We start from the raw sequence: 112811 nt of genomic DNA on the forward strand, positions 1-112811 counted from the left end.
CGCTCTTGCGGCACAATAGGTTGCAAGGGAGAGACTCATGATCATCAAACTGTCGATTGCCGCCGCGCTTCTCGCATCCGCTGCCCCTGCCTTCGCCGCCACGCATAATGTCGCGCCGGGCGAGAACGCGCAGCAGGAATTGCAGGAGGCCTTGATCCTGGCCGAGCCGGGCGATGAAATCGTGCTGGCCGCAGGGCGCTATGTCCTGACCGACGGGATCAGCCTGGATGTCGATGGCGTGACCGTGCGCGGGGCGGGCATGGATGGAACCGTGCTCGACTTCACCACGCAGGCCGATGCGGGCGAGGGCTTCCTCATCACCAGCGACAATGTGACCGTGCGCGATTTCGCGCTGGAAAACCCCAAGGGCGATGGCATCAAGTCCAAGGGCGCGGACAATATCGTCTATCACCGCATCCGCGTGACCTGGACGCGCGGGCCGCATCCCGAAAACGGTGCCTATGGCATCTATCCGGTAGAAAGCACCGGCGTACTGGTCGACGGGGTGAAGGTCACCGGCGCGAGCGATGCGGGCATCTATGTCGGCCAGTCGAACGGGATTACCGTGCGTAACTCGATCGCCGAGGCCAATGTAGCCGGGATCGAGATCGAAAACAGCCGCAACGCGCTGGTCGAACACAATATCGCCACGCGCAATACCGGGGGGATCTTGGTGTTCGACCTGCCCGATCTGCCGGTTATGGGGGGCGGCAATGTGATCGTTGCCAACAACCTCGTGGTGGCCAACGACACACCCAATTTCGCACCTCCGGGAAATATCGTGGCGGGCGTTCGGCGCGGTACTGGCATCATGGTGATGGCCAATGACAAGGTGTTGATCGAGGACAACATCCTTTCGGGCAATCCGACCGCGCCGGTGATGGTCATCGCCTATACGCAGAGCTTCGAGGATGAGCGCTACAACCCGCTGCCGCGCGAAGTGGTCGTGGGCGAGAATATCTACAATGGCGGCGGCTACGATCCGCAGCTCGAGGGCGCGGAGATGCTGCTCGAGGCTTTTGGCGGCGAACTGCCGCCGGTGCTGTGGGACGGGCTGGGCTCGCTCGCCGCAGTCGAGGGTACGGCAGGCTGGAGCCTCAACCTGACCGAGGCGGGCGCCGGCCTCGACAGCGCGCAACCCGGGCCGTTGGCAGCGGCCACGCCCAGCGGCGAGTTCGATCGCAGCGGCATCGGTGCGCCTGCCGAACTCGTCGCACGGTTGGGGGGATGAAGTACGCAGCCGCCTTGCTGGGTGCCGCAAGCCTTGCGCTTGCCGGGTCGTTCGTCGCGCGGGCGGAAGTCTTCTCGCCGTCTCCTGTAATCGAGCCGGTCAACGACGAGGCGATCGCCCAGGGCATGCCGCGCCTGTTGTCGCAATTCCGCTTTTTCCGCGATGCAAGTGCGCAAGTCCCGGTCGATCGTGTCACGCCCTACCGCCTGAACACGCCGCTCTATTCGGACGGGGCCGAGAAACTGCGGTTCATCTACCTGCCCGAAGGCACGGCAATGGCGGCGCAGGGTGAAGGACTGCCCGACTTTCCCGTCGGCACGGCGCTGATCAAGACCTTCGCCTTCGAACAGGATGGCAAGCGGCGCCTTATCGAAACCCGGGTCCTGCTGCACCGGGCCGACGGATGGCTGGCGCTGCCCTATATGTGGAACGAGGAGCAGACCGACGCGCGGCTGGCGATTGCCGGGGCGCGGCTCGATCTCACCACGCCGAAGGGCGAGGCGATCAGCTACCGCATACCCAATAAGAACCAGTGCAAGGAATGCCACGGCCTCGACGGCGAGGTCGTCCCGATCGGTCCCAAGGCGCGCAATCTCTCGCACGATTGGTTGGGCGAGATGGTATCGGCAGGGCATCTCGACACGCTACCGCAGGATGCGGATCAGTTCCCAGTGTGGGAGCAGCGCGAAAGCGCCAATCTGACTGCTGCCGCGCGGGCCTATCTCGACGTCAATTGCGCGCATTGCCACCGGCCCGGCGCGACCGCGTCCAACAGCGGGCTCGACCTGCGCTGGGAGCAGCAGTCGCCCGAAGCGCTCGGCATCGGCAAACGGCCGGTTGCGGCCGGTCGCGGGGCGGGGGGGCACCTGTTCGATATCGTCCCCGGATCGCCCGACAGCTCGATCCTGACCTATCGCATGGCCAGCCCCGAACCCGGCGTCGCCATGCCCGAACTCGGCAAATCCACCGTGGACGAGGAAGGGCTCGACATCGTGCGCCGCTGGATCGAGGAAATGGCACCATGAAGTGGTTCTGGCGCATCCTTGGCGGGCTGGCGCTCGCGCTGGTGGTCGCCTTCTTGATCTTCCGCGTCCCCGATACCGATCCGGCGGAGATGCAGGCGAAATACGGCACGCCGCCCTCGCGGATGCTGGCAATCGGCGGCGACAGGCGCGTTCATGTGCGCGACGAGGGACCGCGCGATGCGCCGGTCATCATATTGCTGCACGGGTCGAATGCCGATTTGCACACCTGGCAGCAATGGGCCGATGCGCTGAAGGGCGATTATCGCGTGGTCCGCTTCGACCAGCGCGGACACGGGCTGACAGGGCCTGCCGCGGATGGCGAATACGCACTCGGGGCCTTTGTCGAGGATATCGACGAAATTGCCGACGCTCTCGATATCGACAGGTTCACTCTGGCGGGCAATTCGATGGGCGGGGCGATCGCCATGGGTTACGCGATTGCCAAGCCCGAGCGCCTGGACGCGCTCGTGCTCGTCGATGCCGGAGGTGCCCCGATTGAGAGCGAAGGCAGCGGGAACCTGGCCTTTACTCTTGCCGGAATGCCGGTCGTTGGCGATGCGATGAGCCAGATGCTCCCCCGCTCGCTGGTCGCGCGCAGCCTGTCGCAAAGCGTCAGCAATCAGGATGTCGTGACGCCCGAAGCGGTCGATCGCTATTGGGAACTGGCCCGCTATCCCGGCAACCGAGCCGCGACCCGGAAGCGCTTTTCGGTCGGGCGCGAGAATTTCGATGCCGAAACGGTGAGCCGGGTCGCCGTCCCCACGCTGGTCATGTGGGGTGAGGAAGATGCGTTGATCCCCTATGAGGCGGCGGCCTGGTATATGGAGCATCTGCCCAATGCGACGCTGGCCAGCTATCCCGGAATCGGCCACATTCCGATGGAAGAGGCTGCCGAAAAGAGCGTTGCCGACCTGCAGGCATGGCTGGCGAAGGTGCTTGCGTCGACTAACGAGCAAAGCGGAGGAACCGCCTCGTAAGCTGTCCGTTCTAAGCCCCTGATACGCGGGCTAACCCGCGATCATGCGAACAACAGGGCGGATAAGAGGATCAACGCTTGCGAAAGCTCGGCATTATTGGGGGTATGAGCTGGATCTCGACCCGCGCCTATTATGAACGGATCAACAAATTCGTGCAGAAGCGCGCCGCCCCGATGGCGAGCCCGCCTTTGCTCATCGAAAGCCTCGACTACGGCCCCATCGCGGCAGCCAAGAATGCCGACGACTGGGACAGCATCGCCTCCATGCTGGTGGAATCGGCGCGGCGGCTCGAAAGTGCGGGCGCGGAAGGTCTCGTGGTCGCGGCCAACGCCATGCACAAGGTTTACGACCGACTGACCGAGGCGGTTTCGATCCCGGTGCTGCATATCGCCGACAGCGTGGGCAAGGCGATGAAGGAGGCCGAATGCGAGAGCGCGGCTCTGCTGGGCACCCGCTTCGTGATGACGGAGAGCTTCTATCGTCAGCGGCTGGTATCGCATGGCGTCAATCTGCTGCCGCCCGATCCGGGCGATGTCGAACTGGTCGATGGAATCATCTACAAGGAACTGATGCTGGGGCGCGTCACACGCGATGCCGAACGCGCCCTGAAGACGGTTATCACGATGAAGGAGAAGGAAGGGGCGCAGGCCATCGTGCTTGCCTGTACCGAGCTCGAACTGGTCGTCGATACCGATGCGAATGTCCTCCCCGTGTTCGATTCGACCGACATCCATTGCCGGGCGGCTGCAGACTGGATTCTCGGCTGAGATTGCCGGGCCGGGCTTCGGGCCGCAATCGGGCACAATCTGCCGAAAACCGCATGGGTTCGCATTTCGTTCACGTTGTCGCCCCGGACGGGCTGACCTAAGCCTCGCCGCTGCATGCCCAGAGCCCCCTTCGCCTCCGATCCCGCCGCAAGTCGCGGCCGAGAATTCACCGAGGAACGCGAAGGCGCCCGCGGGCCGCGGAGTGAATTCCAGCGCGACCGGGACCGGATTGTCCATTCGATTGCCTTTCGCCGATTGCGCTCCAAGACCCAGGTTTTCGTGGCCCCCGATGGCGATCACTATCGCACCCGGCTGACCCACAGCCTCGAAGTGGCCCAGATCGGCCGCGTATTGGCGCGCGAGCTGGGGCTGGACGAAGACCTGACCGAGGCGCTGTGCCTGGGTCACGATATCGGTCATCCACCGTTCGGCCATGCGGGCGAAGAGGCACTCGAACAGGCCATGGCCGATGCCGGCGGCTACGATCACAACGCGCATGGCCTGCGCACGCTGACGCGGCTGGAAAGCCCCTATTGCGACCATGACGGGCTCAATCTGACCTGGGAAACGCTGGAGGGATTGGCCAAGCACAATGGCCCGGTGGTCGCACCCAACTGGGCGCTGACCGAGATCGACCGCGCTTTCCCGCTCGACCTGTCGAGCTGGCCTTCGCTCGAGGCACAGGTGGCCGCAATTTCCGACGATATCGCCTATGACAATCACGATATCGACGATGGTCTGCGCGCGGGCTTTCTCGATCTCGACGACCTGTTGGCGCTGGACTGGCTCGCCGACCAATGGCGGGCGGTCGAAAGGCGGTTTCCCCACGCCTCGCGTGATCGCCAATTGCGCGAACTGGTCCGCTCGCAGATCGGTCTGATGGTCAACGATGTGCTGACCCATACGCGCGAACAGGTGAAAGACATCGCAAGCGTGGCCGAAGTGCGCGGAGCCGATCGGCAACTGGCTGGCTTTTCTCCGACGATGCAGACGCAGGAGCGCGAACTGAAACGCTTCATGTATGACCGGCTCTATTACCATGACGAGCAGATCGCCACGGCCGAACGGGCGCGCGATGTCATAGCCCGGCTGTTCGTGGCCTATCGCCAGGATCCGACAAAACTGCCCGACGAATGGCTCTCAACGCAGCCCGAAGACGAGCCCCGGCGCAGCCGTCATATCGCCGACTTCATCGCCGGCATGACCGATCGCTATGCCATCGACCAGTGTCGAAGGATCTACGGACGCGCGCCCGAGGGATTGAGCAATGTCTGATGCAACCCGCATCGGCCTGATCGGCTCGACGGGGCTGATCGGTTCCACCGTGATCGAGCAGTGCATCGGGCGCGAGGATGTACGGCTGACCGGCATCGCCCGGCGTGAGGGCAGGCTGCCGCGCGGTATCCGCATGGAGATGTTCGTGGCCGAACCCGCCAAATGGGGTGAAGTGATCGAGGCCGTGCGTCCACGGGCGATCATCTGCGCATTGGGTACGACCTGGAAGAAGGCGGGCGGGGACGAAACCGCGTTTCGGGCTGTCGATCAGGATCTGGTGCTCGATACGGCGCGCGCCGCGAAACACTTCGGCGTCGAGCGTTTCGTCCATGTCAGCTCGGTCGGCGCGGACGCGCTTTCGAAAAACTTCTATCTGCGAGTGAAGGGCGAGGTGGAGCGCGAGCTGACGAAGCTCCGCTTCGACCGGCTCGATATTCTGCGCCCCGGCCTGCTGCGCGGCCAGCGGGAGGACGATCGCCGTCCGGCGGAGCGGTTGGGTATCGCGGCGGCGCCGATCGTCAACCTGCTGCTTCATGGCAAGTATCGGCAATATCGGGCGATCAGGGCGGAGATCGTTGCACAGGCCGCGCTGGCCCTGGCCAAGCGGGCAGCGCGCGGACGTTTCCTGCATGATAATGACGCCATTCTGCGGGCGGCGAAATCGCTGCCGCAGATCGAGCGGGGAGAAGCCTGATGTGGGACACCGCTTTCGGATTGGCGAATCTGCTGGCCCTGATCATGTGGTCGGCGCTGATTCTGCTTCCGCGCTGGCCTGCCTTGCTGGCGGCGGTGCTTTATGCGGGTATCGGCCTGCTATGTCTGGCCTATTCGGTCGGAGTGATCGGCCTACTGTCCGGCGCTTTCGATGCGGCAGGCCCGGCCGGCTCCGCGAACTTCACTACGATCGAGGGGGTTCGCGCGATCTTCGCTAGCGATGGCGGGGTGACGATCGGTTGGATCCACTATCTCGCCTTCGATCTGTTCGTCGGCCTGTGGATCGCGCGCGATGCCGATGCGAAGGGCTTTTCTCGGGTGATCCAGGCGCCGATCTTGCTGGCAACCTTCCTTGCCGGACCGCTGGGCCTTTTCCTGTGGCTCGCCATCCGCGAAAAGCGCGCGCGCGAGCAGGGACGCTGGCAATAATCCTGCGCGGGAACCGGGTTGCGCGCAGCAACCGACGTGCCATGATGTTTCGAATAGCTGAATGCAGCGGAGAGGTTGAATGGCAGATGGCGAAATGCTCGCTTTCGATGGGCTGATCCGGCACTGGGCGCGGGAGAAGCCCGAGCAGGTGGCGCTCGAACAGGATGGCAAGGCGCTGACTTTCGCCGAGCTTGACGAACGCTCGCGCCGGATCGTGGCCATGCTGAAGGCGCAGGGGCTCGCGAAGGGCGACCGGGTGGCCTGGCTCGGCAAGAATGCGCGGCTCTATTTCGAGCTGTTCTATTCCGCCGCGCGGATGGGCGTGGTCATGGTCCCGATTGGCTGGCGGCTGGCCGCGCCGGAAATCGCCTACATTCTCGGCGATACCGGGGCGAAGCTGCTCTTTATCGATGAAGGATTCGCCGGGCTTGCGGCAAAGGCCTGCGGCGACATGGAAAACCCGCCGAAAGTAATCGACACGCCAACGGTGAATTCGGACATCGCCGCGGCCCCGGTGGACGATTTCGATGGGGCGGGGCCGGACGATGCCGTGCTCCAGCTCTACACTTCGGGCACGACTGGAAATCCGAAGGGCGCGGTGCTGACCAATGCTAATCTGTTTTCATTGCGCCAGCCTGCCGAAGAAGCCGCGCAGCCATGGTCGAGCTGGGACGAGGGCGAGGCGATCCTAGTCTGCATGCCCTGCGCGCATATCGGCGGGACGGGGCTGGGCATCATGGCCATGGCTGCGGGCATCCGCGCGATCGTGCAGGCGGAATTCACGCCTGAGGGCGTACTCGACGGGTTCGAGCAGGGGATCACCCGCCTGTTCATCGTACCCGCCGCATTGCAGATGGTGGTTCAGCATCCGCGCGCGAAGGATACCGACATGTCGGCGGTCAAATACGTGATGTATGGCGCTGCGCCGATCCCGCTCGATCTGCTGCGCGAGGCGGTTCAGACCATCCCCGAAGCCGGTTTCCTACAATGCTACGGCATGACCGAAACCACCGGCACCATCGCCATGCTGCCGCCCGAAGATCACACGCTCGAAGGCAACCAGCGAATGAAGTCGGCGGGCAAGGCGGTGCCGGGCGCGGAGCTGAAAGTCGTGGGCGAGGATGGTGAGGAGCTGCCGCGCGGCGAAGTGGGCGAGCTGCTCTGCAAGAGCCCGTCCAACATGCAAGGCTATTGGAACTTGCCCGACGCAACGCGAGGTGCGCTCAAGGATGGCTGGATGCATACCGGCGATGCCGCCTATATGGACGAGGATGGCTATGTCTTTATCCAAGACCGGATCAAGGACATGATCATATCCGGGGGCGAGAACGTCTATCCGGCACAGGTCGAAAGCGCGATTTACGGCCATCCCGCGGTGGGCGAGGTGGCGGTGATCGGCGTACCCGACCAGACCTGGGGCGAGGCGGTGAAGGCCTGCGTCGTGCCCAAGCCGGGCAGCGAGGTCGACCCCGATGACATCATCGCCTTCACGCGCGAGCGGCTGGCGGCCTTCAAAGTGCCCAAAACGGTCGATGTGATCGAGGCGATGCCGCGTAACGCCAGCGGCAAGATCCTGCGCCGCGAATTGCGCGCGCCCTATTGGAAAGACCATGACAGGCAGGTCAATTGAAACGCCATGCCCCCGCCACCGCGCGCAATTCGGAACCCCTGGCCGAAGTTTTGGTCGGGGAATTGCCCAATGAGGGCCTGGTTCTGGAGATCGCCAGCGGGACCGGCGAACATGCCGTGTTCATGGCAAAGCGGTTTCCGGCGCTCGATTGGCAACCCAGCGATTGCGCAACCGATGCGCTGCACTCGGTCGATGCCTGGGCGCAGGAGGCGGGTCTTGCCAATTTGCGCCCCGCAATCGCGCTCGATGCGGCAGCGCTCGATTGGCCGATCGAGACGGCCGATGCCGTGCTCTGCGTCAATATGATCCACATCAGCCCGTGGGAGGCGACCGTGGGCTTGTTCGAAGGCGCGGGCAGGCTCCTGCCCCCCGGCGCACCGCTGATCCTCTACGGGCCGTTTGTTGAGGATGATGTGGAAACGGCTCCGTCGAATCTGGCGTTCGATGAAAGCCTGAAGGCGCGCGACCCGGCATGGGGGCTGCGCCAGGTCGGTGACCTCGATGCGCTTGCGGAGGCTCGAAACCTTCACCGCACCGCCCGCCACGAAATGCCGGCAAACAATCTCGTACTAGTATATCGCAAGGATTGAGAAGGAAGACTGCTTGCCACCCGATTGCGAACAGTTGCAGTTTGCGGCTTTTTCAGCGATATTGGCGACGTTGATGGGGAACTTGGTCAGTGCACGGATCTGAACTCACAAGTTTCATTGTTCAGGCCGTTGCGGTGATTGTCGTATTCAGTCTTCTTGCGCTGCCCTATCTTGCGTTTCGGCGTGCAAAGTCGAGTTTCGTCTTTTGCATCAAACTCGCATGTGCCGAAGCTGTTCTGCTGGCAGCGTGGTTGGTGTTTGGGACTGCAATTGTAGCGCCAGTTTCGATCAGCATCGCGATGCAAGCTCTAGCATTCGGTGTGATCGCCGCTGCGCTGGTATTGGCGCTGTGGTGGCTGTTCTGTCGACGAATGCGATCAAAGCAAAGCGGCGAGTAGTTACCACTCAAAACAAGCCATACCGTCCGCGATTGCCGCGCAATCTCGAATACCGCAAAAGAAAACGCCCGCCGGGCGAGGGCGGGCGTCTTGTTGTTGAATTTGCGGTCGGTTCAGGTTTCTTCGTCGACGGCGTTGGCGGCCGATTGCAAATCTTCGCCGGCGCCGCGGACGGTGTTGCAGGCTGCTGCGGTGAGGGTCATCGACGTGATGCCGAAAGCGAGCAGGATCTTCTTGACCATAACATCTTCCTTCCCAAAGGGCCCGTGACCGGGGTTCCGGAAAATGTAACGTAAGGCGTGACAAGTGGTTCCCAGGCCGGTTGCGACGGTTCGGCGATGCACCCATATGCCCGGACTGTGCCCGAACCCGATTTTCTTCTTTTCGCAAGCGATGCGGAACTGGCAGCCTATTGGGGCGCGACCTGTTTCGCGGTCGCGATGGTCTGCATGCTGATGGAACGGCGCCGGATGAAGCGGAGCGAAATCAACCGCGTCGGATGGATGCCCTGGACAGGCCTTTTCCTGACCTTTGCCGTGATCGGTGGCGGATTGCTGGCGGCCGCGATTCCCGCGATCCTCACATCCTAGGTCCGGCCGCGAGGCGCGGCCCGCTTTGCGGCGAAGCGCCGGATTTGGAGTGCGTTTTTAGAGGCAGGCCTCGAGATAGGCCTGGTCGAAACCGAACTGGCGCGCCTTTTCAAGCGTGTAGGGGCGCAGGCCCGACGAGCGGAATTCGCCCATGATCTTGCCGTCTTCGCCTTCCTCGAGATATTCGAACTTGAACAGTTCCTGCGTCACGATCACGTCGCCTTCCATCCCGATCACCTCGGTGATGTTGGTGGTACGGCGCGAACCGTCGCGCAGGCGCTTCACCTGCACAATCAGGTCGACAGACTCTGCGATCTGGCGCGAAATCGCTTCCTTCGGAATCTTGATGTCGCCCATCAGGATCATGTTTTCCATACGGCCGAGGCATTCGCGCGGGCTGTTGGCGTGAAGCGTACACATCGACCCGTCGTGGCCGGTGTTCATCGCGGCGAGAAGGTCGAAACATTCCGCGCCGCGAATCTCGCCCAGGATAATCCGGTCGGGGCGCATACGCAGGGCGTTCTTCACGAGGTCGCCGATGGTGATCGCCCCCTGGCCTTCGAGGTTGGGCGGACGGGTTTCCAGCGGCAGCCAGTGCGGCTGCTGCAGGCGAAGTTCGGCCGCGTCCTCGATGGTGAGAACGCGCTCGCCCGGGTCGATCATTTTCGAAAGGGCGTTGAGCATGGTTGTCTTACCCGAGCCCGTACCGCCCGAGATCACGATGTTCATCCGGCACGCGCCCGCGATTTTCAGCGCGGTACACATCTTGTCGCTCATCGAACCGAAATCCTTGAGCATGTCGAGCGTGATCGGCTTTTCAGAGAACTTACGAATCGAGATCGCGGTACCGCGCAAGCTCAGTGGCGGCACAATCACGTTCACACGGCTGCCGTCCTTCAGACGGGCGTCGGCCAGCGGCGTGGTCTGGTCGACGCGGCGGCCGACCTGGTTCACGATACGCTGGGCGATCTGGAAGAGGTGGCTTTCATCGCGGAACTTGATCGGCGCGATGACCAGCTTGCCCTTCTTTTCGATGTAGGTCTGATCGGGGCCGTTCACCATGATGTCCGACACGTCGGGATCGTTGAGCAGTTCTTCGAGCGGTCCGAAGCCGAGCAGTTCGTCGACCAGGACCTTTTCGAGCGCGAACTGTTCGCGGCGGTTCAGCGTCACCTTCAGCTCGGCCAGAACTTCCATGATGATCGGGCGGAATTCTTCCGACAGTTCATCCTTGGTCAGCGTGGCGGCCGCTTCCGGGTCGACGCGTTCGAGCAGGCGCGGGAGCACCTGTTCCTTGATCTTGTGGACGCTGGCTTCGAAGCCGCCGACCTCGCTCTGGCCCGAATGGGTCGAGTTCATGCGCTCTTCGAGGCGGGACATGGCGTCCCCGCCCGGGCCGCCACCGGCGCCGGGAGGCGGGGTGTCGGTGTCAGGTAGCGGCGGGAACTGTTCGCCGCCATGCTTACGGTCTGTCCTCGTCTGAGCAGGGGGCGGCGTGCCGCCACGCATGGGCTTGGCCATACCGAATTGCGGACGGGCACCGGCCCCCATTCCTGCCGGTCCGTTCTTCCGTCCGAATGCGCTCATTCCGGTTACCCCCGAAGATACTCTTGTTCTGTCGAGCCGAACCCTGTGCCAATACGGCAAACCCGATCTCTCGAAATGTGGTGAATAAGAAAGAAACCTTGATTTTTCCCTAATGGGCGGGGGCTCGGACAGGGCGGATCAGGCCCTCCGTCGCAGGGTTGGATGGCAGTCCGGCCACGGCTTTACAGCAGCACGATTGATTGCTGGTCAGGAACCGCTAAGGCTCCGCCTCTGATATCTGTTGGAGATTGCGGTTCATGTGTGGAATTATCGGTATTGTGGGCGGTCAGCCGGTCGCGGATCGTCTCGTCGATGGCCTGCGCCGGATGGAATACCGGGGTTATGACAGTTCCGGAATCTGCACATTGCACGATGGCCAGCTCATCCGTCGCCGGGCCGAAGGCAAGCTGAACAATCTGGTTGCCAATCTTGCCGAAGACCCCGCACCAGGCAATGTCGGGATTGCGCATACGCGATGGGCTACGCATGGCGCACCCACGGCCAAGAATGCGCACCCCCATGCCACCGATCAGCTGGCGCTGGTGCACAACGGCATTATCGAAAACTACAAGGAATTGCGTGCGGACCTGCACGAAGACGGCCGCGCTCTTGAAAGCGACACCGATAGCGAAGTGGTTGCCCATCTGGTCTCGCGGCGAGTGGAGAATGGCGAGAGCCCGCAGGACGCGGTGGCCAATGTGTTGCCGAGCCTTCGCGGAGCTTTCGCGCTCGCAATCGCGTTTCGCGACCATCCCGATATGCTGATAGGCGCTCGGCGCGGCTCCCCGCTGGTGGTCGGCTATGGCGAGGGCGAGACCTATATCGGATCCGACGCTCTGGCACTGGCGCCGCTGACCCAGCAGATCAGCTATCTCGAGGAAGGCGACTGGGTCGTCGTCACGCGCGAGGGGGCGACGATCTACGATTCCGAAAATGCCGAGGTGGAGCGCGAAATCCGCACCTCCGGCGCTTCTGCCGCAGCGGTGGAGAAAGGCAATTACCGCCACTTCATGCAGAAGGAAATTTTCGAACAGCCCACCGTGGTCGCGCAGACGCTGGGCTCCTATCTGCGTCGCTCGGACAATTCGGTCGCGCTGCCTCAGTTCGATTTCGACCTGTCGAGCGTTAAGCGCATCACCATCGTCGCGTGCGGCACGTCCTTCTATGCCGGGATGGTGGCGAAATACTGGTTCGAGCAGTTCGCGCGCGTCCCGGTGGATATCGATGTCGCGTCCGAGTTCCGCTATCGCGAGCCGGTTCTGGAGGAGGGCGGGCTGGCCCTGTTCATCTCGCAGAGCGGCGAGACCGCCGACACACTGGCGGCGCTGCGGCATTGCAAGGAAAATGGCCAGACCATCGGTGTGATCGTCAATGTGCCGACGAGTTCGATGGCGCGCGAAGCGGACCTGCTGCTTCCCACCCATGCCGGACCTGAGATCGGCGTGGCGTCGACCAAGGCTTTCACCTGTCAGCTCGCGGTCATGGCCGCTCTGGCCGCGCATATGGCGGTGAAGAAAGGCCTGATGAGCCGGGCCGAGGAACAGGAAGTCGTCACCCATCTGCTCGAAGCACCGGCTTGCCTCAATGCCGCGCTCGATCATGACGACGATATCGCAAGCATGGCCCATCTCATCGCCCCGGCACGCGATGTTCTCTATCTCGGCCGGGGTCCCGATTTCCCGCTGGCTCTGGAAGGGGCGTTAAAGCTGAAGGAAATCAGCTATATCCACGCCGAAGGCTATGCCAGCGGAGAGATGAAGCACGGCCCCATCGCGCTGATCGACGATGAGGTTCCGGTGATCGTACTGGCGCCTTCTGGCCCGCTGTTCGAGAAGACAGTGTCGAATATGGAGGAAGTACGGGCGCGTGGCGGGCAGATCGTCCTGATATCCGACGCGGAGGGGCTGGAGCATGCCGGGGAAGGGTGCCTCGCAACCATCGAGATGCCGCGTGTGCACCCGCTGATCGCGCCCCTGGTCTATGCGATCCCGGTCCAGTTGCTCGCCTACCACGTTGCCTGCGTCAAAGGCACCGATGTCGATCAGCCGCGAAACCTTGCGAAATCGGTAACTGTGGAGTGATTCGAGCGCTGTGAGCCCCGCGACCCCAGCGCTCCGTGAACGGCGGCGTCGCGAATGGTGTGTATGTCCTTTACCCGGAGATAACTCTTTGCGGTTAACCGTGAGTATGTGAGCGAGCAGACTTCCTCTCCAGACACACGAAGTGACGCGCTGTCCATCCGGCAGGTCATCGGGCTTGATACGCCGGACGGCACCGACTGGAAGCTCGTGCATGGACAGCAATATGCTCTGCTGAAAGATCGTGTGATCACGCGGGCCGTGCTCCATCTGGTCGGCTTTCTGATGGTCGCGGCGACGCTTTATGGGGCGATACCAGTCGCGCTTCTGGCGGCGTGGGGGATCGGCCTGCTGGTGGCGGTGGGATATTCGGCCCGCGCGGATATCGGGCTCGCGGATGCCGGAAACCGCATGATATCCTATGCGGAAATGAAATCGCACGCCCTGATGACGGCGGGCAAGGGCGCGCTGTGGTCGGTCGGCATGATCCTCGCCGCGCTCTTCGCCGATATCGGGGCGATGGGTATCGTCTGGGCAGCGGCGGCGATGCTCGTGGTCGGAAGCTGCGCGAGCCGGTTCAGTGCTCCGCTCAGCTCGATGGCCTTCGCCGGCGCGGTCGGCATTGGCGGCCTTGTAGCGAGCCTGATGGCAATGCAGTGGACTCTCGCGGCGGTTGTGGTGGGCACGACCTTGCTCGCGACGTTTGGGGTAATCGAGAGCGCGCGTGTCGCGGTTGCGGCGCGCCTTTCCGATTATGCCATGCAGGAAAAAAGCGAAGTGGTGTCCATGCTGCTGCGCGAATTCGAGGAAGGCCAGGCCGATTGGCTGTGGCAGATCGATACTCAGCGCCGGTTGAAGGCGATATCGCCCCGCTTCGCATATGCGCTGGGCAAGGAACCGAAAGAGATCGAAGGCAAGTCCTTTCTCCAGATGATCTCAGGCGATGGCTGGGAGACGGGTCAGTTCCCGCCAAGCCTGCACGATCTCACGGACAAGCTGACGCGGAGGGAGAATTTCTCCAATCTCGGCGTGAGGGTGTCCATCGGCGGCGAAGATCGATGGTGGGAGCTTTCGGGCACGCCGATCATCGACGAGTTGGGCAATTATCAGGGCTTTCGCGGCGTGGGGTCCGATGTGACCGAACAGCGCGAATCGTCCGAGAAGATCGAATTCCTGGCGCGCTACGACACGCTGACCCAACTGCCCAACCGGCGGATGCTGAACGAGGCACTTGGCGAAGCGCTGGCCCATGCCAATCAATGGCGGTCGCGCTGCGCTTTTCTGATGATTGATCTCGACCGCTTCAAGGCGATCAACGATTCGCTGGGTCATCTGGTCGGCGACCGGATGCTTGGCGAAGTTGCCGCGCGGCTCGAGAGCCTTGTGGGAGAACAGGAGATTTGCGGGCGTCTGGGCGGAGACGAATTCGCAGTCGTCATCCCCGACACCTCGAACAATGGGCGCGTGGAATTTCTGGCGCGGGCTATTATCGAGCGTCTGTCCGAACCCTATGAGATCGAAAACCACGTTCTCTATGTCGGCGCCAGCGTCGGCTCCGCCATCGGCCCCCGCGATGGGAAGTCGGTGGAAGAAATGCTGCGCAATGCCGATCTGGCGCTCTATCGTGCCAAGGATCGGGGCGGCGGCATGCACCGGGAATATGAGCCGGCCCTGCATGCCAATGCGGAAGAAAGGCGCCAGCTCGAGCATGCGCTACGGCATGCGCTCGAGAATGACGAGTTCACGCTGCACTACCAGCCCGTGGTCGATACCCGGTCGGAAGATGTTGTCAGTTTCGAAGCGCTGCTCCGCTGGAACAGCGCCCAACATGGCTTCGTCAGCCCCGGCAAGTTCATCCCGCTGGCGGAGGATACGCGCCTGATCGTGCCGATCGGCACCTGGGTCATGCAGGAGGCGTGCCGGGAGGCGGCCCAGAGCTGGCCCGAGCATGTGAAGGTGAACGTCAATGTCTCACCCGAACAATTGCTCGAGCCCGACTTTGCCGCCACTGTCGTCCGCGCGCTATCCCATAGCGCCCTCGATCCGAAGAGGCTCGAGATCGAAGTGACCGAGAGCATTTTCATGCGCGACGCAAGTATCGCCCGGCAGGCGCTGGAACAGTGCATGGCGCTGGGCTGTTCGATCGCGCTCGACGATTTCGGCACGGGCTATTCCTCGCTCGGCTATCTCCGCAAGCTCAAATTCTCGACGATCAAGGTCGATCGAACCTTCGTGCAGGGCGCCGCGCAACACAGCCCCGAATCGATCGCCATCATCCGGGCGGTCGTCGCCATGGCCGAGAGCCTGGACATGACCACAACCGCCGAAGGGGTCGAAAACGAGGAAGAGGCAGCCATGATCCGCGGGATGGGATGCACCAAAATCCAGGGCTTCCACTTCGGACGCCCGATGCCTGCAGAGGATGCCAGTGCCCTGTTTTCCCGGCGGTTGGCGAACCAGCGGCGCGAACGCGCCTGATCAGGCCTCGACCAGCGATTTCACCGCGTTTTCGAACAGGGCAAGACCATCGGTCCCGCCATGCGCCGGATCGACCGCGCGTTCCGGATGCGGCATCATGCCGAGCACATTGCCAGCGCTATTGAGAACCCCGGCGATGCCGCGACGCGAGCCGTTGCAATTCTCGACATAGCGAAATGCCACGCGGCCTTCGCCTTCGATGCGGTCGAGCGTGTCGTCGTCGGCGAAGTAATTGCCGTCGTGATGCGCCACGGGAATGCGGATCGTCTGCCCGCTGTCATAGCCACCGGTAAACAGCGACTGGCTGTTCTCGACCGTCAGATCGACCGTGCGGCAGATGAAGTTCTGGCTGGCATTGCGCATCAGGGCGCCGGGCAGCAGGCCGGCTTCGGTCAGCACCTGGAAGCCGTTGCACACGCCCAGAACGGGCACGCCGCGTTCGGCGCGGCGCGCGACGCTGCGCATGATCGGGCTGTTGGCCGCCATCGCGCCCGAGCGCAGATAGTCGCCATAGGAAAAACCGCCGGGCAGGGCGATGAAGTCGAGATCCTCCGGCAGATGCGCATCGCCATGCCAGACGCGCATCGGTGCGATGCCCGAAACGCGTTCGATCGCAACCGCCATATCGCGGTCGCAGTTGGAACCGGGGAAGGTGATGACGGCGGCGCGGAAAGCCATCAGGCGACCTTCTCGATACGGTAGTTTTCGATCACCGTATTGGCGAGCAGCTTGTCGCACATCTCGGTCAGCGCATCATCGCTGGTGCTATCGGCGACCTCGAGTTCGATCAGGCGGCCGACGCGGACGTCTTCGACACCTTCGAAGCCAAGGCCCTCGAGAGCATGGTGGACAGCGCGGCCCTGCGGATCGAGAACGCCGGGCTTGAGCGAGACATGGACGCGGATCTTCATGCGTTGAGGCCTTTCGTGTTGGCGCGCCTATGGCGCAGCGTCCCCGCGCATTCAAGCACCCAGCGCCCTCGGCGGGCCGAAGATGGCCCTCGTGGCATATCGGTTACGGCTGTAGCGCGAATGCAACAATCGTCATGAATCTGTTACATAGGCCGCTGCGGTTCGCCGATTCGGCGCCTGTTCTGCTATGGTCGGTCCACGGCGCAACCCGCCGCTCACCTCCAAATGCCCGACCGATTTCGTGCGCGCTCAAGCAGGAACCCTTCCCCCATGACTATTCGATCTACCGCTGCCCGCTTCCTCGGGGCCAGCACACTCGCATTCGCGGCCTTCGCGGCGAATCCCGTTCTGGCGCAGGACGTCGAGGCCACCGGCACCGACGCGGCCGAAGGCCAGCTCAATACCATCATCGTGACCGCCAACCGGCGCGAGGAAAATCTCCAGGACGTCGCCGTCTCGGCCGCGACCCTCGATGCCGACACGGTGAAGACGATCTTCGATGCCGGTGCCGAAGTCACGGCGCTCGCCGCACGCGTGCCCGGCCTGTTCGTCGAAAGCTCCAACGGTCGTGCAGCCCCGCGGTTCTATATCCGCGGCCTCGGCAACACCGATTTCGATCTTGCCGCTTCGCAGCCGGTTTCGGTGGTGATGGACGAAATCGTCCTCGAAAACGTGACGCTCAAGGCCTTCCCGATCTTCGATGTCGAGCGCATCGAAGTGCTGCGCGGCCCGCAGGGCACGCTGTTCGGCCGCAACACGCCCGCCGGGATCGTCAAGATCGACACCGCCCGTCCGGGCGATGAATTCACCGCCCAGTTTTCGGCCAGCTACGGCAGCTTCAATTCGCTCTCGCTCGACGGCGGCGTGACCGTGCCGATCGCTCCCGGGGTCGCTTCGCTGCGCGTCTCGGGTCTTTACCAGCACCGCGACGACTGGATCGATAACGGCTTCACCGGCCAGGACGACGTGCTTGGCGGCTATGACGAGCTGGCCGGTCGCGCGCAGTTGCTGATCACGCCTGACAGCCGCCTGTCGATGCTCGGCACCGTGGCGTTCCGCGATCTCGACGGCACCTCGACGCCGTTTCGCGCCAATATCCTTGGCCCGGGCAATAACGACCTTAACGACAATTACGACCGCGACACGGTGTTCTACGACGCCGGCGGCGGCAATGTGGCCGAATACAATGCGCTGATCGCCAGCTTCCGCCTCGATTACGAAGCCGATTTCGCCACGCTGACCAGCATCACGGCCTATGCCGAAAGCGACGGTTCGAGCCGCGGCGATATCGATGGCGGCAATATGGTCACCGGTCCGGGATTCATTCCCTTCCCATCGGACACGCAGGATTCGATCGACCTCGACCAGTTCACCCATGAAGTCCGTCTCGCCTCGAACCCCGGCGGCATGATCGACTGGCAGGTCGGCATGTATGTCTTTCAGAGCGATTTCGACGTCACCACCGTGGGCTTCGGCTTTCCGCCGTGGGTGACCGTTCGCCATACCAATGATGCCTGGGCGACCTTCGGCCAGCTCTCGGTTCAGGCCACCGACACGGTCAAGCTGACCGGCGGCCTGCGCTGGACCGATGACAAGAAGCAGTTCCTGGTCGTGTCGCCCTCCTTCATCTCGGGTCCGGGCGCGCAGTATCGCATCGTCACGGACGATCGCCTGAGCTGGGATTTGTCGGCTTTCGTCGATGTCAGCGACGATGCCAGCGTCTATGCGCGGCTCGCCAATGGCTTCCGCGCCCCGACCATTCAGGGCCGCGACGTGGCCTTCGGTTCGCCCCCGTCGGTCGCGACCTCGGAAAAGATTATGAGCTACGAGGCCGGGTTCAAATCGGAATTCGCCGGTCGCAGCATCCGTCTCAACGGCGCGGTTTACTACTACACGATCGAGGATCCGCAGTTCTCGGCAGTGGGCGGCGCGGGCAACCTGGTGCAGCTGGTCAATGCCGAGAAGGGTCGCGGTTTCGGCTTCGAACTCGACAGCGCGTTCCAGGTCACGCCGGACTTCCTGATCACTGCGGGCCTGTCGTATAACGACACCAAGATCCAGGACAGCAATCTGGCGGTGGGCATCTGTGCGCAGTGCACCGTGACCGATCCGACTGTCGTGCTGTCTGGCAATACCCGTGCGCTGGTGGACGGCAATCCGTTCCCCAACGCTCCGGAATGGATCGCCGACGTGACCGCGCGCTACGCCTTCCCGGTGGGCAATGCAGGTGAAGTCTTCTTCTTCACCGACTGGGCCTATCAGGGGAAGACCAACTTCTTCCTTTATGAAAGCGAAGAGTTCAACGCGAACGGCCAGATCGAAGGCGGCCTGCGGATCGGCTATGCCCGAACCGACGGCCTGTTCGAAGTGGCGGCCTTCGTGCGCAACATCACCGATGCCGACAATGTGAAGGGCGGCATCGACTTCAACAACAACACCGCATTCGTGAACGATCCGCGCGTGTTCGGCATTTCGGCACGCGTCAATTACTGAGCGCACGCCGTGGCTTGAAAGAGGGGGCCGGGGAGAGCGATCTTCCCGGCCCTCTTCGTGTGTTCAGGGCACGAGGCTTTCGTGCAGGATGCGGATGCGCAGCGCTTCGTCCGGGTCGAGATAGCGGCGCGCGGCTTCCTGCAGCATTGCGGGCGTGACCGCGCGGATGCGATCCTCGTAACTGCGCACCCGGTCGAGCCGCTCGGCGCGCAATTGCGCTTCGTCGATCGCCCGTAGCCACCAGCCGTTTTCGCGGCGGCTGAGCGCGATCCGTTCGAGCAGGGGCGCGCGGGCGCGGTCGAGCAGGTCGGCGTCGACCGGGGCATCCCGAAAGGCTCTTGCGATCGTATCGATGACCGCAAACACCTCGTCCGCCTGTTCCGGTGCAACCACGATCGATGTCGAGAAGGTCCCGAAATCGCGATAGATGTGCGACATACTCGAACTGGCGCCGGGCGAATAGGAAGCGCCCAGTTCCTCGCGGATACGTTCGAGCATTTCGAGCCGCATCACGCCGGCGAGCAGTTGCATCGCCGCCTCTTCCTGCGCGTCGTCGTCATCGGTGGTCGGCCAGATGGTCATCGCCAGCGCCTGATCGGGCGCACCGGCATGCGTCAGCACGCGCTCGCTGCGGTCGGCGGTGAAGCGGGCAACACGTTCGCTTTCCCACTCATCGAACGTCGCCGCGCGTGGCGGCAAGGCGCCGAAGGTTTCGGCTACCGCGGCAATCACCGCGTCGGCGTCGAAATCTCCGACGATTGAGATTTCGATCGGGGCGGTAGCGAACTGCGGGACAATCAGGCGGCGTGCGGCGTCCAGCGTCGCGCCAGCCAGGTCCGCTTCGGACGGGATGCCGAAGCGGGGGTTTCCGTCGGCCACCAACCGCGCGACCTGCGCGCGCGCGACCGCTTGCGGGGTCGCGTCGAGCTGGGCGAGGTAAGGCGGCAGGATCGTCTGCCAGCGGCTGAGCATTTCCGATCGCAGGCCGGGGTCGCTGATATAGGCAGCGCTAAGGCGCATTTGCAGCGGCAGATCGGCCATGGTTCCGCTGCCCCGCACGGAGAACTGGTCCTCGCCCGCGTGGAAACCGTAAGTCAGGCGGTGTCCGGCGAGGATCTGGCGCAGCTCGTCGTAACTATGCTCGCCCAGACCGCCAAGCGCGCCGACCGATGACAGGAAGCTGGCTTGCCCCATTTCGGTGGCGGGCAGGGCCAGTTTACCCGACCCGATCCGGAGCGCAAACCGCAGGCGATCCCTTTCGAAGTCGGTAAACTTCAAGTTCAATCGAACATTATTTTCGAACCGTATCGTCCTGACACCGAGATCCGCGATCGTGGTATCTTCGGCGATAGCGGATGGTTTGCCGAAATCGTCATAGGCAAAGGCCAGCCCGTCACGGCCCTGCGCTGCGGCCACAGGTTGCGCTGCGGAATTCCGCCAGGTTTCGAGTATGGTCTGCTCGGCATCGGGAATGGCCTGCTTGGTCGACACATGGATTAGCGGATCGGACAGCGCGAAATGCTGCGCGAAAGCTTGCGAAACGGCTTTTGCGGTGATCTCCGGCTTGTGCGCCAGAAACATATCGTAGCTCGTTTGCGGCGTAATGAAGATGCGGTCGCGCCGGGCGGTCGACAAAATGCTCTCGGCAAGCTGGCGGTTGCGCCGCGTGTCCTGCTGGCTGGCCGCATCGCGATAGCGCTGTTCGAAATTGGCGAGCTGTTCGGCCAGTTCCGCGTCGGAAAAGCCATGTTGCACAGCGCGGCGCCATTCCTGCTCGCCCACTTCGAGCGCGCGCTGCCATTCGCCCTCGCGCGCCTGCACCCGCACCTGCGCCTGCCGCTGAATATCGAAAAAGTCGGAGGCCGAGGCCCGCCCGCTGATGATCGGTGCATCGGCTGCATTGGCGATACGCTGCAACCGGCGATTGACGATCGCCGTGCCGAGGGCGACAAGCCGTGAGCGATCTGTTTCGGCGATGATCGGCCGGTGTTCGACATAGGGTGCGAACCGATCGATCACGACCACATGCGGCACGTCGGGGTCGACGAAATTGGCAGCCGCCGGGCCGCGCGCCAGATCGACCTTGCCTTTCTCGACATCGACGCGCGGCGTAGGCGTGGGCGGGGGCGTGGGCGTCCAGTCGTCGAAGCGCGCGCGAATCTTCGCTTCGATCATGTCCGGATCGATATCGCCGACCACCACCAGCGCGGCGTTGTCGGGGCGGTAGAAGCGGCGGTAGAGATCGCGCAGCACCCGGCCCGGTGCACTGTCGATGATACTCCCGGTCCCCTCGGCCCGAAAACGCATTGCATACCGCGTGTCGGGAGCGACGAAGCCGAGATAGTGCTTGAGGCGGCGGATGGCGAAAGTGTTACGGGTGCGGGTTTCGGACTGGATGATCCCGCGCTCGCGGTCGACCGCATCGTCGGCGATGGTCAGTTCGCTGGCGGTTTCGCGCATCAGCATCAATGCCGTGTCGACAAGCTCGGTATCGGTGCGCGGCAGGTCGAGCTTGTAAATCGTGTCTTCGAACCCGGTCGAGGCATTGGTGTCCGCCCCGAACGCAAGGCCCAGCCGCTCGAGCAGCTTAATCATCTCGCCTTCGGGCACATTGCGCGACCCGTTGAAGGCCATGTGTTCTATCATGTGGGCGAGGCCGAGTTCGTGTTCGTCCTCGTCGATCCATCCGATATCGAAGCCCAGGCGCACCACCGCCGTATCCTTCGGTGTGCCGTTTTTCAGGATCGCATAGCGCATTCCGTTATCGAGCACGCCGAAGCGCACAGCCGGGTCGGGCGCGATATCGTAGATCGGGTGGCCCCAGCCGGTACTGGCCCGCGCTGGTTCGGCCGCAGCGGGCGCAGGCGTCTCCCCGGCAGCGAGGGCGGCGGGCAGCGCGAGCGCAAGAAGCGGAAGCGCTGCGAGCATGTGGCGGAGCGGGGATGCGGTCATGGCGTGATACGCTATGGTTCGCAGGCTCCGAATCCAAGCCCGACATGCGGGTGAATCCGCTGAATGCACGGCTGCGTCTGCCAATTGCATGGTTGCACCAGCCCGGTACCGCGATAGGACCGGTGCATGCCGGTTCTCGACCTCGTCTATAATCCCTTTTCGGGCAGTTTTCGCCAGCAACGCCTGGCCGCGCTGGTCGTCGCACTTGAACGAGAGGGTTTCGCGGTGAACCCGCTGCCGTCGCGTATCGACGGGATCGATCTGAGCGGGAAGGCCGAACTGGTCTGCGTCCATGGCGGCGACGGCACGTTGCGCGATACGGTGCAAGCCCTCGGGGACAGGGCGGGGCAGATCCCGCTTTGCATCGCCCCATCTGGCACGATCAACCTCGTGGCGCGCGAACTGGGCTATGCCAAGCAGCCGACCGCCTTCGCGCGGCGCTTGCGCGCGGCATGGGAACGTGGTCCCGAAAGCTGGGTGAAATCACCGCTCTACCGCCTGGGGGACATGCCGATCGTCGCCTGTCTCAGCATCGGGCCGGACAGCCAGGCGGTGGCGCGCGTGTCCTCCTCGCTCAAAAAGCGGATCGGGCGCTATGCCTATGTGGTGGCGATGATGCGCCAGGTACGGGCCTGGCCGCGCGACCCCATGACCATCCACGGCGAGCTGGCCGATGGCAGGCCTTTCGAATGCGAGGCGGAGGCCGCCATCGTCAGCCACGGTGCGCTCTATGGCGGGCCGTTCCGGCTCAGCCATCACGCCGCGCTCGAAGCGGATTCGGTGGAACTCATCACGCTCGGGCGCTCGACGCGGCTCGATACGCTGCGCTTTGTGATCGCCGCGCTGTTGGGGCAGTCGCTCGTCGATCGCGGTATCGCCGATATCCGCACCTGCCGCCGGATCACCTTCGACCGCTGTGTCACGCCGGTCCAGGTCGATGGCGACCACATGCCCGACTGTGCCTATGCCATCGCGCCTGGCGGGCTGGCGCTCACCTATGTCGTGTAATTATTTCTTCGGCTTGGACGGGGTTCTGAGCCGCCCGCGATGGGCGTTCATGTCGAGCACTTCGCCCGGACCGCTATCGTCGTTCTGAAGCAGGCCGAGCCGGCGCGCGACTTCCTGATAGGCTTCGCTCTCGCCGCCCATGTCGCGGCGGAAGCGGTCCTTGTCGAGCTTTTCGCCGGTGTTGATGTCCCACAGGCGGCAGCCATCGGGGCTGATTTCGTCGGCCAGGATCACACGGCTGTAATCGCCGTCCCAGATGCGGCCGAATTCCAGCTTGAAATCGATCAGGCGGATATCGATCGCGCTGAACAGGCCGCACAGGAAGTCGTTGATGCGGATCGCCATGGACGACATATCCTGCATCTCTTCATGGCTGCACCAGTTGAAGCAGGCGATTTCCTCTTCGGAGACCTTGGGATCGCCCAGCGCGTCGTCCTTGAGGCAATATTCGATCAGCGTGTGCGGCAGCAGTTCGCCTTCCTCGATACCCAGGCGTTTGCTGAGCGAACCGGCGGCGACATTGCGCACGACGACTTCGAGCGGAATGATCTCGACCTGGCGGACCAGCTGCTCGCGCATGTTGAGGCGGCGGATGAAATGCGTCGGGATGCCGATATGCGACAGACGCGTGAAGACATATTCGCTGATGCGATTGTTGATCACACCCTTGCCGTTGATGGTGCCCTTTTTCTCGGCGTTGAAGGCGGTCGCGTCATCCTTGAAATACTGGATGATCGTGCCCGGTTCGGGGCCTTCGTAGAGGATCTTGGCCTTGCCTTCGTAGATCTGGCGGCGACGTGCCATGGGCGTGCATTCCTTAGCGCTGCAAAGATTTGCGCCCCGGCGACGGAATCGACTGGCGATTGCGGCTGCCGGGGCGAATGGTTCTGCGCATACAGAAGCGGCGGGACGAAAGCAATTGCAGCCGCGCGGCGCGATGGTTAGCGCATCCGCGATGCCGTTTTCCCCCAGCACGTTTCGCCCGTTCGCCGCGCAGCAGGAAGATCTCGCCGAAATCGCGCGCCAGGACCGCCGGAGAGTCCTCACCCTGCCGCAGGGCGCGGACTTTTCGTCGAACGATTATCTCGCGGTGGCGGGCGATGAACAGCTCAAACGGGCGGTCCGGGCGGCAATGGATCGCGGCGTTCCGCTGGGGGCGGGCGGATCGCGCCTGCTGCGCGGCAATCACGCAGAGCACGAGCTGCTCGAAGAGGAGGCGGCGCGTTTCTTCGGCAGCGAAAGCGCGCTGTTCTTTGCCAATGGCTACACGGCCAACAGCGCGCTGCTGGCAACCCTGCCCCAGCGCGGTGATGCGATCTTTCACGACGAGCTGGTCCATGCCAGTGCGCATGAGGGCATGCGGCTGTCGCGGGCGGAAAGGTTCGGCGTGGCGCATAACGATGCCGATGCCTTTGCTGATGCGCTGGCCCGCTGGCGGAAGAGCAATGCGACGGGCACTGCCTGGATCGCGGTGGAAACGCTTTACAGCATGGATGGCGATCGTGCGCCGCTGGGCGCGCTGGCCGAACTGGCGGACCGTCATGGCGCTATCCTGCTTGCCGACGATGCCCATGCCACCGGTGTGTTCGGCGAAGGCGGCAGGGGGCTGGCGGACAGCCTCGCCGGGCGGGACAATGCCATCATATTGCGCACCTGCGGCAAGGCGCTGGGCAGCGAGGGCGCTTTGCTATGCGGGCCGCAGGTCATGCGCGACCATCTCGTCAATCGTGCGCGCGGCTTCATCTTCTCGACCGCGCCATCGCCGCTCATCGCGTCCTGTGTGCGCGAAGCGCTGAGGATCGTCGAAGATGAACCCGAACGCCGTACCGCGCTGGCCGAATTGGTGGCCTATGCGGGCGAACGGCTCGGCCCGCTCGGTGTCACGCGCAGCGGTTCGCAGATCATGCCGCTGGTGGTGGGCGATGATGCGCGCACGATGCAGCTTGCGCAAAGCCTGCGCGAGGCAGGCTTCGACATTCGCGGGATCCGCCCGCCGACCGTGCCTGCGGGCACCAGCCGCCTGCGCATCTCGCTCACGCTCAATGTCGGCAGGCCGCAGATCGATGCGCTGGCCGATACGCTTTCGGAGATTCTTTGATGAGTGCTTTCATCGTAACCGGCACCGATACCGATGTCGGCAAAACCGTCTTCGCCGCAGCGCTCGCAGGAGCGCTCGATGCCTATTACTGGAAGCCCGTGCAGGCGGGACTCGAGGAAGGCGGCGATCGGACGCAGGTCGCGCGGCTGGCGGGATTGGCCGAAGACCGGGTGCTGCCCGAAGCCTATCGGCTGGCCACGCCGTGCTCGCCCCACCGCGCCGCGGAAATCGATGGTGTCACCATCGATCCCGACCGGCTGGCGCTCCCACCACAGCGGCCACTGGTGGTGGAAGGGGCGGGCGGCGCGCTCGTCCCGCTCGGAGATGATTTGCTCTATGCCGACCTCTTCGCGCGCTGGGGCCTGCCCACGATCGTGGTCGCGCGCACGGCGCTCGGCACGATAAACCATTCGTTGCTGACGATCGAGGCGCTGCGCGCGCGCGGCGTGGCCGTGCATGGGATCGCCTTCGTCGGCGAAGCGATCGAGGATAGCGAGGCGACCATCTGCCGGATGGGCGTGGTCGAACGGCTCGGCCGCCTGCCCATGCTCGATCCGCTTGAGCCCAATGCACTGGCCGACGCCTTTGCGCGCAATTTCGATCTGGCGGATTTCCAATGACCCAATCACCCGTCTGGCATCCCTTCACGCAGCACGGGCTGGGCGATTCCGTCCCGCTGGTCACCCGTGCACAAGGCGCGGTGCTCCACACCGCCGATGGCCGCCGTGTGATCGATGCGATTTCGAGCTGGTGGGTGACCACCCATGGCCACTGCAATCCACGCATCATGGCGGCGATCGCCGAACAGGCCCGGCAGCTCGACCAGATGATCTTCGCCGGCTGGACGCACCAGCCCGCCGAAGACCTGGCACGCGAATTGTGCCGGATCCTGCCCGATGCCCTTACCCGCGTGTTCTTTTCCGACAGCGGTTCGACCGCAGTGGAGGTCGCGCTCAAGATGGCGCTCGGGTACTGGACTCATCGCGGAGAGAAGCGCGCCCGTATCGTGGTGATGGACCATTCCTATCATGGCGACACGATCGGCGCGATGTCGGTCGGCGCGCGGGGTGTGTTCAACGCCGCTTATGCGCCGATGCTGTTCGATGTGGGGCGCGTGCCCTTTCCCGGCACCGATCCGCAGGCAACCCTCAATGTGCTGGAGGCGGAATGCGCGGCCGGTGCCGCAGCGTTCATCGTCGAGCCGCTGGTGCTGGGGGCGGGCGGCATGTTGATGTATTCGCCCGATATATTGGCTGAGATGCGCAGTGTCTGCGCGCGCCACGGCACGCTGTTCATTGCCGACGAGGTGATGACCGGCTGGGGGCGTACCGGCACGCTGACCGCCTGCGAACAGGCCGGGGTGGTGCCCGACATCATGTGCCTGTCGAAAGGGCTGACCGGCGGCGCCGTACCGCTGGCCGTGACCATGGCGAGCGAGCCGATCTGGGAAGCGCATTATTCGACCGACCGGACGCGGACCTTCTACCATTCGTCGAGCTACACGGCGAACCCCCTGGCCTGCGCGGCGGCGAATGCGAATCTCGCCATCTGGCGCGAGGAACCGGTGCTGGAACGCGTCGCCGCACTGGGGGCACGACAGCAACAGCATCTCGATAGGCTTTCCGGTCATGCGATGCTGCGCAATGCGCGGCGCTGCGGAACGATCGCGGCGCTGGAACTGGGCGATCCGGACGGTAGCTACCTGTCCGATCTGGGGCCGCGCCTGCTGCGCCGTTTCCGCGAGGCCGACCTGCTGCTGCGCCCGCTGGGCAATACGGTCTATGTCATGCCGCCCTATTGCATTGATGAAGCCGATCTTGCGCGGGTATGGGCCGAGATCGCTTCGGCGGCAGAGGATCTCGCGACGGAATAACGTTGCGGTGGTGCGCGCCGAATTGGGGGGGCCGGATGTTGGTGAGGCCAAGGTAGCGAAGTGGTGCCCAGGGGCGGAGTCGAACCACCGACACGACGATTTTCAGTCGTCTGCTCTACCACTGAGCTACCCGGGCACACTGCTTCGGCAAAGGGGCTTGAACAGCCCCGCGAGCAATGAGAGCGCGCCTATGGCGAAGCTGGCGCGCCTTGGCAAGGGGCAAATTCAGTCTTCTTTGCCGCCAGTGATCTCGGCCGCGATTTCGTCAGGCAGGGCGGGGCGCCCCGGCACTGCATAGCCATCGCAGAACCATTGCGAGAGGTCGCGATCGCGGCAACGGCTCGAACAGAAAGGCGCGTGCTCTTCGCTGCGCGGTTTTTTGCAGATCGGGCAGGGCTTAATCGTCATGGACCACGATCTGGGCGGTGGCGGCCTCTATCGCAAGGCCCGGATCGGTCTCTATCCGCACCGGGCGCGCGGTGCGGCGTTCAAGCTCGGTGAGCCATTCTGTTTTGAGCTTGGCCTTCAACGCAGGGTGCAGGGTGAGCAATGTCACGCCCGGCCCCTCGACCGTTTCCGCGCGGCGTAGCGCCATGCGGGCGGCCATCCCTATGCGCGAGGTGGCGAATCGATGCAGCAGCGAAGGTCCTTCGAGCCGCGCGACGATCTGGACGAAGCCGAAGCCGTTCATCGCGGTGCGTTCATGCGGGAAATCGCTCAGCGCTTCCTCGAGCGCCGCGTCCACCGCCTTGCGGTCGGCCCTGGTCTGGAGAGTGGGAAAATCTATCCCGATCATACCTCCGAGATCCAACAGCGGGAGCCAGTGCGCGATGGCAGGCACTGCGGCCAGCCCCAGTTCGCGCGGGGGGAGACTGCCATCGATATCGATCAGTGTCATGGCGGGCGTGACGGCGAACAACAACGAGCCGCCGGAGAATTCGACTTCGCCGGAGGATGCGGCATGCCACACATCCTCCCACGCGCCCGCCGGGAATGTGCGGACCGGCGTGCCCTCTTCGAAGCGGTCGGGGACGGGAGCCCCCGCATCGGCGGCCGGTCGGGCGGCTGCAAGCTTGAAGCGCCCCCGTTCGGTCATGGCGGCGCGGGTAATGACGAAACGGTAGCTGGCGCCCTCGGCGGCATCGCGCGGCAATTTGTCGATCAGGACCTCGCGGCGCGGCGGGTGCTGTGCCATGCCGCGCGCGCCGGATTTGCGAACCAGCTTGCCGTCGAACTCCGCGCCTGCATGAAGCTCGCCCGGCCAGCGCACTTTCGCGGCGATCGGTGTGTCGCCGCTCATCAGCAGGGCACGGCGCTCGCCGATACCCTCTTCGACCAGCCACTCAGGCAAGTGTGAACCCCGCCGCTTTCAGCAAGGCGCGCGTTTCGTAAAGCGGCAGACCGACGACGCCCGAATGACTGCCTTGGATGCGGCTGATGAGCCCTTCGGCGATGCCCTGGATGGCATAGCCGCCCGCCTTGCCTTCCCATTCGCCACTGGCGAGATAGGCGCCGATCTCCTGCGCCGAGAGCCGCTTGAACATCACCACCGTCTCGCTCAGCCGTTCGCGGATCGTACCGTCGGGCGCGCGCAGGGCGATCGCCGACAGAACGCGGTGACGGCGGCCCGAGAGCAGTTCGAGGCACTGGCGCGCGGTTGCCTCGTCCTCGGCCTTGGGCAGGATGCGGCGGCCGGCGGCCACCACCGTATCACCCGCCAGGACGTGGCCTTCGTTCGAGGCAGCGGCTTCGGCTTTCTCGCGCGCCATGCGCTTTGCATAATCGCGCGGCAGTTCGCCCTTGTGCGGCGTTTCGTCGATATCGGCAGGATTGATGGCGGCAGGCGTCACACCCAAGCGCGCAATAAGCTCGCGCCTGCGGGGACTTGCCGATGCCAGGATGAGTGTGGGCTGGCCCACGGATGCTTACTGCGGGCCGGGGCCCTGACCGGGGCCGCCGCGACCGGGCATGAAGCGGTAGGTGATGCGCGCCTTGGTGAGATCGTAGGGCGTCAGTTCGCACAGGACCTCGTCGCCCACCAGCACGCGGATGCGGTTCTTGCGCATCTTGCCGGCGGTGTGGCCGAGCACTTCATGGCCGTTCTCGAGCTCGACGCGGAACATCGCATTGGGCAGCAGTTCGACTACCTTGCCGCGCATTTCGAGAAGTTCTTCTTTCGCCATGTAGTCCGTCGTATCCGTTCGCTTGTGCTGTCAGAGCGGCGGCCTTTAGCGGTGAAGGGCGGAAAAGGGAAGCCTTGGCGCGTTTTACCTCTTTCGACGAGCTACCGTTCCGGTTCGATCTGCGACAAAGCGATACGGGAATGGGCCTTGCGCGCAGGCCTGGCGATCTGCATCGGTTTTGCTGGAAGGGGATGGATCGATTTTGCCGTAGGGAAGGCTTGTTTCTTGAAATTGCTTTCACTTTTTGCATCATCCCTGCTTGCAGTCGGTTGGGCGAATGCGCTCCATGCGCAGGACAGTGCCCAGGCAGCCGAACCTGTGTCGGGAGAGGATGAGGAAATTCCCATGCCGCCGGGCACGATCGTCGTCACCGGCGAACGCATTCGCGGACAGCTTATTGTCGATCAGCCGCCCATCGCGGAGTATGACAGCGAGGACATCGCCGCATTCGGCGCGAGCAGCATCGCCGATATCATCGCCGCAATCGAACCGGCGACAGGCGGCGCGCGGGGTGGCCGTGGCGGCGGAAGACCGGTCTTCCTCATCAACGGCATTCGCGTGTCGAGCTGGCGCGAGTTCCATTCCTATCCCCCCGAAAGCGTTGCCAAGGTCGAGGTGTTTTCCGAAGAGATCGCCCAGCGCTTCGGTTACGATCCCGACCAGCGCGTGGTCAATATCGTGCTCAAGAACGATTTCGCCGCGCTGACCGTCGAGGGCGAGCTGGAGGCGCCCGCGCGTGGCGGTTACTGGCGCAACGAGCAGGAGGCGACCTATCTCAAGATTGCCGACGGGGCGCGGCTCAACTTCAATCTCGATATCGAGGATTCCAGCCTGCTGACCGAGGCGGAGCGCGGGTTCACGGTCCCTTCCGCAATTCCCGGCATCGTCGATGAAGCACCGTTCCGCAGCCTCCTTGCCGACACATGGCAGGCGGAGGGAACGGCGAATTATGTCAAAGCCTTCGTCGACAGCGGATCCTCGATCAGCCTGAACGCAACATTGTCGCGCGAGGAGAGCATGAGCCTGTCGGGCCTGCGCGATACAGGCGCGGGAGTGGACCCGATCGAGCGGCGGAACCGGACCGACACGCTCTCGCTGGGAGGGGCCTACAATCGCAATATCGGATCATGGAAGGCGACTTTCACGTCGGATGCGGTGCTGTCCAACAGCGATACCGAGATCGATGCGCGGACGGGCAGCGGCTTCGACACGGCGGAGACGCGGCTCCGCACGGTGACCAACAAAGCGACTTTCACGGGCTATCCGGTCGAACTGCCTGCCGGCGAGATATCGACCACCATCGATCTGGGCCTGGACTGGAAGCGGCTGGAAAGCGCGGATACGCGATCGGCCGTCGACGCATCGATCACCCGGCGCAGGCTCGATGGCGGAGTGAACGTCAACATACCCATTGCCCGGCGGGGCGGGGCCTGGGGCGCGATCGGCACGGCCAGCATCAATCTGGCGGCGGGCGCGGAGGATCTGTCCGATTTCGGCAGGCTGGCGAACTGGACGGCGGGGCTCAACTGGTCGCCCTTCGACAAGCTGAACCTCCAGCTCACCCGCATCTGGCGCGAGGTGGCGCCCGACATATCCGCGCTGGGTAATCCGCGGATCGACGAATTCAACGTGCCGGTGTTCGACTTCGCCACCGGACAGGATGTGCTCGCCACCGTCACTACGGGCGGCAACCCGAACCTTGCGCAGGAAACCCAGTCGGACTGGAAATTCGGTGCCAACTGGCAACTGCCGTTCTGGGATAACACCCGGCTCCAGGCCGATTACGGCATCAACCGCTCGCGCGATGTCACCTTGTCCTCTCCGGCCTATACCGCAGCCTTTGAAGAGGCCTTTCCCGGCCGGATCGAACGAGACCCAGCGGGTGAGCTTCTCGCTATTGACCGCAGGCCGGTGACATTGTTCGAAACCCGGAGCAGGACATTGAGCTTCGGCCTGTCGACGCGCGGGCGTATCGGCGGGTCGCAGGGCGAAGGGCATGGCCGCGGCGCGCGGGCATCGGGTGGGCGCGGCCATGGCGGACCCGCGACCCGCGAAGGCTCGCGGGTCGACGCCGAGCGCTCGGCCCGGATGCGCGAAGCGTTATGCGGCGAATCGCCTCAGCTCGACCGATTGCCGCCGCCCATGCTGAAACGGCTGCGCGGCGAAGATGGCCAGATCGATCAGGAAAGGCTCAAGCGGGTCCGCGAACGGATGTGCGCGGCCCGGCCCAATGCGCCGCGTGGCGAAAAGGCGGGGCAGCACGGCGGTGGCCTGGCTCCGGCAGCGAACCCTTTCGCCCGCCGCCCCAGCGGTGGAGGGCGCTATTTCGCCAGTATCAACCACACGATCACGCTCGAAAACGACGTCACGCTCGCGCGGGGCGGCCCAGTGTTCGACCAGCTCGACGGGTTCGTGCTGGGCAGTGGGGCGATCCCGAAACACAGCTCGCGGCTGGAAACGGGCCTGTTTCTCGATGGTTACGGCATACGCCTGTCGGGCCGCTATCTCGGCGAAGCGGTGCTGCGCGGCAGCGGCGTACCGGGGGCGAGCGATCTTTTCTTCGGCGATCTGGCGACCTTCGATATCCGCCTGTTCGCGAATCTCGGGCAGGTTTTCGAACGCGAAGACGGCGTGCTCAAGAACCTGCGCGTCGCGTTCCGGATCGACAACATATTCGATGGCCAGCGCCGGGTGGTCGATGCCAGCGGCACGGTGCCCGATACCTACGACCCGCGCCGGATCGATCCGGTGGGGCGCTATCTCGGCATCGACGTGAGGAAGGTATTCTGACCCGTCAATGCAGCGCGCGGCGCGGGAAGAACAGGCTTGCCAGGCCCGAGGCGCGGAACGGCTTCCATGCGCCTTCGGCCTGCGCTAGCCGGTCGGCAATGGCGTAGACGGCTGCCGGGTTCACGCCGAGCCCGCAATGGCTGGCGAGCACTTCGATGTTCTCGCAATCCTCGCGGTCGCCGCATTGGACTGAACCGCGCCAGTGGACCACGCCGTCGGTCCTTGTGAGGATCGAGGTGGTGGGTACGGGCGGGGCTTCGGCCAGCTTGCGGAAATTGCCGCCCTGCATCGGCTCGGGTTCCTTGCCGTTAAGATATTCGAACAGGCGCGCAGCATTGGTGTGCCCGCGATCGTCGCTGATCGGCGATCCGAGGCTAATCACGCCGCGCACTTTCTCGGGCGCCATCTTGGCCAGTTCGCGCGCGAAGACGCCGCCGAGGCTCCAGCCGACGATCGAGATCTTGCCTTGCGTGCGCTCGTGCAATTCCTCGACGCAGTCCATCATCGCCTCGATCCGGGTGTTGTCGACGCGCACGTTGCGGCCAAGGTTCCAGCCCGCCGCATCGTAGCCGAGGTCGGACAGCAGCGAACGCAGGGGTGCGGTGGAATAGTCCGAGGCCATGAAGCCGGGCAGGACCAGTACCCCATGCCCGTCGCCGCGCGGCAGGCTGGAGAGCAGCGGGCGCAGGGCGTAGAAGCTGGCCAACTCGCCAAAGGCCCGTCCCGGTTCGGCCAGCGTCAACAACCGGCTGGGCGGACGGGCTTCGATCGTGGTTGTCGTCATTCTGTGGTCGGACCTTTCAGGGGTTGGGCAGCCTTGGGTTTCGAACGCTTGGAGGGAGCCTTGGTGCCTCCCTTGACTGGTTCGGACGGCTTTTTCTTGGGTGCGGCCCGCTTCTTGGCGGCGGGCTTTGCGGCGTGTTTCTTGGTGGTTTTCTTAGGCTTGGCGGGTTTGGCTTCACCGCTCGCCGCATCGCGCAATTCGTCAAAGCTTCTGCGAATGCAGTCTGCGTAGAATTCGGGATCGTCCATCATCTCGCGGTCGGCGGTGAAGGCGATGGTCGCCTCATCGGTATAGCTCTGCACGACATGGCCGAGGCCGAGGCCGTCGGTGAGGCACAAAAGGCCCATCATGCTCTCCATGCGCGCACCGGCCGAATAGATCGGCACGGGCGGGCCGGGCACATTGGTCACCACCGTCGAGAAAATCGGGCCGACGCCGCGATTGGCGAGGCTGAGGCGGGTGTAGAGCTGTGCGCCGAGGCTCATCCACAGCGCCGGGCTGACCTTGCTCATCTCGGTCATGTTGCGCGCGCCCATGGCGTCGGTCATCGCCTTGGAATTGGTGGTGCGGTTGTTGACCCAGGCCAGCCGTTCGAGCGGATCGGCGATATGCGTGCCGAGCGGCGCGATCATCGCGGCGACCTGATTGCCCATCGCATTCTTTTCGCCCTTGGAGCGGACAGAGATCGGCGCCATCGCGGTGAGCGTTTTCTTGGGCAGCTCGCCATAGTGGTCGAGATAGCGGCGCATCGCCCCGCCGATGATCGTCAGGAAGATATCGTTGACCTTGGCACCGTCATGCGCCGTGCGGATCGCCTTGATATCGGCGAGCGGGACGCTGACCCCTTCGACCACGCGATGAGGCGAGATCTTGCGGTTGAAGCGGGTCTTGGGCGCGATCATCTCGGTCGAGACGTCGAATTCCTTCGCCGCGAGCCCCTTGAGCGCCTTGGCGAGGCCGGGCGCGGCCTTGGCGGCGACCTCGAGCTGTTTGAGCGGATTGGCGATCGCGTTGAAATAGCTCTTGCCGAGCAGTTCGACGGGGTTGGGCACCTTCTCCGGTTTCCACTCGTCGGGACCGGGCGGGGGCGGTTCGTCGGGGCGCAGCGTGTGCGTCGCCTCCATCAGGTCGATCCCGCTCATCCCGTCGATCGCCGCATGGTGAACCTTGGTGATGTAGGCATAGCAGCCCTTGGGCACGCCTTCGACATTGTCGAGGCCTTCGACCACGGTGAATTCCCACGGCGGCCGATCGAGGTCGAGCGGGCGCGCGAAGATGCGCGCCGCCTGGATGCACAATTGCCGCCAGTCGCCCGGCGCGGGCAGGGCGACGTGGCGGACATGGTATTCGAGGTCGAAATCGGGGTCTTCGATCCAATAGGGATAATCGAGGTCGAAAGGCACGCGCACCATCCGCTGGCGCATCGTCTTCGACAGCTGCAACCGGCTTTCGAAGAAAGAGAGGATGTCCTTGAACCGGACGAAACCGCCGGGTGCGGTCGCCGGGTTGTAGATCAGGATCGACCCGATGTGCATCGGCGAGTTACGCGTTTCCAGCGCAACGAAACTCGCATCCATCCCCTGGAGTTGCTGCATCGGTTCCTTTCCGCGCTACCGCCAATGTGTCGGGCAATGCGGTCGCACATCCTGCTCTGGCCCGCATATTTTCGCAGGTCCGTGGCAGGCGAGGCTAGCATGTGACGGTTCCGCGTCAACTTGCCGCCCCGGTCAAGGCCTGCCGTAGCGCAAACAAGGACTTAGAGCGCGTCTCCGGCGGCGACGCCGCTCGCCCAGGCCCACTGGAAATTGTAGCCGCCCAGCCAGCCGGTCACGTCGACCGCTTCGCCGATGGCGTAAAGGCCGGGAATACGCTTTGCTTCCATGGTCTTGGAGGAGAGTTCGGAGGTCGCAATGCCGCCCATCGTTACCTCCGCCTTGGCGAAGCCTTCGGTGCCGTTGGGATGGAATTGCCATCGCTTCAGCCGCTCGCCCGCGCTGCGAAGCGCCTTGTCGGTAAGGTTGCCGAGATCGCCGTCGATGCCGAGCTTGTCCACGAGAATGTCGGCGAGGCGCGCGGGCAGGGCCTCGCGCACGAGCGTGCGGAGGCCAGTGCGCGGGTTTGCGCGCTTGGCATCGAGCAGCCATTCGGCGCTGCGCTCGGGCAGGAAATCGACGAAGAGCGGCTCGCCGGGGCGCCAGTAGGAACTCGCCTGCAGGATCGCCGGACCGGACAGCCCGCGATGGGTAAACAGCGCGGCTTCGGCGAAGCTGGTCTTGCCCGCAGTCGTGACCACAGGGGCCGACACGCCAGATATGTCGCGGAACAGCACTTCCTCGCCGCCGAGCGTCAGCGGGACGAGGGCAGGGCGCGGTTCGACCACCTTGAGGCCGAACTGGCGGGCGAGGTCATAGGCGAAGCCGGTCGCGCCCATCTTCGGGATCGACGGACCTCCGGTTGCGATGACAAGTGCGGGCGCGGTGTAGGTGCCTGCCTGCGTCGTGACGGCGAAGCCATCGTCACGTTCGACCGAGGCCACGTCTTCGCCGCAGCGCACGGCCACATCGCCTTTCGCGCATTCCTCGAGCAGCATGGCGACGATCTGTTTGGCCGAGCCATCGCAGAACAGTTGCCCGAGCGTTTTTTCGTGCCAGGCGATGCCGTAGCTTTCGACCAGTTCGAGAAAGTCGCGCGCAGTGTAGCGGGCCAGCGCGCTCTTGGCGAAATGCGGATTGCTCGACAGGTAATTCGCGGGGCCCGCGCCGATATTGGTGAAATTGCACCGCCCGCCGCCCGAAATCAGAATTTTCTTGCCCGGTTTTTCCGCCCTTTCGAGCACCAGCACGCGCTTGCCGCGCTGGGCGGCACGAGCGGCGCACATCAGCCCGGCGGCACCCGCGCCCAGGATTATCGCATCGTAGCTGGCTGGCACTTATGCCTCGTCGATCGGATATTCGGGCTGTTGCCGTGCGGCGATGAAATAGAGCAGTGTCCCCGCAGCAATGAAGCCGCCCAGCACCATCCATGCCTGCGCCTGCGCCTGTGCGGAGATGAACAGCGAACTGCCCACCGCGAAGATCACGCAGAACAGGTGGAAGGGCACGATCCGCCCTTCGCGATGTTCGAGCACGGGCAAGGCGCTGCTGGTGATGATGTAGGTCACCAACCGCACCAGCGTGCCTGCGACGGCAAGCACTTCGAAGCCCTCCCACAGGCCGAACAGCACCGCGACCACGCCGTAGAACAGGATCGCGTTGAAGGGCGTCAGGAACTTGGGGTGGACATATTCGAACCATCGCGGGAGCATGCCACGTTCGGCCATGCCGTACATCAGGCGCGGCTGGGCGACGCCGCTGGCGAAATTGTTTGCGCCGATGGAAAAGCTCGCCGCGATCACGATGGCGAGCGAGCCCAATTGGCCCATCGATGCGCCCGCGACGCCAGCCAGCGCATTGTTCTCGCCCGCGAATTCGGGGCCGATCGCGATGAAGGCCCAGATGATCGCCATGTAGAGAAGCGTCACCCCGCTCACCATGGTGACGATGGATAGCGGCACGTCGCGCTTGGGGTTCTTGAACTCGCCCGCCGCCTCGACCACGCCCTCGAAACCGATGAAGGCGTAGAAGGTGAGGAGGATGACCGTTTCGACCGCGCTGAATTCGGGCAGGGTCACCGCGCCCATTCCGCTGCCCGCGAAGAGAGCGGAGACGACCAGCAGACCGAGCGGAATGAGCTTGATCGCGGTCATGAAGCCGAGCGTGCCGACCGAGGCGCGCATGCCGTAGAGATTGACGAGCGTGATCAGCGCCAGCCCGATACCTGCCGCGACCGGCGTCACCCCCGGCTCGCCCAGCCAGGGGAAAATCGCTGCGAGATAGGCGATCATCACATGCATGTTCGCCGCCGCGGTCACGATGGCGCTGGCATAGCGCGCCCAGCCGGCCTGGAAGCCAACGAAGCGGCCAAAGGCGGCCTCGCCATAGAGCACCGATCCGCCGCTATGCTCGAACCGGCTGGCCATCCAAGCGTAGCACAGCGCCAGCGGCAGGAAGAGAATCCCGCCCACCAGCATCATCCACGGTGCGAAATTGCCTACGGCCGCGACCAGCACTGCGGGCAGGGCGAATATGCCCGCCCCGATCATCCCGTTCAGCGGAAACAGCGATGTCCCCCAGAAGCCGACTGTGCGCGGCGGCGCGATCTTAGTCCCGTCCATCGGGTGGGGGATGGCCGCAAACGCGCCTTTGCACAAGCGGCCTTTGCCTAAGCGGTTCGGGCGCACTATCTCCACCCGCATGTCGCGTAGCAAAGCCGGTTCTCCCAACGATCCCCGCGGAAAAGAGCGTTTCCACGAAGAGGGCGCGACGCGCACGGTGGCCAGCGCGCAGCCCGATCTGGAGGCGGGCATCGCCGCGATCCGCGAGACGGTGAAGACGCTGAAACCGCGCCCCGGCGTCTATCGCATGCTCGATACGCGCGGCGACGTCCTCTATGTCGGCAAGGCGCGCAGCCTGAAGGCGCGGGTGGCCAATTACACGCAGATGAAGGGGCTGACCAACCGCCTCCAGCGCATGGTCAGTCAGTGCCGCGCGATGGAGATCGTGGTGACGAACTCCGAGGCCGAGGCGCTGTTGCTCGAAGCGCAGCTCATCAAACGCTACCGCCCGCCGTTCAACGTTCTGCTGCGCGACGACAAGAGCTTCCCCTTCATCCTCCTGCGCGCCGATCATGCCTTCCCGCGCATCCAGAAGCATCGCGGCGCGCGCAAGGCCAAGGGCAATTATTATGGCCCCTTCGCCAGCGCCGGTTCGGTCAACAAGACCCTGAACGCGCTGCAGAAACTGTTCCTTCTGCGGTCCTGTACCGACAGCTTTTTCAACAATCGCGACCGGCCCTGCCTGCTCTATCAGATCAAGCGCTGTTCGGCCCCCTGCGTCGGGCGGATCGACGAGGCGGGCTACGAAAGCCTGGTGCGCGAGGCGAAGGACTTCCTCGGCGGGAAATCCAGAGCGGTGCAGGCCGATCTTGAAAAGCAGATGGCGAAGGCCGCCGAAGATCTCGACTTCGAAACCGCCGCCATCCTGCGCGATCGGCTGCGCGCGGCGACTTTCATCCAGGGGTCACAGGCCATCAATGCGCAAGGTGTGGGCGATGCCGACGTCTTCGCGCTCGCGGCCAAGGGCGGGCAGGTGGGCGTGCAGGCCTTCTTCATCCGCGGCGGCCAGAACTGGGGCCACCGCACCTTCTACCCGCGCAACACGGGCGATCTCAATTTGCCCGAAGTGCTCTCCGACGTGCTCCTGCAATTCTACGAGGAAGTGCCGCCCCCGCGCACCGTGCTGGTCGACCGCGAGCTGCCCGAACAGGAACTGGTGGCCGAGGCGCTGGCGGAAAAGGCGGGCCACGCGGTGGCGATCTCGATCCCCCAGCGCGGCACACGGCGCAAGCTTATGAGCCAAGCGAGCCGCAATGCGGTGGAGGCGCTCGACCGGCGGCTGGCCGAAACGGGCACCAAGGCGAAAATCCTGCGCGAACTCGCCGAATTCCTCGAGCTGGAAGACGTGCCGCAGCGCATCGAGGTCTACGACAACAGCCATATCCAGGGCGCGAAGGCCGTGGGCGCGATGGTCGTCGCCAGCCCCGAAGGCTTCGAGAAGGGCCAGTACCGCAAGTTCAACATCAAGACCGCCCAGACCAACGACGATTTCGGCATGATGCGCGAGGTGATGAGCCGCCGCTTCCGCAACCTTGCCGAAAACCCTGATGGCGAGGAGGGTAAGGCCAACAGCCACGAAACCATCTGGCCCGATCTCGTCCTGATCGACGGCGGCAAGGGGCAGATGTCCTCGGTGCGCGACACGTTGGCGGAAATGGGGATCGAGCACGTGCCCCTGATCGCCATTGCCAAGGGTCCGCACCACGGGCGCGAGGGGCGCGAGGTGTTTCACTTCCCCGATGGACGCGAGAAGACGCTGCCGGTCAATTCGCCGCTATTGTTCTACCTCCAGACCCTGCGCGACGAGGTCCACCGCTACGCCATCGGCGCCCACCGCGCCAAACGCAGCCGCGCCATCACCGCCTCACCCCTCGACGAAATCCCCGGCATCGGCCCCGCCCGCAAACGCGCGCTGCTGCTGCATTTCGGCACGGCGGGGAAGGTGCGCGCGGCGGCGCTCGACGACCTGAAGCGCGCCCCCGGCATCAGCGCAGGCGTGGCGCAGCAAATCTACGATTTCTATCACGCGGGTGGGTGAGGTCGGGAGGCCGGCTAACGACGCCATTGCGGCCATTCAGCAAAACGGCCAACATCCGCAGGGTGAGAAGGGGGTTGTTGAATATCACGCTGGTAATTGTTGGAGTGATAATACTCCTCTGGGTTGCGCTCGCCCACGATCATACCGCGTTGCTTTGGGCTGCTCTCACGATAGCGCTCGCCTACCTTTCATCCTTAAGGGTCATTACGGGTGACCGATGGGGGCAGGTTGTGGTTCAAGCGTTTCTTGGGTTGGTGGCAATGACCGGCATCGCTTGGTTTGTCGGAATGCTATTGGCCCGAAGCCTCTAATGGCCGCTCCCCACCCCAAAAGAAGTCATCCCAGCGAAAGCTGGGATCGCTCGCCACAAGCTGCTACTTTACGGGGCTTATGACTGCGTGGGTCTACATCATGAGCAACCGCAAGGATGGCGTGCTCTACATTGGTGTGACTGCCGACCTCAGTCGACGAACAGCTCAACATCGCGAGGGGAAGGGCGCGGCCTTCTGTCGCCGATATGGGCTGACGCGGCTGGTCTATGCCGAAGAACATGACAGCATCGAGGATGCGATCGCGCGCGAAAAAGCGATGAAGGCGTGGAAGCGTGCGTGGAAGATCGAATTGCTGGAGGGGGTGAATCCTGAGTGGGATGATCTGTTCGACGTGGTGATTTAATTGCGGGCGATCCCAGCTTTCGCTGGGATGACGTGAGGGCTTAGGGCTTTCCTACCCCCCCCATCCCGTGCCTTACTCTCGCGCCCCATCCATCCCGATCCCGCCTTTCCACGCCGTCCCGCTGCGCGTTCGCGCGGACGGGTGGACGCCGCTGCGCCAGGCGGAGTTTATCGGGCATCTGGCGGCCACGCCTTCGGTGGCGAAGGCGGCGCGGGCGGTTTCTATGGCGCGGGGCCTATCGCTGGCGCGACCGGCCCGGAGCGGCAGGCTTTGCGGCGGCGTGGGATGTCGCGCGGACGCGGCGAGGGTGCTATGTGGGGGTGAAGCGGAAGCCCGATGAATCCCCGCTTCTCGCGCTGCTCTCGCGCACGCATCTGGCCGAGGGGCGGGCGCGATGCGCGCCGAAGGTCACGGTTTTACCAGGCGCCGTTCGCGGTAGACCGCGCCTTCCCGATCCCCGCAGAAAATTGATACAGATCAATGAGTGGGCGCGCTGATATTGTATGATCCCCCCGCAAGCCGGGACGTGGCCCTGTGGCCCTCCCGCCAGTGGGAGACGACGCCATGAAGACCATCCTGTTCAACGCCACCGGGGACGAAGGCTTTTCCGGGCGGCTCGATGCCGTGCTCGACCTGGCGCGCGCCTTCGATGCGCATGTCACGCTGCTGCATGCCATCCCCTACGAGGCCGCCGGGGCGATCGATTTCCACGGCGCGGCCTTCGCCGCCATGGTGCCCTATTGGCGCGAGGAGGCGGCAAAGCTGCGCGACAAAACGCTCGACGATTTGTCGAATGAGGGCGTTTCGTGGAACTGGGTCGAGGCGGCAGGGCCGGTGGCGCTGGCGATGCTGCGCGAATCCTCGCTCAACGACCTCGCCGTGGTGAGCGCGCGCGATCCCAATACGGTCGATGGCACACCGTCCTTCACCGCGGGCGAGCTGGCGGTGACCGCCGATTGCCCCGTGCTCGTCCTGCCCGATAACTGCACGCGGTTCGACCCGAGCGCGGCGGCGCTGGTTGCCTGGGACGGATCGGCCGAGGCATCGCATGCGCTCAAGGCGGCGGTGCCGCTGCTGCACAAGGCGCAGGCGGTCTATCTCGCCACGGTCAAGGAACCGGGCAAGGGCACGAAAGAGCCCGAGCTGCCGCCCGTCAACGGGGCGGATTATCTCTCGCGCCACGGCATCTCCTGCGAGATGATCGAGGTCGAAGCGGGCGACAAGGGCGTGAGCGAGGCGCTGGTCGCCCATGCCGAACACCGCAAGGCCGGGCTGATCGTGATGGGCGCCTATGGCCGTACGCGCCTGACCGAGCGGATTTTCGGCGGCGTGACGCGCAAGATGCTGTCGGATGTGCGTATCCCGCTGCTGATTACCAACTGAGCGGGATGCGGGCGGCCCCGATCAGCCCTTGCGCGGGCCGCCGGGTTTGCCCTTGCCGCCGGGTTTGCCCTTGCCGCCGAATTTGGACTTTCCGGCGAAGGGTTTGCCGCCACCGGGCTTGTCCTTCTTGAACGGCGGCCTGCCGCTGGAGGGCTTGCCCCCTGAGGGTTTCCCCCCAGGCGACTTGCCATGCGGGCGGGCGTGAACCCTGCCGCCGTCGCCATGCTTGCGATTCTGCCGCGCCTCGACGCGCGGACCGTCGGGCGCTTCGACAATGGCGATCGCGTCCTGCTCGTCATCGGGGCTGGCAGTCCGGGCCACGGCATCGGCGACCTTGGCGGCCACGGCGCGGGGCACCTGGAACCAGCTTTCGTGGCTGCCGATGCGGATCGCGCCGATTTCGTTGCGGGTGATGTGGCCGCGGCGGCAGATCAGCGGTAGCAGCCAGCGCGGTTCGGCATTGTGGCGGCGGCCGATGTCCATCTTGAACCACACCGTGTCCTCGAAACCGGGACGATGGCGCTCGGCCTTGGCCTTCTCGCGCGCTTCGGGCGTGTTGGCGAGCAGCTCTTCGGGCTGCGGCAGTTCGGCGCGATGGGCATGAACCAGCGCGGCGGCGATGTCTTCGGGCGTCATGCGCGCCATGATGTCGGCGGCGAGCTTGCGGTCGCCGTCCTCGTATTCGCGCTCTGCGGTGATCGTCTCGAGCAGCCGCGCCCGGTCGCGCTTGGCGATCGCCTGAGGGGTGGGCGCATCGAGCCACTCGGCTTCGATTCGCGCGCCGCGCAGCATGCCCTCGACCCGGCGGCGGCGGTTGTAGGGCACCACGATTGCCGCAGTACCCTTCTTGCCCGCGCGGCCCGTGCGGCCCGAGCGGTGCTGGAGCGTTTCCGCATCGCGCGGGATTTCGACATGGATGACGAGGGATAGCGTCGGCAGATCGATTCCGCGCGCGGCGACATCGGTGGCCACGCACACGCGCGCCCGCCGGTCGCGCAGCGCCTGCAACGCCTGGTTGCGCTCGCTCTGCGAATGCTCGCCCGACAGCGCCACCACGCCGAAGCCACGATTTTGCAAGGTCGCATGGAGCCGCCGCACACTCTCGCGCGTGGCGCAAAAGGCAATCGCGGTTTCCGCCTCGTGAAAGCGCAGCAGATTGACCACCGCATTCTCGATCTCCGAGGGCGCGACGGTCACCGCCTGATAAGCGATATCGCCATGCCCGCGCGTCTCGCCCACCAGGCTGAGGCGCAGCGCATCGTTCTGATAGCGTTCGGCCAGTCGCTCGATCGGGCGCGGCATGGTGGCGGAAAACAGCAGCGTGCGGCGTCCCTCGGGCGTCGCGTCGAGGATCTCTTCCAGATCTTCGCGAAAGCCCATGTCGAGCATCTCGTCGGCCTCGTCGAGCACCACGCCGATCAGACCCGACAGGTCCAGCGCGCCGCGTTCGAGATGGTCGCGCAGCCGCCCGGGCGTACCGACGACGATGGCCGGGCCGCCGCGCAAATTGCGGCGTTCCTTGCTCGCATCCATCCCGCCGACGCAGGTCGCGATGCGCATACCGGCGGCGCCATAGAGCCAGCCGAGCTCGCGGCTGACCTGCAGCGCTAGTTCGCGCGTGGGGGCGATGACCAGCGCGAGCGGTTTCTCGCTCAGCGGCGAGCCGCCCAGTTCGCCGAGCAGTTGGTCGGCCAGCGCGATGCCGAAGGCGACGGTCTTGCCGCTGCCGGTCTGGGCCGAAACGATCAGGTCGCGGCCTTGCGCTTCGGGATCGATGACGGCGGCCTGGACGGGGGTGGGCGCATCATAGCCGCGTGCGGCCAGTGCATCGCCGATCACCGGCGGAAGAGTTTCGAAAGCCATGGAATCTCGTGTCTTGTCCGGCGCGGCGGTGCAGGGGGCACGGCTCGGGCGCACGGGGTGCGGCGCGCCTATAGCGCAAAAGACGCCGTTTGGCTTGCTGTTTTTTGTGCAGGTGCGAAACCACAAGCTCGAGCGTTCGATATGACGGTTCGGTTTCCGAATTCGCGCTTCCGTCGCAAAATCGCCGCCCAGCAGAAATCATCCGGTCAAACTGCCACCCTAGTGGCCCCTCAACGATTTCGGAGGGCAATAATGAAATTCAGGAAATCACTGTTCGCTGGTGCCGCCCTCGCGGCACTGTCGTTTCCCGCCATCGCGCAGGCTGGTGAAGTTGTCGGCACCGTATCCGATGCCAGCGAAACGATCGCGCTGCGCAGCGCGCAGGTGCGCATCGTGGAACTGGACCGTGTGGCGACCACCGAGCGAGATGGCTCGTTCCTGTTTTCCGACGTTCCGGCGGGGAGCTACACGCTGGAAATAAGCTATGTCGGCGCTCGCACTGTAACACGGTCGATCGAGGTACCCGCCACCGGTATCGCCCGCGCGGATATCGCCTTGGCGGGCTTTGGCGACAATGAAATCCTGGTCATCGGTCAGGCCGCCAACCTGTCCAGCGCGCTTTCCCGCAAGAAGGAAGCCGATGGTGTTTCCGATGTTCTGACGCGCGACGCGATCGGCCAGTTTCCCGATCAGAATGTGGCCGAAAGCCTGCGCCGCCTGCCCGGCATCAACGTGCTGAACGATCAGGGCGAGGGGCGCTTCGTTTCGGTTCGCGGTCTGTCGCCGGATCTTGTCTCGTCGTCGCTCAACGGGGTACGGCTTCCAGCGCCCGAAAGCGATATTCGCGCCGTCGCTCTCGACGTGGTCTCTTCCGACATCATCGAATCGATCGAGGTGAAGAAGTCGCTCACGCCCGATATGGACGCCGACACGATCGGTGCCTCGATCGAGATCGAGACGACCAGTGCCTTCGACCGCAAGAAACGCCTGCTCTCGGCCAAAATCGAAGGCAGCTACAACCGCTACGCCGACGAGATCAGCCCGAAGGCCAGTCTCGACTTCGCCACGCGGCTGGGCGCGAATGCCGGTGTGTCGGGCGGTGTCAGCTATTACCGGCGGACTTTCGAAACCGACAATGTCGAGGCGGACGATTGGGCCGAGGCCGGCGGCACGATCTTTCCGCTGGAAGTCCAGTATCGCGATTACGATGTCGAGCGCGAACGCTTCAGCGCAACGCTGGGCTTCGATCTGCGTGCCGGGGACAGCACCGAACTGTATATCCGCGGCGTCTATAGCCAGTTCGACGATCACGAATTCCGCCGCCGCGTGACTTTCGATCTCGGCGATTTCGAGGATAACGGCCCCAGCAGCGTAAGCGGCAGCCAGGCTGTTTTCGACGACGCGGACGAGGAATTCACCGTCGAACGCGACGTCAAGGATCGCTTCGAAAGTCAAAAGATCCGCTCAATCGTCGCGGGTGGCGAGAGCGACTGGGGCACCTGGTTCGCCAATTACTCGCTGAGCTGGGCCAAATCGAGCGAGCTCGAGAACGGCAGCGTCGACCCGACCCAGTTCGAACGCGACTTCGGACCCGAGGAAGCCGAAGACGCGCTCGGCAACGAAATTCCAAGCGGCCTCGCCCTCGGTTTCGACTATTCCGATCCACGCGTTCCGCTCTATTCGGTCGTATCCGACGCGATCAACGGATCGTTTTTCGCCGCCGGCACCTATGGGCTCAAGGATGTCGAATACGTCACGCTGTCGGATGCACAGGACGAGGAATGGGCCGCCAAATTCGACATCGGCCGCCGCTTTGCCGCCGACAATGGCGAGTTTACGGCCCAGATCGGTTTCAAGGGGCGGTGGCGTGACAAGCGCTTCGATGGGAATGTCGAGTTCTACGAGAACGACAATTATACTCTGTCCGATGCGCTCGGCATCGGTCAGACCTATCGCCTGACCGACATCTCGCCGCTGCCCGGCTATACCGACGCGACTCGCTTCTTCTTCGACAATTTCCCGGATTTCGAGCTGCAGGAGGCCGACAGCGCCTATGACAGTGCGGTAGAGGATTTCGCCGTCGATGAGGACATCATGGCCGGCTATCTCCTCGGTCGCTGGGAAAGCGCGGACCTGCGGCTCGTCTACGGCCTGCGCTACGAGCATACGGACAACACTCTGACCGGCAATAACGTGCTGCTGGTCGAGGAAGATGGCACCTTGCCCGATGGCAGCACCGCAACCGACGACACCGTGCTCGTCTCCCCGGTCAGTATCGACAAGAGCTACGATCACTGGCTGCCGAGCGTAAACCTTCGCTACGAGGCCCAAAACGATCTGGTCCTGCGTGCGGGGATGTATCGTTCGATCGTCCGTCCGACACCGTTCCAGCAGGCGCCGCATTTCGCCGTCGAGGAATCGGATGACGGCGAGCGGGAGGGCGAGTTCGGAAATCCCGATCTGCTGCCGACCGAGGCGTGGAACTTCGATGCGGCGATCGAATATTATATGAGCTCGAATGGCGCGATCCATGCTTCGGCCTTCTACAAAAGCCTGGATAACTTCATCGTCGAAGTAAATTCCGATGTCGCCGGTGTTTTCCGCGGCATCCCCTTCGACGAGGCGACCATTGCCCGCAATGGCGACGGGGCCGATATCTACGGTATCGAACTGGGCTTTGCCCAGGCTTTCACCGGCGCGCTCGACGGGTTCGTGCTGCAAGCCAATTATACCTTCACCGATGCCGAAGGAACGGTGACGACATTGGCCAGCGACGGTCCACGCGACATTTCGCTGCCCGCTACGGCCAAACATACCGCCAACGTCTCGATTGGTTACGATAAGGGACCGATCGATATCCGCTTGTCCGGCACCTATCGTGATAAATATCTCGATGAGCTGGCGGACACGCCGGAACTCGATCGCTATGTCGACGATCACTTCCAACTGGATCTGTCGGCCAAGTATCGCGTCAGCGACAGGTTCCAATTGTTCTACGAGTGGGTGAACATCAACAACGCGAAATATTTCGCTTATAACCGCTTGGGAAGTCGGCGTAATCTCTATCAATACGAAGAATATAGCTGGACCATGAAGGGCGGCGTGAGGGTGACATTCTGATGCGCAACGAACTCAAGATTTTCGCACTCGCCAGCCTTGGGATCGCGGCCGCCTGTGCGACGGTTCCAAAATCCGGCGATCCCACGGTGCCGGTCTTCGCGGTGGCGGAGACCGCGCCGGTGATGACCGAAAACGAGGATGCGGCCGACGATCCGGCGATCTGGCGCAATGCGGCTTCGCCTGGAGACAGCCTGATCGTCGCGACCGACAAGAAAGCGGGGCTGTATGTCTATGGGCTGGATGGGCAGGAGAAGAGCTTCAGCCCACATCCCGCGCTGAACAATGTCGACCTGGTCGATATGGGGGAAGCGGGCGTGATCGCCTTTGCCAGCGACCGCAGCGACCGGGCCAATGCCAAGATCGTCCTCTACCGGCTCGACACCTCGACCGGCGGCCTGACCGAACTTGGACGCGTGGCCTCGGGGCCAGGCGAGGGGTATGGCATTTGCGGCACGCGCCGCGGGGATACGCTGGTGATCTACACAGCGCCCAAGAACGGCCGTATCGGCGAATGGGAAATTGCCCTGGGTGATACTCCGACGGCCAAGGAAGTGCGCACCATGCAGGTGCCTTCGCAGCCCGAAGGCTGTGTGGTCGATCACCGGAACGGCACGCTCTATATCGGCGAGGAACTGGGCGGCATCTGGCGCTTCGTACCCGGTTCGACCGAGGGCGATCTCGTCGCTTCGGTCGATGGGCGCAAGCTGGTTGCCGATCTCGAAGGGCTTGCCTTGGTGCCCGAGGGCGCCGATGGCGGCTGGCTTTATGCGTCGAGCCAGGGGGACAATGCCTTCATGCGTTATGCCTTGCCCGGCGTCACACCTGCAGGCCGTTTCCGAATCGCCCAGGGGCGGTATGGCAGCGCCGAGGAAACCGATGGCATCGAGGTCATGCGGGGCGATTTCGGCCCGGCATTTCCCGGCGGGCTATTCGTCGCGCAGGACGGTATCAACGACGGCAAGGCGCAGAACTTCAAGCTGGTCGCGCTGGGCGATATCGAGCGGGCGCTGGAGGGGCAGGGCGAGCGGTGACTTTCCTACATCCGCGCTCGGCGCTAGCCTTGCGCCGGGTTGGTGATGTGCGGGCTATCATCCGGATGCCGGTGCCGGGATAGCGCGGTGAGTGGCGGGGGATTTTTCGCCGAATGCGTCACCCTGGCATGGGGTTTTCGGCCTAAATATTTGTAAATAAAGCAAAATATCCTGTTGGATTTGCCGGACACCGCTGTCACCTTGTGTCACCTACAAGCAGACGGTGGGCCGTCCGGCGGCGGCGCTATTTAGCGATGCGTTTGCGCATCATGCCTTCTTGCGCCACGCTCGCTATCAGTTCGCCCTGGCGGTTGAAGATGCGGCCACGGTTGAAGCCGCGCCCGCCGCCGCTCCACGGGCTGTCGGTGGCGTAGAGCAGCCATTCGTCGGCGCGCGCCGGGCGGTGAAACCAGATCGCATGGTCGAGGCTGGCGCCGACCAGTTCGCCGCGCATCCAGCTCAGGCCATGCGGCAGCGCGCTGGTGCCGAGCAGCGTATAGTCGCTGGCATAGGCAATCACCGCGCGGTGCAGCGCCGGGTCGTCCTCGATCGCGGGCAGCGGCGCGGCGGTGCGGAACCAGCTATGCGCCGTCGGTGCGCGCGGCTCGCTGTTCATCCAGTGCAGCCGGTCGACCGTGCGCATCTCGATCGGACGCGGACGCAGCACGAGGGCGCGCTGCTGCTCGGTCATGCGGTCACCCGCACGCTCGACCATGGCGTGGCGCATTTCCATGTCGCTCTTGAGCTCCTCGGGCGGGGCGACATCGGGCATGGTCACATCGTCGTGGGCGAGGCCGTCCTCGGGGCGTTGGAAACTGGCGGTGAGGTTGAGGATCGGGCGCTGCGTGCCATCCTCCTCCGGCTGGCTCGCGACCACGCGGCGGTTGGCGAAGCTGCGGCCGTCGAAATCGCGCGCGGTGGCGTAGGCGATGTCGAGGCCTTCCTTGCCGCCGCGCAGGAAATAAGCGTGGAGCGAATGCGCCTCCAGCCCTTCGGGGGCGGTCGCCTGCGCGGCCTGCAGTGCCTGCGCGATGACCTGACCGCCAAATACGCGGCCCACGCCGCCGGGCTGCTGCGGGGCAGTGAAGGCGTCCTCGCCCCGGCGGGTGACGGTCAGCAGGCGGACGAGGCCTGTGACGAGCTCTTCAGGTTTCTTTTCCGTACTCACCTGACGGGCTTTGCGGGCGGTTTACGTTTGCGTCAAGCGTCCACCGGTCTGCCATTGCCGGAACGCATAGGCGGCAAGGCCGAGCGACAGGAACAACTCGCGATATTCCGAGCTGTCGAACATCATCAGCATCGTGGGGCCGAGGAGCAGATGGATAAGCTGGCCGATCGCGATCCAGACGGCGAGACCGATCCACAGCGCCCGCTCGCGCATGTCCATGGCGCTGCTGGCGAAAGCAATGCAGGCGAACAGGCCGATCCAGAAGGCCGCCTGGACGGGAAGCAGGGTCCAGTGGCTGTAGGTGAACACCAGCATCGGCGCAGAGATCGCGGCCACCGTGCGGTCGGGGAGGAGGGCGGCAAAGGATTGGACGAATGGCCATCGCGCGGCGTCGCTTTCGCGGATTAGCGGGAGGAGTATCAGGAACAAACCGGTGCCGGAGTAAAGCACCAGTTCCGTGAGATCGGTCTGGAAATTGTGCAGGTTGAACTCGCCCTGCCAGTTGCGCGCCGCGACGCTTTCCGGCGTGTCGAAGCCGATCTGGCGCTGGAACCAGCTCACTTCCTCGCCGCCCATGAGCAGAAACAGAAGCGCGAAACCGGCCGCGCCGAGCAGGTGAAGGCGTCGGCATGGCAGGGCGCCATCGGCGCGCCAGAGGCCGAGAAAGCGCGAGGCCATGAAGCCGGAAGCGCCGAAAAGCAACAACGCGCTGAACCATTCGATCGCCCCATCCTCCGCGCCGACAAGGGCGTAGGTACGTGGGCTGGCGGCAAGCAGGATCGTGGCGGCAACCGTCAGAGCGACGACCAGCCCGGTAAGCTGGCGCGCGCCACGGGAAAGCGGTTCGGCGCGCAGGCCGGGGCGGGCGAGGGCGAGCACCAGCGCGGCACACAGCGCGGCAGAGATGCCACGCCGCGTCCAATGCCAGTCGCTATGCAATGGGGCCTCTTCGCGCGCGAAAGGCCAGCCGAAAGCCCATTGCTCATATGCCATCATGCCGATCTGGAAACCGGCCAGCAGACCTGCGGCAAGGAGAATGAAACGGGCCGAACGTGTCAAACGGGGCGCTCCCACCAGCGCCGCAGGGCTGTGGCGAGAAGCGCCCCGCGTACGAACAGGAGATCGACCATGTCGGGCCCCGCTTCGGCGCCCATCTCGCTTTTATACCCGGCATCGCCAAGGCCCCAGCTTATCCGCTCGGTTCCGTGCGCGGCGGCGCGGGCGAAGTCCTCGTAAAGCAGGACCCTGCCGGGGCCGAATTGGGTAAAGCGTTCGTCGAAATTGTTGGCGATGTAATAGCGCACGCCGTCGGCCTGAATTCCGAAGGTGAAGGCCGCCGGAACCTCTCCGATCCACATCACGCTGCCAAAGAGCATTTCCGCAAGCACGCGATCGTTGCACAGGTCTTCCCAGTATCGGCGCATCGCCGGATCGCGGAACTTGGTGTCGCCGCCATCGTCGAGCTTGCCCAGCCAGCTCGAGGCCTCGATCCTCGCCATCGCGTCGCGGTGGTCGGAGGTCCAGTCCGCACCGGTGAAGCACACCGTCCGCAGGGGGCCTCCGTCTTCCTCCAGCCGCCGCTTGCGCCAGCGGTTTTTGCGCCGCGTCTTGGAGGACGGCCAGCCATCGTCGGCGGCGAGCGCCGCGAGGTCGAGTTCGAAGACTTTTCCGAGCGGGCGGGAAAGAACCTGCCAGCCGGCCATCCGCGAGGCCCGTATCAGGGTTTCCAGCGACGCATCGCCCGTCTCGACAGGACCGAGGCGCCAGACACGGCCAAGATCGTTCTTGTGCCGGGCCAGGGCGCGGGACAGGTCCGACGCGGCTATGCGGTGCGCGACGGGGATTCCGCGAAACGGCCAGTAACAGCCGCCCACTTCGCGAAGCACGAGCGGACCCTTGCGGCGTTCCACAAGGGCGAAGGCGGCACAGGGCGAGCCCGCGTCATCGGTCGCGACGAAGCTGGTTGCCGGCGCAGGGTTGCCCACCGCGAACCACCGATGGCGCAGAAAAGCGCGATCGGCCGGACCCGATGTCGCGAGGGCATCGAAGATCGCCGCTTCGCCAGCACGCTGCTCGTTATGCGTCACGGACCTCTTCCGGCATGGGGTTCCTAGCTTCCGAATGCCCTGCGCCAGGCCCGAAACGCCAGCGATTTCGTCTGGTTGCTCGCCGGCCAACGCCCCGGCGCCTTGGGTTCGATGCCCAGTTTGCGCACGAGCCCGTTGAAGCACCGTGCCCCTGCCTCGGCATAGCTCCACTCGCTGCGCCAGGTGATCGACAGCGAGATGGAGCTTTCCGGCCCGTTGCGCACGAAATGCGGCGCCATCACCGGAACGAACACCGCTTCGCCGGGCCCAATGGAATAGGGAGTGCCCGCGGCTATCATATCCTCGGTCCAGGGCAATTCGCGCGGCCCACCGAGATGATAGCTCTCATGAACCTCGTCGGGAGCGTAGCGTGCATCGCCTGCCGGAAACTGCGTCATCACCTTGCTGCCCCTGAGTTGGAGCAGGATGTTGTGTTCGGGATCGAAATGATAGGGGGTGACGGCATGCGGGCTCGAGATGAAGATGAAGCCCTGCGGTGTCAGCATCTCGCCGGTCTTGGTCTCGATCGCGGGACGCAGCTCTTCGAGCAGATCCATCAACAGCGCCCTGTATGCGGGGGCCTGTTCGATATTCTTCAGCACCGCCCAGCTTTCGCTGGTGGCGATGTGGCGGATCGTGTCGCCGATCGTCATGCCGTTTCCACCGGGCTTGCCATCGATACCGATCGGCAGGTCGCCGCGATTGTATTCGATCGAGCTCTGCGGCAGCGCCGCGCCGAGTTCGGCCAGGGCGTCGAGGGTCAACCGCTCATCGTCTTGCAGATTGTGGTGCAGGACATGCGGGGTTTCGGGATAGGCGCGGCTGAAGGCCTCGCGCGATTCCTCCGGGAAAGCAGCACTTGCCTTGCGCGAGAGCACCGGATCGTGCGCAGTCATTGTCGTTTCTCCTCTCGGCGCAGTTCGATGGCCGACAAGACGGCTCCGATCGAACGACGCAGTTTCCCTCCAATTCCCACGGTCACCATCGCGATTTCGCGGCGATCCGACCAGATCTGTTCGATCATGGGATGACCGGGCGCGGCGCAGCTATCCGAGATGTCGATATCGCTGCGTTCGAGCATAGCGAGATTTTCGACCTGCAGGAGCATGCCGGGAGACAGTTTCGCGTAACTTTCTTCGAAGGCCGTCTTGAAACCGAAACTTATCGGCGGCGTCACGAAGGTACACAGCATGGCAATGGGCTTGCCATCGAGATGAAACGCCAATCGTTCCAGACGGCCGCAACGGGCCGCTCCGTGCAGACCTTCGCGAAACAGGGCCGCGGTCTCGGGCGCGCTCGATAGCGATGATCCCCGCGCGCCCTTCCAGCCGGCGCGTTCAAGCGCGAGGAACGATTCGATCCAGTCCTCAAGCGCATCGGTGTCCGTTTGTCGGGAAAAGACGAGCTCGCCCGCTTCCTCCAGCCGCCGACGCTTGCGGCTCAGTTCCTTGCGCCGCTTCTTTTCCATGGCAGCATTCATATGCTCTTGCGGCGACAACCCCTTGCGCAGTGCTGCGCGTTGGACCGTCTTCACCGGCCTGAAGCAACGACCCGAACAGGCGGCCAGTTCACCAAGCGTTTCAAAAGCGGTGCCATCGGTCGGCAAGTTGGCAAGATGAAGGAACAGGCTCGCGCGATGGTTCCGGTCGCACCAGTCGAGCATATGCTCCCAGAAAAGGTGCGAATACCCTTCGGCCACCAGTGGTTCGCCGCAAAAACTGTTGGCGTGCAGCCAATTGGCAAGATGCGGAACGAACCGGCCATGATAGTTCGTGCCGTACCGGATCGGCATGATACCGGCCAGTTTGCCACCAACGGCCAAGATGGCGATACGCACGCTGCCCTGCGGATCGAACTGTTCGAGCGATGGTTTCAAAAACCAGCGCTCGCAGAAAGGGTTGGGGGTCGGCGCTGTGCACGCCAGTTCGTGCCACGCAGCCTCGGGTATCGTGTCGATGACCTCGCGCCATGGCCGCACGGAAAAACCATCCGGCAAAGCCGGACAGGCCCTGCGGTCCACGGACAAGCCATGCCATCGGGCGTCGATGAGGTCTGCGATGCGCGTCACAAGGTCCCTTCCGTCACCCGTGCCGTATAGGGGTAAGGGGCTTAGACTCGGTTAACGCGGCAAAAACGAAAAGGCGGAGGTACCCGTCGGTCCCTCCGCCCCGTTTCTATAAGGAAGATTGGACAGATCAGCCCGCCGCAAGCGCTGCCAGCAGCAGCAATGCGACGATGTTGGTGATCTTGATCATCGGGTTCACGGCCGGTCCCGCAGTGTCCTTATAGGGGTCGCCAACGGTGTCGCCGGTCACGGCAGCCTTGTGGGCTTCACTGCCCTTGCCGCCGTGATTGCCGTCTTCGATGTATTTCTTCGCATTGTCCCATGCGCCGCCACCGGCGGTCATGGACAGGGCGACGAAGATACCGCCGATGATCACGCCGAGCAACAATGCGCCGACCGCTGCGAAGGCGTTTTCCTGACCGGCCAGTAGGTCGATCGCGAAGTAAACCACGATCGGTGCCAGCAGCGGCAGCATCGAGGGGATGATCATCTCCTTGATGGCAGCCTTGGTCACGAGGTCGACGGTCTTTGCGTAGTTCGGCTTGCTGGTTCCGGCCATGATGCCCGGATCAGCAGCGAACTGCTCGCGCACATCGACCACGACGTCACCGGCAGCGCGGCCCACGGCGGTCATGCCCATCGCACCGAACAGATACGGGAGCAGCGCGCCGAGAAGCAGGCCAACGATCACATAGGGGTTCTCGAGGCTGAAATTGACGTTCGCATCCGGAAACAGCTTTGCCAGATCGGTCGTGTAGGCAGCGAAGAGTACCAGCGCGCCGAGCCCTGCCGAACCGATGGCATAGCCCTTTGTCACGGCCTTGGTGGTGTTGCCCACGGCGTCGAGCATGTCGGTCTTTTCACGAACGCTTTCGTCGAGACCGGCCATTTCGGCGATACCGCCTGCATTGTCCGTTACCGGCCCGTAGGCGTCGAGTGCCACGACCATGCCAGCAAGGGCCAGCATGGCAGTGGCCGCATAGGCGATGCCCATCAGGCCTGCGAGCTGGAAGGTGCCGATGATGCCCGCCACGATCACGAGAGTGGGCAGCGCGGTCGATTCAAGGCTGATGGCAAGGCCCTGGATCACATTGGTGCCGTGGCCCGTTTCCGAAGCCTTGGCGATCGAGCGCACCGGACGATAGTTCGTGCCGGTGTAATACTCGGTGATCCAGATGATCAGGCCGGTAATCGCAAGACCGATCAACGAGCAGTAGAACAGCATGCGTCCGCTGAACTCGGTGCCCTGGATCTGCGTGGTCATGCTGCCGAGCGCATAGTCCATAACCAACCAGATCAGCGGCACGGCCAGCACGGCGGTGACGATGAAGCCCTTGTACATCGCGCCCATCACATTGGTGCTGCCCTTGCCGAGCTTCACGAAATAGGTCCCGATGATGCTGGTGACGATGCATGCACCGCCGATCAGAAGCGGCAGCGCCATCATCGGCATCAGAAGTTCGCCCAGCGCATCGCCGAAGAGCAGCGCGGTGAGCACCATGGTTGCACCGACAGTCACGACATAGGTTTCGAACAGATCGGCGGCCATGCCGGCACAGTCGCCGACATTGTCGCCGACATTGTCGGCAATCACCGCCGGGTTGCGCGGATCGTCTTCGGGAATGCCTGCTTCCACCTTGCCGACGAGATCGGCGCCGACGTCGGCAGCCTTGGTGAAGATACCGCCGCCCAAGCGCGCGAAGATCGAAATCAGCGAAGCGCCGAAGGCAAGACCGACGAGGCCGTAGACTACTTCGTCGCTGTCAGCGGCAAATCCTGCCGGACCGGCTAGGTACCAAAAGAACACGGCCATCGAGAGCAGGGCGAGGCCCGCCACGAGCATGCCGGTGATGGCGCCGGCCCGGAAAGCCAGGGTCAGGCCCTGCTGCAGCCCGCTCTGTGCGGCAGCCGCGGTACGCACATTCGAGCGCACCGAAATGTTCATCCCGATAAAGCCCGCAACGCCCGACAGGACCGCGCCGATGACGAAGCCGATCGCCGGGAAAGTGCCGAGAAACACGAACACCAAGACGGCGACGACGACGCCGACAATGCCGATCGTGGTATACTGGCGCTTCAGATAGGCCTGCGCGCCTTCCTGGATGGCGCCTGCGATTTCCTGCATTTTTTCATTGCCGGCGCCTGCATTGAGCACCTGGCGGCTGGTGACGAAGCCGTACACGACGGCCAGCAGTCCCAGCACAATGGCTATGAGAACTAAGTCCACGAAAAATCCCCTCCCGTTTGGTTTTTTGATTATGCGACCCGGCGCGGGAAACGCCGGAACATATGTGAAGGGGTATAAGCGGCATCTGTTACGTGACAAGGCCGAACTGCGCAGCGATCCGCGTGTGTCGATCGCCCGCCGTACAAGCGATCAATGCCGGTAGCCGAGGCCGTCTTCGGGATCGAGAATGCGCCCATCGAGCGAAAGGAACGGCTGTGCGCCTTCCACCATCCCGATCCGCGCGGCCCGCACAGGCAAGTCGGTCGAGACCGGAGCCGTAAACAGAAGCTGATAATCGTCGCCCCAGCGGATGCATTCGTCGAAGCGGCCAGTATCGGCCACGGGGATCGCCTCGCTCTCGAGCGCGAAGCCGAGCCCGCTTGCGCGCGCCATGCGCCAGCAGTCTAGCAGCAGCCCGTCCGAGACATCCATCATCGCGCCGACATGCGGTGCCAACGCGCGTCCTTCGTTCAGGAGCGGGCGAGGGCGCCGATATGCGAGGTCGTTGACATCGCCCGAGCCGCGTTCGGACATCCCGAGATTTGCCCGACCGAGCACGCCCGTGACATAGATCGCCTCACCGCTGCGAGCGCCGCGCCTGTCGGGTACGGGCGTATGTGTGGCCCTGCCGATTGCCGTGCAGCCCCATACGCGGCGCCCGTCGGCTCGCACCGTGTCCCCGCCGAGGAGAGGGGTGCCATACTCGTCCAGAACCTCGCGAAGGCCGGCGACGAACCGGTCGTCCCCGGTGCCGAGCATGTGCGAGACAAGCACGCCGACCGGCTCCGCACCTTTCGCCGCGAGGTCCGACAAATTCACCGCGACCAGCTTCCAGGCGATATCTGCGAGGTCTTCGTCCTCGCGAACGTGGACGCCCTGGATCAGCGTGTCATGGGTGAGAACGAGGGTCTCGCCGCCAATTTCGACCACTGCGGCATCGTCTTCGAGCCCGCGCGCGGCGGGGTTGTTCGCTATCGCCTTCAGCGCATCGATAAAATCCAGTTCCGCCATCACGCTACCCCGTCGCCCCGGTCTCCGAGCCGGGGTCCAGCTTCCTTTGCCGATCGGCGGCTGGAAGCAAGGCATCTGGACCCCGGATCAAGTCCGGGGCGACGGTGGTGAAGGGAGGCGAGCGCCCTCAGCGCCCGGCCTCTCTGGCCACTGCGTCGAGGATGCCGTTGACGAACTTCGCCTCGCGATCGTCGAAAAACGCCTTGGCGACATCGACATATTCGCTGATCGCGCTGGCCTTGGGGACATCGGGGCGGGCAAGCAGTTCATAGGCGCCCGCGCGCAGGATTTGCAGCATGGTTTTGTCGAGCCGCGCCAGCGTCCACCCATCGGCCAAGCGTGCCGTCAGTCTTTCATCGATCTCCTCGCGCCGCGCGTCCACACCGCTGACGAGATCGTCGAAGAAATCGACGTCGGCATCGGCATACTCTTCGTCCTCGATCACGCGGCCGAGACGATGCTGGTGGAACTCGTCGAGCAGCTTGGCGAGCTTGGTGCCCTCCATCTGCTGCTGATAGAGCGCCTGGACGGCACCGAGGCGGGCGGCGCTCCTCGCTTGGGTTTTGGGGGCCTGGGACTTGGAGTTCTGGTTCATTTCAGTCTCGTGGAAATCGATAGGGCATGCGCGGGGAGGCCTTCCGCCTCGGCCAGCCTGACCGCCGCCGGACCGATCGCCGCGAGCGCCGCTTCGGAGGCGTCGATAAAGCTGGTGCGCTTCATGAAGTCGAGCACCGACAACCCGCTGGCAAAGCGGGCGCGGCGGCCGGTGGGAAGGACGTGATTAGGCCCGGCGATATAATCGCCCACGGCTTCGGGTGTGTGCCGACCGAGGAAGACGCTGCCCGCATGGCGTAGGTGATCGAACAGCACTTGCGGGTCGTCCACCATCAGCTCGACATGCTCGGCGGCCAGGCGGTCCGACAGGGCGGGGGCCTGATCGAGGCTGTCGACGATCAGAATCAGCCCGTGCGCGTCCCAGCTCGCCTTGGCGGTCTTGGCGGTCGGCAGTTTCATCAGCGCCAGATCGATCGCATCCTCGACCTGCCGGGCGAGACTCTCGCTGTCGGTGATGAGGATCGACTGGCTGGTGGGATCGTGCTCGGCCTGGCTGAGCAGGTCGGCAGCGATCCATTCGGGATCGTTGTTTGCGTCCGCGATGACGAGAATTTCGCTCGGCCCGGCGACCATGTCGATGCCGACCACGCCGTAAAGCTGACGTTTCGCTTCGGCGACCCAGGCATTGCCCGGACCCGCAATCACATCGACCTTGCCGATCCGCTGCGTGCCATAAGCGAGCGCGGCCACGGCCTGTGCGCCGCCGATGCGCCAGATTTCGTCCACGCCCGCAATATGCGCCGCGGCCAGAACCAGCGGATTGATCTCGCCCTTGGGTGTAGGCGTCGTCACCACCAAACGATGGACTCCGGCCACCTTGGCGGGGATCGCGTTCATCAACAGCGAAGAAGGATAGGCCGCCCGTCCGCCGGGCACATAAAGTCCCGCCGCATCGACCGCATTCCATCGCGCACCAAGGCGCATGCCTATATCGTCGGTATAGTCGCGATCGTCGGGGAGCTGGCCTTCGTGATAGGCGCGGATGCGGCTCGCCGCCATCTCCAGCGCCTCGCGCAGATCGGCATGGAGCGCGCCGTGGGCGGCGCGGCATTCTTCCGCCGAAATCTGCCAATTGCCGTCGTCACCAAGCCCATGATTGTCGAAGCGCGCGGTATAGTCGACCAAGGCGTCGTCGCCGCGCTCGCGTACTTCGTTGATAATCGCGGCGACGTCGCGCCCGACCTGCCGGTCGCTCTCGCGGCGGTTGCGCACCACGCGGGCAAAGGCATTCTCGAAGCCATCGTCCGAAATCCGCAGCAATTGCATCAGGCGGCCTCGCGCCTGGCCGCATCGGCGCGGAACGCTTCGACCAGCGCAGCGACGCGGGGATCGGTCTTGAGTGCAGCGCGGTTGACGATCAGTCGCGCTGAAATGTCGAGGATACGGCTCGTCTCGACCAGGCCGTTTTCGCGCAGCGTCGTTCCCGTGGAAACGAGATCGACGATCCGTCCGGCCAGGCCCAGTTCGGGCGCAATTTCCATCGCGCCATTGAGCTTCACGCATTCGGCCTGGATACCCTGCCGCTCGAAATGGCGACGGGTAAGATTGGGATACTTGGTCGCAACGCGCAGATGGCTGGCCCCGTCGATACTCGCCCCGCCTTCCTTCGGCTCCGCCACGGCCAGATGGCAATGCCCGATATCGAGATCGACCGGCGCATAGAGGTCGGCATAGTCGAATTCCTCGATCACGTCCGATCCGACAATACCCATCTGTGCAGCGCCGTGGGCGACGAACGTCGCCACGTCGAATGCGCGGACCCGGATCAGGCGCATATCCTCGCGCGTGGTGGCGAAGGTCAGTGATCGGTTGGCCTTGTCGTGAAAACCTTCCTCAGGCACCACGCCGGCACGGGCCATCACGGGCAGCGCCTCGTCGAGAATGCGGCCCTTGGGAACGGCGAAGGTCAGGCTGTCGTTCATGGCATGGGCAGATAGGCAGCAGCGGGACAAAGGGCAATGGCGATCGACAAGGCGAGATACGTGGCGATCGATCCGGATGCGACCGGGCCGGAGGCGGTTGCCAGAGCCTTCGAGAACCAGGTTGCCTATTGCCGCGACAATGGTGCGCCGATCACCGCGCAGATATGCCAGTCATTGCGCGAATTGCTCGACACCGACCGCGGTGGTGCGGTGATGCGCCGTGTGCGACGCTGGGCGGGACCGGCCCTTTCCGATGCTCTGCCCCTGCGCGTGGTGGGCGGTCTGCATGCGCTTCACCTGGGCGGCGAGGAACTCTCAATCGGACCCATCTATGAAGGCTTGGATCCGACGAATGCGACCGAGTTGATCGCCAATGCGATCGAGCGTCACGAAGCCTTCCTCCTGCCGTGGCTCGATGGTCCGCCGCAGACGAACGAGGCGGGGCGCTCGTCGGGTTTCGCCGCCGCTTTCCTGTGGTTGGTCGATCGGGGGCTTCCCGGCGATTTCGATCTGCTCGAAATCGGCTCCAGCGCGGGCATCAACCTGATGTTGCGGCGCTATCGCTATAATCTTGGCGGTGTGGAAGTGGGGCCAAAGGCCGCGCGCCTGCAGATGACCCCCGAATGGTGCGGTAGTCCGCCGCCCGAGGGCGATTTCGATATCGTCGGGGCTGCGGGCTGCGATGTCGCGCCGGTCGATCTGACCGACGCGGCACAGGCGCTGCGCCTCAAGGCCTATATCTGGCCCGAATTCACCGAACGGTTTGCCCGCATGGACGCGGCGATCGAAGCCGCGAAGACGTTTCCGCCCGAGATCGTGCGCATGCGGGCTGCCGATTTTCTCGCCGAACGTCTCGATAGGCCCCAGCAGCAAGGTACCACGCGTGTGCTCATGCATTCGGTGGTGTGGCAGTATGTCCCGCAGGCAGAGCAGGAGCGGATTGTCGAACTGATGGAACAGGCGGGCGGCCGTGCAGGTGAAAGCACGCCGCTTGCCTGGGTCAGCCTCGAAGCCAATCGCGATACGCACCGGCACGAACTGACGGTCAGCTACTGGCCGGATGGCGACATGCGCCGAAGGCTGGCAACGGCGCATCCCCATGGCAAGTGGGTCGAATGGCGCGGCTGATCAGCCGGTCTTCTCCAGGAAGGCATCGGCAGCGGCGTTGAAGGCCTCGGGCTTCTCCCACTGCACGAAATGGCCGCATCCAGGCACCTGCACCACCTCGGGATTCTCGATCACCTCGTCCAGTCCCTCGAGATTGGCGGGCGGCAACGCCAGATCCTCCATCGCCCAGATGACCAGCGTCGGGACCGTCAGTCTGGGCAGCGGGTAAGGCTGGTAGTCTTCGGGCAGTTCGTAAGGAGCATCCAGCGGCAGAACCTCTATCGGGCTGGCCCGGTAATAGTTGAGCATGCCGAATGCGGCTTCCGGGTCGGACCAGTCCTTTAGCAGCGCGGCCTGTTCCTCGGGTTCCATGATGGTCGTCACCTGGCCTTCGAAAACCTTCATAAGCAGGGCGGCCAAGCCGTGCTCGCGCACCAGCGCATCATTGCCCGTATCGCGGAAGTCGCGGAAGTACTGGCTCGCCGCGCGCTGCGCCTCGTTTGTATACAGCAGCTTGGGAAACAGCACCGGATGCGGCGCATTGGCGATGATCGTGCGGGTCACGCGGCCGTTCATCATCCCGGCATAGGCGACACCCCAGGCGATCGCGCCGCCCCAATCGTGGCCGACGATGGTGAATTTGTCGACACCCAGCGCATCGGCGAGCAGGAAAACGTCGCCGACCAGCTTGTCGGGCGTATAGGCTTCGACCTCCTGCGGCTTGGACGATCCGCGATAGCCGCGCTGGTCTGGCGCGATGCACCGGAATCTGTCCGAGAAATGTGCGATCTGGTTGCGCCAGGTGCGGTGGCTTTCGGGAAAGCCGTGAAGGAAAATCAATACCGGCGCATCGCGTGGCCCTTCATCGACCACGTCGAGTTCGATCCCGTTGGCGAGCGCGACCCGCTTCTGTTCGAGTGCCATGCTCAGCCTTCCGCCTTCATCTTGTCCATATAGCCCGCCGCGACCATGCCCGCGACCTGGTCGAGCAATTGATCGGGCGTGCGGCGCATTTCGCCCATCGCCTCTTCCATGCCTTCGGCCACGATGATTTCGCGCTGTTTGGCTTCGACCGCGTCGACGATCCGTCTGGCGGCCTCGTCCGGGGCTATGCCACTGTCGATCACCTGATCGCTGCGTCCGCGTTTGCTGCCATCGGCGGTCAGCGCGTTGCGGCTGACATCGGTCGCCACCGATCCGGGGCACACGACATGGACAGAAACCCCTTCCTGCGAAAGCTCGGCCCTCAGCGCGTCGGCATAGCCGATCAGTCCGAATTTCGCCGCGCAATAGGCGGTGCGCATCGGCACGCCGACCTTGCCTGCGATCGAGCTGATAAACAGCAGCGTTCCCGACTGGCGTTCGATCAGATGCGGCAGCAGCGCCTGTGTCGCGGCGATCTGTGCGGTGAGGTCGATATCGATGATCTCGCGATAGACGGAAATGTCGGTGTCGATTGCCGCGCTGCGCTGCGATACCCCGGCATTGGCTACGAAGATATCGACACCGCCCTGCCAGGCGATGGCCTTGCCCGTCGCTGCCCGCATGGCCTCGTCGTCGCGCACGTCGAAGGGCAGGATCAGCGTCTCCGTGGCGATGCCTTCCGCCACGCTGGCGAGCCTCGCTTCGTCGCGGCCCGACAGGATGATGCGCGCACCGCGGCTTGCCCATTCGCGCGCCAGAGCCGCACCTATGCCGCTGCTCGCGCCCGTGATCCAGGCGGTCTTACCTTCGAAACTCATGAATTCCCCTTTACGGATAGGTAACGGTCTTGGGCGCCCCATCGGGCAGGGGGATGAATTCCTCCTCATCGCCCGGAACTTTGGGAAAGCGGCCCTCGCGCCAGTCTTCCTTGGCCTGATTGATCCTCTCGCGGCTGGAGCTGACGAAGTTCCACCACGCATGGCGCTTCGTCTCGAAGGCTTCGCCGCCGAGCAGCACGACCCGCGCGCCGCTCCTGCTCTCGAGCGTCATGTCGCGCCCGGGCTGGAGCACGGCGAGTTCGAACTCCTTGAGCGCATGGCCGTCCACGCTTGCCTCGCCCCCCACCAGCATGACCGCCCGTTCATCGGCGTCTTCCTCCAGCGGGATCGCCCCGCCTGCGCCGAGCACGATTTCGGCATAAATAGTGTCGGCATAGGTCGTGGTCGGCGCGCGTTCGCCCCATAGCTCGCCCATGATGACCGTGGCCGTGGCGCGCCCATCCTCGATCACGGGCAGATCGGTATTCGCTTCGAAGGCCGGATCGATCTCTTCGCGCCCGTCGGGCAGCGCCAGCCAGGTCTGCATACCGTACAGCTTCGCCCCTACCTTTCGTTCGTCCGCGGGCGAGCGTTCCGAATGGACGATGCCCCTGCCGGCAGTCATCAGATTCACCTGCCCGGGGCGGATGGTCGAGAAACTGCCCAGACTGTCGCGATGGTCGATCGCGCCCTCAAACAGCCAGGTCACGGTGGCGAGGTTGATATGCGGATGGGGACGCACGTCCATACCGCTGCCAAGATCGAGCTGCGCCGGGCCAAACTGGTCGACGAAGATGAAGGGGCCGACCATGGTGCGGGCCTTCGACGGCAACACCCTTCGCACTTCGAACTGTCCGAGATCGTGGGTGACCGGGGTCAGCGTCTGCTCGAACAGGGCCATGCGCTTGCGTCTCCTAGCTGGTGGGGGTCGATGCCTGGATGGCGAGGGCATGGACCCGTTCGCCCGGAATGTCACCCAGCGCCTTGTTGACCATGCGCTGGCGTTCGAGACGCGATTTCTCGGCAAAGGCGGCAGCCTCGATCACCACGGTAAAGTGCGATTCTCCGCTGCCGTCGTCGCCCGCGTGACCAGAGTGCTTGGCGCTGTCGTTGATTACCTCGAGCCGGGTGGGCTCGAACGCATCGATCAAGAGGCGTTCCATTTCCTGTTGGACGGTACCTGCCACGGGTTCGATTCTCCTTCTCGGGGTTTGCATAGCGCGTTTCGCTCCCCATTCTAGAACGAATGCGCCGGACAAGGTTTCACGGAAGGTACGAAGAAAGCGGCAAAGTGTGCGCGCACCCCGCCTGCGAGGAGGCGGGCGAATTCCGCGCACCGGGCGGACGCGGGCATGGATTCGACGGTCCGGGCGAGTGGCGCTGGCTGTGTCTCGACCATGTGCGCGAATTCAATGCAGGCTACGACTGGTTCGAGGGAATGAGCGCCGAGGAAGTCTTCGCCGCGCAGGCGCCGGGCGCCGGTTGGCGCACCGAAAGCCCCAGCTTCCGCCCGACGGCGGGGGTCGATGGGATGCCGCGCTGGGCCGATTTCGACGATCCGCTCGATGCGATCTCGGCGCGTGCGGCCGGGATCAAGAGCCGCGCCCGGCGCGAGGCGGAGATGGCAATGGATGGTCGCTTCAGCCGCGAGGAGGCCGAGGCGCTGGAGGCGATGGGGCTGGGGCTCGACACCGATCGCCGCCGCCTGCGTCGTCGCTATTCGGAACTCGTGCGCCGCTACCATCCCGACCGAAACGGCGGCGATCGGCAATATGAGACACGGCTCAACCGGGTGGTGGAAGCTTATCAGATGCTGCGGAAATCGCGCGCGATCGCCTAGCCCCCGAGCATGTCGATCGCGGTGGCCAGCTTGTTCCGGATTTCGCGGGCCGCCCGGTCGAGATCGGGATTGTCGATTGCCTGCATCGAAGCGACCGGATCGATGGCGGCGACTTCGACCAGGCCCTTGTGCACCTGTTGCACGATCACATTGCAGGGCAGCATGGTGCCGACTTTGTCTTCGAGCTGCAAAGCGGCATGCGCTGCCTTCGGGTTGCATGCCCCCAGGATGGTATAGGGCCGGAAATCCTTGCCCAGCTTGTCCTTGAACGTCGCGCTCATATCGATCCGGGTGACGATGCCGAAGCCCTGATCCGCCAAGGCACGTTCGACCTGCGGCATCGCATCCTCGAAAGTTTCGTGCATGTGGGTGGACAAATAATACGACAAGGGTGCCTCCTCTTTCTAGAACAAACGACTTCCGCGCTTCAGGTTCCGCGGAGCCGGGACGGTATTACGATCTTCGCGCCGCGCGGATGATGGAACCCGGCACGCAACTGCTTTGGCTAGCCTTGTCGGAAGGCCCAGCGCAGCGTTTTACCCATGCCCCATGTCGCCGCGCGGGCCGGTATCGCCGCGAGGCCCGGTCGCTCCAGGCCGAGCATCGAGCGGGCGAAAGGCGGGAGCAGGGCGACCGCTTCCACCCCGAGCAGGGTCTGGACGGCCGGGGGCGTGCCTTCGGGGCGCTGGGTAAGCACGAGTTGGGCAATCTCGCGCGCCGCCGGTGAACTTGTCAGGTCGGCGCGCAGGTCGCGAAATATCGTTTCGGCCTCGCGGCGGTTCTCCGGTACCGGATCGGCGCCCAATGCGCGGGCGACAAGAGCGAATTGGCGATAGTATTCGTCCTGCTCAGCGCCGTGCATGTCCGGCTTAACGTGGCGGATGTAGGCGGCGAGAAAGCTGGTCGCCTCGGCAACGTGGACCCAGGCGAGGGTGCGCGGGTCGGTGGCCGAATAGGGAGAGCCGTCGGGCAATGTACCGGAAACCCGCGCATGTATCCGGTTTACCCGCTCGATTGCCTCCATGGCGTCGTCGCGGTGGCCGAAGGATGTAACCGCGATGAAACGTGCGGTCCGTCGCAACCGGCCATGCATGTCGCTGCGGAAGTTCGAATGGTCGAGCACCCCCTGGAGCGCATGCGGATGGAGCATCTGCAGCAACAGGCCTCGGATTCCGCCGACCATCATCGCCACGATATCGGCGTGAACCATGCGGATCGGACTGTCCCGCTCGAACAGAGCCTCGTCGGACGGCGGCACCGGCTTCTGTCCGCCTTCGACGTCGTTGAACACGCCGCGCACCCGCTCGACGAGCTTGAAGCGGAGGCGTTCGGAAAGCGGTGTCGGCGGCATCGGGGTGACTATGCGGCGGCTCGGGTGGCGAGTCGAGTGCCTCTTGGGCCGTGCCGCGATTTCGTTGCTTGCAGCCACCTATCCATCCGTCTAACCCGCTTCGCGCGATGAATGACATGACCGACAAGACCTTCGACGCCGCCGCCAAGACCGTGCTCGCCGCGCCCGACATCACCGTCGATGTGCGCGAGACCTTCGGGATCGATATCGATTGGCAGGTACCCGCTTTCTCCAAGCCGGACGAACGCACACCCGATCTCGACGAGGCCTATGTCTTCGATCCGGACACGACGCTCGCGATCCTCGCCGGCTTCGCCCACGACCGGCGCGTGATGGTGCAGGGCTATCACGGCACGGGGAAGTCGACGCATATCGAACAGGTCGCGGCGCGCCTCAATTGGCCGTGCATTCGCATCAATCTCGATGCGCATATCAGCCGTATCGACCTGGTCGGGCGCGATGCCATCGTGCTGCGCGACGGGTTACAGGTGACCGAATTCCGCGAAGGCTTGCTGCCCTGGGCGCTCCAGCATCCGGTCGCGCTGGTGTTCGACGAATACGACGCGGGACGCCCGGATGTGATGTTCGTGATCCAGCGCGTGCTCGAACAACAGGGCAAGCTGACCTTGCTCGATCAGAACCGTGTGATCCGGCCCGACCCGAATTTCCGTCTCTTCGCCACCGCCAACACGGTGGGCCTCGGCGATACGAGCGGGCTGTATCATGGGACCCAGCAGATCAACCAGGGCCAGATGGACCGCTGGAACATCGTGGTCGGCCTGAACTATCTGCCCGCCGAAACCGAGCAGGAAATCGTCGAGGCGAAGAATCCGGATATCGATCCGAAGATCCTTGCCGATATGATCAAGGTTGCCGATCTGTCGCGGCAGGGCTTCATCAACGGCGATATCAGCACGGTGATGAGCCCGCGTACCGTCATCACCTGGGCGCAGAACTACGCCATCTTCAAGGATGTCGGCTTCTCCTTCCGCCTCAGCTTCCTCAACAAATGCGACGAGGAAGAACGTATGCTGGTGGCCGAATACTACCAGCGTGTGTTCGGTGAGGACCTGCCCGAAAGCGTGGTCGGGAAGAGTTAAGGATAGACCCCCTATGAATTACTGTGTTGTTAGATTAACACAGTAGGCGATGGGCGTTTTCGATTCCTTCCGGCGCAAGGCCGAACCGCAGGCGGAGTTCTCTCCGCATCGCGGCTATTACGCCACGCATGACGGGCTGGATTACGACGACTGGGACAGCCGCCTCGACCGGCTCGACAGTGCGCTTGCGGCCGAAGAGAAGAAGCGCCTGCGTTTCTGGCAGCGCGACTATTGGCGTGATCGCCGAAAACGCTGGTGGGCGGGGCGAATTCTCGCCGGGCTCCTCGCCCTGTTCATCCTCCTCGTCACCTGGCTGGCGATCACTGCGCCGCTGTCCAAATCGCTCGAGCCGATCGCGGCGCCGCAGATCACGCTCCTGGCCGCCGACGGCACGCCAATCGCCCGCAATGGCGCTATTACCGACGAGCCGGTCGTGGTGTCCGAACTCCCGGCCCATGTGATCGAAGCTTTCCTCGCGACCGAGGACCGGCGCTTCTATTCGCATTGGGGCGTCGACCCGCGCGGGATTGCGCGCGCCGCCTGGACGGGCACTGGCGGCGGCAGCACGATCACGCAGCAGCTCGCCAAATTCACCTTCCTCACTCCCGAGCGCACATTGTCACGCAAGGCGCGCGAGGCGCTGATTGCTTTGTGGCTCGAAGGTTGGCTGACCAAGGACGAAATCCTCAGCCGCTATCTCTCCAACGCCTATTTCGGCGACAACGTCTACGGTCTGCGCGCGGCGAGCCTGCACTATTTCTATCGCAAGCCCGAGAACCTGAAACCCAACCAGGCTGCGATGCTCGCCGGCTTGTTGCAGGCGCCCAGCGCCTACGCGCCGACCAAGCATTACGACCGGGCGGAAAAACGCATGCGGATCGTGGTGCAGTCGATGGTCGCCGCAGGCTATCTCACCGAGGCGGAAGCGCGCGCGATGAAGCCACCCGCGCTCGATGTGCGCACGCGCAACGATCTCCCCACGGGTACCTATTTCGCCGATTGGGCGCTGCCCGAAGCGCGCGACTCCACCGAGCAGGGCTATGCCCGCCAGACACTGACCACCACACTCGACAGCCGGTTGCAGAACATTGCCCGGCAAGTGACGCAGCGCGCGCCGCTGGGCGAGGCGCAGGTCGCGCTGGTCGCAATGCGGCGCAATGGCGAGGTCGTCGCGATGATCGGCGGCAAGGACTATGCGAAATCGCCGTTCAACCGCGCGACGCAGGCCAAGCGCCAGCCCGGATCGACTTTCAAGCTGTTCGTCTATCTGGCCGCTCTGCGCGCCGGGTGGAGCCCCGAAGACAGAATTGCCAATACCGAGATCACCGAGGGAAGCTATCGACCCAAAAATGCGCGCGAGCGCTATTCGGAAAGCCTGACGCTGGAAGAGGCTTTCGCACAGTCGAGCAATGTCGCCGCAGTCCGCCTGCTGGGCGAGGTGGGCAGTGAAAAAGTCATCGCGACCGCTCGTGATCTCGGGGTCACGTCACCTCTCGCCCAGGGCGATCCGAGCCTGGCCCTGGGAACCTCGACCATGTCGCTGCTCGAATTGACCGCAGCCTATGCCGCGGTTGCCGCCAATGAATATCCGGTCGAGCCCCACGCCTTCGCCCGTCCCGAGCGCGGCTTTTTCGAAAACCTGTGGGATGGGCCGTCGAGCCTGTCGTCCTCCACCCATTCGGAGATGGAGCGGATGCTGCGCTCGGCGATCAACGAGGGCACGGGGCGCGCAGCGATGTTGCGCGGGCCGAACTATGGCAAGACCGGGACCACACAGGACAATCGCGATGCGCTGTTCGTCGGCTATGCCGGTGATCTCGTGGTCGGCGTATGGATCGGCAATGACGACAATTCGCCGCTTGCCGGGGGGATCAGCGGCGGGGGATTGCCGGCGCGGATCTGGCGCGATTTCATGAACCGCGCGATGAATGTGAAAGCAGCGCCGAGCCAGCCTGCGCCCCGCGAACAGGATGACCCGGGCGGACCGATCGAGCCGCTCGACGTCCCGGAGATCGATGATATTCCAATCGGCGATGGCAATTCACGCCTGCGCATCCGCGAGGGCGAAGCGGTTTTTTCGACGGAAATCGACGGGATTCCGGTCGATATTACCTTCGGTGAAGGCGGTGTGGCGATCGACGAAGAAGCTATCGAAGAAGCGCGCAGGCGAGCCGATGAGCGCCGTTACGATGCCATCCGCGACCGGCGCGACGAAAGGTTGCGCGAAATGGAACAGGACGCGCGCAATTAACCTTCCGGGCTCGCCACCAGAACATTCATCACGGCTGTCGCCACCGGGCGAGTGCGATCGTCCTGCCATGCTTCGACAGTGATATTGGCACTGCGTCGCCCCAGTTTGGTCACGCGGCCCAGCGCATAGCTGGTGCGGCTTTTGCCCGCCGCGAGATACTGCACCGTGATGTTGATCGGCTTGAGCATCGCCTCCCGGCTCTGGCGCCCAAGTTCCGCGCGCAATGCGGCATAGCCCGCCGTTTCCAGAAGCCCCCCGGTGGCCCCTCCGTGATAATGCTCGGGACGGCCTTCCACGGTTTCTTCGAACGGAACCGAGAGGATCGGAATACCGTCCTCCCAGCTTTCGACAGTAATGCCGAGCGAACGGGCATAGGGTGTGAGTGCTTCGATTTCTTGAGCCATGTCAGAGCCTCGGGGCGGCGGCGATTTTCATGAACACCGCCTGGATATGAGCCACCGGATCCTCCGCATCGCCATCATGGGCAAGGCCCCGGACGAAGGCGGCGCTGCGCGTCAGGCGATAGCATTGCGAACGCCCGAACACGCTGGCCCCTTCGCGGGCAGGGCGCACGTAATCGACGCGTAGATCGAGCGTGGCGATGGCGGTGAAATCGTCCATCGCGCGCCAGATCGCCATGCCGCTGGCCATGTCCATCAGGCTGAGAATGGGGCCGGAAGCCAACACCCGCTGCCCCTCTTCGCCGAGCAGGTCCTCGCGCCAGGGCAGTTCCAGCTCGACCCAATCGTCGCCGTGGTCCGAATATTGCAGCCCGAGCCAGCCCGCATGTCCCCGACCCGTAAGGAAGGAGGTTGCCTTCGATGGATCGAATTTTCGCGCTTTCTCGCTCATTGCCGAGTGCGATAGCCGCACAAATCGGGGGCTTTCAATGTTTTAATTTCAGTTCGACGTACCTTGCCGCCAGCTTTGCCGTCGGTGGACGGGGGCATCGGGTCGGGGTCCACCGGATTGCAGGAGCATTTCATGACTTTACCCAAGATCGATTTGGCCAGCCTGGCGGAACTGGAAGGGGCCGTGGGCCTCTTTGGCAGCCTGGCTGCTGTGGCGTCGGACGATACGATCGTGGCGATCATGGTCTACGTCCACGATATGACGCAGGTCGAACTGTTGTTCTAAGCGCATAGCGAAGATCATGTATGTCGACCTGCGGATAGGCGCGTTGCGCGGAGACCGTATCGCGCAACGCGCAATGCAAGAAGCGGTTATGTCGGCCGCGGAGGATTGCCGCAGGGAGGGCGGGCTATCCCGGGTTGTCGGCGAACTGGAGGACTATGGGGCTGGGGCGGAGCTGGCGGAATGCGGGGCGCTACAACGCCTGGTCGGCGCGGAGGAGGCGGCGCGAGCGGTCATCCTGCCGATGATTGAGCGTCTGGTGAGGCAACAGCGCGAGACACCGTTGGCTCAACTCTCCTTGCGCCATCAGTCCGGCGCGGGTTTTCATTTCCTCCAACTCGCGGCCAAGGGTTCGGCCACTCTGGGCCTGGCGCTCCATGATGGAATGGTGCCGGCTACATCGCACGTCGTTGCGACCTTCCCCGATGCAGATCGGCATGAGATAGTCCTTGTCGGCGGGGCCGAGATCGAAGCCCTGCGGATCGTGACGGATTGCGGAGATCGGGTGGAAGTCGACCGGACTGCTCGGCGTGTCGGCCGTGGCGATTGCATCGTTCTTGCCGGCGCGGACTGTTCGCGTGTCGTGCGACGGGTGCGTGGATGCATGCTCACCTTGCGGCTGGCGCGGGTAGGGGATCGTCCGCGCCCGACCCGTCAGGTCGATCTCGCTTCGGGAAAGGTGGTTCACAAGGCAAGTGGCAATAGGCGTGAGAGCCAGCATGAGATGATGGTTGCACTGCTGGGGCGAATGAAGCGGAGTGATGCCGCGCCGGTATTTGCGGACGTTGCCCGGTCGGGGAGCGATCATGTGCGCTGGCAGGCGCTGCGCGAATGCCTGGCGCTGAATACGGGCCTGGGCATGGATCTCCTCAGGACATTCGCCTCCGACTCTTCCGATCCGCTCCATTCCCCTGCACGCGGCCTGCTTTCTCAGCTTGTCGAGCGGTATCCAGAATTGGAACAGGCCGAAGAAATGCTGCCATGCCGCGCGTGATCGCCAATACCCAGTCGGGTGCCGCAAGCCTGGAGGAAACCATCGATACGATTGCCCGGGGCTTCGATCCCCGGGACGATGCCAGCACGGACGAAGCCGCCGCAGCGCTGGAACGTCTGGCCAATAACCGGACCTTTCTTGGCGATATGATGATCGAGCAATTGCGCGAACGGCACCGCGATACCTTCGAAGACAGCGCTTACGGCCCCCAGGCGATTGTGCTGTCACCGCTGATCGGAGACTGCTTCCTGCGTGCCAACATCTGGCCGAGCGAGAGCGAAACCTGTTTTCGGACCAGCGGCGCGAAGAGCTTCGTCTACGGTGTCCCGCACGATCACAATTTCGATTTCCTCACCGCAGGCTATTTCGGCCCCGGCTATCGGAGCGACTATTTCGAAATCGTCTATGAAGACATTGCGGGTTATCGCGGCGAGAGGGCGGAACTGCGATTTGTCGAACGCAGCGCGCTGGCGCAGGGCAGGCTGCTGCATTATCGCGCGCATAGGGATGTGCATTCCCAGCTGCCGCCCGAATCAACTTCGGTTTCGCTCAACATCATGCATGTGGATGCAGGGCAGGAGTGGTTCGACCAGTACGGCTTCGATCTCGATCGGGGTGAGGTCATGTGCCGACTCAATCCTTGCGCAAACGAGTCATTCCTGCGCTGCGCGGTTGCGCTCGAAAGCGTCGAGGCTCTGGACCTTGCCGAGCAGTTCGGTCGTGACCATCCCAGCGGGCGCATGCGGCTAGCCTGCTTCGAGGCGCGATCCGGCCTGTTGCACAGCGATGCCGAGCGTGACGATCTGTGGCGGGACGCCGAACTGGCAGGCGATCTGATGTTGGCGCGCGAAGCTCAACTCCGCCGCGCCATGCTTCAACTATGAAGCCTGGCGAACAGGGCGAAACGGAAGATCGCGCACACGGTCCCGATTATCGCCCGGGTCCCGGAGCGGGGCTGGGTCGCGGTGGAGAAACTCAGTATGAGAATATAGCAATTCGCCCGGGGCAAAGTGCCTGAGACCATCGATCCGCCGCCTTTTAAGGCGCGACTAGAACCCACCGCCAGCCAGCGTGTCTATCGCACCTTGGAGGATGATCGCTGCCGCATGACTGTCGATCTTCTCTGCGCGTTTGGCGCGGCTCATATCCTGCCCGAGCATGGCGGCTTCGGCGCTGGCAGTGGACCAGCGTTCGTCCCATAGCAGCACCGGCAACGAAAGCGCCTTGGCGAGGTTTTTGGCATAGGCGCGGCTCGCCTGCGCGCGCGGCCCTTCGCTGCCATCCATGTTACGCGGCAGGCCGAGGACGATGCCTTTGATCGATCGTTCATCAACGATCACGCGCAAGGCACCGACATCCTTGGTGAATTTGCTGCGCGGCACGGTTTTTCCCGCAGTGGCATAGCGCCATCCGGCATCGCATGTGGCGACTCCGATGGTTTTGGTGCCGAGATCGAGCGCTAGCAGCGCGCCGCCTTCGGGCAGCGTATCGCCATAGACCAGCGCGTTGTCAGTTACGATGCCCGTGCTCTCGTCCATGCCTTCACTCGCGCGACGACATCGTCCTGAAGGTTCTTCCAGAACAACGGAATGTCGTAAACGTGGTAATTGCCACCCGGCAGAACGCCTTCCCCCAGCTCGGGCGGATCGCCGATCCTCAGCAGCCCCCGATCGTCGCAGCGGGCAGGCACCGCACCGGCGACCAGTTCGGCGGTCGCAAGATTGCTGCTTGGAACAAGCGTACCGAGATTGCGCGAGGCCGCTGCCGAACCGCCCGCCGTGCCGGTCAGGGGATTCACGCAGACGATGGGATCGTCCACCCCCCGCGGTTTTCCGTCGAGGCCTGGAATGGCGCTGTAGCGGCGCAGAAGCTGGCCCGCATCGCCATCATCGGCAAAGCTGGCATAGGCGATCAGGCAGGCGGACTGGTTGGGCGCGGCGCAGGCGGGCAGGGGTAGGGCGGGCAAATCATGCTCGACCGAAATCGGCCAGCCCGGGGCATAAACGGCAGCGATCCGATCCTGCAGCGGTGTGCCCGCTACTTTCTCGCGCAACAAGCGCAACACATGGGTTGAGCCCTGACTATGCCCGGCAAGCACGATCGGTTTGTCCGGACCCACGCTCGTCAAGAAATAGTCGAAGGCCTGCGCGACATCGGCATAGGCCGCGTCGATGGCCTTGGTGGCATCGGCCTTGTCGGTCAGGAAGGCGCCCACGGCGGCCTGTCGGTATTTGGGTGCCCACAGTTCTTCCGCACGGTTGAAGGGGCTGGCAAGCCCGCGCAGGAAAACGGCGGCAAGGCGGTCGGTGTCCGCATCGTTCAATGCGGCGTTCCAATCGCCCAAGGCGCCCTTGGTATAGCTGGTCGGCGGTACGAAAAAGACCACGAACCTGGGCAGCGTATCGCTATCCGCCGCTTCCCCGCTGCGCGAACCGGTGGTGGCGAGCGGATCGGGAGCGTCCAGGCTTCGTTCGGCCGCTGGCGCGTCGGGCGAGGCTTCGCGTTCGGCCGGGTCGGGTGCGCTTTCCGCGATGGCGGGCTGATAGCGCGCCGGATCGCTGGTCCCGATTCCCGGGCGCGAATACCACATGCCCGGGTCCTGATAGGCGTTGGCCGCCAACGGTTCCTGTTCGACGAATTCGCCGCGAGGGACAAAGGCGATTTCCGTCGCTTCGCGCGACCAGATCGATAGCGCGATCCCGCCGACGATGACCAGAACGATACAGACTGCAATAAAATACAAGAATTTACGCGCCATTTTTGGCACCTTCTCTTAGCTGCTCTTCGCTCGCCTGCTCAGCCCGCCTTTCGAGCGCAACTTTTAGCATGGCCAGAAGCGGATCGGCCAGGAAGAGGCCGAGAATACCGAACAGAATACCCATGATAAGCTGGAAGGCGAGAACCAGCGCGGGGGCTAGATCGACCGTTTTCTTGGCGATCATCGGGATCACCACGTAACCGTCGAAATTCTGGACGAAGAGATAGACGAAGATGGTGTAAACGCCCATCTCGACGCCGCCGGAAAAGCCGACGAGCACCATCAACACGCCCGAGATGATCGCGCCGAGATTGGGGACGAAGGCAAGGAGACCGGTCAGGATTGCCAACAGCGCCGCCATGGGCACGGCTCCGATACCGATCAGCGGCGCGACGATCGCCAGCATGATGTACGTGAACACCGCTTCGACCACCATGCCCAGCAGGCGACCCGCCATCAGGCGCCGCATCGTCTGGCCCATCCGCTCGGCGGTTTCGTAAAAGCGACCGCGTTGCTGGCGTGGCAGCATCCACGCGACCCCGCGCTCATACAACTGCGGGTCGATCGCGACATAGACCCCGATAACGAGGATGAGGACTATGGTTGCCACCCCGCCCAGAATCCCGCCCAATGCGCGGGTGACGGTGCTTATGCCGCTACCGATGCTGCCCAGATAGTTCTGCAGATGGTCCTGATCGATCTGGAAGCCCTGGCTCCCGGCCCAGGCGAAGAGTTCTTCGAGCTGCCGTTCGATGATGGCAGGCAGTTGCGCTGCTTCCTGCGAGATCGTGGCGCCCGCGAAATAGCCGAGCCACAGCAGGAAACCCACGGTCCCCGCCAGCACGATCGCTACCCGCCAGCTCCGTCCGATATGAAGTATACGGCCGAGCAAGCGCGCCCCGCCATCGATCATCGAGGCGAAGACCATGGCCCCGAAAATGACCAGTAAGGGCCGCGCAATCCACACGGCGAGCGCGACGGTGCCAACCACCGCGACCCAGACCATGGCCCGCGACACCTCCAGCCGGATGCGGGGATCGTTGATGCGCGAAGGGCTGGTGCCGAGGTCCCGGTCCTGAGTGTCCTGTTTCTCGTCGACCATCTATGCCCTTTCCATCAGGACCCAGGTTCTATCAGGAACCTAGCGTTCGGAAACGGAATTTCGTTCCACGACGGCGGGGCGCAGGGTCGACCAGGCACGGCCTTCGCGCAGACTCGTCCACCAGCTAATGGGGTTGAGCGAGGTCGTCCCGTCCAGCGAAAAGGTGATGAACTCGGCACGTCCACCGATATTTTCCAGCGGGATGGGTCCCAGCAGGCCTCGCGGATGATCGAGTTCGCGGCTGTCGGCCGAATGATCGCGATTGTCGCCCATCACGAAAACGTGATCTTCCGGAACCGTGATCTCGGCGAAATTGTCGAGTGCCTGGTTTTGGTGGTCGATGACAAGATAGGTCGCCCCGTTGGGAAGAGTTTCGCGCAGGACGGGTACGCGGCACACACGCTTGCCGTCTTCGCGCGCCCGGAAATCGTCGAAGCCGAAACCGTCGCAGCGCGAATTGGCATCGAGCGGCAGGTCGATGGCCGGTTCCACCCTCTGTTCCACCGGCGTACCGTTCAGGATGATCTGGCCGTTGCTGACCGCAATCCGATCGCCCGGGAGGGCGACGACGCGCTTGATGTAATCCTCGTCGCGTTGCGGATGCACGGGAATGACGATGTCGCCATACTCCGGCGTCGATCCGGCAATACGCCAATCCCCGCGCGGGGCCAGGTGGAAGCTGATCGAGCTCCAGTTCCAGCCATACGGATATTTGCTCACCACCAGCCGGTCGCCGACCAGCAGGTTGGGCATCATCGATTCAGACGGGATGTAGAAGGGTTTGGCAATGAAGCTGTGAAAGGCGAAGACCGCCAGCAGCATTAGGGCAAGGCCGCGGATTTCCGCGATCCAGTCGACCTTTTCGTCGGATTTCTTGGATTTCTTGTTCACTGCCGTGGCGCCGGTGGTCACTGGGGTATGGCCTCGATTATGACGTAGGCCTGTGCCCATGGATGATCGTCGGTGAGGGTGAGATGAATGCGGGCTTCATGGCCGTGCGGTACCATTTCCGCAAGCACGATTGCCGCGCCGCCGGTCAGCGCCAGGGTTGGCGCGCCGGACCGGGCGTTGACCACGCCGATATCCTTCATGAAGACGCCGCGCCGGAAGCCGGTACCCACAGCCTTCGAGAACGCTTCCTTGGCGGCAAAGCGCTTGGCATAGGTACCCGCAATGGTGAATGGGCGGCGCCGCGCCTTGGCGCGTTCGATATCGGTAAAGACGCGATTCTCGAAACGCTCACCGAAACGGTCGAGCGAGTTTTGGATCCGCTCGATATTGCACAGGTCGGAGCCTAGGCCGATAATCATGCGCGCGCCTCGTCCATCAGTTCGCGCATCCGCCGGACCGCCGCTTCCAGCCCGACGAAGACTGCCTCGCCGACCAGATAGTGGCCGATGTTCAATTCGGCCAGTTCGGGGATGGCGGCAATCGGTGTGACGTTCTCATAGGTGAGGCCGTGGCCTGCGTGGGGTTCGATACCCATTTCGCGCGCGAGCTTCGACATGGCTGCAATCCGTTCGATCTCGCGCTCCTCGCGCGCGTTATCCCCGTCGAGCCCGGCATGGGCGTATTCACCGGTGTGGAATTCCACCACCGGCACGCCAAGTTGCCCGGCGGCCTCGAGCTGGCGTTCGTGGGCCTCGATGAACAGGCTGACGCGAATGCCATTGTCTCGCAATTTCCACACGATGGGCGCGAGCGTATTGTGCAGGCCCGCCGCATCCAGCCCGCCCTCGGTGGTCCGCTCCTCGCGCTTCTCGGGCACGATGCACGCAGCGTGCGGTTTGTGGGACAGGGCAATCGCCAGCATTTCCTCGGTCGCCGCCATTTCGAGGTTGAGCGGGAGGTCGGTCGCGGCCTGAATACGCTGGAGATCGGCGTCGCGAATATGCCGACGGTCTTCGCGCAGATGCGCGGTGATGCCATCGCCGCCCACCGCGGCCACGATTTCCGCCGCCCGCACCGGATCGGGATGATCGCCTCCGCGCGCGTTGCGGATGGTGGCGACGTGGTCGATATTGACCCCAAGGCGAAGGGGCGTGCTCAAGCCTTGCGGCTCCCGGGCTTGGTCACTTCGATGGCGGCCAGGTCTTCGGGCAACTCATCCTCGGCATAGGTGGGGAAAGTGATCTCGACCAGCGGGAAAAAAGGAACGCCGAGATCGGCGGAACCGTTGCTGCGGTCGACGAGGGCTACTTCGGCAATGGCCTCGCCGCCTTCGCGCCCGACAGCCGCAATTGCTTCTCGGCTTGAAAGGCCTGTGGTAACCACGTCCTCCACCATCAAAACCTTGGCACCGGGTTCGAGTCGAAAACCCCGGCGCAAGTGAAACTCGCCCTCGGGCCGTTCGAGAAACATGGCATCCTTGCCCAGCGCGCGGCCCATTTCCTGACCGATGATGATGCCGCCCATGGCCGGGCTGACGACGACATCGATCCGGCTGCGGATGTCGCGCGGGATTTTCTGTGCGAGCGCGAAGGCCAATCGACCGGCACGCTCGGGGTTCATCAGCACGCGCGCGCATTGTAAATAATGTCCGCTGTGTTGTCCGCTGGAAAGCTTGAAGTGGCCTTCGAGCAGGGCTTCGCTGGCGCGAAATTCGGAGAGGATTTCTTCTTCTGTCATGGCGCTAGCGTCCAAAGCGCCTCGCGCACGATAGCGCAAGAGGCAAAGCTGCATGCACATTTTTATCCGCCACCCGCTTGAGGCATTGGCAAAGCCTGCCTATAGGGCGGGCGCAATCGGGTCCTTTGTCAGGGGGCGCGTCCCGCCGCGCACGCGGGATTCGCGAAAGTGGCGGGCCCGGAACGAGACACGACACGAAAGAGTGCCAAGACGATGAAAATTCTCGGCTCCCTCAACGGGTTCCACCGGATTGTAGCCAGCCTTGCGATGGCGGCGATGCTGGCTTTTGGCGCGCAGGGCGCAATGGCGCAGGATGCCGCCGAAGCGACAGCGACCGAGCAGCTCGAACAGATCGATCCCGCAGAAGCGGCCGATGTGGCCGATCCCGATGCGGTCGCTGCGGGTTCGGGGGCTTACACGCCGATGAAGCCCACCGAAGGCAAGGGCATGCCGGTTGCCGGCGGTATCGACGTGCAGCAGCAGTTCTCGCCCATCGGGCACCAGGCCAATGCGCTCCATATCGGCCTGGTCTGGGTCATGGTGCTGATCAGCCTCTTCGTGCTGGCGCTGTTCGTGTGGGTCATCCTCAAGTACAACAAGCGCGCCAATCCGGTGCCTTCGAAGACCAGCCACAACACGCTGATCGAGGTTGTCTGGACCGTCGTACCGGCACTGATCCTGCTCGGTATCGCCGTGCCGTCGATCGGGCTGCTCAGCGCTCAGTACAAGTCGCCCCCCAAGGATGCGATCACCGTCAAGGCGATCGGCTATCAGTGGTACTGGGGCTATGCCTATCCCGACAATGGCGATTTCGAGATCGTCTCGAACATGTTGACCAAGGAAGAAGCGGAAGCGCGCGGCGAACCGCATCAACTGGCAGTGGACAACCGGATGGTCGTTCCCGCCGGCGTGCCGATCCGCTTTCAGACGACTGCGGCCGACGTGATTCACTCCTTCGCCGTCCCCAGCCTGTGGTTCAAGCTCGACGCGATCCCGGGACGTCTGAACGAAAAGCTGCTCATGATCGAAGAGCCGGGCGTTTATTACGGCCAGTGTTCGGAACTGTGCGGCGCGCGTCACGGCTACATGCCGATCGCGATCGAGGCACTGCCGATGGATCAGTACAACGCCTGGGTCCTGGCGCAGGGCGGCACGATCGCCGGCGCCGACGAAGCGGGCATGGAAGCCGATCCGTCGGCTGTTCCGCTTCAGGATCCCGAAAGCGCTGCGCCTGGCGCAGCGGGTGCGGGCGCTCCCCCCGTCGCCCCCACCGCATAAGATTTACGATTAGCTCGAGAGTATAGCACGATGGCAACCACCGCCGACAGCTTCCAGGCTCACACCGACGACCACGCGCACGACGCCGACCACAAGCCCGGCTTCTTCGCGCGCTGGTTCATGTCCACCAACCACAAGGACATCGGCACGCTCTACCTGATCTTCGCGATCATGGCGGGTATCGTGGGCGGTGCCATTTCCGGCATCATGCGCATGGAGCTGGCGGAGCCCGGCATCCAGTATCTCCAGTGGTGGGCCGAATTCATGGGCGGAACGCCCGATTTCGACACTTCGCTGCATATGTGGAACGTGTTCATCACCGCCCACGGCCTGATCATGGTCTTCTTCATGGTCATGCCCGCGATGATCGGCGGCTTCGGCAACTGGTTCGTCCCGCTGATGATCGGTGCGCCGGACATGGCGTTCCCGCGCATGAACAATATTTCGTTCTGGTTGACCGTTGCGGGCTTCGTTTCGCTGCTGTTCTCGCTGTTCGTGCCGGGCGGTACGGGTCCGGGCGCGGGCGTTGGCTGGACGGTTTATGCGCCGCTTTCGACGACCGGTTCGACCGGTCCGGCAGTCGACTTCGCGATCTTCTCGCTCCACCTTGCGGGTGCGGGTTCGATCCTGGGGGCGACCAACTTCATCACCACCATCTTCAACATGCGCGCGCCGGGCATGACCCTGCACAAGATGCCGCTGTTCGTGTGGTCGGTGCTGGTCACCGCCTTCCTGTTGCTGCTGGCCCTGCCGGTCCTTGCCGCGGCGATCACCATGCTGATCACCGACCGTAATTTTGGTACGACCTTCTTCGATCCGGCCGGTGGCGGCGATCCCGTCCTCTACCAGCACCTGTTCTGGTTCTTCGGCCACCCGGAAGTCTACATCATGATCCTGCCGGGCTTCGGCATGATCTCGCAGATCGTCTCGACCTTCAGCCGCAAGCCGGTGTTCGGCTATCTCGGCATGGCCTACGCCATGGTCGCAATCGGCGTCGTCGGCTTCGTCGTGTGGGCGCACCACATGTACACGGTGGGCCTCGACGTGAACACGAAGATGTATTTCACTGCGGCGACCATGGTCATTGCCGTCCCGACCGGCGTCAAGATCTTTAGCTGGATTGCGACGATGTGGGGCGGCTCGATCGAGTTCAAATCACCCATGGTATGGGCCATCGGCATGATCTTCCTGTTTACCGTGGGCGGCGTGACCGGCGTCTACCTCGCCAATGGCGGCGTCGACGACGTGGTCCACGACACCTATTTCGTGGTGGCGCACTTCCACTACGTTCTGTCGATGGGTGCGGTGTTCTCCATGTTCGCCGGCTTCTACTACTGGTTCCCGAAGATGAGCGGTCGGATGCACTCCGAACTGCTTTCGCATCTGCACTTCTGGGGCTTTTTCATCGGCGTGAACGTGCTGTTCTTCCCGCAGCACTTCCTGGGGCTGCAGGGTATGCCGCGCCGTTATCCGGACTATGCCGATGCCTATGCCTACTGGAACGAAATCAGCTCGTTCGGCTACACCATCATGGCGCTGTCGATGATCTTCTTCTTCGTGAACATCGTCTACGCTTTCGTGGCTGGTAAGAAGGCTGCCGACAATCCGTGGGGCGAAGGTGCGACTACGCTCGAATGGACGTTGTCGAGCCCGCCGCCATTCCACCAGTTCGAAACGCTCCCCGTGATCGAGGACCACCACACGGCTCACGATCACATGAGCAAACCGGCCACGGCCTGAACGCCAAGGCACTGGACAGATGAGAACGGCCGGTCCCATGGTGGACCGGTCGTTTTCTTTTGTCCGGAGCGTCCGTCCAATGCCTGAAATGCGTACCATCGATACTGGCGAGGTGAGCCTGCGCTGTGCAGTCGAGGGCGAAGGCCCGCTCGTCATCATGGTCCATGGATTTCCGGAAAGCTGGTATTCCTGGCGCCATCAAATCGAACCGATCGCGGGGGCCGGTTTTACCGCCTGCGCCATCGATGTGCGCGGCTATGGCGGGTCGGACAAGCCGCAGCCGGTCGAGGCCTACGCAATGGAGCGGATCGTCGGCGATCTGGTCGGCTTGCGGCAGGCGCTTTCGCCCGATGGGCCTGCGATCCTGATCGGTCACGACTGGGGGGCGCCGATAGTGTGGAATTCGGCGCTAACCCATCCTGCGGACTTCCGGGCAGTCGCCGGCCTATCGGTGCCTTTCGCGGGTGTGCCCCAGCGCCCGTTCACCGAGGTCTTTCACGAACATTTCACCTCGCAGGGGCGTTTTTTCTACCAGGAGTACTTTCAGAAGCCCGGCGTCGCGGACGCCGAAGCGGAAAAAGACCCGCGCGATTTCATCCAGCGCATGATGTATTCGATCTGCGGCGATGTGCCCCCCGGCGATTACTGGGACAAACCCTATGGCGCGACCTTCCTTGAGGGGCTGCCCGATCCTGCCCCGGTCTCGTGGCTGAACGAAGACGATCTCGATTTCTATGAAGCCGAATTCCAGCAGTCCGGTTTTCGCGGACCGCTCAACCGCTATCGCAATCACGAGGTGGATTACGAATGGCTGCAGGGCTGGGCGGGGAAACGCATCGAGCAGCCCGCTCTGTTCATCGGCGGCACGCGCGACCCCGCGACCTTCCTGTTCGGCGCTGTCGAGGACCCGATAGCGCTGGTGAAAATGTTCGCGCCAGAGGCCGAAGGGCATATTCTAGAGGGTGTCGGCCACTGGACGCAGCAGGAGCGGCCCGATGCGGTGAATCGCATCCTGATTGACTGGCTAAACCGCATCTGAAGCCCTATATGGCGCTCGATTCCATGACTCAGGCAGTTCCTACCCAGCTCCCCGCCGAATGGCGTGATTTCTTCGCGTTGACCAAGCCGCGCGTGATGAGCCTGGTGATCTTCACCGGCCTGTGCGGCCTTTTGGCTGCTCCCGGCAGTATCCATCCCGTGCTCGGCTTCACCGCCATCCTGTGCATCGCGCTCGGCGCGGGCGGGGCGGCGGCGCTCAACCAGTGGTGGGAGGCGGATATCGACGCGGGCATGAAGCGCACCGCAGCCAGGCCGCTGCCCGCAGGGCGCATGAACCGCACCGATGCGCGCGATTTCGGCGTGCTGATCTCGGCGGCTTCTGTCGTCATCATGGGACTGGGCGTGAACTGGCTGGCTGCGGCGATCCTGGCCCTGTCGATCTTCTACTATGCGGTCATCTACACGATCTGGCTCAAGCCGCGCACGCCGCAGAATATCGTTATCGGCGGCGGGGCGGGGGCTTTCCCGCCGGTGATCGGGTGGGTCGCGGTGACAGGCGACATCACGCTGATGCCGGTGCTGCTGTTTCTCATCATCTTCATGTGGACCCCGCCGCATTTCTGGGCGCTCGCCCTGTTCGTGAAGACCGATTACGCCAATGTCGGGATCCCGATGATGCCGGTCGTGAAGGGCGAGAGATCGACCCGCCGCCAGATCCTGGTTTATGCCGTTTTGTTGGTGCCGATCGCCGCCGCGCCGTGGTTTATCGGCGGGACGAGCTACGTCTATGGCGTTTCCTCGCTTGCGCTGACGTTCGCCTTTCTGGCGCTTTCGTTTCCGGTGGCTTTCCGCCAGACCGGCGAGAACGATACGATGAAACCGGAAAAGCGCTTGTTTGCTTTCAGCATCGCCTACCTGTTCGCGCTTTTCGCCGCGCTGGTCGTGGACCGTATGCTGGCCTATCAGGGATGGATATGATGACCCCCGAAGAAGAAGCCGAATTCAAACGCCGCCAGAAGAGCCGGAACCTCGTGGTTGGTGGCATCCTGCTGTTTCTCGCGATCCTTTTCTACGTTATCACCATCGCCCGGATGTGAGGATTTCATGACGGCCGCGACTCTCGAAACCCGCAAGAATCGTACCGCGCTGCTGGCTTTCGGCGGCGCACTCGCCATGCTCGGTCTCGGCTATGCCGCCGTCCCGCTTTACGAACTGTTCTGTCAGGTCACAGGCTTCGGCGGGACAACCCAGCGTGCAAGCGAAAGCGACGCTGCCGTGGCCGAACGTCTGGGCGCCAGCGCGGGCGGCAGGACGATCTCGATCCGGTTCGATGGGACCACGGCAGGCGATGTCCCCTGGAGCTTTCGCCCCGAACAGGTGACCGACACTGTCACGATCGGCCAGCGCGACATGGCGATCTATCTGGCGAAAAACAATTCGGACGAGACCATTACCGGCACCGCCACTTTCAATGTCGAGCCCGAGCAGGCGGGCGCCTATTTCAACAAGATCCAGTGCTTCTGCTTTACCGAGCAGGTGCTTGAACCGGGGCAGGAGGTGCGCATGCCCGTGCTCTATTTCGTCGATCCGAAGGCGCTCGACGATCCGAATATGGAGGGCGTGGAGCAGATCACGCTCTCCTATACTTTCCACCGGGCTCTGGATTCTGCCGAGTAGCCCCTAGACCCGCGCGCCATGGCGCATTAAGGGCACCCGCAAAGCGAAACCCAGGACGCGAGTACTATGGCTGGCAACGTCAATCACGAATATCACATTCTCGAACCCGATATCTGGCCGCTGATCGGCTCGATTTCGGCGCTCACCTTCACCAGCGGCATGGTGCTCTACATGCACGAAATGGCCAGCGGGCATCTCGTGCTCGGCCTCGGCATCGCCGGCCTGATCGCCACTTTTTTCGCTTGGTTCGGCAATATCGTGAAGGAAGCGGAGCGCGGGGATCACACGCCGATCGTCCAGCTCCACATGCGCTACGGCATGATTCTCTTCATCGCGTCTGAAGTGATGTTCTTCGTCGGCTGGTTCTGGAGCTGGTTCGATTTCGCGCTGTTCCCCAGCGAGATTTCCGACGTCGTCGGCGGGGTCTTCCCGCCGCAGGCGATCGAAGCGGTGATTGATCCGTTCGGCCTTCCGCTGCTCAATACGCTGATCCTGCTGTGTTCCGGCACCACCGTAACCTGGGCACACCATTCGTTGATCCACGGGGATCGTGAAGGCCTCAAGAAGGGCCTGTGGCTGACGATCATCCTCGGTGTGATCTTCACCGCGATCCAGGCCTATGAATACGCCCATGCGCCGTTCGCTTTCGGTGGCAACACCTACAGCTCGGCCTTCTACATGGCGACCGGCTTTCACGGTTTCCATGTCCTCGTCGGCACGATCTTCCTGATCGTCTGTCTGGTGCGCGCCTATAAGGGCCACTTCACCCCGCGCCAGCATTTCGGTTTCGAAGCCGCTGCGTGGTACTGGCACTTCGTCGACGTCGTGTGGCTGTTCCTCTTCGTCACCGTCTATGTCTGGGGCGGCTGGGGCGCTGCCGTCCACTGATGCCTTCCGACAGGCCTGAAACACGCGAAGGGCAGCCCGGTATCGCCGAGGCTGCCCTTCTTGGTTTGTGCCCTCGCTGCGGGGCGAAGACGATGTTTGCCGGCATGCTGGCCTTTTCGGAACGGTGCCGCGCTTGCGGCCTCGACTATTCGCGTTTCAATGTCGGAGACGGGCCTGCGGCGCTGGTGACGCTTGCCGTGGGTACGATCACCGTCGCGCTGGCCGTTTGGGTGGAGTTGTCGCTGGAACCGGCCTGGTGGGTGCATGCGCTTCTCTGGGTTCCGCTCACCTTCGCGCTGGTGATCGGCGGGTTGCGCGTGACCAAGGCATGGCTGCTCGCCAGCGAATTCCTCAACGATGCCCGCGAGGCGGGCAGCAGGGATCTGTAAATGCGCATTCCGTTGATACCGACCGTGATCGTGGCGGCGGCGATCGCGACGATGATTGCGCTGGGCTTCTGGCAATTGGGCCGAATGGACGAGAAAGCAGCGCTTATCGCCCGGGCCGAGCAATCTCTGGCCATGTCGTCGGAGGTTGGATATCCCCGCGATCCCGATGCCCTGGAGGATTTCCTCTACCGGCGCACGACGATCGAATGCGTTGAAATCGAGGGCGTCACCACAGTGGCGGGCACCAGCCAGCGGGGCGAGAAGGGCGTGGCGCAGCGGGCAACCTGTTCGCTTGCCGATGGCACGAGGCTGCGGATCGATCTGGGATTCTCGCGCAATCCAGCACCGGTGGACTGGGCCGGGGGTGCGGTTCGCGGGACTATTGCCCCGGGTGGCAGGATCGTCGCCGCCGAAAGCGTTGCGGGTCTTGAATTGCTTGCTCCGCCCGATCCGCGCGATCTGCCAAATAATCACCTCGCCTATGCCGGTCAGTGGTTCTTTTTCGCGTTGACCGCGCTGGTGATCTACGTCCTCGCGCTGCGCCGCCGCTCGACCCGCGCTAGGGCGGATTAAAGAGCCGCTTGCTTGCCCGCGCCCCTGCGCCCCGCTAACCGCCTTTTCCGATGAAGTACGTCTCAACTCGCGGCAGCGCGCCCGCGCTCGATTTCGCCGGTGTCACGCTGGCTGGCCTGGCCAGCGATGGCGGCTTGTATGTGCCCGAAGAATGGCCGCAATTCTCGCACGACGAGATCGCGGCGATGCGCGGCCTGCCCTATGCCGAACTGGCGGCGCGGGTGATGCAGCCCTTTGTGAGCGACTGCCTAAGCCCCGACCGTCTGCGCGAGCTTACGGCGAAGGCCTATGGCCGGTTTGCCCATGCGGCGGTCACCCCGCTCACCCAGCTCGACGAACGGCAATGGCTGCTCGAACTCTTCCATGGGCCGACCCTGGCGTTCAAGGATGTCGCGCTGCAACTGCTCGGCCTGCTGTTCGAGGAGTTCCTCGAGCGCGAAAATGGCAGCCTGACAATCGTCGGGGCGACCAGCGGCGATACGGGTAGCGCGGCGATCGATGCCGTGGCTGGGCTCGACCGCGTCGAGATTTTCATGCTTCACCCCAAAGGCCGCGTAAGCGATGTCCAGCGCCGCCAGATGACCACGGTGCGTGCGCCCAACGTCCACAATATCGCCATCGACGGATCGTTCGACGATGCGCAGGCGATGGTGAAGCGAATTTTTACCGATCGCGACGTTACCGCAAAGCATCGCATCGGCGCGGTCAACTCGATCAATTGGGCGCGGCTGATGGCACAGGTGGTCTATTACTTCGCCGCGTCGCTCCAACTGGGCGCGCCGGAACGTAAACTGGCCTTCAGCGTGCCGACGGGCAATTTCGGCGATGTCTTCGCAGGGCATGTGGCCGCGCGCATGGGCTTGCCGGTCGAGCGGCTGATCGTGGCGACCAATGTCAACGACATCCTCCACCGTGCCCTGTCGGCGGGCGACTATTCTACCGGAAGTGTCACGCCCACTGCCGCGCCGAGCATGGACATTCAGGTAAGTTCGAATTTCGAGCGCCTGTTGTACGACGTCGGCGGGCGCGATGGCGCGGCCATGGCGGAACAGATGCGTGGCTTTGAAGCCGAGAGGGCGATGCGCCTTACCAATGCGCAGCAGGAAGGCGCCTCTGCCCTATTTACCAGCATGCGCGCCGACGAGAACGATATGGCGCGTGCGATGCGCTGGGCCTGCGAAAATTGCGCGGAGATCGTCGATCCGCACACTGCGATCGGCCTGCATGCCGCGCGCGAAAGCGATTTGCCGCCTGACGTGTCCACCGTCACGCTGGCGACCGCGCATCCGGCGAAATTTCCGGACGCGGTGGAGCGCGCCACAGGTACGCGCCCCGCGCTTCCGACACGAGTGGGTGATCTGTTCGCGCGCGAAGAGGCCTATACCGAACTGCCCGGCACCTATGAGGCGGTGCGCGACCATATCCTGGATCACGCGTCGTGAGCCAATGCGCAACCAACTCCCTTGCCCTTGGGGAGGGGAGATAATGGCCGAACTGCGCCGCAATCCTGTCCTGATGATAGGCGAGGGCTGGGATGCCTATCGCCTGCTCGACAGCGGGCATGGCCGCAAGTTGGAAGCGTATGGTCCCTACCGCTTCATCCGGCCCGAACCGCAGGCCATGTGGTCGCCCCGGCTGGAGCAATGGGATGCGCATGGCGAATTCGTCCCCGGCAGTGACGAGGATGGCGGCGGGCGCTGGCACTATTCCAAACCGGTTTCTGACGATGGGTGGGAGCTTGGCTGGGGCGAGGAGGCGCGCTTCACCGCCCAGTGCACACCGTTTCGTCATCTGGGCTTCTTTCCCGATATGGCGCCGGTGTGGGACTGGATGGGTAACCAGCTCGAAGGCTGCACCGACGCCGAAACCATGAATCTGTTCGGCTATACCGGTGTCGGCACGCAGGCGCTGTCGCGCTTCGGGCGCGTGACCCATGTCGATGCGAGCAAGAAGTCGGTCGGCCAGGCGCGCGAGAACGCGGCGCTGGCGGGCCTCGAAAATCGGCCGATTCGCTGGCTGGTCGAGGATGCCGTGAAATACACCGCGCGCGAAGTTCGCCGCCGGAGGCGGTACGATGGAATCATTCTCGATCCGCCCAAATTCGGACGCGGCCCGGATGGCGAGGTCTGGCGGCTGGAAGAGGGTCTGCCCGGGCTCGTTTCCGATTGTCGCCAGTTGCTCGATGCCGACAGCCGGTTTCTCTTCCTTACCGTTTATGCCGTGCGGATGAGCAGCCTCGCGCTGGCGGGCCTGCTCAATGAGGTCTGCGAAGGGCTTCCCGGCACGATCGAGCATGGCGACCTTGCCGTGCAAGAGGACGAATCGCGCCGACTGCTCCCGACCGCGATCTTCGCGCGCTGGTCGAATCCGCGCTAAAGCGCCCGCAATGAACGATTCGCTGATCCTCGAAGTGGCCGATTTCGAGCACGACGTGCTCACCGGCATTTATTCCGAAGAAACCGGCCGCCCCCAGCCGCTGCGCTTTACCATTCAGGTGCGGATGAAACCGCTCGACCACTACGATGCGGATACACCGCTCGACGATTCGAAGAACTACATGGATCTGAAGTTCGCCGCGTCCGATGCCTTGCCTGAGGGCGTGCATTTCAAATTGATCGAAGCGGTGGCCGACCACGTCTGCGAAACCCTGTTCCTGCAAGACAAGCGCGTCGAGGCGGTAACGGTAAAAATCGTCAAGCTGGCAATTGCCGAGGCGGGTGAGAAGATCGGCATCACCCTCCACCGCGAGCGCCGCGAATGAAACGTATTTCGGTCGACGGATTGCCCGACGACCCGCTCGCCGCCGCGGGTGTTTTTCACCAACATTGGCTGGCCCATGTCGAAGGCAGGCTGACAGCGGGAGAGGATGTCTTGCTTCTCCTGCCACCGACAGATCACGGCCATCGCGAATGGCGGCTGGCGATCGTCGCGGGGCTGGCGCGCAAGCACGCGCCCCGGCGGATCAATATGGTTGCCGGCCAAGGAGAAGCCGTAGACGCTACCGAAGCGTATCTTGTCGGCGCGCCCGGGATTACCGGTCAGTATCTCGAAATCTGAGCCACGAGCGCACACTGCTTCGGACCTGCGGAGCAGCGCTCTCGAGGCCGACGATGATGCGATGCGCGACCGGATATCGGTTGCGGGTTCCTGAAGGAGGATCGCGACCGCTGCGATCCGGCATGGTGGAAAAACGGTTCTTGTTGATCGGGATCAAGGACCGTGTCCGGGCTTCGGCGCATCCATTGGAACGCAAAGGAGCTGACCATGTCGAAGCGCCTCACCCGTGAACTTGTTGCCAGGCACGCCGTCGCCGCGTGCGAGGTGGAGCGCGGGTTCGATTTGCCGAGGTGGCTCTATATCATGACGGTGGCACTTTATCTGGCCTTCCTCGCCATGATGGCGGCGGGGCTATCCATATCAGAACCGATTTTTCCGGGGTTCGTCTTGGACTGGGGTCTCTCTGAAAGGACGATTGCCGCGTTGACCTGAGCGCGCGGCAAGCCGGGGGGAAGCGCGGAACCGGGCAACCGGTTCCGCGCTTTTTCGTTTGCTCCTCCGCCTGCTAGCGAATTTGCGCGCGCAATCGCTCGAGTACCGCGTCTTCCTCGGCCACCAGCGCAATCACGACATTACGGGCGGCCTCAATGGCCTCGGCGTCCTGCGCCTGCACACGCGCGGCGGTATAGAGGATGTCGAGGTCGCCCAGCGCGACAGCCGAATTGCTGCGTGCCGAATCGAGATCGGCCAGCGCAACCTGCGCTGCCGCCCAGCTGTCGCTCCCTATGCTGCTGCCGACTGCGGCCCCCACCATGCGTTCTGCATCCGGCACCGCGCCGAAGAAATCGGCATGTGAGCTGCGGACCTGCCCGACCAGAGCCGCGAGCCGCGTGTCGAGGTCGCCCGTGAGATCGGTTTCCACCTCGGGAACGTCGAGCGTTCGCCCCGGTACCGGCTGGAAGGTGCCTTCGGCGCGCTCTACGTCGCGAACTGCGAGCGAGGGATAGCGATCCGAGGCGGTACCGGCGCATCCGGCGAGCAACGAAGCACATAAGGGGGCGACAATAAGCTTGCGATCGATCATCGTGCCCTCCATATCACGACCTCCGCAGCGCGCCAGCGAGGATGCAATTTTCCTCTTGGCAAGCGTTGACTTGGCCCCGCCTTTCGCTTAACGGCACGCTTCTTTCCGGGGCTGCCATAGGCGGCCAGACGGGCGCGCCGTTTATTCGCAAGAGTTCGTCTTGTGGGTTAGGGCACAGCAATTTGAACGAGAGATACGTACCATGTTCGCAGTAGTGCGCACGGGCGGCAAGCAGTACCGGGTTGCCGCCGGAGACAAGATCGCGGTTGAGAAGCTGGCTGGTGAAGCCGGCGATACCATTACGCTGGGCGACGTCCTGCTCGCAGGCGAAGGCGACACGCTTTCGGATGCCGGCAAGGTCACCGTTTCGGCGGAGATCATTGCGCAGGCAAAGAGCGAGAAGGTCGTCGTTTTCAAGAAGCGCCGCCGCCACAATTATCGCCGCAAGAACGGCCACCGTCAGCAGATGACCCTGCTCCGCATCACCGATGTCGGCAGTGGCACGGCCAAAAAGGCCGCGCCGAAGAAGGAAGCTGCTCCGAAGGCCGATGCCGCGGAGAAGAAGGCTGCTCCGAAGAAGGAAGCCGCCGAGAAGAAGGCTCCGGCCAAAAAGGCAGCGCCCAAGAAGGCCGCCGCCAAAAAGACCGAAGACAAGAAGTAAGGAGCACGGACGATGGCACATAAAAAAGCAGGCGGTTCGTCGCGCAACGGTCGTGATTCGGCCGGTCGTCGCCTTGGTGTGAAGAAGTTCGGCAGCGAGAACGTCGTCGCCGGGAACATCATTGTGCGCCAGCGCGGCACCAAGTTCTATCCGGGCACCAATGTCGGCATGGGCAAGGATCACACCCTGTTCGCCCTTACCGACGGTATTGTGCGCTTCCACAAGGGCAAGCTCGACCGAAAGTTCGTCTCGGTCGACATGATGGCCGAAGCCGCCGAATAACCGGACGCTCCGATAACGGGATCGTCCAAACGGGACGGTCCCAGCCGGGTCCATGATCCGGCAACCGAAGAGGGAGATGGGGCCAACCCGTCTCCCTCTTGTCGTTTCTCCCTCTTCGATTTCGCTGGCGAAACCTTGTTTCGTCATCACGCAATTGTCACGCGTCCGGCCTAGGAGCCCGGAGCGTGGATCCAAGGGGAGAATACCGATGTTCCATGTAACCGAGAGGCTGCTGTTGCGGCCTGCCTGGCCCGAAGATGCGGATGCGCTGTTCGGTGGCATTGCCGACGAAGCCATCGTGCGCAATCTTGCCCGTGCGCCCTGGCCCTATCTCCCCAAACATGCGCGTGAATTCGTCATGCAGGCGCAGGACCCGCACTTTCCGCGCTTCCTGATTACGCTGCCCACCCAGTCGGGATCGGAAGTGATCGGGTGCATTGGCATCCATCCAATGGGCAATGGCGATGTTGAGTTAGGCTATTGGGTTGCCCGTCACCGCTGGGGGCACGGCTTTGCGAGCGAGGCCGCGCGCGGTGTGCTGGACGTGGCAAAGCTGCTCGGTCACACGCGGATCGTGGCGGGGCACTTCATCGACAATCCCGCTTCGGGGCGCGTCTTGCGCAAAATCGGCTTCGTACCGACAGGCAAGGTCGCCAAGCGGCATAGCTGCGGCCGTGGCGAAGATGCCGACTGCGCGCTCTATCGGCTCGATCTTGACGACAATGCCGCCATCGCTCCGCAAATGGCGGCGTGAACAAAGCAAAAGGCCCCGCCGGCGATGTGCTGGCGGGGCCTTATCCTCTTTGAAGGCCGCTTACTCCGCAGGCATCAAGGCGTCTTCGAAATCGCCTTCATAGAGCTTGATGAGCTTGCGATCGTCATGGTCCCACGGATGGAAGCCGGGCTTGAAGTAAGCCAGCCATGCGGGGAAAATGCGGCGGACCACGCCAGGGCTCACGGTCAGGTACTTGAACAGGCCCCATTTGGCTTTCCAGCCGGTGATACCATCCTGTTTCAACAGTTCGAGCGAATCGGTCCAACGGTTCTTGAAGAAGCGCGCGGTAACGCTGATCATCACCAGGCTGCGAACCTTCCACCGCTTCCAGCCCGACCAGCCCCGCGTGGCGTGAAGCCATGTGTCATAGGCGACGCCCTTATGTTCGATTTCCTCGGCCGCATGCCAGCGCCACATGTCGCGCACTTCGGGATCGGCCTCGGCGAAATGCTTTGGATTGGCGAGAAATTCGGCAGCCATCATCGCGGTGTAGTGTTCCAGCGCCATGGTCACGGCCAGATTGGCGATCGCCGGGCGATCCTTGGTTAGCGCAAGCATTTCGGCCACGCGCGCATCGATGGCCTTGATGTCGTAACCGGCATCTTCGGCCAGGCGATTGAAGGCGATATGCTCGCGCGTGTGGTTGATTTCCTGTTTGATGAAGGCGCGAATTTCGGCCTCGAGCTTGGGGTCGGCGCCTTCGCGATGTGCCTTGACCGCTTCGATGAAGAAGGCCTCGCCCCGCGGGAAGGTCGCCGAAAGCGCATTGTGCCAGGCCGTGCCGAACGGCTCGCCCGCCCACCAACGGCGCGGGCTGGTGCTGCGGTTGAAACGTTCATCGCGTACAGTGATCGTCAGGTCGGCCGGTGTCGGCGCGGCTTTACGAACGGTGGTATCGATCGAAACAGGGGCGTTCATCATGGGCTCCGCTGAATTAACTTACATCAGTGTAAGTAAGCACTACTTACACCACTGTCAATAAAAAGTGGCGGTGGCTTTCCAGCACCGGATCGATGGGCTAGTCCTCCCGCATATGGCCACACGCAAACGACTTTCTCATGAGGAATCACGGCTTGCTGCTCTGGCAGCGGCGCGCTCGCTCCTTATCGAGACCGGCCCGCAATCGGTCACGCTAAAGGCAGTCGCGGCGCGAATTGGGCGTACCCATGCCAATTTACTGCACCATTTCGGCTCGGCGGCAGGCCTTCAGAAGGCGCTGGCGGGGCACCTGGCGGGGACCGTGTGCGACACGATTATCGATGCCGTCAGGGCGACCCGGGCAGGGCTGGGTAGCCCGCGCGAAGTGGTCGATCTGGCGTTCGATGCGTTTGACAAGGAGGGTGCCGGGGCGCTCGCGAGCTGGATGATCCTGACGGGCAATGAAGATGCGCTGACGCCGATCGTGGAAACCATTCACCAACTGGTCGACGAGATCGCACCGGAAGAAGCCGCGCATGGCACCGTTCCGATGCAGCTTCACGAAGAAACGCTGGCATTGGTGCTGCTGGCGATGGGCGATGCCCTCATTGGGACGGCACTTTCCCGCTCGCTGGGATTGCCGGAAACAGCGGCGCGCGACCGGGCGGAGCGGATGCTCGTGCGATCGATGGAGATCCCCCCTCCGGCGGGATAGTCTCCTATTCCCGTGGATGTTTCCAGCGCGGCAGTTCGGCAATCTCGGAAAGTTCGCGCTTGGCAAGCGCTTCGTATTCCGCACGCGTCGGCGCGTCGGGTTCGTTCCGGGCGACTTCTGTAAGCGCCAGGCGATAAGCTTCGACCAGCGCCTCCTCGGCTGCGATCGGGTGGTCGGGCTTCACGCCGACATGTTCCCAGTTCGTGCCGGTGACCGGATTGATGGCGCGTCCGGTCGGGATGAAAGCGTAGAACCCATGGCCGAGCGACATCGGCTGGCCGGGATTGGCCCCGCCACCCGTGGTCTCCCCGACCAAGGTCGCGCGTTCCTGCGTCTGGAGATCGTAGGCGAGTTCCTCGCCACCCGAAAACGTATAATCCGACGTCACGACGAAGACGGGTCCAGTATAGCGCGGGGCAGCAGAGCGTACGGTCCAGAAATCGCGTGTGGTGTCCTCAACCCGGTTGTAAATGCTGTTGAGGTGTCGCTCGTCGCCTTGCGCGAAGAAATGACTGGCAAGCTGCGCCACGCTGGCGGGATCGCCGCCGCCATTCGAGCGCAAATCGATGATGATTGCGCTCATCCCCGACAGCATCTGCATGGCAGCCTCGTAGCCGGGGGCGACAAACTCGGTCGGCCCGAAGAAGCGGACATCGAGATAGCCGACATTTCCGGGCAATCGTGCAACGCGGTGGATGCCAAAGGCCTGCATACCAAGCTGCCGCCTGGTTTCGCGAACTTCCTTTTCCGATGGTGCAGCACCCTGTTCTTCAGGCGACATTTCGCGGAAGGACGGGTCATAGCGCACTTGCAAATGTCGATCGTTGCCCGCTTCGCGCAAATCGCTGCGGAGGGCATCGGCGAAGGCCTGCGGTTTGTCGATTTCGTCGTATTTTCCGTTCGCTGAGAGGCGCGAGAGCGTAGCTGCGGCCCTTTCGGCAATCGTGGGGAAGACATAATTGGCGCGCAGCTTCTCTTCCAGCGTCGCTACCACTTCGGCTTTTGCCTCTTCGCTGAACGGTGGATCGGGCGCTTCTTGCGCCTGTACCGCGCCTGCAAGAGTGAGTGGAGCAATAAATGCAGACAGTTTCTTCAGCACGGATGTAACCCTCTCAAATAACCCTTTGTGAAACAGAGCCATTGTGATGGGATTCTGCCCAGTCCTACTCTGCCAATGCCGATTTCAGCCAGTCGGGCGTCATGGCAGGGTCGATTGCATCGAGCCGCAAATGGTCGACCGCCATATCGAATTCCGGATAGGCCGCCTTGCGCCGCTTTTCGGCGGATTGAGCGAGCGGGACCACCATCAGGCGCCGGTTGACCTTGCTGCGCCAGTTCATCCGCGCGGTGTTTTCCTGGCCGATATAGCAGCCTTTGGAAAAGCTGACGCCATTCAGCTCGACCGCATTGGTTTCAAGCCACAGGATATCGCCCAGCTCCGCGCGGGTTTCAGGCACGCCGAGAGCAAGGCGATGTGCCAGCCACGCCTTGTCCGCTGGCTGATCGCCGTCATCCGCCGACGCGAGCCAGCGCTGCCCCAAGGCCGCCAGCCTCGGATCGGACGCACCGCCATCGCCCTGATGCGCCTGCCAGTGGACCGCGACCGAAGGGTCGACCGCAATGGCGATCTTGCGGCGTAGGCGATAAAGCGACAGGCGTTTGGCAAGATCCTCCGCCGCATCCGCCTCGCAGTCGATCAGCAGCTCCCCTTCCGCGCCCGGCCAGACGAGGAAATCGAACAGCGTCTTGCCCTGCGGCGTCAGCAGCCCGGCATAGGCGGGCAGGGGGCCTGCGACATCGTTGGTGACGAGGCCCTGCAGGAAGTCGACAACGTCCTCCGCCGGGTCCTCGGTGGAGAGACGGATTACGGCGCGGTTGGTCAGGCGAGTGGCAGTCATGGGTGACAGATAGGCCGCTCGCCGCCATAGGCAACACCATGGCCGAATCGCTGACAATCCGCCGCCCCGACGACTGGCACCTGCATTTCCGCGATGGTGATACGATGCGCGCGGTGGTGCCGTACACTGCGCGTCAGTTCGCACGGGCGATCGTGATGCCCAATCTCGCGCCGCCGGTCACCACCACCGCACTCGCCGCCGCCTATCGCGAGCGGATATTGGCGGCGGTGCCCGAGGGTGTGGATTTCACGCCGCTGATGATGGCCTATCTCACCGACGAAAGCGATGCGGACGACCTGGTGGCCGGCCATGCGGATGGCGTGCTGACCGCAGCCAAGCTCTATCCGGCGGGGGCGACAACCAATTCAGCCCACGGTGTGACCCATATCGCCAACATCATGGGCGTGCTCGAGCGCATGGCGGAGATCGGCATGCCGCTATGCGTCCATGGCGAAGTGACCACGCCGGACATCGACATCTTCGACCGCGAGGCGGTGTTCATCGATCGTGTTCTCCAGCCGCTGGTCGACCGTCTTCCCACGCTGCGTGTGATCTTTGAGCATATCACCACCATGCAGGCGGTGGCTTTTGTCGAGAGCGCGGGGCCGAATATCGCCGCCACGATCACGCCGCAGCACCTGCATATCAACCGCAACGACATCCTCGTCGGCGGCATCCGTCCGCATATGTATTGCCTGCCCGTGGCTAAACGCGAACAGCACCGTCTGGCGCTGCGCGGCGCGGCGACGAGTGGCTCGGCAAAGTATTTCCTCGGCACCGACAGCGCGCCGCACCATCGCCATGCCAAGGAAAGCGACTGCGGCTGCGCGGGTATCTTCAATGCGCCTTTTGCGCTCGAAAGCTATATCCAGGTGTTCGAGGACGAGGGCGCGCTCGATCGTTTCGAGGCCTTTGCCAGCCTCAACGGCCCGGCCTTTTACGGGCTCGCGCCCAATGAGGGGCACATCACGCTGGAAAAGGTGCCGGTGGAGGTTCCCGCCGAGGTCGACGGGGGCGAGGCGCAGATAGTGCCCTTCCATGCGGGCGAAACGCTCAACTGGCGGCTGGCTTCCTAGACCGGGCCACGAGGTCCCAGACGAAAATCGCGGCGGCCGTCCAGATGAAGGCGAAACAGGCTGCCTGCACGGGTTTCAGCTCTTCACCGAAGACCGTCAGGCCGAGGATGAAGACGATGCTCGGTGCGAGGAACTGGATGAAGCCGAGCGTCGAATAGGGTAGCTTGCGTGCGGCGATGGCGAAGAGCAGCAGCGGAAAAGCCGTCAGCGCGCCGCCCGCCATGATTGCCAGGCTCAGCTCGGTCGACACCGCGAAGGACGAGCCCTGCGTCTGCGCGAAATACCAGGCGACCCCCATGGATGGCAGCAGCAGCAGGGCGGATTCGATGGTCAGCCCGGGGACCGACCCGACATCGACCTGCTTGCGGATCAGCCCGTAGGTCCCGAAGCTCAGCGCCAGCGTCAGACTGATCCACAAGGTCGTCAGCGCGCCTGCGGCGAGCAGGGATACCCCGACCGCTGCGATTCCGACGGCAAGCCATTGCGGCCGGGTCAGCTTCTCGCCCAGCAGCAAGGTGCCCAGCAACACGTTGAGCAGCGGATTGATGTAATAGCCAAGGCTGGCCGCATAGACCTGACCATTCTGGATCGCCCAGACATACACGACCCAGTTGACCGCAATAAGGGCCGCGCTCGCCGCCAGCCAGCCGAGTGTGCGGCGATTGGCCAGCGCGGCGCGCAATGCGGGCAATTGCCTGCGTATCAGCACGATCAGCAGGCACAATGGCAGCGTCCAGATGATGCGCCAGCCAACGAATTCGAACGCGGGAACGCTCTGAACGAGAATCAGATAGAGCGGCAGGAAGCCCCAGATGACATAAGCTCCGAAGGCTGCGGCGAGGCCCGTCCGATCATGCTGGGGTGGGGTGCCTGCGTCCATCGGGGCGCGCTAGGCGGCTGTGGGTAGCCCCGCAAGCCTCAATTCGTCCTCAGCATGACCTCGGCTCGTCGAAAATCGCAAATCTGACGACGCTGTTGCAGTTGGTTCATCTTTGTGGGGTTAAAACTTAACGACATCATCGACGCGGCTGTGGTGGTCAGCCCAACTAATGAAGGACGAACCCATGTCGACGATTCTCAAAACCGTTTCGCTGGCGCTTGCCACATCGGGCCTTGCCCTTGCCATGCCGACAAGCGCGGCCCCGGCGCTGCATGCACCCCAAGGGGTTCATACCACCGTGACCGGCGACATGACCTATGAGCATAAAAAGAAGCGCAAGTATCGTCACTATCGAGATCGTGAGTACCGCGACTATCGGGACTACCGCGATGATCGCCGGTACGAAGCGCGCCCCTATTACATGGGTTACGATCGCCATTATGGCCAGCCAGTCCGTTCGGACACGCGTATCTGGCGCGGGCGTGACGGGCGATATTATTGCCGCCGCGACAATGGCACCACGGGCCTTCTGGTAGGTGCCGGGGTCGGCGCGCTGATCGGTCACGAGGTCGCCGGGCGCGGCGACCGCACGCTCGGCGCGATCCTCGGCGGTGCCGCAGGCGCCTTGCTGGGGCGTACGATCGATCGCTCCAAAACGCGCTGCGGCTGACGATTAGTACGAGTTTCGGCCGTGCCCACCCGCGGTCGGATACCACGGTTCCCACCGAGCCGTGCGGGCGTCGTTCGTTCTCCATGAGGAGGGCGGGCGGCGCCCATTAGCTTTCGCAGCGGTCCATGTCCCGCTATGGTGCAGGCCCTCCCGACAGGCTGGAACCCCGGCGGTTCCGGCTCCTATGCGGGTCTCGTTCCAAGCTGAAGGTCTACCTATGAAACGTCGCCTGCTCGTCTCCGTCCTCCCGATCGTCCTGCTTGCCGGCTGTGGCGACAAGGCAGAGGACGAGGCGGCGGGCGACGCCATGGACCCGGCCAGCGAACAGGCGCTCAACGATGAATTGATGACCGATCCGGATCTGGCCGGCCGCAACGAGGCGAATGCCGCCCTGTCGGGCACTGGCAATGCCGCCATCCCGAATATCGACAAGTCGCCGCGTGCGATCGAGGCTGCACGCAGCCGCGCGGCCGAACTGGTCGGCGGGCATAGCAAACTGACATCGGCCCCGGCTGCCAAGGCGCTGGGCGACGATGCCGCACCAAGCGCCGCGATGGTAGCTGCCGCGCGCGCTGCCGTTGCGCCGGGCGACGCGAATTGCGGCGACAGGGTGAAATATACCTCGGCCTGGGCGGCCAAGCTGCCCGCGGCCTTCCCCGTCTACCCGCGTGGCAATACGCAGGAAGCTGCCGGCACCGACGAAGGCGATTGCGCGCTGAGGGTCGTTTCCTTCCTCACGCCGGTCGCGCTCGACGAAGTGCTGGCATTCTACAGCACGCGGGCGCAATCTGCGGGATTCAGCGTCGAGCACGTCACCAGCGCGGGGGACAATATTCTGAGCGGAACCAAGGGGTCCTCGGCCTATGTCGTCTATGGACGCCGCCTGCCCGAAGGGGTGACCGAGATCGATCTGGTCACCACCGAGTAGGCCGCGCTCAGTCCTCTTTGATGCCCACGCCGATGCTTGCGCGTGGCTGTTCCATTTCGGTGCTGGCGACAGGATAGGCACAGTAATCCGCGGCATAGAAGGCAGCGGGACGATGATTGCCCGAGAGCCCCACGCCGCCGAAGGGCGCCGCGGAGGATGCCCCATTGGTCGGTCGGTTCCAGTTGACGATCCCGGCGCGGATTTCGTGCCAGAACAGTTCGAAATCTTCGGGCTTTCCGCCGATCAGAGAGGCCGAAAGGCCATACCGGGTATTGTTCGCTTCATAGATCGCTTCGTTGAAATCGGCCACGCGGATCACTTGTAAAAGCGGGCCGAACAGTTCGATATCGGGGCGTTCGTGAATCTCGGTTGCATCCAGGATTGCAGGTGACAGGAAGGGCAGCTTCTCGTCGGGCCGCCGCATATGCATGATCGGCTTGCCCCCCCGGCTCATCAGCGCAACGAAGCTTTCGGACAGCAAGTCAGCGGTGCCGTTGTCGATCACGCAACCCATGAAGGGCTGCGGATCGGCAAATGGTTCGTCGACTATCAGCTTTTCCGCCAGCTCCTTCACCGCCGGAACGATTTTGTCGAACATCGAATCGACCACGATCAGCCGCCGCGCTGCGGTGCAGCGCTGCCCTGCGGACGTGAATGCCGATTGTACGATCGTTGCCGCGGCATCGTCGATCTTGGGCGTATCGAGCATGACGATCGGGTTGTTGCCGCCCATTTCCAGTGCGACGATCTTGCCTGGATCGGAGGCCAGCTTGCGATTGATCGCGATGCCCGCCCGCGCGGAACCCGTGAACAGGACACCATCGACCATCCAGTGTTCGACCAGGCCTTGTCCAACGTCGACGCCGCCATGGATGCACTGCACCACGCCTTCGGGGACCTTGGCCTCGTGAAAGCAGCGGGTGAGAAATTCGCCCACGGCCGGCGTTTTTTCGCTCGGCTTGAAGATCACGACATTGCCGGCGATCAGTGCCGGAACGATGTGTCCGTTGGGCAGGTGTGCCGGGAAATTGTAAGGGCCGAGCACCGCCATGACGCCATGGGGTTTGTGGCGGAGCGCGGCGGTCCCCTGCAGGGCGCTGTTCAGCTTCTTCTGGCCGGTCCGTTCGGCATAGGCGGTGATCGATATCTCGACCTTGCCGATGACCGATTCGACCTCGGTGCGGGCCTCCCACAGTGGTTTGCCCGTCTCGCGTGCGATCAGTTCGGCAAATTGTTCGGAATGCTTGCGTACCTGATTGGCGAACCGTCGCATGAGTTCGATCCGCCGACCGAGCGGCTCGCGTGCCCAGTCGCGCATCGCCTTGCGCGCGCGCTCGACAGCAGCGTCGACATTGCCCGATGTGCCGTGCCAGATTTCGCTGCCGGTAGCAGGTTCGGTTGAGACCAGATCGGTCGCCATGGCGCTATTCGTATCCTCTATGTCTCTGTATGCGCGGCCTAAGTGGGAGGTAAGACGCGCTGCGTCAATTCAACTCGACGGGAATGGTCCGGAATGGCCTGCAGGCACGGGTGGTGTGCCATGCGCTTGGCCCATTCTCCGCAAGGCGGCAACCTTTGCGTGAAGGGGCTGCCAATCGTCACCTTCGGCGATGGCGGCCCAGATCGCCTCGACCTCGTCGATCAGCATCGATTGCGGTGCATCGTCATCCCAATAGGGGTGATCGTCTGCGGCCGGTCCATACTCTGCGAAGGCTTCGGCGAGTTCGCCCGATATATTCCTGCCCCCGCGATGCGAAAAGAAAAACGCATCGGGTGCGATGCCGCTTTCGGTCATCGCTTTTTCGCAGGCTCCGACCAGCGCGGTATCGGCTTTGGTGCCGCGCGATTCAATGCCGAGCCGCCAGCACCACCGTCTGCCAACCGCTGCCATGTAGAGAGGCCCAAACCGCTCCATGGCCGCGATCAGCGGCGGTGCCTCGGCAATCGATCGAAGCGCAACGGCTAACTGGCCGCAGTTCCAGTGCAGCGCCTCGGGCTGGCGGCCAAAGCAATAGAGGCCCTGATGATCGAAATAGGCGGCGGTGAAGCGCGGGTCCCACTTTGGCAGAAAACGCCATGGGCCGTAATCGAAGCTCTCGCCCGAAATATTCATATTGTCGGTGTTGAGCACGCCGTGGACGAAGCCCGCGACCATCCAGCTCGCCGCAAGATCGGCAAGGCGTTCGACCACCAGATGCATCAGCCGGACCGCCGGTTCGTCACGTCCGGGCGCTTCCTCGGGCGGGGGCGGGCCTGGGAAATTGCCGAGACAATAATCGACGAGTTGGGCCATATGATCGGGTTCTTCCAGGGCGAGGAGACGCTGGAACGTGCCGATGCGGATATGGCCGTGGCTGAGCCTAGTCATCACCGCCGAGCGGGTGGGGGAGGGTTCGTCACCCCTCCACAATTCCTCCCCGGTTTCGACCACACTGAAGGTTTTCGATGTATCGACGCCCAGCGCTTCGAGCATTTCGGTCGCGAGAATTTCGCGAACGGCCCCTTTCAGAGTCAGGCGCCCGTCGCCTTCGCGGCTCCACGGCGTCTGCCCCGATCCCTTCGTGCCCAGATCCAGAAGGCGTCCCCCGGCGTCGCGCATCTGCGCATAGAGAAAGCCCCTGCCGTCGCCGATTTCGGGATTGTAGACGCGAAATTGGTGCCCATGATACCGCAGCGCGAGGGGATGCTGGAGGTTGCCCTCGAGCGGTTCGAACCGCCCGAACCGAGCGAGCCATTCGTCATCCGACAACCCGGCAAGGCCCACGCTCGCGGCGTGACGATCGTTGCGGAAGCGCAAGACCGTTTTCGGGAAATCGGCGGGCTCCACCGGATCGCCGATCCAGTGCCCCAGTGTCTCGATGGGTGTGTCGGGGCGATAGCTCGCGGCTTGCGGTTCGGCGCGCATACAGCGATAGTGGGCGGCAAGACGGCCCGAAACAAGGGCAGCAACGCAAAGCGACTAAGGTTTTTGCCGCCAGAATGGATACCAGCTATACCGACCGACATTGGCAGAGCGCCGACGGTCTCACCCTTCACTTCCGCGAATATGGCTCTGCCAACGATCGCCCATCGGTCATCTGCCTGCATGGTTTGACGCGCAATGCGCGCGATTTCGATAGTCTTGCGCCCCATATCGCCGGGCAGGGCTGGCAAGTGCTCGTGCCTTCGATCCGCGGGCGCGGCGACAGCGATTATTCCGAGGATCCAGCCAGCTACAATGTCGGGACCTACGCGCTCGATATTCTGGCTCTACTGGACACGGAGCAGATCGACAGTTTCGTGTCGATCGGTACGTCGATGGGCGGGCTCATCACCCTGATGATCGCGGCGACACATCCGCAGCGTGTCGCCGGGACCCTGCTCAACGATGTGGGGCCGGTGCTCGAAACCGCGGGGCTCGACGCGATCAAATCCTATATCGGCCAGGGGCGCAGTTTTCCGACCTGGATGCACGCCGCGCGCGCGCTCGAGGATGTCCATGGCGCCGCATTTCCGAACTTCGGGACCGAGGATTGGATCGTCATGGCCAAGCGCACGCTGACCCTGTGCAATAACGGCCGGATCGCCTTCGATTACGACATGAAGATCGCCGAACCCATTCTTGCGGCAGACGAAGCGGCCGTACCCCCCGATCTCTGGCCCGCTTTCGATGCGCTGGCGGAAAAGCCCCTGGCGCTGCTGCGCGGCGAATTGTCGCAACTGCTTTCGGAACAGGCCTTTGCCGAGATGCAGCGCCGCGCGCCGCAAGCCATCTGCGCCACGGTACCCGGCGTCGGCCATGCTCCCACGCTCGACGAGCCGGAAGCGCGTGTCCTAGTCGACCGGCTGCTGGCGCTGATCGCGTGAGCCGGGCGCGGGGCGGTGCGGTGCCGCACATCCTTCATTTGCAATCCACCTTCGCCCCCGGAGGCAAGGAATTGCGCACCGTCCAGTTGATCAATGCGTTCGGGAAAAAGGCGCGGCATACGATCATATCCGCCGAGCCCGACAGGCTGGGTGCCGCGGACCGGATCGCCAAGAGCGTCGACATTCGCCTGCAACCCGAATTTCCCAGCCTCAAAGGGCGGCCCACGCCCGGGCGATTGCAGAAACTTGCCAAGGCGATGCGCGGCTACGATCTCGTATGCACATACAATTGGGGCGCGATGGACGCGGTCATGGCGCACACGCTGTTCAAGGACTTGCACGGCTTGCCTCCGCTGATCCATCACGAGGACGGCTTCGACGAGAGCGAAGCGAAGAAGCTCAAGATCAGTCGAACCTGGTACCGACGGATCGCGCTGGGCAGGGCAGCCGGGCTCGTGGTCCCGTCCGAGCGGCTCGAGGAAATCGCCCTGGTCGACTGGCAGCAGCCGCTCGGCAGGGTAAAACGCATTCCCAACGGTATCGATACCAAAGCCTTCGCCATGCGTCCCAAAAAGGATGCGCTGCGGCTGATCAAGCATCCGGGCGAATATTGGGTGGGCACGCTGGCCGGCCTGCGTACGGTCAAGAATCTGCCCCGGCTCGTGCGGGTCTTTTCCCAGCTGGCGGACAACTGGCAGCTCGTCATCCTCGGCGAAGGGGAGGCGCACGATGCCATTCTGGCGGAAGCCGACCGGTTGCAGATCAATCACCGTGTTCACCTGCCGGGAGCAGTCGACGATCCTGCGCGGGTCATCGGCCTGTTCGACATTTTTGCGCTATCGAGCGATTCCGAACAGTTCCCGCTATCGGTGGTCGAAGCGATGGCGGCGGGGATTCCCGTTATTGCCCCCGCTGTGGGCGACATTGCGGGAATGGTGTCCGAGGCCAATGCGGAGTTCATTGCACCACCGGGCGACGAAGAAGAACTGGGCATGGCATTGGTCCAGCTCGCCGTGTCCAAAGAGCTTCGCAAGGAAGTCGGCGAGGCCAATCGGGCGAAGGCAGTTGCCGAATTCGACGAGGCGAAAATGGTTGCGACCTATCGCCGTCTCTATTCGAGTGCGATGCGCATTGAGCTGTAAGGTGTTTCAGGCAGCATTCACGCGGGCGGGGACAGGCTTAGCCGACCATTGCCCTCGACCTCGCCTGTCCGTAAAGAGCCGCGCAAACCGATACCTATCCAGATGGAGCCCGCCGCCGTGGCCCTGACGCCCAAGAACCAATTGTCCCGTGAAGAAAAGCGCGCCAAACAGCAGAGTGCCGAGCAGGAGGCCTTGCTGCGCGAGGTCGACGATGCCGTGCGTCAAGGCGATGCCGAGGAATTCCTCGATAAATGGGGCAAGCCGCTGCTCGGCTTGCTGATACTGGGCTTGGCTGCCTTCGGTGGATACCTCTATTGGGACGGCCGCCAGGAAGCCGCGATGGAGCGCGATTCCGAAGCGCTGGTGGGTGCGCTCGACCAGATACAGGCGGGCAATATCGGCAGCGGGTTCGACCGGCTGGAAGACCTCGCTGGCAAGGAAGGTGGCGGTGCCGCGGCCGCGGCGGCAATGATGCGCGCCGGTATTGCCGAACAGCGCGGCGATACCGAGCAGGCGGTAAACCTGTTCGAAAGTGTCGCGGGCAACGAGGACGCTGCACCTGCCATGCGGGACCTCGCGCGGCTGCGGGCGATTGCAATCGATTACGATAGCATGGAAAGTGCCGAGATTATCGCTGCTCTCAAACCGCTGGCGGTGCCGGGCAAGGCCTATTTCGCGAGCGCCGGTGAACTGCTCGCCCATGCCTATCTCGATCAGGGCAAGCGCGACGAGGCAGGCACCCTGTTTGCTCAGATCGCCAAAGACGAGGAAAGTCCGGAATCGATCCGGTCGAGAGCGCGTCAGATGGCAGGCGTATTGGGCGTCGATGCGATCGAGGATGTAAACGAACTGCTCGAAGAGCAAAGGGTCGAACGCGGCGGGGCCGATGGCGAAGGCGCCGCGGTCGCAACCGAATAAGGCCGACTGCGGCCCTTCAAGATTTACGGAACGAGGATATAGATGAAGCACCGCACAAACTTTACGCGAACGGCATTTGTCGCGGTTCTGGCCGCAGGCCTCGGCGCTTGCAGTGGCGGCCTTTTCGGCGGCGGCGACAACAAACGGGTCACGCCGACCATGGGTGAACGCCAGCCGATCCTTTCGCGTATCCAGACCGGCGCCGAAGTCGATCCGGCGCTGGCCGGGGTTTCGGTCGTCCTGCCGCCGGCACAGTCGAACGACGTCTGGGCGCAGGCGGGAGGCAACGCCACCAAGTCCTATGGCCATCTGGCTCTGGGGGCGTCGCCTACGCGCGTGTTCACGGTCAATGTGGAAGGGGCCACCAATCGCCGTCGTCTCGGCGCATCACCGGTCGTGGGCAATGGCATCCTGTTCGCTGTCGGCGGAGACGGGAGGCTGTCCGCCTTCGATGCCCAGACTGGTGCGCAGCGCTGGACCTACGATCCCGGGTTGGAAAGCGACCTCAAGCCGTCCGCCTTCGGTGGCGGGGCAAGCTACGATGACGGCAAGGTCTATATGACCGATGGCGCTGGCGATGTGATCGCGCTCAATGCAGCCGATGGGTCGGTGCTATGGAAGGTCAAGCCGTCCGGCCCGCTGCGCGGATCGCCGACAATCGCCTTCGGTTCGGTCTTCGTGATGACCCAGGACAACCAGATCTTCGCGCTCGATGCTGCCGATGGTTCGATCCAGTGGCAGGAGTCGGGCTCGTCCACTCAGGCGGGGGTTTTCGGCGTGGCAGCACCGGCTGCGGGACAGGGGACCGTCATCGCGGGCTACAGTTCCGGGGAACTGATCGCGCACCGGTACGAAAACGGCCGAACGCTATGGGCGGACGCGCTTGCCCGCACCTCGATTTCGACTTCGGTCGGTTCGCTGACCGATATCGATGCCGATCCGATCATCGACAATGGCCGCGTTTACGCGCTGGGTCAGGGCGGTCGCATGGCAGCCTACGAACTGGTCACCGGCCAGCGCATCTGGGAACTCAACCTTGCCGGGATTTCGACCCCCGCCATTGCGGGCGAGTGGATCTTCGCCCTGACCGACGATGCGCGTCTGCTGGCCATCGCCCGCACCACGGGCAAGATTCGCTGGCTGACCCAATTGCCGCGCTGGCGGAATGAAGAGGACAAGAAAGGGCCGATCTTCTGGTCGGGCCCGGTGCTGGCCGGCGGCAATCTGTGGGCCGTGAATTCCGAAGGGCATGTCTACAGGATCAGTACGGGCGAAGGCTCAGCCAGCCTGTTCACCGATCTCGACCAGCCGATTTCGCTCGCGCCGGTCGTTGCGAACAATACGCTGTATATCCTCGACGACAGCGGGCGGATTACCGCGTTCCGCTGATTTTCATGCTAGCATGGCCACTGTGTTAACCAACACCGGTTAAGCAAGGCACGGTCATGAGCGCGATGAAGCATGCACCCCAAGCGCGGCCGAAGAGCGATGTCTCTTCGGCCGTCGGACTGGTGGGGCTTGCCGGGCTATTCGCCTGGGTCGCCTTCGCGCGCGCATTTCCCGATATCGCCGAGGCTTTCGGTTGGGCGGTGCCCCGCGATACGCTGGGGGGCAGGAATTCGGCGCTGGTTGGCCTGCTGGCCGCCGCGATCCCGATGGCGGCATGGTCGATCTTCGTCGAAAAGGTCCATCTTCGTCCCTCGACGGGCCTCGACTGGTCGTTGCGGCGGACGCGCAGGCCCGACCGCGGCGTCACCTGGGTAAAGCTGGCCGGCTTGTGGGCGACCTGGGCCATCATCGCCGGCCTTTATTGCCTGTCCCGCTGGTATTGGGAAGGGCAGTATGTTTTCTCGATGCAGGTGCTCGGCTATGCAGCACTCCCGCTGGTGGTTCTTTCGATACCCTATGTCTTCTGGATCGACCGCGCTCTGGTGAACCAGCGCGACCATGCCTGGCACTTCGGCGCGCTGCTGCTGATGCGACCCGGCTGGGACCTGGCAGAGGTGAAGAAGCACTGGCAGATCTGGATCATCAAGGCCTTCTTCACCGCCTTCATGATATCCATCATCCCGTTTGCCTTCCGCACGATCGTAAACGCCGATCTCGCGGAGGTCGCTGCGCGCCCCGAACGCATTGCGCTGACAATCATCGAGGCGATGTTCATGATCGATGTGATGATCGGCACGGTGGGCTATATCGTAACCATGCGCCCGCTCGATGCGCATATCCGCTCGGGCAACCCGTTGCTGGGCGGCTGGGTGGCGGCGCTCATCTGCTACCCACCCATCGTCTGGGGCATTCTCGGCGGCGGCAAGGCGATCAATTACGAGTTCGAGACGGCTGGCTGGTTGCACTGGATGGCGGGCAACGACGCGCTGATCGCACTGTGGGGCGCATTGCTTGTCTTCCTGACCGGCATCTATGCCTGGGCGACCTTCGCTTTCGGTCTGCGGTTTTCCAACCTCACCTATCGCGGCGTTCTGACCAATGGCCCCTATCGCTTCACGCGGCACCCGGCCTATGTTTCGAAGAATCTGTTCTGGTGGGCCGCCATTTTGCCTTTTCTCGTCACCAGCGGTTCGATCGTTGAGGCGATCCGCAACTGCTTCTTCCTCCTGGTGGTCAATGCCATCTATTTCTGGCGGGCAAAGACCGAAGAGGCGCATCTCCTCGCCGAGGACCCCAAATATCGCGAATATCACGCCTGGATGGCACGGCACGGTCTTCTGACCGCACCCCTGACGAAGCTGTGGAGCCGCCTGAAGCCGCGCCCCGGCATCGCGCCGCAACCCGCCGAATAGTCAGCCGAGCGGTTGGCCCTCGTCGGTCTCGTACACCCTGAGATCGCGTGACTGCGGCGGATTGGCGGCCATCACCTTCTGGAACTCGGCCATGTGCTCCGATTGGCCATGCGTATCGAGCGCGTCGCGATCACGCCACCTTTCGAACAGTATCAGAGTGTCGGGATCGGCTATGTCGCTGGCGAAGGTATAATCGAGGCAGCCATCTTCAGCGCGGCTGGCGCGCACCATCTCCACGATTGCCTTGCGTGTGGCGGCATCGATCGGACGCCCCAGCTTGATCGTCCCGTTGATCTGGATCACTGCGTGTCTCCCTCGGCTCTCAGAAGCTGTATTCGTAAATGCGCGAAATATCGCCGCCCCAATCCCCGTGATAGCGGTCGAGCAGGACCTGCGCCGGCACTTTGCCACTGGCGACGATCTCGTCGAGCGTTTCGAGAAAGCCGGTTTCGTTATCGCCCGATGTGTTGAGGCGACCGCGTGCAGCGAGGCCCGCGCGGGAGATTGCCAGCACTTCCCTGGCGAGATCGATCAGCTTGCCGCCACCCGGGATCGGGGCATCGAGCGCGAGCTTTGGCACGGCGTTGCGCAATTCCTCGCGCTCTTCCATCGTCCAGTGCTTGACCAAATCCCATGCCGCATCGAGCGCGCTCTGTTCGTAGAGCAGGCCGACCCAAAAGGCGGGAAGCGCGCAGATCCGGTTCCACGGGCCGCCATCCGCGCCGCGCATTTCGAGAAAGCTTTTCAGCCGCACTTCGGGAAAGGCGGTGGAAAGGTGGTCCCACCAATCGCTTTCCGTGGGTTTTTCACCTGGGAGCACTTCCAGCTTTCCGTCGAGGAAATCGCGAAAGCTCAGGCCTGCCGCATCGATGTATTTCCCGTCGCGGAAGACGAAATACATCGGCACGTCGAGCATGTAGTCGACCCATCGCTCGTAGCCGAACCCGTCCTCGAAGACGAAAGGCAGCATGCCCGTGCGATGCGGATCGGTATCGCTCCAGATATGCGAGCGGTAGGACAAGTAACCGTTGGGTTGCCTTTCGGTGAAAGGTGAATTGGCAAACAGGGCAGTGGCGAGCGGCTGGAGCGCGAGGCTGGTGCGGAACTTGTGCGCCATGTCCGCTTCGGAAGAATAGTCGAGGTTGACCTGGATGGTGCAGGTGCGCAGCATCATGTCGAGGCCGAGACTGCCCACGCGCGGCATGTGCCGCATCATGATTTCATAGCGCCCCTTGGGCATGATCGGCAGCTCTTCGCGTGTCTTGTCGGGCCACATGCCAAGGCCGATGAAACCGACCCCGAAGCGTTCGCCCACTTCCTTGACCTGCGCGAGGTGGCGGCCGGTCTCGGCGCAGGTATCGTGCAGGTTCTCGAGCGGGGCGCCGGACAATTCGAGCTGACCGGCAGGCTCGAGGCTGACCGTGCCGTCCTCGCCCTTCATCGCGATGACCTTGCCGTTCTCCTCGATCGGCTCCCAGCCGAACTCCCGCAGGCTCAAGAGGATATCGCGAATGCCACCGGGCTCGTCATAGCTGAGCGCGCGGTGTTCCGTGCAGCAATAGACGAGCTTTTCGTGCTCGGTACCGATTCGCCATTTGCTTTTCGGCTTCTCGCCGCGTTGCATCGGGGCGACCAACTGGTCGCGATTTTCGATGACGGGATCTTCCGCCCCTGACGTCTCACGCGTGCTCATGACGCGTGGCGATAGGCAACCGAACCTTGCGAGGAAAGGAAATTAATCTTCGTCGAGCCAGTCGCCGGCCTCTGCCATCCACACCGCCATGCCCGCGATCGCCGCTGTTTCACCACGCAGAATGCGCGGGCCGAGGCTGATGGCGACCGAGGCGGGGTGGGCACGGATGGCGGCGCGTTCGGTATCGTCGAACCCGCCTTCGGGGCCGACCAAGAGCGCTGCCGGGCCTTCGGCATAGCAGAAGGCATCGGCTGCGGGTTCGCCGCCTTCCTCGTCGGCGAAGAACAGGTGGCGTTCCTGCGGCCAGTCGCGCAGCAGCGCGTCGAGCTTGGCCACTGGGGCTATTTCGGGCAGTGCTGTGCGCGCGCATTGCTCGGCCGCCTCGGTGATGATCATGTCGGCGCGGTCGGCATTGAGCTTGTCTGCGACGCAGCGGCGGGTCACGATCGGCGCGATGCGCGCGGCGCCCAGCTCGGTCGCTTTTTCAAGAACAAGGTCGAAACGGTCTTTCTTGAGCAGCGCAGGGCAGAGCCAGAAATCGGGCACCGGTTCGCGCGGGCGCAGATGCTGCTTGGGTTGGAGCGCGACATGGCGCTTGCCTGCCTCGACCACTTCGGCAGCCCATTCCCCGGTGATATCGTCGCACAGGATCACGGCGTCTCCCGGGGAAACGCGCATTACTTTCGCGAGGTAATGGGCTTGATTGCCTTCGACCTGCACTGCGGCATTGGCAGAGAGTTCCTGCTCGACGAACAGGCGCGGGGCGCTCTTGGGGGGCCAGGCGGGGGTGGCAGGCATGAAGCTGCGGTAGCGTTCGCGCGTGCGCGCGTCACCCTTTCGATCGACGGTTTCCTACGCGCGCATTATCTGGCACCCGTAATTTAGGCATAGCCGTGCCTCGGACATCAGCACCCGCCCCCCCCCCGGTGCGCGTGTGTGTCACCCCTGAAGTCGGAACTCAGATCGTTGAATAATAACATGTATTTTGGAAATTTCACGGGTGACAGCGTGTCACCTTTGTCAACCGGATGCGGGCTGGCATGACCGGCACAGGCGATGTCGTTCCCGACAGCGAGCATCGCGGCCTTGTCGCGCGCCTGCCACAGCTTCCCCGCGATCTTGCGCAACTGGCGCGGTTCGACCGGCCGATCGGCTGGTGGCTGCTGTTCTGGCCCTGCGCCTGGGGCGTGTGGCTGACAGGAGCAGGGTGGCAGCTCGAACTGCTGGGCTGGATGCTGCTCGGCAGTATCGCGATGCGCGGGGCGGGCTGCGTCTATAACGATATCGTCGATGCCGATCTCGACCGGAAGGTGGCGCGCACCGCCGTGCGACCGGTGGCCAGCGGCCGTATCTCCAAGAAGCTGGCATGGGGTTGGCTGGCAGCCCTGTGTGCCGTGGGCCTGCTGGTGCTGTTGCAACTGCGGCCGCTGGCACAGGGTGTAGCACTCGCCAGCGTGGTGCTGGTCGCCGCTTACCCCTTCATGAAGCGCATCACCTGGTGGCCGCAGGCCTGGCTCGGCCTGGTGTTTACCTGGGGGCTGTTGGTGGGCTGGACCGAATTGCGGGCCGACAATTGGGACGCGCTCCTGGCCATGTATGCGGGCTCTGCGCTCTGGGTAATCGGCTACGACACGATCTACGCGATGCAGGACCGCGAAGACGACGCGCTGGTGGGCATCCGGTCGAGCGCCTTGCGACTCGGGAGACGCGTGCAGGGCGGCGTGGCGGTGTTTTATGGCGGAGCGGTCGCGCTGTGGGCGCTGGCTTTCTGGCTGTATCGTGCCGACTGGATTGCGCTGCTTGCTCTGCTTCCCGCCGCCGGGCACCTGGCTTGGCAGGTGGCAACGCTCGATGGCGGGGATCCGGGCAATCCGCTCGACCGCTTCCGGGCCAATCGCTGGACCGGCGCGCTTGTCGCCGCGGCCTGTTTCGTAGTTGGAAATGCCTGATGCTCGCGATTTTCCCTGTGTCCGAATTGCTTGAAAACGGTTGCGGCGAATGGCCGGGCCGCGTTGTAATATCTGCGCGGAAGGCCTGACCCGATGCGCGTCGCAATGTTCGAACCCGAAATTGCCGGTAATGTCGGCGCAGTGATGCGGCTTTGTGCCTGTTTGGACGCGCGCCTCGATCTGATAGAACCAATGGGGTTCGTGTGGGATGATCGCCGCGTGCGCCGCGCGGCGATGGATTACATCGATCACGTCGAAGTGGTGCGTCATGCAGGCTTCGAGGCTTTCTACGGGACTCTGGGCGAGGGGCGTTTGGTTCTGTTCACCACCAAGGCGAGCCAGTCGGCTTACGACTATACCTATTCTCCCGACGACGTGTTGCTGTTCGGCAAGGAAAGCGCGGGCGTTCCCGACCGTGTGGTCGAGGCGAGCGACGCGAAAGTGCGCTTGCCGATGCGTGCGGAGGTCCGCTCGCTCAATGTCGCGACCAGCGCGGCGATCGCATTGGCGGAGGCACTGCGGCAGACCGGTACGCTCCCGCGCTAGCGCCCCACAGTGGACAAGTAGCCGCAGTCGGGCACCCGAAACTTGAGCGACTCGGCAGGGGTTTCTTAACCTTGCCGCCATGACCGACACTTTCGTCGCCCTGTCCGATCCCACCCGCCGACTGCTGCTCGACCGGCTGAGCGAGGAGGGCGGGCTGACCTTGTCGGACCTATCGGAAGATCTGCCGATGACACGCCAGGCGGTGGCCAAGCACCTCGCCGTGCTCGAGGCGGCCGAACTGGTCGCCTCCGAGCGCGACGGGCGTTGCAAGCGGCACTATCTCAACCCGGTGCCGCTGGCGAAGATGGCCCGCCGCTGGCTGGGACGTTTCGAGGACGTGCCGCTGGCGGCGATGTCCGGCTTTCACGGGGCTGCAGGCGGGGCTCGCGCGGCGCGAACAGAGGCTCGCGCAGGATCGGCTCATTCATAGCTGACCACCTCGAATTCGATCCCGTCCCAGTCCAGGAAATAGAACCGGCGGCCAGGCTCGTAATCATCGTGACCGAAGGGTTCGAGATCATGCGCGATGACGATCTTCTCCGCTGCATCGAGATCGTCGACGGTGAAGGCGACGTGGTTAAGCGGCTGGCCCTTGCGATAATCGCCCTTCACATGCTCGCCCGTGTAGAGAGCGATGTAGTCGTGAGCTTCTCCGACATGGATCGTCCGCCCGCCTAGCTGCGACTGGCCGCGCCAGCGTTCTCTCCAGCCGAGCAGGTCTTTCAGCAGGTCGGCGCTGCGATCGGGATCGGTGACCGAAATATTGGCGTGTTCGAGGCGTCCTGTAACCATGGTGCATCTCCTTGTTCGGGGCGGCGAGCCAGAACCCGGCCAACCGCCCGCATTTGCGATGCCCGTACCTATGCAACTTCAACTTCACTTGAGGTCAAGCTCTAAAAACCCTATCAGTGAGATCGATGGACTCGAACGACCTTCTCAGCATTGGCGATCTCGCGCGCCGCACCGGCCTGTCGGCCTCAGCCATCCGCTTCTACGAGGACAAGGGGCTGATTCAGGCACAGCGCACCGCGGGTAATCAGCGCCGCTTCCTGCGCAGCGACATCAGGCGGCTGAGCTTCATCCTGATCGTGCAGAAGCTCGGCCTGTCGCTCGAGGAAATCGGCGACCATTTGCGCAGCCTGCCGCAGGGCCGCACGCCGTCGAGCTTCGACTGGTGGAAGATCAGCGAGGCGATCCGCGAAAGCCTAGACCGCCGGATCGCGCAATTGCAGGCTCTGCGCGACAATCTCGACGGCTGCATCGGCTGCGGCTGTCTGAGCCTGAAAACCTGCAAGCTCTACAACCCCGACGACATCGCCGCCGAGGGCGGGCCGGGGCCGCGGGTGCTACGGTGATTGCGCATGGCTCGATTGCGAACGTAACATGGCCGCGTCAGGATCGAAGCGATCTGTTCCATATCTCGTGAGGTCTACCAGTGAAGAAAGTGGTGTTTTTGTCTATCGCGTTGCTACTGGCGAGCGCTTCCCAAGCCGACGATGGTAACGAGACGACTACCGCAAAAAACGCCCGCTCAATCGTTCATGCGATCCAAAATGGCGCTGATCTGTCCAGTACAGGTTTGGCTCTCCTTTTGGATGAAGTCGAGTTGGCCGAGCTTGCACATTTAAAAGGCTGTTCCGCTTCGCTTGGAGAAGAAATCCGGACGAATCTGGTGATCTATAATTGGGAATGTAGTGATAGCCCGATTGGCGTTGAAGGCGGCGAGGAGCTGAAACGCACCACAACATTGCGCTTCCAGGACGATGGTGCGCTGTTCGCCCTCGCGGTCAATCCGACCAAAGCTAGCTTTGCTCCAACGGAGGCTGGTCTTACGATTGAAAAAGTGCCCTCACGAGATGAGATGGCCGAGAATTTTTCGAACGCAGTGATCAGTGGTGAAGATGCAACCTTGGGTGGGGTGATTCCGCTGACGGCAAGTCAAGTGCGCCAACTTGATAGCTACGCTGGGGCAACTTTTAATATCATCAAGCCGATGTCTCGGCGCGAAAGACGAAAGGCGCGTGAAGTGATTGGCCCACGAGCGACCTTCTACGAGCGCCCTCAGGACGGGATTGATCTCACTCTCAAGATGGATAGAGCGCGAGGCAATGAAGACAAGCATGTAACGCTCTACTTTGATCGGAATAATCTGCCGATCGGCGTCCATATCGAATCGTCGCTCCTTGCTATCGCGCCACTTCCCGATCGATGATAGCCGATAAGCCACTGCTTCGAATTGATTGCGGGACAACCGAGATCCGGTGTCCGCGTCCAGCGCAAAAGCCGCAGGATTCTGGCAAACGCAACGCTTCCGGCAACGGTAACGGTCGTCAATACTCAGGCCCAAGCTCCGGATCGAGGTCGCGGGGTCGTGCGAAATGCACCAGCACGCCGCAGCCGTCGCGCAGGTCGCTCCACTCCTCGATATCGAGTTCGAACACGGCAAAGGCGGCGGTGGGGAACTTCACCTTCGCCTCGTCGTAGAGCGCGTTCTCGTTTTTGGGCGCGACCAGTTCGAACAGCATGTCGCCGAGGCCTGGGTTGTGACCCGAAACCAGCAGGCTCTCGCCATCGCCGCCCTTTTCGCGGATTACGTCCATGATCGTGTCGGTCCCCGCAAGATAGAGCCGTTCGTCCCATTGCGGTACGAAGGCGGGAAGCGCCGCAGCCAGCGTTTGCTTCACACGTTCGGCGGGGCTGGCGACCAGCGTGTCCCAGTCTACGCCATGCGCGCGGATATGCTTGCCGATCACCTGCGCCCCGCAGCGCCCGCGATCGTTGAGCCCGCGATCGAAATCGCGCTTGTCGCTCTGCCCCCAGTCGGACTTGGCATGACGCAGCAGGCCAAGAATCTTCATGCGCGCGTCTTCACTGGGGCTGGGTCTCCGCTGCCATCTGCTCGGGGCTAACAACACCCTTGGCGACGCGCTGTAAAGCCTCTTCGAGTGTCAACCGCGTGACGGGCGTGCCGTCGGGAAAGGCGGAAAGCAACCGGCTGGGGAAGGCGGGCGAAAGCATGACGAAATGGCCCGAATCCTCGCGCGTGCGGATCAGCCGCCCGAAGGCCTGCGCGAGGCGGGCGCGGATGATCCGGTCGTCATAGCGCTGGGCACCGCCTTCCTGATCTGCGGCAGCGGCGCGGCGCGCGCGATGAAGGATGGTGGGGCGCGGCCAGGGCACGCTTTCCATCACGACGCAGCGC

The 112811-nt window shown here is 63.5% G+C and carries 115 protein-coding genes and 1 tRNA gene (1 of these 116 running past the window's edge); 62 read left to right on the forward strand and 54 right to left on the reverse strand.

Translation table 11 applies throughout. The features are described 5' to 3' along the window. The first annotated feature begins 37 nt into the window (after positions 1–37). The 10 genes from MUY37_RS10820 to MUY37_RS10865 all read left to right on the forward strand — a co-directional run bounded on the left by MUY37_RS10820 (position 38) and on the right by MUY37_RS10865 (position 9036). Positions 38–1231, forward strand: a complete 1194-nt coding sequence (locus MUY37_RS10820; RefSeq protein ID WP_499195376.1) for a parallel beta-helix domain-containing protein — start codon at positions 38–40, stop codon at positions 1229–1231. Next, positions 1228–2256, forward strand: a complete 1029-nt coding sequence (locus MUY37_RS10825; RefSeq protein WP_499195377.1) for an SO2930 family diheme c-type cytochrome — start codon at positions 1228–1230, stop codon at positions 2254–2256. The genes MUY37_RS10820 and MUY37_RS10825 overlap by 4 nt, the downstream gene beginning before the upstream one ends. Beyond that, the gene (locus MUY37_RS10830; protein ID WP_499195378.1) at positions 2253–3233 is read left to right on the forward strand and encodes an alpha/beta fold hydrolase; all 981 of its coding nucleotides are present in this window, start codon (positions 2253–2255) and stop codon (positions 3231–3233) included. The genes MUY37_RS10825 and MUY37_RS10830 overlap by 4 nt, the downstream gene beginning before the upstream one ends. Positions 3234–3310: 77 nt before the next feature. Next, positions 3311–4000, forward strand: coding sequence for an aspartate/glutamate racemase family protein (locus tag MUY37_RS10835; RefSeq protein ID WP_499195379.1), 690 nt, complete (start codon positions 3311–3313; stop codon positions 3998–4000). Positions 4001–4114: 114 nt separating this feature from the next. Next, positions 4115–5275: a deoxyguanosinetriphosphate triphosphohydrolase gene (locus MUY37_RS10840; protein ID WP_499195380.1), complete on the forward strand. Its 1161-nt coding sequence runs from the start codon at positions 4115–4117 to the stop codon at positions 5273–5275. Then, positions 5268–5969: an NAD(P)H-binding protein gene (locus MUY37_RS10845; protein WP_499195381.1), complete on the forward strand. Its 702-nt coding sequence runs from the start codon at positions 5268–5270 to the stop codon at positions 5967–5969. Before MUY37_RS10840 ends, MUY37_RS10845 begins: the two co-directional genes overlap by 8 nt. After that, entirely contained in the window at positions 5969–6418 is a 450-nt protein-coding gene (locus tag MUY37_RS10850) for an ABA4-like family protein (protein WP_499195382.1), read from the forward strand. Before MUY37_RS10845 ends, MUY37_RS10850 begins: the two co-directional genes overlap by 1 nt. Before the next feature lie 79 nt (positions 6419–6497). After that, positions 6498–8048 carry a fatty acid--CoA ligase gene (locus MUY37_RS10855; RefSeq protein ID WP_499195383.1) on the forward strand — a complete coding sequence of 517 codons (1551 nt, stop codon included), beginning with the start codon at positions 6498–6500 and terminating at the stop codon, positions 8046–8048. Then, positions 8045–8638 (forward strand): DUF938 domain-containing protein, encoded by a 594-nt coding sequence (locus MUY37_RS10860; protein ID WP_499195384.1) that lies wholly within the window; start codon positions 8045–8047, stop codon positions 8636–8638. Before MUY37_RS10855 ends, MUY37_RS10860 begins: the two co-directional genes overlap by 4 nt. Positions 8639–8727: 89 nt before the next feature. Continuing rightward, complete coding sequence (locus MUY37_RS10865; RefSeq protein ID WP_499195385.1) at positions 8728–9036, forward strand: hypothetical protein; 309 nt, start codon at positions 8728–8730, stop codon at positions 9034–9036. Between the two features lie 113 nt (positions 9037–9149). Here MUY37_RS10865 and MUY37_RS10870 read toward each other — a convergent pair whose 3' ends face one another. Beyond that, complete coding sequence (locus MUY37_RS10870; RefSeq protein ID WP_115416270.1) at positions 9150–9278, reverse strand: entericidin A/B family lipoprotein; 129 nt, start codon at positions 9276–9278, stop codon at positions 9150–9152. Between the two features lie 57 nt (positions 9279–9335). On the opposite strand from MUY37_RS10870, the gene MUY37_RS10875 reads away from it, so the two are divergent. Then, positions 9336–9626, forward strand: a complete 291-nt coding sequence (locus MUY37_RS10875; protein WP_499195386.1) for a hypothetical protein — start codon at positions 9336–9338, stop codon at positions 9624–9626. Positions 9627–9683: 57 nt separating this feature from the next. On the opposite strand, the gene MUY37_RS10880 is transcribed toward MUY37_RS10875, so the two are convergent. Continuing rightward, a complete protein-coding gene (locus tag MUY37_RS10880) occupies positions 9684–11213 on the reverse strand; it encodes a TadA family conjugal transfer-associated ATPase (RefSeq protein WP_499195387.1) in 1530 nt (509 codons plus the stop codon). Positions 11214–11470: 257 nt separating this feature from the next. On the opposite strand from MUY37_RS10880, the gene glmS reads away from it, so the two are divergent. Both glmS and MUY37_RS10890 read left to right on the forward strand, forming a co-directional pair. After that, positions 11471–13294: a glutamine--fructose-6-phosphate transaminase (isomerizing) gene (gene glmS / locus MUY37_RS10885; RefSeq protein ID WP_499195388.1), complete on the forward strand. Its 1824-nt coding sequence runs from the start codon at positions 11471–11473 to the stop codon at positions 13292–13294. Positions 13295–13402: 108 nt separating this feature from the next. Beyond that, positions 13403–15769 carry a putative bifunctional diguanylate cyclase/phosphodiesterase gene (locus MUY37_RS10890; protein WP_499195389.1) on the forward strand — a complete coding sequence of 789 codons (2367 nt, stop codon included), beginning with the start codon at positions 13403–13405 and terminating at the stop codon, positions 15767–15769. Here the strand turns inward: MUY37_RS10890 and purQ are convergent, their stop codons facing one another. Both purQ and purS read right to left on the reverse strand, forming a co-directional pair. Next, positions 15770–16447 carry a phosphoribosylformylglycinamidine synthase subunit PurQ gene (gene purQ, locus MUY37_RS10895; protein WP_499195390.1) on the reverse strand — a complete coding sequence of 226 codons (678 nt, stop codon included), beginning with the start codon at positions 16445–16447 and terminating at the stop codon, positions 15770–15772. After that, the gene (gene purS, locus MUY37_RS10900; RefSeq protein WP_499195391.1) at positions 16447–16680 is read right to left on the reverse strand and encodes a phosphoribosylformylglycinamidine synthase subunit PurS; all 234 of its coding nucleotides are present in this window, start codon (positions 16678–16680) and stop codon (positions 16447–16449) included. Before purS ends, purQ begins: the two co-directional genes overlap by 1 nt. Positions 16681–16950: 270 nt before the next feature. On the opposite strand from purS, the gene MUY37_RS10905 reads away from it, so the two are divergent. After that, a complete protein-coding gene (locus MUY37_RS10905) occupies positions 16951–19173 on the forward strand; it encodes a TonB-dependent receptor (RefSeq protein WP_499195392.1) in 2223 nt (740 codons plus the stop codon). A gap of 63 nt (positions 19174–19236) precedes the next feature. On the opposite strand, the gene MUY37_RS10910 is transcribed toward MUY37_RS10905, so the two are convergent. Further along, the gene (locus tag MUY37_RS10910) at positions 19237–22125 is read right to left on the reverse strand and encodes a M16 family metallopeptidase (protein ID WP_499195393.1); all 2889 of its coding nucleotides are present in this window, start codon (positions 22123–22125) and stop codon (positions 19237–19239) included. A gap of 126 nt (positions 22126–22251) precedes the next feature. On the opposite strand from MUY37_RS10910, the gene MUY37_RS10915 reads away from it, so the two are divergent. Further along, a complete protein-coding gene (locus MUY37_RS10915) occupies positions 22252–23133 on the forward strand; it encodes a diacylglycerol/lipid kinase family protein (RefSeq protein WP_499195394.1) in 882 nt (293 codons plus the stop codon). Here the strand turns inward: MUY37_RS10915 and purC are convergent, their stop codons facing one another. After that, complete coding sequence (gene purC, locus MUY37_RS10920; protein ID WP_499195395.1) at positions 23134–23937, reverse strand: phosphoribosylaminoimidazolesuccinocarboxamide synthase; 804 nt, start codon at positions 23935–23937, stop codon at positions 23134–23136. It abuts the gene before it with no gap. Positions 23938–24088: 151 nt separating this feature from the next. On the opposite strand from purC, the gene MUY37_RS10925 reads away from it, so the two are divergent. Genes MUY37_RS10925 through MUY37_RS10935 form a run of 3 tightly spaced genes read left to right on the forward strand, consistent with a single transcriptional unit; the run spans position 24089 to position 27104 of the window. Then, the gene (locus MUY37_RS10925) at positions 24089–25231 is read left to right on the forward strand and encodes an 8-amino-7-oxononanoate synthase (RefSeq protein ID WP_499195396.1); all 1143 of its coding nucleotides are present in this window, start codon (positions 24089–24091) and stop codon (positions 25229–25231) included. After that, on the forward strand, positions 25231–25851 hold the full coding sequence (gene bioD, locus MUY37_RS10930) for a dethiobiotin synthase (protein ID WP_499195397.1): 621 nt from the start codon (positions 25231–25233) through the stop codon (positions 25849–25851). The genes MUY37_RS10925 and bioD overlap by 1 nt, the downstream gene beginning before the upstream one ends. Next, positions 25848–27104: an adenosylmethionine--8-amino-7-oxononanoate transaminase gene (locus MUY37_RS10935; RefSeq protein WP_499195398.1), complete on the forward strand. Its 1257-nt coding sequence runs from the start codon at positions 25848–25850 to the stop codon at positions 27102–27104. Before bioD ends, MUY37_RS10935 begins: the two co-directional genes overlap by 4 nt. Positions 27105–27165: 61 nt before the next feature. Here the strand turns inward: MUY37_RS10935 and MUY37_RS10940 are convergent. The 5 genes from MUY37_RS10940 to infA form a co-directional block, all read right to left on the reverse strand. Then, positions 27166–27240, reverse strand: a tRNA-Phe gene (locus MUY37_RS10940). 89 nt (positions 27241–27329) lie between these two features. Then, on the reverse strand, positions 27330–27512 hold the full coding sequence (yacG, locus tag MUY37_RS10945) for a DNA gyrase inhibitor YacG (RefSeq protein WP_499195399.1): 183 nt from the start codon (positions 27510–27512) through the stop codon (positions 27330–27332). Beyond that, a complete protein-coding gene (locus MUY37_RS10950; protein ID WP_499195400.1) occupies positions 27502–28455 on the reverse strand; it encodes a ribonuclease E/G in 954 nt (317 codons plus the stop codon). The genes yacG and MUY37_RS10950 overlap by 11 nt, the downstream gene beginning before the upstream one ends. After that, on the reverse strand, positions 28448–29023 hold the full coding sequence (locus MUY37_RS10955; protein ID WP_499195401.1) for a Maf family protein: 576 nt from the start codon (positions 29021–29023) through the stop codon (positions 28448–28450). Before MUY37_RS10955 ends, MUY37_RS10950 begins: the two co-directional genes overlap by 8 nt. A gap of 6 nt (positions 29024–29029) precedes the next feature. Beyond that, positions 29030–29287, reverse strand: coding sequence for a translation initiation factor IF-1 (gene infA / locus MUY37_RS10960; protein ID WP_011413465.1), 258 nt, complete (start codon positions 29285–29287; stop codon positions 29030–29032). A gap of 225 nt (positions 29288–29512) precedes the next feature. Between infA and MUY37_RS10965 the strand changes: the two genes are divergently transcribed. Further along, positions 29513–32077, forward strand: a complete 2565-nt coding sequence (locus tag MUY37_RS10965) for a TonB-dependent receptor (RefSeq protein WP_499195402.1) — start codon at positions 29513–29515, stop codon at positions 32075–32077. A 4-nt stretch (positions 32078–32081) separates the two neighbouring features. On the opposite strand, the gene MUY37_RS10970 is transcribed toward MUY37_RS10965, so the two are convergent. The 4 genes from MUY37_RS10970 to MUY37_RS10985 form a co-directional block, all read right to left on the reverse strand. Then, positions 32082–32861 (reverse strand): esterase/lipase family protein, encoded by a 780-nt coding sequence (locus MUY37_RS10970; RefSeq protein ID WP_499195403.1) that lies wholly within the window; start codon positions 32859–32861, stop codon positions 32082–32084. Continuing rightward, on the reverse strand, positions 32858–34456 hold the full coding sequence (locus MUY37_RS10975; protein ID WP_499195404.1) for a WS/DGAT/MGAT family O-acyltransferase: 1599 nt from the start codon (positions 34454–34456) through the stop codon (positions 32858–32860). Before MUY37_RS10975 ends, MUY37_RS10970 begins: the two co-directional genes overlap by 4 nt. 161 nt (positions 34457–34617) lie before the next feature. Then, a complete protein-coding gene (locus tag MUY37_RS10980) occupies positions 34618–35739 on the reverse strand; it encodes a BaiN/RdsA family NAD(P)/FAD-dependent oxidoreductase (protein WP_499195717.1) in 1122 nt (373 codons plus the stop codon). Positions 35740–35790: 51 nt separating this feature from the next. Next, positions 35791–37074 carry an APC family permease gene (locus tag MUY37_RS10985; RefSeq protein ID WP_499195405.1) on the reverse strand — a complete coding sequence of 428 codons (1284 nt, stop codon included), beginning with the start codon at positions 37072–37074 and terminating at the stop codon, positions 35791–35793. Between the two features lie 79 nt (positions 37075–37153). Between MUY37_RS10985 and uvrC the strand changes: the two genes are divergently transcribed. From uvrC to MUY37_RS11000, 3 genes are all read left to right on the forward strand, one after another. Continuing rightward, on the forward strand, positions 37154–39112 hold the full coding sequence (gene uvrC / locus MUY37_RS10990) for an excinuclease ABC subunit UvrC (RefSeq protein ID WP_499195406.1): 1959 nt from the start codon (positions 37154–37156) through the stop codon (positions 39110–39112). A 390-nt stretch (positions 39113–39502) separates the two neighbouring features. Next, a complete protein-coding gene (locus tag MUY37_RS10995; protein ID WP_499195407.1) occupies positions 39503–39787 on the forward strand; it encodes a GIY-YIG nuclease family protein in 285 nt (94 codons plus the stop codon). Between the two features lie 564 nt (positions 39788–40351). Beyond that, the gene (locus MUY37_RS11000) at positions 40352–41170 is read left to right on the forward strand and encodes a universal stress protein (protein ID WP_499195408.1); all 819 of its coding nucleotides are present in this window, start codon (positions 40352–40354) and stop codon (positions 41168–41170) included. 21 nt (positions 41171–41191) lie between these two features. Here the strand turns inward: MUY37_RS11000 and MUY37_RS11005 are convergent, their stop codons facing one another. After that, complete coding sequence (locus MUY37_RS11005; RefSeq protein ID WP_499195409.1) at positions 41192–43033, reverse strand: DEAD/DEAH box helicase; 1842 nt, start codon at positions 43031–43033, stop codon at positions 41192–41194. Positions 43034–43285: 252 nt separating this feature from the next. Between MUY37_RS11005 and MUY37_RS11010 the strand changes: the two genes are divergently transcribed. Both MUY37_RS11010 and MUY37_RS11015 read left to right on the forward strand, forming a co-directional pair. Further along, on the forward strand, positions 43286–46153 hold the full coding sequence (locus MUY37_RS11010; protein WP_499195410.1) for a TonB-dependent receptor: 2868 nt from the start codon (positions 43286–43288) through the stop codon (positions 46151–46153). Next, positions 46153–47184: a phytase gene (locus MUY37_RS11015; RefSeq protein WP_499195411.1), complete on the forward strand. Its 1032-nt coding sequence runs from the start codon at positions 46153–46155 to the stop codon at positions 47182–47184. Before MUY37_RS11010 ends, MUY37_RS11015 begins: the two co-directional genes overlap by 1 nt. 244 nt (positions 47185–47428) lie before the next feature. On the opposite strand, the gene MUY37_RS11020 is transcribed toward MUY37_RS11015, so the two are convergent. The 10 genes from MUY37_RS11020 to hisG form a co-directional block, all read right to left on the reverse strand. Further along, positions 47429–48352, reverse strand: coding sequence for an acyl-CoA thioesterase (locus MUY37_RS11020; RefSeq protein WP_499195412.1), 924 nt, complete (start codon positions 48350–48352; stop codon positions 47429–47431). Between the two features lie 21 nt (positions 48353–48373). Beyond that, a complete protein-coding gene (locus tag MUY37_RS11025; protein ID WP_499195413.1) occupies positions 48374–49411 on the reverse strand; it encodes a hypothetical protein in 1038 nt (345 codons plus the stop codon). Beyond that, positions 49408–50439, reverse strand: a complete 1032-nt coding sequence (locus tag MUY37_RS11030) for a GNAT family N-acetyltransferase (RefSeq protein ID WP_499195414.1) — start codon at positions 50437–50439, stop codon at positions 49408–49410. Before MUY37_RS11030 ends, MUY37_RS11025 begins: the two co-directional genes overlap by 4 nt. A gap of 23 nt (positions 50440–50462) precedes the next feature. Beyond that, entirely contained in the window at positions 50463–51335 is an 873-nt protein-coding gene (locus tag MUY37_RS11035) for a cupin-like domain-containing protein (RefSeq protein WP_499195415.1), read from the reverse strand. After that, positions 51332–52507 (reverse strand): GNAT family N-acetyltransferase, encoded by a 1176-nt coding sequence (locus MUY37_RS11040; RefSeq protein WP_499195416.1) that lies wholly within the window; start codon positions 52505–52507, stop codon positions 51332–51334. The genes MUY37_RS11035 and MUY37_RS11040 overlap by 4 nt, the downstream gene beginning before the upstream one ends. A gap of 127 nt (positions 52508–52634) precedes the next feature. Next, a complete protein-coding gene (locus MUY37_RS11045) occupies positions 52635–54731 on the reverse strand; it encodes a sodium-translocating pyrophosphatase (RefSeq protein WP_499195417.1) in 2097 nt (698 codons plus the stop codon). A 150-nt stretch (positions 54732–54881) separates the two neighbouring features. Then, the gene (thiL, locus tag MUY37_RS11050; protein ID WP_499195418.1) at positions 54882–55742 is read right to left on the reverse strand and encodes a thiamine-phosphate kinase; all 861 of its coding nucleotides are present in this window, start codon (positions 55740–55742) and stop codon (positions 54882–54884) included. 127 nt (positions 55743–55869) lie between these two features. Next, complete coding sequence (gene nusB, locus MUY37_RS11055) at positions 55870–56337, reverse strand: transcription antitermination factor NusB (RefSeq protein WP_499195419.1); 468 nt, start codon at positions 56335–56337, stop codon at positions 55870–55872. Beyond that, positions 56334–57623 (reverse strand): histidinol dehydrogenase, encoded by a 1290-nt coding sequence (gene hisD, locus MUY37_RS11060; protein ID WP_499195420.1) that lies wholly within the window; start codon positions 57621–57623, stop codon positions 56334–56336. The genes nusB and hisD overlap by 4 nt, the downstream gene beginning before the upstream one ends. Next, the gene (gene hisG, locus MUY37_RS11065) at positions 57623–58279 is read right to left on the reverse strand and encodes an ATP phosphoribosyltransferase (RefSeq protein ID WP_115416302.1); all 657 of its coding nucleotides are present in this window, start codon (positions 58277–58279) and stop codon (positions 57623–57625) included. Before hisG ends, hisD begins: the two co-directional genes overlap by 1 nt. A 36-nt stretch (positions 58280–58315) precedes the next feature. Between hisG and MUY37_RS11070 the strand changes: the two genes are divergently transcribed. Further along, the gene (locus MUY37_RS11070) at positions 58316–59407 is read left to right on the forward strand and encodes a DUF2332 domain-containing protein (protein ID WP_499195421.1); all 1092 of its coding nucleotides are present in this window, start codon (positions 58316–58318) and stop codon (positions 59405–59407) included. Here the strand turns inward: MUY37_RS11070 and MUY37_RS11075 are convergent, their stop codons facing one another. From MUY37_RS11075 to MUY37_RS11090, 4 genes are read right to left on the reverse strand one after another with little or no spacing between them, the layout of a single operon-like run. Further along, the gene (locus MUY37_RS11075; protein ID WP_499195422.1) at positions 59408–60310 is read right to left on the reverse strand and encodes an alpha/beta fold hydrolase; all 903 of its coding nucleotides are present in this window, start codon (positions 60308–60310) and stop codon (positions 59408–59410) included. It abuts the gene before it with no gap. Positions 60311–60312: 2 nt separating this feature from the next. Then, positions 60313–61128 carry an SDR family NAD(P)-dependent oxidoreductase gene (locus MUY37_RS11080; protein ID WP_499195423.1) on the reverse strand — a complete coding sequence of 272 codons (816 nt, stop codon included), beginning with the start codon at positions 61126–61128 and terminating at the stop codon, positions 60313–60315. A gap of 10 nt (positions 61129–61138) precedes the next feature. Continuing rightward, positions 61139–62029 carry a pirin family protein gene (locus MUY37_RS11085; protein WP_499195424.1) on the reverse strand — a complete coding sequence of 297 codons (891 nt, stop codon included), beginning with the start codon at positions 62027–62029 and terminating at the stop codon, positions 61139–61141. Positions 62030–62042: 13 nt separating this feature from the next. Continuing rightward, complete coding sequence (locus MUY37_RS11090) at positions 62043–62291, reverse strand: BolA family protein (RefSeq protein WP_499195718.1); 249 nt, start codon at positions 62289–62291, stop codon at positions 62043–62045. A gap of 83 nt (positions 62292–62374) precedes the next feature. Between MUY37_RS11090 and MUY37_RS11095 the strand changes: the two genes are divergently transcribed. Then, positions 62375–62968 (forward strand): DnaJ domain-containing protein, encoded by a 594-nt coding sequence (locus MUY37_RS11095; RefSeq protein ID WP_499195425.1) that lies wholly within the window; start codon positions 62375–62377, stop codon positions 62966–62968. Here MUY37_RS11095 and MUY37_RS11100 read toward each other — a convergent pair. Together MUY37_RS11100 and MUY37_RS11105 are read right to left on the reverse strand one after the other, a co-directional pair. Then, complete coding sequence (locus MUY37_RS11100; protein WP_499195426.1) at positions 62965–63357, reverse strand: DUF302 domain-containing protein; 393 nt, start codon at positions 63355–63357, stop codon at positions 62965–62967. The two genes, MUY37_RS11095 and MUY37_RS11100, sit on opposite strands and share 4 nt — an antisense overlap. Before the next feature lie 116 nt (positions 63358–63473). Further along, positions 63474–64319 (reverse strand): oxygenase MpaB family protein, encoded by an 846-nt coding sequence (locus MUY37_RS11105; protein WP_499195719.1) that lies wholly within the window; start codon positions 64317–64319, stop codon positions 63474–63476. Positions 64320–64426: 107 nt separating this feature from the next. Here MUY37_RS11105 and cobS point away from each other — a divergent pair, with 107 nt between their 5' ends. Beyond that, positions 64427–65419 (forward strand): cobaltochelatase subunit CobS, encoded by a 993-nt coding sequence (gene cobS, locus MUY37_RS11110; protein WP_499195427.1) that lies wholly within the window; start codon positions 64427–64429, stop codon positions 65417–65419. A 49-nt stretch (positions 65420–65468) separates the two neighbouring features. Further along, complete coding sequence (locus MUY37_RS11115; RefSeq protein ID WP_499195428.1) at positions 65469–67670, forward strand: transglycosylase domain-containing protein; 2202 nt, start codon at positions 65469–65471, stop codon at positions 67668–67670. Here MUY37_RS11115 and MUY37_RS11120 read toward each other — a convergent pair. Both MUY37_RS11120 and MUY37_RS11125 read right to left on the reverse strand, forming a co-directional pair. Continuing rightward, a complete protein-coding gene (locus MUY37_RS11120) occupies positions 67667–68074 on the reverse strand; it encodes a PaaI family thioesterase (protein WP_499195429.1) in 408 nt (135 codons plus the stop codon). The two genes, MUY37_RS11115 and MUY37_RS11120, sit on opposite strands and share 4 nt — an antisense overlap. A 1-nt stretch (position 68075) precedes the next feature. After that, a complete protein-coding gene (locus MUY37_RS11125) occupies positions 68076–68522 on the reverse strand; it encodes a PaaI family thioesterase (protein WP_499195430.1) in 447 nt (148 codons plus the stop codon). Between the two features lie 132 nt (positions 68523–68654). Here MUY37_RS11125 and MUY37_RS11130 point away from each other — a divergent pair, with 132 nt between their 5' ends. The 3 genes from MUY37_RS11130 (at position 68655) to MUY37_RS11140 (ending at position 70682) form a co-directional block, all read left to right on the forward strand. Next, the gene (locus MUY37_RS11130; RefSeq protein WP_499195431.1) at positions 68655–68807 is read left to right on the forward strand and encodes a hypothetical protein; all 153 of its coding nucleotides are present in this window, start codon (positions 68655–68657) and stop codon (positions 68805–68807) included. 88 nt (positions 68808–68895) lie between these two features. Then, positions 68896–69798, forward strand: a complete 903-nt coding sequence (locus tag MUY37_RS11135; RefSeq protein WP_499195432.1) for a hypothetical protein — start codon at positions 68896–68898, stop codon at positions 69796–69798. Further along, positions 69786–70682 carry a transposase gene (locus MUY37_RS11140; protein WP_499195433.1) on the forward strand — a complete coding sequence of 299 codons (897 nt, stop codon included), beginning with the start codon at positions 69786–69788 and terminating at the stop codon, positions 70680–70682. The genes MUY37_RS11135 and MUY37_RS11140 overlap by 13 nt, the downstream gene beginning before the upstream one ends. A gap of 165 nt (positions 70683–70847) precedes the next feature. Here the strand turns inward: MUY37_RS11140 and ruvX are convergent, their stop codons facing one another. The 7 genes from ruvX to pyrE are packed head-to-tail and all read right to left on the reverse strand — an operon-like array spanning position 70848 to position 76286. After that, positions 70848–71336 (reverse strand): Holliday junction resolvase RuvX, encoded by a 489-nt coding sequence (gene ruvX, locus MUY37_RS11145; protein WP_499195434.1) that lies wholly within the window; start codon positions 71334–71336, stop codon positions 70848–70850. Beyond that, positions 71312–72556, reverse strand: coding sequence for a DUF3089 domain-containing protein (locus tag MUY37_RS11150; RefSeq protein ID WP_499195435.1), 1245 nt, complete (start codon positions 72554–72556; stop codon positions 71312–71314). The genes ruvX and MUY37_RS11150 overlap by 25 nt, the downstream gene beginning before the upstream one ends. After that, on the reverse strand, positions 72546–73658 hold the full coding sequence (locus tag MUY37_RS11155; RefSeq protein ID WP_499195436.1) for an AI-2E family transporter: 1113 nt from the start codon (positions 73656–73658) through the stop codon (positions 72546–72548). The genes MUY37_RS11150 and MUY37_RS11155 overlap by 11 nt, the downstream gene beginning before the upstream one ends. A gap of 39 nt (positions 73659–73697) precedes the next feature. Then, a complete protein-coding gene (gene lepB, locus MUY37_RS11160) occupies positions 73698–74609 on the reverse strand; it encodes a signal peptidase I (protein WP_499195437.1) in 912 nt (303 codons plus the stop codon). After that, positions 74567–74968 carry a holo-ACP synthase gene (acpS, locus tag MUY37_RS11165; protein ID WP_499195438.1) on the reverse strand — a complete coding sequence of 134 codons (402 nt, stop codon included), beginning with the start codon at positions 74966–74968 and terminating at the stop codon, positions 74567–74569. The genes lepB and acpS overlap by 43 nt, the downstream gene beginning before the upstream one ends. After that, entirely contained in the window at positions 74965–75708 is a 744-nt protein-coding gene (locus MUY37_RS11170; RefSeq protein ID WP_499195439.1) for a pyridoxine 5'-phosphate synthase, read from the reverse strand. Before MUY37_RS11170 ends, acpS begins: the two co-directional genes overlap by 4 nt. Continuing rightward, entirely contained in the window at positions 75705–76286 is a 582-nt protein-coding gene (pyrE, locus tag MUY37_RS11175) for an orotate phosphoribosyltransferase (RefSeq protein ID WP_499195440.1), read from the reverse strand. The genes MUY37_RS11170 and pyrE overlap by 4 nt, the downstream gene beginning before the upstream one ends. Positions 76287–76499: 213 nt before the next feature. Here pyrE and coxB point away from each other — a divergent pair, with 213 nt between their 5' ends. The 14 genes from coxB (at position 76500) to MUY37_RS11245 (ending at position 87319) form a co-directional block, all read left to right on the forward strand. Then, positions 76500–77564 (forward strand): cytochrome c oxidase subunit II, encoded by a 1065-nt coding sequence (coxB, locus tag MUY37_RS11180; RefSeq protein ID WP_499195441.1) that lies wholly within the window; start codon positions 76500–76502, stop codon positions 77562–77564. A 30-nt stretch (positions 77565–77594) separates the two neighbouring features. After that, entirely contained in the window at positions 77595–79304 is a 1710-nt protein-coding gene (gene ctaD, locus MUY37_RS11185) for a cytochrome c oxidase subunit I (RefSeq protein WP_499195442.1), read from the forward strand. Between the two features lie 79 nt (positions 79305–79383). Next, positions 79384–80343: an alpha/beta fold hydrolase gene (locus MUY37_RS11190; protein ID WP_499195443.1), complete on the forward strand. Its 960-nt coding sequence runs from the start codon at positions 79384–79386 to the stop codon at positions 80341–80343. A 23-nt stretch (positions 80344–80366) separates the two neighbouring features. Then, positions 80367–81281 (forward strand): heme o synthase, encoded by a 915-nt coding sequence (locus tag MUY37_RS11195; protein ID WP_499195444.1) that lies wholly within the window; start codon positions 80367–80369, stop codon positions 81279–81281. After that, the gene (locus tag MUY37_RS11200) at positions 81278–81400 is read left to right on the forward strand and encodes a cytochrome c oxidase system small membrane protein (RefSeq protein WP_499195445.1); all 123 of its coding nucleotides are present in this window, start codon (positions 81278–81280) and stop codon (positions 81398–81400) included. The genes MUY37_RS11195 and MUY37_RS11200 overlap by 4 nt, the downstream gene beginning before the upstream one ends. 7 nt (positions 81401–81407) lie before the next feature. Next, entirely contained in the window at positions 81408–81980 is a 573-nt protein-coding gene (locus MUY37_RS11205) for a cytochrome c oxidase assembly protein (protein WP_499195446.1), read from the forward strand. Positions 81981–82046: 66 nt separating this feature from the next. After that, positions 82047–82868, forward strand: coding sequence for a cytochrome c oxidase subunit 3 (locus MUY37_RS11210; RefSeq protein WP_499195447.1), 822 nt, complete (start codon positions 82047–82049; stop codon positions 82866–82868). 104 nt (positions 82869–82972) lie between these two features. Further along, positions 82973–83257: a DUF983 domain-containing protein gene (locus MUY37_RS11215; protein ID WP_499195448.1), complete on the forward strand. Its 285-nt coding sequence runs from the start codon at positions 82973–82975 to the stop codon at positions 83255–83257. Continuing rightward, positions 83258–83830: an SURF1 family cytochrome oxidase biogenesis protein gene (locus tag MUY37_RS11220; RefSeq protein WP_499195449.1), complete on the forward strand. Its 573-nt coding sequence runs from the start codon at positions 83258–83260 to the stop codon at positions 83828–83830. 50 nt (positions 83831–83880) lie between these two features. Further along, on the forward strand, positions 83881–85272 hold the full coding sequence (gene thrC / locus MUY37_RS11225; RefSeq protein WP_499195450.1) for a threonine synthase: 1392 nt from the start codon (positions 83881–83883) through the stop codon (positions 85270–85272). 43 nt (positions 85273–85315) lie between these two features. Then, positions 85316–86206 carry an RsmD family RNA methyltransferase gene (locus MUY37_RS11230; protein WP_499195451.1) on the forward strand — a complete coding sequence of 297 codons (891 nt, stop codon included), beginning with the start codon at positions 85316–85318 and terminating at the stop codon, positions 86204–86206. Positions 86207–86216: 10 nt separating this feature from the next. Beyond that, positions 86217–86591 carry a dihydroneopterin aldolase gene (locus tag MUY37_RS11235; protein ID WP_499195452.1) on the forward strand — a complete coding sequence of 125 codons (375 nt, stop codon included), beginning with the start codon at positions 86217–86219 and terminating at the stop codon, positions 86589–86591. Then, on the forward strand, positions 86588–86887 hold the full coding sequence (locus tag MUY37_RS11240; RefSeq protein WP_499195453.1) for a Rossmann fold domain-containing protein: 300 nt from the start codon (positions 86588–86590) through the stop codon (positions 86885–86887). The genes MUY37_RS11235 and MUY37_RS11240 overlap by 4 nt, the downstream gene beginning before the upstream one ends. 207 nt (positions 86888–87094) lie before the next feature. After that, entirely contained in the window at positions 87095–87319 is a 225-nt protein-coding gene (locus tag MUY37_RS11245; RefSeq protein ID WP_499195454.1) for a hypothetical protein, read from the forward strand. 73 nt (positions 87320–87392) lie between these two features. On the opposite strand, the gene MUY37_RS11250 is transcribed toward MUY37_RS11245, so the two are convergent. Then, positions 87393–87911, reverse strand: a complete 519-nt coding sequence (locus tag MUY37_RS11250) for a hypothetical protein (protein ID WP_499195455.1) — start codon at positions 87909–87911, stop codon at positions 87393–87395. A gap of 202 nt (positions 87912–88113) precedes the next feature. Between MUY37_RS11250 and rplU the strand changes: the two genes are divergently transcribed. From rplU to MUY37_RS11265, 3 genes are all read left to right on the forward strand, one after another. Further along, the gene (gene rplU / locus MUY37_RS11255; RefSeq protein WP_499195456.1) at positions 88114–88572 is read left to right on the forward strand and encodes a 50S ribosomal protein L21; all 459 of its coding nucleotides are present in this window, start codon (positions 88114–88116) and stop codon (positions 88570–88572) included. Positions 88573–88584: 12 nt separating this feature from the next. After that, on the forward strand, positions 88585–88854 hold the full coding sequence (gene rpmA / locus MUY37_RS11260; protein ID WP_067673038.1) for a 50S ribosomal protein L27: 270 nt from the start codon (positions 88585–88587) through the stop codon (positions 88852–88854). Positions 88855–89062: 208 nt separating this feature from the next. Further along, entirely contained in the window at positions 89063–89608 is a 546-nt protein-coding gene (locus MUY37_RS11265; protein WP_499195457.1) for a GNAT family N-acetyltransferase, read from the forward strand. A 60-nt stretch (positions 89609–89668) separates the two neighbouring features. Here MUY37_RS11265 and MUY37_RS11270 read toward each other — a convergent pair whose 3' ends face one another. After that, complete coding sequence (locus MUY37_RS11270; protein ID WP_499195458.1) at positions 89669–90547, reverse strand: metal-dependent hydrolase; 879 nt, start codon at positions 90545–90547, stop codon at positions 89669–89671. Between the two features lie 115 nt (positions 90548–90662). Between MUY37_RS11270 and MUY37_RS11275 the strand changes: the two genes are divergently transcribed. Then, positions 90663–91262, forward strand: a complete 600-nt coding sequence (locus tag MUY37_RS11275; protein WP_499195720.1) for a TetR/AcrR family transcriptional regulator — start codon at positions 90663–90665, stop codon at positions 91260–91262. Positions 91263–91266: 4 nt separating this feature from the next. Here the strand turns inward: MUY37_RS11275 and MUY37_RS11280 are convergent, their stop codons facing one another. Next, positions 91267–92361 carry a S41 family peptidase gene (locus MUY37_RS11280; protein WP_499195459.1) on the reverse strand — a complete coding sequence of 365 codons (1095 nt, stop codon included), beginning with the start codon at positions 92359–92361 and terminating at the stop codon, positions 91267–91269. A 64-nt stretch (positions 92362–92425) separates the two neighbouring features. Further along, positions 92426–93160, reverse strand: coding sequence for a CAF17-like 4Fe-4S cluster assembly/insertion protein YgfZ (ygfZ, locus tag MUY37_RS11285; protein WP_499195460.1), 735 nt, complete (start codon positions 93158–93160; stop codon positions 92426–92428). 38 nt (positions 93161–93198) lie between these two features. On the opposite strand from ygfZ, the gene pyrC reads away from it, so the two are divergent. After that, on the forward strand, positions 93199–94236 hold the full coding sequence (gene pyrC, locus MUY37_RS11290; protein WP_499195461.1) for a dihydroorotase: 1038 nt from the start codon (positions 93199–93201) through the stop codon (positions 94234–94236). Here the strand turns inward: pyrC and rarD are convergent. Beyond that, positions 94214–95116 carry an EamA family transporter RarD gene (rarD, locus tag MUY37_RS11295; RefSeq protein ID WP_499195462.1) on the reverse strand — a complete coding sequence of 301 codons (903 nt, stop codon included), beginning with the start codon at positions 95114–95116 and terminating at the stop codon, positions 94214–94216. The genes pyrC and rarD overlap by 23 nt on opposite strands. 184 nt (positions 95117–95300) lie before the next feature. On the opposite strand from rarD, the gene MUY37_RS11300 reads away from it, so the two are divergent. Both MUY37_RS11300 and MUY37_RS11305 read left to right on the forward strand, forming a co-directional pair. Beyond that, positions 95301–95786 (forward strand): glycine zipper 2TM domain-containing protein, encoded by a 486-nt coding sequence (locus tag MUY37_RS11300; protein WP_499195463.1) that lies wholly within the window; start codon positions 95301–95303, stop codon positions 95784–95786. 217 nt (positions 95787–96003) lie between these two features. Next, positions 96004–96714 (forward strand): hypothetical protein, encoded by a 711-nt coding sequence (locus tag MUY37_RS11305; protein ID WP_499195464.1) that lies wholly within the window; start codon positions 96004–96006, stop codon positions 96712–96714. Positions 96715–96721: 7 nt separating this feature from the next. Here the strand turns inward: MUY37_RS11305 and astD are convergent, their stop codons facing one another. Both astD and MUY37_RS11315 read right to left on the reverse strand, forming a co-directional pair. Further along, positions 96722–98134 carry a succinylglutamate-semialdehyde dehydrogenase gene (gene astD, locus MUY37_RS11310; protein ID WP_499195465.1) on the reverse strand — a complete coding sequence of 471 codons (1413 nt, stop codon included), beginning with the start codon at positions 98132–98134 and terminating at the stop codon, positions 96722–96724. Positions 98135–98203: 69 nt separating this feature from the next. After that, positions 98204–99619 (reverse strand): protein adenylyltransferase SelO family protein, encoded by a 1416-nt coding sequence (locus MUY37_RS11315; protein WP_499195466.1) that lies wholly within the window; start codon positions 99617–99619, stop codon positions 98204–98206. A 74-nt stretch (positions 99620–99693) separates the two neighbouring features. Here MUY37_RS11315 and MUY37_RS11320 point away from each other — a divergent pair, with 74 nt between their 5' ends. From MUY37_RS11320 to MUY37_RS11340, 5 genes are all read left to right on the forward strand, one after another. Then, positions 99694–100560, forward strand: coding sequence for an alpha/beta fold hydrolase (locus MUY37_RS11320; RefSeq protein WP_499195467.1), 867 nt, complete (start codon positions 99694–99696; stop codon positions 100558–100560). Then, positions 100557–101702, forward strand: coding sequence for a glycosyltransferase family 4 protein (locus tag MUY37_RS11325; protein ID WP_499195468.1), 1146 nt, complete (start codon positions 100557–100559; stop codon positions 101700–101702). The genes MUY37_RS11320 and MUY37_RS11325 overlap by 4 nt, the downstream gene beginning before the upstream one ends. Before the next feature lie 102 nt (positions 101703–101804). After that, positions 101805–102620: a tetratricopeptide repeat protein gene (locus tag MUY37_RS11330; RefSeq protein WP_499195469.1), complete on the forward strand. Its 816-nt coding sequence runs from the start codon at positions 101805–101807 to the stop codon at positions 102618–102620. A 42-nt stretch (positions 102621–102662) separates the two neighbouring features. Further along, entirely contained in the window at positions 102663–104009 is a 1347-nt protein-coding gene (locus MUY37_RS11335; RefSeq protein WP_499195470.1) for an outer membrane protein assembly factor BamB family protein, read from the forward strand. A 65-nt stretch (positions 104010–104074) separates the two neighbouring features. Continuing rightward, complete coding sequence (locus MUY37_RS11340; RefSeq protein ID WP_499195721.1) at positions 104075–105421, forward strand: methyltransferase family protein; 1347 nt, start codon at positions 104075–104077, stop codon at positions 105419–105421. Here MUY37_RS11340 and MUY37_RS11345 read toward each other — a convergent pair whose 3' ends face one another. The 3 genes from MUY37_RS11345 to MUY37_RS11355 are packed head-to-tail and all read right to left on the reverse strand — an operon-like array spanning position 105422 to position 107912. Further along, entirely contained in the window at positions 105422–105724 is a 303-nt protein-coding gene (locus MUY37_RS11345) for a putative quinol monooxygenase (protein WP_499195471.1), read from the reverse strand. A gap of 19 nt (positions 105725–105743) precedes the next feature. Further along, entirely contained in the window at positions 105744–107114 is a 1371-nt protein-coding gene (locus tag MUY37_RS11350) for a glutamate--cysteine ligase (protein ID WP_499195472.1), read from the reverse strand. Positions 107115–107156: 42 nt separating this feature from the next. Continuing rightward, positions 107157–107912, reverse strand: coding sequence for a 16S rRNA (uracil(1498)-N(3))-methyltransferase (locus tag MUY37_RS11355; protein ID WP_499195473.1), 756 nt, complete (start codon positions 107910–107912; stop codon positions 107157–107159). Between the two features lie 242 nt (positions 107913–108154). Here MUY37_RS11355 and ubiA point away from each other — a divergent pair, with 242 nt between their 5' ends. The 3 genes from ubiA to MUY37_RS11370 all read left to right on the forward strand — a co-directional run bounded on the left by ubiA (position 108155) and on the right by MUY37_RS11370 (position 110039). After that, positions 108155–109063 (forward strand): 4-hydroxybenzoate octaprenyltransferase, encoded by a 909-nt coding sequence (ubiA, locus tag MUY37_RS11360; protein WP_499195474.1) that lies wholly within the window; start codon positions 108155–108157, stop codon positions 109061–109063. 93 nt (positions 109064–109156) lie between these two features. Further along, a complete protein-coding gene (locus tag MUY37_RS11365; RefSeq protein WP_499195475.1) occupies positions 109157–109609 on the forward strand; it encodes a tRNA (cytidine(34)-2'-O)-methyltransferase in 453 nt (150 codons plus the stop codon). A 79-nt stretch (positions 109610–109688) separates the two neighbouring features. Then, positions 109689–110039, forward strand: coding sequence for an ArsR/SmtB family transcription factor (locus MUY37_RS11370; RefSeq protein ID WP_499195476.1), 351 nt, complete (start codon positions 109689–109691; stop codon positions 110037–110039). Here the strand turns inward: MUY37_RS11370 and MUY37_RS11375 are convergent. Beyond that, positions 110030–110401 carry a VOC family protein gene (locus tag MUY37_RS11375; RefSeq protein ID WP_499195477.1) on the reverse strand — a complete coding sequence of 124 codons (372 nt, stop codon included), beginning with the start codon at positions 110399–110401 and terminating at the stop codon, positions 110030–110032. The two genes, MUY37_RS11370 and MUY37_RS11375, sit on opposite strands and share 10 nt — an antisense overlap. Positions 110402–110526: 125 nt before the next feature. Between MUY37_RS11375 and soxR the strand changes: the two genes are divergently transcribed. Next, positions 110527–110964 (forward strand): redox-sensitive transcriptional activator SoxR, encoded by a 438-nt coding sequence (soxR, locus tag MUY37_RS11380; RefSeq protein WP_499195722.1) that lies wholly within the window; start codon positions 110527–110529, stop codon positions 110962–110964. 80 nt (positions 110965–111044) lie between these two features. Then, entirely contained in the window at positions 111045–111821 is a 777-nt protein-coding gene (locus MUY37_RS11385) for a hypothetical protein (RefSeq protein ID WP_499195478.1), read from the forward strand. Positions 111822–111939: 118 nt separating this feature from the next. Here MUY37_RS11385 and MUY37_RS11390 read toward each other — a convergent pair whose 3' ends face one another. Together MUY37_RS11390 and MUY37_RS11395 are read right to left on the reverse strand one after the other, a co-directional pair. Continuing rightward, positions 111940–112467: a SixA phosphatase family protein gene (locus tag MUY37_RS11390; protein WP_499195479.1), complete on the reverse strand. Its 528-nt coding sequence runs from the start codon at positions 112465–112467 to the stop codon at positions 111940–111942. A 10-nt stretch (positions 112468–112477) separates the two neighbouring features. Further along, positions 112478–112811 carry the 3' portion of an ATP-dependent DNA helicase gene (locus tag MUY37_RS11395; protein ID WP_499195480.1) on the reverse strand. Its footprint extends 2303 nt past the window's final position, so 334 of the gene's 2637 nt are visible here — the last part of the coding sequence; the start codon falls outside the window, past its right edge; its stop codon occupies positions 112478–112480.

The sequence above is a fragment of the Qipengyuania sp. ABI-127-1 genome (assembly GCA_022953095.1).
Classification (GTDB): Bacteria; Pseudomonadota; Alphaproteobacteria; order Sphingomonadales; family Sphingomonadaceae; genus Qipengyuania.

Bases quoted from the DNA above. Each gene is read 5' to 3' on its own strand.
- MUY37_RS10820 (WP_499195376.1), top strand. From the start codon at position 38: ATGATCATCAAACTGTCGATTGCCGCCGCGCTTCTCGCATCCGCTGCC.
- MUY37_RS10825 (WP_499195377.1), top strand. From the start codon at position 1,228: ATGAAGTACGCAGCCGCCTTGCTGGGTGCCGCAAGCCTTGCGCTTGCC.
- MUY37_RS10830 (WP_499195378.1), top strand. From the start codon at position 2,253: ATGAAGTGGTTCTGGCGCATCCTTGGCGGGCTGGCGCTCGCGCTGGTG.
- MUY37_RS10840 (WP_499195380.1), top strand. From the start codon at position 4,115: ATGCCCAGAGCCCCCTTCGCCTCCGATCCCGCCGCAAGTCGCGGCCGA.
- MUY37_RS10845 (WP_499195381.1), top strand. From the start codon at position 5,268: ATGTCTGATGCAACCCGCATCGGCCTGATCGGCTCGACGGGGCTGATC.
- MUY37_RS10850 (WP_499195382.1), top strand. From the start codon at position 5,969: ATGTGGGACACCGCTTTCGGATTGGCGAATCTGCTGGCCCTGATCATG.
- MUY37_RS10855 (WP_499195383.1), top strand. From the start codon at position 6,498: ATGGCAGATGGCGAAATGCTCGCTTTCGATGGGCTGATCCGGCACTGG.
- MUY37_RS10870 (WP_115416270.1), bottom strand. From the start codon at position 9,278: ATGGTCAAGAAGATCCTGCTCGCTTTCGGCATCACGTCGATGACCCTC.
- MUY37_RS10880 (WP_499195387.1), bottom strand. From the start codon at position 11,213: ATGAGCGCATTCGGACGGAAGAACGGACCGGCAGGAATGGGGGCCGGT.
- glmS (WP_499195388.1), top strand. From the start codon at position 11,471: ATGTGTGGAATTATCGGTATTGTGGGCGGTCAGCCGGTCGCGGATCGT.
- purQ (WP_499195390.1), bottom strand. From the start codon at position 16,447: ATGGCTTTCCGCGCCGCCGTCATCACCTTCCCCGGTTCCAACTGCGAC.
- purS (WP_499195391.1), bottom strand. From the start codon at position 16,680: ATGAAGATCCGCGTCCATGTCTCGCTCAAGCCCGGCGTTCTCGATCCG.
- MUY37_RS10905 (WP_499195392.1), top strand. From the start codon at position 16,951: ATGACTATTCGATCTACCGCTGCCCGCTTCCTCGGGGCCAGCACACTC.
- MUY37_RS10910 (WP_499195393.1), bottom strand. From the start codon at position 22,125: ATGACCGCATCCCCGCTCCGCCACATGCTCGCAGCGCTTCCGCTTCTT.
- MUY37_RS10915 (WP_499195394.1), top strand. From the start codon at position 22,252: ATGCCGGTTCTCGACCTCGTCTATAATCCCTTTTCGGGCAGTTTTCGC.
- purC (WP_499195395.1), bottom strand. From the start codon at position 23,937: ATGGCACGTCGCCGCCAGATCTACGAAGGCAAGGCCAAGATCCTCTAC.
- MUY37_RS10925 (WP_499195396.1), top strand. From the start codon at position 24,089: ATGCCGTTTTCCCCCAGCACGTTTCGCCCGTTCGCCGCGCAGCAGGAA.
- bioD (WP_499195397.1), top strand. From the start codon at position 25,231: ATGAGTGCTTTCATCGTAACCGGCACCGATACCGATGTCGGCAAAACC.
- MUY37_RS10935 (WP_499195398.1), top strand. From the start codon at position 25,848: ATGACCCAATCACCCGTCTGGCATCCCTTCACGCAGCACGGGCTGGGC.
- yacG (WP_499195399.1), bottom strand. From the start codon at position 27,512: ATGACGATTAAGCCCTGCCCGATCTGCAAAAAACCGCGCAGCGAAGAG.
- infA (WP_011413465.1), bottom strand. From the start codon at position 29,287: ATGGCGAAAGAAGAACTTCTCGAAATGCGCGGCAAGGTAGTCGAACTG.
- MUY37_RS10970 (WP_499195403.1), bottom strand. From the start codon at position 32,861: ATGACGACAACCACGATCGAAGCCCGTCCGCCCAGCCGGTTGTTGACG.
- MUY37_RS10975 (WP_499195404.1), bottom strand. From the start codon at position 34,456: ATGCAGCAACTCCAGGGGATGGATGCGAGTTTCGTTGCGCTGGAAACG.
- MUY37_RS10980 (WP_499195717.1), bottom strand. From the start codon at position 35,739: ATGTGCGCCGCTCGTGCCGCCCAGCGCGGCAAGCGCGTGCTGGTGCTC.
- MUY37_RS10985 (WP_499195405.1), bottom strand. From the start codon at position 37,074: ATGGACGGGACTAAGATCGCGCCGCCGCGCACAGTCGGCTTCTGGGGG.
- uvrC (WP_499195406.1), top strand. From the start codon at position 37,154: ATGTCGCGTAGCAAAGCCGGTTCTCCCAACGATCCCCGCGGAAAAGAG.
- MUY37_RS10995 (WP_499195407.1), top strand. From the start codon at position 39,503: ATGACTGCGTGGGTCTACATCATGAGCAACCGCAAGGATGGCGTGCTC.
- MUY37_RS11000 (WP_499195408.1), top strand. From the start codon at position 40,352: ATGAAGACCATCCTGTTCAACGCCACCGGGGACGAAGGCTTTTCCGGG.
- MUY37_RS11005 (WP_499195409.1), bottom strand. From the start codon at position 43,033: ATGGCTTTCGAAACTCTTCCGCCGGTGATCGGCGATGCACTGGCCGCA.
- MUY37_RS11010 (WP_499195410.1), top strand. From the start codon at position 43,286: ATGAAATTCAGGAAATCACTGTTCGCTGGTGCCGCCCTCGCGGCACTG.
- MUY37_RS11015 (WP_499195411.1), top strand. From the start codon at position 46,153: ATGCGCAACGAACTCAAGATTTTCGCACTCGCCAGCCTTGGGATCGCG.
- MUY37_RS11035 (WP_499195415.1), bottom strand. From the start codon at position 51,335: ATGACTGCGCACGATCCGGTGCTCTCGCGCAAGGCAAGTGCTGCTTTC.
- thiL (WP_499195418.1), bottom strand. From the start codon at position 55,742: ATGGCGGAACTGGATTTTATCGATGCGCTGAAGGCGATAGCGAACAAC.
- nusB (WP_499195419.1), bottom strand. From the start codon at position 56,337: ATGAACCAGAACTCCAAGTCCCAGGCCCCCAAAACCCAAGCGAGGAGC.
- hisD (WP_499195420.1), bottom strand. From the start codon at position 57,623: ATGCAATTGCTGCGGATTTCGGACGATGGCTTCGAGAATGCCTTTGCC.
- hisG (WP_115416302.1), bottom strand. From the start codon at position 58,279: ATGAACGACAGCCTGACCTTCGCCGTTCCCAAGGGCCGCATTCTCGAC.
- MUY37_RS11070 (WP_499195421.1), top strand. From the start codon at position 58,316: ATGGCGATCGACAAGGCGAGATACGTGGCGATCGATCCGGATGCGACC.
- MUY37_RS11075 (WP_499195422.1), bottom strand. From the start codon at position 60,310: ATGGCACTCGAACAGAAGCGGGTCGCGCTCGCCAACGGGATCGAACTC.
- MUY37_RS11080 (WP_499195423.1), bottom strand. From the start codon at position 61,128: ATGAGTTTCGAAGGTAAGACCGCCTGGATCACGGGCGCGAGCAGCGGC.
- MUY37_RS11085 (WP_499195424.1), bottom strand. From the start codon at position 62,029: ATGGCCCTGTTCGAGCAGACGCTGACCCCGGTCACCCACGATCTCGGA.
- MUY37_RS11090 (WP_499195718.1), bottom strand. From the start codon at position 62,291: ATGGAACGCCTCTTGATCGATGCGTTCGAGCCCACCCGGCTCGAGGTA.
- MUY37_RS11095 (WP_499195425.1), top strand. From the start codon at position 62,375: ATGCGCCGGACAAGGTTTCACGGAAGGTACGAAGAAAGCGGCAAAGTG.
- MUY37_RS11105 (WP_499195719.1), bottom strand. From the start codon at position 64,319: ATGCCGCCGACACCGCTTTCCGAACGCCTCCGCTTCAAGCTCGTCGAG.
- cobS (WP_499195427.1), top strand. From the start codon at position 64,427: ATGAATGACATGACCGACAAGACCTTCGACGCCGCCGCCAAGACCGTG.
- MUY37_RS11115 (WP_499195428.1), top strand. From the start codon at position 65,469: ATGGGCGTTTTCGATTCCTTCCGGCGCAAGGCCGAACCGCAGGCGGAG.
- MUY37_RS11120 (WP_499195429.1), bottom strand. From the start codon at position 68,074: ATGGCTCAAGAAATCGAAGCACTCACACCCTATGCCCGTTCGCTCGGC.
- MUY37_RS11125 (WP_499195430.1), bottom strand. From the start codon at position 68,522: ATGAGCGAGAAAGCGCGAAAATTCGATCCATCGAAGGCAACCTCCTTC.
- MUY37_RS11130 (WP_499195431.1), top strand. From the start codon at position 68,655: ATGACTTTACCCAAGATCGATTTGGCCAGCCTGGCGGAACTGGAAGGG.
- MUY37_RS11135 (WP_499195432.1), top strand. From the start codon at position 68,896: ATGTCGGCCGCGGAGGATTGCCGCAGGGAGGGCGGGCTATCCCGGGTT.
- MUY37_RS11140 (WP_499195433.1), top strand. From the start codon at position 69,786: ATGCCGCGCGTGATCGCCAATACCCAGTCGGGTGCCGCAAGCCTGGAG.
- ruvX (WP_499195434.1), bottom strand. From the start codon at position 71,336: ATGGACGAGAGCACGGGCATCGTAACTGACAACGCGCTGGTCTATGGC.
- MUY37_RS11150 (WP_499195435.1), bottom strand. From the start codon at position 72,556: ATGGCGCGTAAATTCTTGTATTTTATTGCAGTCTGTATCGTTCTGGTC.
- MUY37_RS11155 (WP_499195436.1), bottom strand. From the start codon at position 73,658: ATGGTCGACGAGAAACAGGACACTCAGGACCGGGACCTCGGCACCAGC.
- lepB (WP_499195437.1), bottom strand. From the start codon at position 74,609: ATGGGCACAGGCCTACGTCATAATCGAGGCCATACCCCAGTGACCACC.
- acpS (WP_499195438.1), bottom strand. From the start codon at position 74,968: ATGATTATCGGCCTAGGCTCCGACCTGTGCAATATCGAGCGGATCCAA.
- pyrE (WP_499195440.1), bottom strand. From the start codon at position 76,286: ATGACAGAAGAAGAAATCCTCTCCGAATTTCGCGCCAGCGAAGCCCTG.
- coxB (WP_499195441.1), top strand. From the start codon at position 76,500: ATGAAAATTCTCGGCTCCCTCAACGGGTTCCACCGGATTGTAGCCAGC.
- ctaD (WP_499195442.1), top strand. From the start codon at position 77,595: ATGGCAACCACCGCCGACAGCTTCCAGGCTCACACCGACGACCACGCG.
- MUY37_RS11190 (WP_499195443.1), top strand. From the start codon at position 79,384: ATGCCTGAAATGCGTACCATCGATACTGGCGAGGTGAGCCTGCGCTGT.
- MUY37_RS11195 (WP_499195444.1), top strand. From the start codon at position 80,367: ATGACTCAGGCAGTTCCTACCCAGCTCCCCGCCGAATGGCGTGATTTC.
- MUY37_RS11200 (WP_499195445.1), top strand. From the start codon at position 81,278: ATGATGACCCCCGAAGAAGAAGCCGAATTCAAACGCCGCCAGAAGAGC.
- MUY37_RS11205 (WP_499195446.1), top strand. From the start codon at position 81,408: ATGACGGCCGCGACTCTCGAAACCCGCAAGAATCGTACCGCGCTGCTG.
- MUY37_RS11210 (WP_499195447.1), top strand. From the start codon at position 82,047: ATGGCTGGCAACGTCAATCACGAATATCACATTCTCGAACCCGATATC.
- MUY37_RS11215 (WP_499195448.1), top strand. From the start codon at position 82,973: ATGCTGGCCTTTTCGGAACGGTGCCGCGCTTGCGGCCTCGACTATTCG.
- MUY37_RS11220 (WP_499195449.1), top strand. From the start codon at position 83,258: ATGCGCATTCCGTTGATACCGACCGTGATCGTGGCGGCGGCGATCGCG.
- thrC (WP_499195450.1), top strand. From the start codon at position 83,881: ATGAAGTACGTCTCAACTCGCGGCAGCGCGCCCGCGCTCGATTTCGCC.
- MUY37_RS11230 (WP_499195451.1), top strand. From the start codon at position 85,316: ATGGCCGAACTGCGCCGCAATCCTGTCCTGATGATAGGCGAGGGCTGG.
- MUY37_RS11235 (WP_499195452.1), top strand. From the start codon at position 86,217: ATGAACGATTCGCTGATCCTCGAAGTGGCCGATTTCGAGCACGACGTG.
- MUY37_RS11240 (WP_499195453.1), top strand. From the start codon at position 86,588: ATGAAACGTATTTCGGTCGACGGATTGCCCGACGACCCGCTCGCCGCC.
- MUY37_RS11245 (WP_499195454.1), top strand. From the start codon at position 87,095: ATGTCGAAGCGCCTCACCCGTGAACTTGTTGCCAGGCACGCCGTCGCC.
- MUY37_RS11250 (WP_499195455.1), bottom strand. From the start codon at position 87,911: ATGATCGATCGCAAGCTTATTGTCGCCCCCTTATGTGCTTCGTTGCTC.
- rplU (WP_499195456.1), top strand. From the start codon at position 88,114: ATGTTCGCAGTAGTGCGCACGGGCGGCAAGCAGTACCGGGTTGCCGCC.
- rpmA (WP_067673038.1), top strand. From the start codon at position 88,585: ATGGCACATAAAAAAGCAGGCGGTTCGTCGCGCAACGGTCGTGATTCG.
- MUY37_RS11265 (WP_499195457.1), top strand. From the start codon at position 89,063: ATGTTCCATGTAACCGAGAGGCTGCTGTTGCGGCCTGCCTGGCCCGAA.
- MUY37_RS11270 (WP_499195458.1), bottom strand. From the start codon at position 90,547: ATGAACGCCCCTGTTTCGATCGATACCACCGTTCGTAAAGCCGCGCCG.
- MUY37_RS11275 (WP_499195720.1), top strand. From the start codon at position 90,663: ATGGCCACACGCAAACGACTTTCTCATGAGGAATCACGGCTTGCTGCT.
- ygfZ (WP_499195460.1), bottom strand. From the start codon at position 93,160: ATGACTGCCACTCGCCTGACCAACCGCGCCGTAATCCGTCTCTCCACC.
- pyrC (WP_499195461.1), top strand. From the start codon at position 93,199: ATGGCCGAATCGCTGACAATCCGCCGCCCCGACGACTGGCACCTGCAT.
- rarD (WP_499195462.1), bottom strand. From the start codon at position 95,116: ATGGACGCAGGCACCCCACCCCAGCATGATCGGACGGGCCTCGCCGCA.
- MUY37_RS11300 (WP_499195463.1), top strand. From the start codon at position 95,301: ATGTCGACGATTCTCAAAACCGTTTCGCTGGCGCTTGCCACATCGGGC.
- MUY37_RS11305 (WP_499195464.1), top strand. From the start codon at position 96,004: ATGAAACGTCGCCTGCTCGTCTCCGTCCTCCCGATCGTCCTGCTTGCC.
- astD (WP_499195465.1), bottom strand. From the start codon at position 98,134: ATGGCGACCGATCTGGTCTCAACCGAACCTGCTACCGGCAGCGAAATC.
- MUY37_RS11315 (WP_499195466.1), bottom strand. From the start codon at position 99,619: ATGCGCGCCGAACCGCAAGCCGCGAGCTATCGCCCCGACACACCCATC.
- MUY37_RS11320 (WP_499195467.1), top strand. From the start codon at position 99,694: ATGGATACCAGCTATACCGACCGACATTGGCAGAGCGCCGACGGTCTC.
- MUY37_RS11330 (WP_499195469.1), top strand. From the start codon at position 101,805: ATGGAGCCCGCCGCCGTGGCCCTGACGCCCAAGAACCAATTGTCCCGT.
- MUY37_RS11335 (WP_499195470.1), top strand. From the start codon at position 102,663: ATGAAGCACCGCACAAACTTTACGCGAACGGCATTTGTCGCGGTTCTG.
- MUY37_RS11340 (WP_499195721.1), top strand. From the start codon at position 104,075: ATGAAGCATGCACCCCAAGCGCGGCCGAAGAGCGATGTCTCTTCGGCC.
- MUY37_RS11350 (WP_499195472.1), bottom strand. From the start codon at position 107,114: ATGAGCACGCGTGAGACGTCAGGGGCGGAAGATCCCGTCATCGAAAAT.
- MUY37_RS11355 (WP_499195473.1), bottom strand. From the start codon at position 107,912: ATGCCTGCCACCCCCGCCTGGCCCCCCAAGAGCGCCCCGCGCCTGTTC.
- ubiA (WP_499195474.1), top strand. From the start codon at position 108,155: ATGACCGGCACAGGCGATGTCGTTCCCGACAGCGAGCATCGCGGCCTT.
- MUY37_RS11365 (WP_499195475.1), top strand. From the start codon at position 109,157: ATGCGCGTCGCAATGTTCGAACCCGAAATTGCCGGTAATGTCGGCGCA.
- MUY37_RS11370 (WP_499195476.1), top strand. From the start codon at position 109,689: ATGACCGACACTTTCGTCGCCCTGTCCGATCCCACCCGCCGACTGCTG.
- MUY37_RS11375 (WP_499195477.1), bottom strand. From the start codon at position 110,401: ATGGTTACAGGACGCCTCGAACACGCCAATATTTCGGTCACCGATCCC.
- soxR (WP_499195722.1), top strand. From the start codon at position 110,527: ATGGACTCGAACGACCTTCTCAGCATTGGCGATCTCGCGCGCCGCACC.
- MUY37_RS11390 (WP_499195479.1), bottom strand. From the start codon at position 112,467: ATGAAGATTCTTGGCCTGCTGCGTCATGCCAAGTCCGACTGGGGGCAG.